General features: G+C 59.2%; 83 protein-coding genes, 1 tRNA gene, 1 pseudogene and 1 other annotated feature (1 of these 86 running past the window's edge). Of the genes and pseudogenes, 35 read left to right on the top strand and 50 right to left on the bottom strand.

All coding sequences use genetic code 11. The annotated features are described in order from the left end of the window. Positions 1-83: 83 nt before the first annotated feature. Genes NW855_RS12495 through NW855_RS12485 form a run of 3 tightly spaced genes read right to left on the bottom strand, consistent with a single transcriptional unit; the run spans position 84 to position 4,334 of the window. Positions 84-2,627, bottom strand: a complete 2,544-nt coding sequence (locus NW855_RS12495) for a UPF0182 family protein (RefSeq protein WP_414508839.1) — start codon at positions 2,625-2,627, stop codon at positions 84-86. Between the two features lie 4 nt (positions 2,628-2,631). Then, complete coding sequence (locus tag NW855_RS12490) at positions 2,632-4,002, bottom strand: TIGR03279 family radical SAM protein (protein ID WP_414402865.1); 1,371 nt, start codon at positions 4,000-4,002, stop codon at positions 2,632-2,634. A 44-nt stretch (positions 4,003-4,046) separates the two neighbouring features. Continuing rightward, entirely contained in the window at positions 4,047-4,334 is a 288-nt protein-coding gene (locus NW855_RS12485; RefSeq protein WP_011430637.1) for a DUF2103 domain-containing protein, read from the bottom strand. 239 nt (positions 4,335-4,573) lie between these two features. On the opposite strand from NW855_RS12485, the gene NW855_RS12480 reads away from it, so the two are divergent. Beyond that, entirely contained in the window at positions 4,574-5,731 is a 1,158-nt protein-coding gene (locus NW855_RS12480; RefSeq protein WP_143596968.1) for a hypothetical protein, read from the top strand. Between the two features lie 9 nt (positions 5,732-5,740). Here the strand turns inward: NW855_RS12480 and NW855_RS12475 are convergent, their stop codons facing one another. The 4 genes from NW855_RS12475 to upp all read right to left on the bottom strand — a co-directional run bounded on the left by NW855_RS12475 (position 5,741) and on the right by upp (position 9,480). Then, entirely contained in the window at positions 5,741-6,694 is a 954-nt protein-coding gene (locus NW855_RS12475) for a J domain-containing protein (RefSeq protein ID WP_099813111.1), read from the bottom strand. 193 nt (positions 6,695-6,887) lie between these two features. After that, positions 6,888-7,589: a tetratricopeptide repeat protein gene (locus tag NW855_RS12470; RefSeq protein ID WP_228375243.1), complete on the bottom strand. Its 702-nt coding sequence runs from the start codon at positions 7,587-7,589 to the stop codon at positions 6,888-6,890. Beyond that, positions 7,582-8,490 carry an HAD hydrolase family protein gene (locus NW855_RS12465; RefSeq protein ID WP_099813378.1) on the bottom strand — a complete coding sequence of 303 codons (909 nt, stop codon included), beginning with the start codon at positions 8,488-8,490 and terminating at the stop codon, positions 7,582-7,584. Before NW855_RS12465 ends, NW855_RS12470 begins: the two co-directional genes overlap by 8 nt. 306 nt (positions 8,491-8,796) lie before the next feature. Then, positions 8,797-9,480, bottom strand: coding sequence for a uracil phosphoribosyltransferase (gene upp / locus NW855_RS12460; protein ID WP_414508838.1), 684 nt, complete (start codon positions 9,478-9,480; stop codon positions 8,797-8,799). A gap of 329 nt (positions 9,481-9,809) precedes the next feature. Here upp and NW855_RS12455 point away from each other — a divergent pair, with 329 nt between their 5' ends. Continuing rightward, a complete protein-coding gene (locus tag NW855_RS12455) occupies positions 9,810-10,697 on the top strand; it encodes a hypothetical protein (RefSeq protein WP_099887431.1) in 888 nt (295 codons plus the stop codon). Between the two features lie 30 nt (positions 10,698-10,727). Here the strand turns inward: NW855_RS12455 and NW855_RS12450 are convergent, their stop codons facing one another. Both NW855_RS12450 and NW855_RS12445 read right to left on the bottom strand, forming a co-directional pair. After that, complete coding sequence (locus tag NW855_RS12450) at positions 10,728-12,035, bottom strand: hypothetical protein (RefSeq protein WP_414508837.1); 1,308 nt, start codon at positions 12,033-12,035, stop codon at positions 10,728-10,730. Positions 12,036-12,106: 71 nt separating this feature from the next. Further along, positions 12,107-13,957: a M61 family metallopeptidase gene (locus NW855_RS12445; protein ID WP_414508836.1), complete on the bottom strand. Its 1,851-nt coding sequence runs from the start codon at positions 13,955-13,957 to the stop codon at positions 12,107-12,109. 266 nt (positions 13,958-14,223) lie between these two features. Between NW855_RS12445 and ntcA the strand changes: the two genes are divergently transcribed. After that, positions 14,224-14,898 (top strand): global nitrogen regulator NtcA, encoded by a 675-nt coding sequence (gene ntcA, locus NW855_RS12440; RefSeq protein ID WP_414508835.1) that lies wholly within the window; start codon positions 14,224-14,226, stop codon positions 14,896-14,898. Between the two features lie 115 nt (positions 14,899-15,013). Here ntcA and leuB read toward each other — a convergent pair whose 3' ends face one another. The 3 genes from leuB to petB form a co-directional block, all read right to left on the bottom strand. Further along, positions 15,014-16,159 carry a 3-isopropylmalate dehydrogenase gene (gene leuB / locus NW855_RS12435; protein WP_011430627.1) on the bottom strand — a complete coding sequence of 382 codons (1,146 nt, stop codon included), beginning with the start codon at positions 16,157-16,159 and terminating at the stop codon, positions 15,014-15,016. Between the two features lie 142 nt (positions 16,160-16,301). Beyond that, positions 16,302-16,814 carry a cytochrome b6-f complex subunit IV gene (gene petD / locus NW855_RS12430; protein ID WP_049749760.1) on the bottom strand — a complete coding sequence of 171 codons (513 nt, stop codon included), beginning with the start codon at positions 16,812-16,814 and terminating at the stop codon, positions 16,302-16,304. A 77-nt stretch (positions 16,815-16,891) separates the two neighbouring features. Further along, on the bottom strand, positions 16,892-17,539 hold the full coding sequence (gene petB / locus NW855_RS12425; protein ID WP_011430625.1) for a cytochrome b6: 648 nt from the start codon (positions 17,537-17,539) through the stop codon (positions 16,892-16,894). Positions 17,540-17,756: 217 nt separating this feature from the next. On the opposite strand from petB, the gene NW855_RS12420 reads away from it, so the two are divergent. The 5 genes from NW855_RS12420 to NW855_RS12400 all read left to right on the top strand — a co-directional run bounded on the left by NW855_RS12420 (position 17,757) and on the right by NW855_RS12400 (position 23,850). Further along, complete coding sequence (locus NW855_RS12420) at positions 17,757-19,070, top strand: S41 family peptidase (RefSeq protein ID WP_011430624.1); 1,314 nt, start codon at positions 17,757-17,759, stop codon at positions 19,068-19,070. Positions 19,071-19,092: 22 nt separating this feature from the next. Then, positions 19,093-19,713, top strand: a complete 621-nt coding sequence (locus NW855_RS12415; protein WP_228375241.1) for a phycobiliprotein lyase — start codon at positions 19,093-19,095, stop codon at positions 19,711-19,713. Between the two features lie 12 nt (positions 19,714-19,725). Next, on the top strand, positions 19,726-20,247 hold the full coding sequence (locus NW855_RS12410) for a hypothetical protein (protein WP_228375239.1): 522 nt from the start codon (positions 19,726-19,728) through the stop codon (positions 20,245-20,247). A 182-nt stretch (positions 20,248-20,429) separates the two neighbouring features. Continuing rightward, positions 20,430-21,767 (top strand): hypothetical protein, encoded by a 1,338-nt coding sequence (locus NW855_RS12405; protein WP_041438408.1) that lies wholly within the window; start codon positions 20,430-20,432, stop codon positions 21,765-21,767. A 37-nt stretch (positions 21,768-21,804) separates the two neighbouring features. Beyond that, positions 21,805-23,850, top strand: coding sequence for a hydantoinase/oxoprolinase family protein (locus tag NW855_RS12400; RefSeq protein ID WP_414402664.1), 2,046 nt, complete (start codon positions 21,805-21,807; stop codon positions 23,848-23,850). A gap of 110 nt (positions 23,851-23,960) precedes the next feature. On the opposite strand, the gene NW855_RS12395 is transcribed toward NW855_RS12400, so the two are convergent. After that, positions 23,961-24,033, bottom strand: a tRNA-His gene (locus NW855_RS12395). Positions 24,034-24,102: 69 nt separating this feature from the next. Here NW855_RS12395 and NW855_RS12390 point away from each other — a divergent pair. Further along, positions 24,103-24,891 (top strand): photosystem II S4 domain protein, encoded by a 789-nt coding sequence (locus NW855_RS12390; protein WP_011430619.1) that lies wholly within the window; start codon positions 24,103-24,105, stop codon positions 24,889-24,891. A 58-nt stretch (positions 24,892-24,949) separates the two neighbouring features. Here the strand turns inward: NW855_RS12390 and NW855_RS12385 are convergent, their stop codons facing one another. From NW855_RS12385 to NW855_RS12320, 14 genes are all read right to left on the bottom strand, one after another. Beyond that, a complete protein-coding gene (locus NW855_RS12385) occupies positions 24,950-25,861 on the bottom strand; it encodes a homogentisate phytyltransferase (RefSeq protein WP_011430618.1) in 912 nt (303 codons plus the stop codon). 52 nt (positions 25,862-25,913) lie between these two features. Next, on the bottom strand, positions 25,914-26,417 hold the full coding sequence (locus NW855_RS12380) for a YceD family protein (protein WP_011430617.1): 504 nt from the start codon (positions 26,415-26,417) through the stop codon (positions 25,914-25,916). Positions 26,418-26,502: 85 nt separating this feature from the next. Then, entirely contained in the window at positions 26,503-27,138 is a 636-nt protein-coding gene (locus NW855_RS12375; protein ID WP_240527859.1) for a protein jag, read from the bottom strand. Positions 27,139-27,214: 76 nt separating this feature from the next. Beyond that, positions 27,215-28,393 carry a membrane protein insertase YidC gene (gene yidC, locus NW855_RS12370; RefSeq protein ID WP_011430615.1) on the bottom strand — a complete coding sequence of 393 codons (1,179 nt, stop codon included), beginning with the start codon at positions 28,391-28,393 and terminating at the stop codon, positions 27,215-27,217. Between the two features lie 329 nt (positions 28,394-28,722). Beyond that, the gene (gene rplL / locus NW855_RS12365) at positions 28,723-29,136 is read right to left on the bottom strand and encodes a 50S ribosomal protein L7/L12 (protein WP_011430613.1); all 414 of its coding nucleotides are present in this window, start codon (positions 29,134-29,136) and stop codon (positions 28,723-28,725) included. Between the two features lie 73 nt (positions 29,137-29,209). Then, entirely contained in the window at positions 29,210-29,773 is a 564-nt protein-coding gene (rplJ, locus tag NW855_RS12360; protein ID WP_099813120.1) for a 50S ribosomal protein L10, read from the bottom strand. Between the two features lie 73 nt (positions 29,774-29,846). Then, positions 29,847-30,002, bottom strand: a sequence feature (ribosomal protein L10 leader region). A gap of 89 nt (positions 30,003-30,091) precedes the next feature. After that, a complete protein-coding gene (gene rplA / locus NW855_RS12355) occupies positions 30,092-30,802 on the bottom strand; it encodes a 50S ribosomal protein L1 (RefSeq protein ID WP_011430610.1) in 711 nt (236 codons plus the stop codon). Positions 30,803-30,901: 99 nt separating this feature from the next. Beyond that, complete coding sequence (rplK, locus tag NW855_RS12350; protein ID WP_011430609.1) at positions 30,902-31,327, bottom strand: 50S ribosomal protein L11; 426 nt, start codon at positions 31,325-31,327, stop codon at positions 30,902-30,904. A 9-nt stretch (positions 31,328-31,336) separates the two neighbouring features. Beyond that, positions 31,337-32,008 (bottom strand): transcription termination/antitermination protein NusG, encoded by a 672-nt coding sequence (gene nusG, locus NW855_RS12345; RefSeq protein WP_011430608.1) that lies wholly within the window; start codon positions 32,006-32,008, stop codon positions 31,337-31,339. A gap of 83 nt (positions 32,009-32,091) precedes the next feature. After that, a complete protein-coding gene (gene secE, locus NW855_RS12340) occupies positions 32,092-32,313 on the bottom strand; it encodes a preprotein translocase subunit SecE (RefSeq protein ID WP_228375513.1) in 222 nt (73 codons plus the stop codon). 146 nt (positions 32,314-32,459) lie between these two features. Then, complete coding sequence (locus NW855_RS12335) at positions 32,460-32,813, bottom strand: hypothetical protein (protein WP_099813121.1); 354 nt, start codon at positions 32,811-32,813, stop codon at positions 32,460-32,462. Further along, positions 32,804-33,565 carry a tRNA (guanosine(37)-N1)-methyltransferase TrmD gene (trmD, locus tag NW855_RS12330; protein WP_011430605.1) on the bottom strand — a complete coding sequence of 254 codons (762 nt, stop codon included), beginning with the start codon at positions 33,563-33,565 and terminating at the stop codon, positions 32,804-32,806. The genes NW855_RS12335 and trmD overlap by 10 nt, the downstream gene beginning before the upstream one ends. A 5-nt stretch (positions 33,566-33,570) precedes the next feature. After that, positions 33,571-33,990, bottom strand: a complete 420-nt coding sequence (locus NW855_RS12325; protein ID WP_049749759.1) for a hypothetical protein — start codon at positions 33,988-33,990, stop codon at positions 33,571-33,573. A gap of 85 nt (positions 33,991-34,075) precedes the next feature. Next, entirely contained in the window at positions 34,076-34,270 is a 195-nt protein-coding gene (locus tag NW855_RS12320; RefSeq protein WP_414348107.1) for a hypothetical protein, read from the bottom strand. Between the two features lie 87 nt (positions 34,271-34,357). On the opposite strand from NW855_RS12320, the gene NW855_RS12315 reads away from it, so the two are divergent. The 4 genes from NW855_RS12315 (at position 34,358) to NW855_RS12300 (ending at position 38,605) form a co-directional block, all read left to right on the top strand. Further along, positions 34,358-35,524, top strand: a complete 1,167-nt coding sequence (locus NW855_RS12315) for a 5-(carboxyamino)imidazole ribonucleotide synthase (protein WP_414508834.1) — start codon at positions 34,358-34,360, stop codon at positions 35,522-35,524. After that, positions 35,521-35,946: a hypothetical protein gene (locus tag NW855_RS12310; protein ID WP_099813122.1), complete on the top strand. Its 426-nt coding sequence runs from the start codon at positions 35,521-35,523 to the stop codon at positions 35,944-35,946. The genes NW855_RS12315 and NW855_RS12310 overlap by 4 nt, the downstream gene beginning before the upstream one ends. Positions 35,947-35,952: 6 nt before the next feature. Beyond that, a complete protein-coding gene (rimI, locus tag NW855_RS12305) occupies positions 35,953-36,480 on the top strand; it encodes a ribosomal protein S18-alanine N-acetyltransferase (protein ID WP_011430598.1) in 528 nt (175 codons plus the stop codon). Positions 36,481-37,003: 523 nt separating this feature from the next. After that, on the top strand, positions 37,004-38,605 hold the full coding sequence (locus NW855_RS12300) for a mechanosensitive ion channel (protein WP_414508833.1): 1,602 nt from the start codon (positions 37,004-37,006) through the stop codon (positions 38,603-38,605). Between the two features lie 109 nt (positions 38,606-38,714). Here the strand turns inward: NW855_RS12300 and cydB are convergent, their stop codons facing one another. Both cydB and NW855_RS12290 read right to left on the bottom strand, forming a co-directional pair. Continuing rightward, complete coding sequence (cydB, locus tag NW855_RS12295) at positions 38,715-39,764, bottom strand: cytochrome d ubiquinol oxidase subunit II (RefSeq protein WP_099813124.1); 1,050 nt, start codon at positions 39,762-39,764, stop codon at positions 38,715-38,717. A 160-nt stretch (positions 39,765-39,924) separates the two neighbouring features. Next, positions 39,925-41,358, bottom strand: coding sequence for a cytochrome ubiquinol oxidase subunit I (locus tag NW855_RS12290; protein ID WP_414508832.1), 1,434 nt, complete (start codon positions 41,356-41,358; stop codon positions 39,925-39,927). 409 nt (positions 41,359-41,767) lie between these two features. Between NW855_RS12290 and mfd the strand changes: the two genes are divergently transcribed. The 3 genes from mfd to NW855_RS12275 are packed head-to-tail and all read left to right on the top strand — an operon-like array spanning position 41,768 to position 47,059. Continuing rightward, on the top strand, positions 41,768-45,241 hold the full coding sequence (gene mfd, locus NW855_RS12285; protein ID WP_414508831.1) for a transcription-repair coupling factor: 3,474 nt from the start codon (positions 41,768-41,770) through the stop codon (positions 45,239-45,241). A gap of 46 nt (positions 45,242-45,287) precedes the next feature. Next, positions 45,288-46,280, top strand: a complete 993-nt coding sequence (locus NW855_RS12280) for an ABC transporter ATP-binding protein (protein ID WP_228375236.1) — start codon at positions 45,288-45,290, stop codon at positions 46,278-46,280. Beyond that, a complete protein-coding gene (locus NW855_RS12275; RefSeq protein ID WP_011430591.1) occupies positions 46,277-47,059 on the top strand; it encodes an ABC transporter permease in 783 nt (260 codons plus the stop codon). The genes NW855_RS12280 and NW855_RS12275 overlap by 4 nt, the downstream gene beginning before the upstream one ends. Before the next feature lie 7 nt (positions 47,060-47,066). Here NW855_RS12275 and NW855_RS12270 read toward each other — a convergent pair whose 3' ends face one another. Continuing rightward, positions 47,067-47,594, bottom strand: a complete 528-nt coding sequence (locus NW855_RS12270; RefSeq protein ID WP_099813127.1) for a TM2 domain-containing protein — start codon at positions 47,592-47,594, stop codon at positions 47,067-47,069. A gap of 208 nt (positions 47,595-47,802) precedes the next feature. On the opposite strand from NW855_RS12270, the gene NW855_RS12265 reads away from it, so the two are divergent. Continuing rightward, positions 47,803-48,078, top strand: a complete 276-nt coding sequence (locus NW855_RS12265; protein WP_099813128.1) for a hypothetical protein — start codon at positions 47,803-47,805, stop codon at positions 48,076-48,078. A gap of 9 nt (positions 48,079-48,087) precedes the next feature. Here NW855_RS12265 and NW855_RS12260 read toward each other — a convergent pair whose 3' ends face one another. Both NW855_RS12260 and NW855_RS12255 read right to left on the bottom strand, forming a co-directional pair. Then, positions 48,088-48,609, bottom strand: coding sequence for a MarR family winged helix-turn-helix transcriptional regulator (locus tag NW855_RS12260; RefSeq protein WP_228375232.1), 522 nt, complete (start codon positions 48,607-48,609; stop codon positions 48,088-48,090). Positions 48,610-49,074: 465 nt separating this feature from the next. Continuing rightward, positions 49,075-50,014 (bottom strand): annotated as a pseudogene (locus NW855_RS12255) (RNA-guided endonuclease TnpB family protein); the annotation flags it as partial. 169 nt (positions 50,015-50,183) lie between these two features. Between NW855_RS12255 and NW855_RS12250 the strand changes: the two are divergent. From NW855_RS12250 to NW855_RS12220, 7 genes are read left to right on the top strand one after another with little or no spacing between them, the layout of a single operon-like run. Next, the gene (locus tag NW855_RS12250; protein WP_011430587.1) at positions 50,184-50,522 is read left to right on the top strand and encodes a cation:proton antiporter subunit C; all 339 of its coding nucleotides are present in this window, start codon (positions 50,184-50,186) and stop codon (positions 50,520-50,522) included. After that, the gene (locus NW855_RS12245; RefSeq protein WP_414508830.1) at positions 50,515-52,005 is read left to right on the top strand and encodes a cation:proton antiporter; all 1,491 of its coding nucleotides are present in this window, start codon (positions 50,515-50,517) and stop codon (positions 52,003-52,005) included. The genes NW855_RS12250 and NW855_RS12245 overlap by 8 nt, the downstream gene beginning before the upstream one ends. Beyond that, positions 51,989-52,393 carry a Na+/H+ antiporter subunit E gene (locus NW855_RS12240; RefSeq protein WP_041438403.1) on the top strand — a complete coding sequence of 135 codons (405 nt, stop codon included), beginning with the start codon at positions 51,989-51,991 and terminating at the stop codon, positions 52,391-52,393. The genes NW855_RS12245 and NW855_RS12240 overlap by 17 nt, the downstream gene beginning before the upstream one ends. Continuing rightward, a complete protein-coding gene (locus NW855_RS12235) occupies positions 52,390-52,641 on the top strand; it encodes a hypothetical protein (RefSeq protein WP_011430584.1) in 252 nt (83 codons plus the stop codon). Before NW855_RS12240 ends, NW855_RS12235 begins: the two co-directional genes overlap by 4 nt. Before the next feature lie 11 nt (positions 52,642-52,652). Then, a complete protein-coding gene (locus NW855_RS12230; protein ID WP_011430583.1) occupies positions 52,653-52,934 on the top strand; it encodes a monovalent cation/H(+) antiporter subunit G in 282 nt (93 codons plus the stop codon). Between the two features lie 9 nt (positions 52,935-52,943). Next, complete coding sequence (locus tag NW855_RS12225) at positions 52,944-53,465, top strand: DUF4040 domain-containing protein (protein ID WP_414402983.1); 522 nt, start codon at positions 52,944-52,946, stop codon at positions 53,463-53,465. Then, entirely contained in the window at positions 53,462-54,121 is a 660-nt protein-coding gene (locus NW855_RS12220; protein ID WP_011430581.1) for a Na(+)/H(+) antiporter subunit B, read from the top strand. Before NW855_RS12225 ends, NW855_RS12220 begins: the two co-directional genes overlap by 4 nt. On the opposite strand, the gene NW855_RS12215 is transcribed toward NW855_RS12220, so the two are convergent. Continuing rightward, positions 54,116-54,550: a FitA-like ribbon-helix-helix domain-containing protein gene (locus tag NW855_RS12215; RefSeq protein WP_414346946.1), complete on the bottom strand. Its 435-nt coding sequence runs from the start codon at positions 54,548-54,550 to the stop codon at positions 54,116-54,118. The genes NW855_RS12220 and NW855_RS12215 overlap by 6 nt on opposite strands. On the opposite strand from NW855_RS12215, the gene carB reads away from it, so the two are divergent. Further along, complete coding sequence (gene carB, locus NW855_RS12210) at positions 54,531-57,755, top strand: carbamoyl-phosphate synthase large subunit (RefSeq protein ID WP_414508829.1); 3,225 nt, start codon at positions 54,531-54,533, stop codon at positions 57,753-57,755. The two genes, NW855_RS12215 and carB, sit on opposite strands and share 20 nt — an antisense overlap. 323 nt (positions 57,756-58,078) lie before the next feature. Next, positions 58,079-59,137: a photosystem II q(b) protein gene (gene psbA / locus NW855_RS12205; protein ID WP_099813131.1), complete on the top strand. Its 1,059-nt coding sequence runs from the start codon at positions 58,079-58,081 to the stop codon at positions 59,135-59,137. Here the strand turns inward: psbA and NW855_RS12200 are convergent. From NW855_RS12200 to NW855_RS12185, 4 genes are all read right to left on the bottom strand, one after another. After that, positions 59,134-60,957 carry an aspartate kinase gene (locus NW855_RS12200; RefSeq protein WP_414402971.1) on the bottom strand — a complete coding sequence of 608 codons (1,824 nt, stop codon included), beginning with the start codon at positions 60,955-60,957 and terminating at the stop codon, positions 59,134-59,136. The two genes, psbA and NW855_RS12200, sit on opposite strands and share 4 nt — an antisense overlap. A gap of 45 nt (positions 60,958-61,002) precedes the next feature. Then, positions 61,003-62,538 (bottom strand): site-2 protease family protein, encoded by a 1,536-nt coding sequence (locus tag NW855_RS12195; protein WP_414508828.1) that lies wholly within the window; start codon positions 62,536-62,538, stop codon positions 61,003-61,005. 83 nt (positions 62,539-62,621) lie between these two features. Then, positions 62,622-62,792, bottom strand: coding sequence for a PCP reductase family protein (locus tag NW855_RS12190; RefSeq protein ID WP_011430576.1), 171 nt, complete (start codon positions 62,790-62,792; stop codon positions 62,622-62,624). An 11-nt stretch (positions 62,793-62,803) separates the two neighbouring features. Beyond that, positions 62,804-63,058: a DUF751 family protein gene (locus NW855_RS12185; protein WP_041439081.1), complete on the bottom strand. Its 255-nt coding sequence runs from the start codon at positions 63,056-63,058 to the stop codon at positions 62,804-62,806. A 179-nt stretch (positions 63,059-63,237) separates the two neighbouring features. On the opposite strand from NW855_RS12185, the gene NW855_RS12180 reads away from it, so the two are divergent. Together NW855_RS12180 and NW855_RS12175 are read left to right on the top strand one after the other, a co-directional pair. Next, the gene (locus NW855_RS12180; RefSeq protein WP_228375231.1) at positions 63,238-63,777 is read left to right on the top strand and encodes an ATP synthase F0 subunit B; all 540 of its coding nucleotides are present in this window, start codon (positions 63,238-63,240) and stop codon (positions 63,775-63,777) included. A 371-nt stretch (positions 63,778-64,148) separates the two neighbouring features. Further along, positions 64,149-64,532, top strand: coding sequence for a hypothetical protein (locus NW855_RS12175; protein ID WP_011430573.1), 384 nt, complete (start codon positions 64,149-64,151; stop codon positions 64,530-64,532). 242 nt (positions 64,533-64,774) lie between these two features. On the opposite strand, the gene NW855_RS12170 is transcribed toward NW855_RS12175, so the two are convergent. Beyond that, positions 64,775-66,628 carry an ABC1 kinase family protein gene (locus NW855_RS12170; RefSeq protein ID WP_011430572.1) on the bottom strand — a complete coding sequence of 618 codons (1,854 nt, stop codon included), beginning with the start codon at positions 66,626-66,628 and terminating at the stop codon, positions 64,775-64,777. Between the two features lie 401 nt (positions 66,629-67,029). On the opposite strand from NW855_RS12170, the gene NW855_RS12165 reads away from it, so the two are divergent. The 4 genes from NW855_RS12165 (at position 67,030) to NW855_RS12150 (ending at position 70,672) form a co-directional block, all read left to right on the top strand. Further along, positions 67,030-67,572 (top strand): NYN domain-containing protein, encoded by a 543-nt coding sequence (locus NW855_RS12165; RefSeq protein ID WP_011430571.1) that lies wholly within the window; start codon positions 67,030-67,032, stop codon positions 67,570-67,572. 193 nt (positions 67,573-67,765) lie between these two features. Next, on the top strand, positions 67,766-68,902 hold the full coding sequence (locus NW855_RS12160) for a citrate synthase (RefSeq protein WP_414402732.1): 1,137 nt from the start codon (positions 67,766-67,768) through the stop codon (positions 68,900-68,902). A 78-nt stretch (positions 68,903-68,980) separates the two neighbouring features. After that, on the top strand, positions 68,981-70,036 hold the full coding sequence (locus NW855_RS12155; protein WP_414402735.1) for a permease: 1,056 nt from the start codon (positions 68,981-68,983) through the stop codon (positions 70,034-70,036). Positions 70,037-70,204: 168 nt separating this feature from the next. Further along, on the top strand, positions 70,205-70,672 hold the full coding sequence (locus NW855_RS12150) for a DUF29 domain-containing protein (protein ID WP_099813135.1): 468 nt from the start codon (positions 70,205-70,207) through the stop codon (positions 70,670-70,672). Positions 70,673-70,694: 22 nt separating this feature from the next. Here the strand turns inward: NW855_RS12150 and NW855_RS12145 are convergent, their stop codons facing one another. From NW855_RS12145 to purB, 7 genes are all read right to left on the bottom strand, one after another. Next, positions 70,695-72,062, bottom strand: a complete 1,368-nt coding sequence (locus tag NW855_RS12145; protein WP_414508827.1) for an FAD-binding oxidoreductase — start codon at positions 72,060-72,062, stop codon at positions 70,695-70,697. A 112-nt stretch (positions 72,063-72,174) separates the two neighbouring features. Continuing rightward, positions 72,175-72,972, bottom strand: a complete 798-nt coding sequence (pstB, locus tag NW855_RS12140; protein ID WP_414402734.1) for a phosphate ABC transporter ATP-binding protein PstB — start codon at positions 72,970-72,972, stop codon at positions 72,175-72,177. A 70-nt stretch (positions 72,973-73,042) separates the two neighbouring features. Next, positions 73,043-73,936 (bottom strand): phosphate ABC transporter permease PstA, encoded by an 894-nt coding sequence (pstA, locus tag NW855_RS12135; RefSeq protein WP_414508826.1) that lies wholly within the window; start codon positions 73,934-73,936, stop codon positions 73,043-73,045. A 38-nt stretch (positions 73,937-73,974) separates the two neighbouring features. Beyond that, complete coding sequence (pstC, locus tag NW855_RS12130) at positions 73,975-74,958, bottom strand: phosphate ABC transporter permease subunit PstC (protein ID WP_414402729.1); 984 nt, start codon at positions 74,956-74,958, stop codon at positions 73,975-73,977. A 147-nt stretch (positions 74,959-75,105) separates the two neighbouring features. Further along, on the bottom strand, positions 75,106-76,167 hold the full coding sequence (gene pstS / locus NW855_RS12125) for a phosphate ABC transporter substrate-binding protein PstS (RefSeq protein ID WP_414402728.1): 1,062 nt from the start codon (positions 76,165-76,167) through the stop codon (positions 75,106-75,108). A gap of 508 nt (positions 76,168-76,675) precedes the next feature. Then, complete coding sequence (locus tag NW855_RS12120; protein WP_414402727.1) at positions 76,676-77,656, bottom strand: aspartate carbamoyltransferase catalytic subunit; 981 nt, start codon at positions 77,654-77,656, stop codon at positions 76,676-76,678. A gap of 10 nt (positions 77,657-77,666) precedes the next feature. Further along, the gene (gene purB / locus NW855_RS12115) at positions 77,667-78,962 is read right to left on the bottom strand and encodes an adenylosuccinate lyase (RefSeq protein ID WP_414402726.1); all 1,296 of its coding nucleotides are present in this window, start codon (positions 78,960-78,962) and stop codon (positions 77,667-77,669) included. 133 nt (positions 78,963-79,095) lie between these two features. Here purB and NW855_RS12110 point away from each other — a divergent pair, with 133 nt between their 5' ends. After that, positions 79,096-79,677: a Uma2 family endonuclease gene (locus NW855_RS12110; RefSeq protein ID WP_011430559.1), complete on the top strand. Its 582-nt coding sequence runs from the start codon at positions 79,096-79,098 to the stop codon at positions 79,675-79,677. A gap of 116 nt (positions 79,678-79,793) precedes the next feature. On the opposite strand, the gene NW855_RS12105 is transcribed toward NW855_RS12110, so the two are convergent. Further along, a complete protein-coding gene (locus tag NW855_RS12105) occupies positions 79,794-80,987 on the bottom strand; it encodes an RNA-guided endonuclease InsQ/TnpB family protein (protein ID WP_414508825.1) in 1,194 nt (397 codons plus the stop codon). 260 nt (positions 80,988-81,247) lie between these two features. On the opposite strand from NW855_RS12105, the gene NW855_RS12100 reads away from it, so the two are divergent. Next, the gene (locus NW855_RS12100) at positions 81,248-81,697 is read left to right on the top strand and encodes a tetratricopeptide repeat protein (protein ID WP_414508824.1); all 450 of its coding nucleotides are present in this window, start codon (positions 81,248-81,250) and stop codon (positions 81,695-81,697) included. On the opposite strand, the gene lipB is transcribed toward NW855_RS12100, so the two are convergent. The 3 genes from lipB to NW855_RS12085 all read right to left on the bottom strand — a co-directional run bounded on the left by lipB (position 81,694) and on the right by NW855_RS12085 (position 84,097). Next, positions 81,694-82,455, bottom strand: a complete 762-nt coding sequence (lipB, locus tag NW855_RS12095) for a lipoyl(octanoyl) transferase LipB (protein WP_414403040.1) — start codon at positions 82,453-82,455, stop codon at positions 81,694-81,696. The genes NW855_RS12100 and lipB overlap by 4 nt on opposite strands. 76 nt (positions 82,456-82,531) lie before the next feature. Further along, positions 82,532-82,864 carry a thioredoxin gene (gene trxA, locus NW855_RS12090; RefSeq protein WP_414403038.1) on the bottom strand — a complete coding sequence of 111 codons (333 nt, stop codon included), beginning with the start codon at positions 82,862-82,864 and terminating at the stop codon, positions 82,532-82,534. Positions 82,865-82,897: 33 nt separating this feature from the next. Beyond that, complete coding sequence (locus NW855_RS12085; RefSeq protein WP_414508823.1) at positions 82,898-84,097, bottom strand: RNA-guided endonuclease InsQ/TnpB family protein; 1,200 nt, start codon at positions 84,095-84,097, stop codon at positions 82,898-82,900. 281 nt (positions 84,098-84,378) lie between these two features. Here NW855_RS12085 and NW855_RS12080 point away from each other — a divergent pair, with 281 nt between their 5' ends. Further along, a complete protein-coding gene (locus NW855_RS12080; protein ID WP_414402765.1) occupies positions 84,379-85,638 on the top strand; it encodes a hypothetical protein in 1,260 nt (419 codons plus the stop codon). Here the strand turns inward: NW855_RS12080 and NW855_RS12075 are convergent. Beyond that, positions 85,613-86,972 carry the 3' portion of a SulP family inorganic anion transporter gene (locus NW855_RS12075; RefSeq protein WP_414402764.1) on the bottom strand. Its footprint extends 437 nt past the window's final position, so the window shows 1,360 of its 1,797 coding nt (coding positions 438-1,797); its start codon lies beyond the right edge, outside the window — the gene reads right to left on this strand; the stop codon is at positions 85,613-85,615. The two genes, NW855_RS12080 and NW855_RS12075, sit on opposite strands and share 26 nt — an antisense overlap.

Here is an 86,972-nt window from a genome sequence, read left to right as displayed (position 1 = left end):
AGCGCGAAGATTGACAACCTAACCTTAAATCATCCGTTAAGTTCTGTCAACTACCCTTAGAAATCTGAGAAGGGATCCCGGCCTCAGCGGTTGGAGCGGCGGCTGCCGGTGGGGGAGAAGAGGGCTTCCAGAGCCTGGCTGAGGGTGGGCTCCATCACCACCCGGTCTTCGTAGGCAGCGATGACCCGGGTGAGCTGGGGCAGGCGGCCCTGTTCTGCCTCCAGGTAGAGGGGCTGGATGTAGAGAAGCGAGGTCTCGATGGGGATGACCAGCAGGGTGCCCAGGTTCACCCGCGACCCGTGTTCGTTCCAGAGGGCGATTTGCTCGGAAATGGCCGGATCCTGGTTGACCCGCGCCTCTACTTGCTCTGGGCCGTAGATGAGGCGCTGCTTGGAAAACTCGTACACCAGCAGCTTGCCGTAGTTTTCCCCATCGCAGCGGGCCGCCATCCAGGCCACCATGTTTTGTTTGTTGAGGGGGGTGAAGGGAGAAAGCAAGACAAACTCGGGCTGGTTTGGGGATCCCTTTTGGGGATCCTCTGGCAAGGTGAGGATGAGGTACTGGGGCTGCATGGGCAGGCGCCGCCGCTTGCGGAACTGGTTGGGGATCTGCCACTGGTCTTCCCGGTTGTAGAAAACACGGGGATCCGTCATGTGGTAAGTGGCAAATTGCTGCACCTGCACCCGGAAGAGATCTTGGGGGTAGCGGATGTGCTGCCGCAGCGGCTCCGGCATGGCCTCTAGCGGCTTGAACAGGGTGGGGTAGATGCGGGCGTAGGCTTGGATGAGGGGATCCCGAGGGTCGGCAATGTACCAGTCGATGCTGCCGTTGTAGGCGTCCAGCACCGCCTTGACAGAGTTGCGGATGTAGTTGAAGGGAAAGTCAGGCAAGTACTCGGAGTAGGGGTAGTGGCTGCTGGTGGTGTAGGCGTCGAAAAACCAGTAGAGCCTGCCCCCTTGAATTACCAGGTAGGGATCCTGGTCGTAGAGCAAAAAGGGCATCACCTGGCGCACCCGTTCCCGGATTTGGCGGCGATAGAGGAAGCGGGTGCTGGGGGAGAGCTCGCGGCTGAGAAGGATGCGCAGATCCCGGAAGTGCCAGGCGTAGAGAAGCCGTTGCCAGAGGTGGGGGATGGGCACGCCGCCCGTGCCGCGGTAGCTGCTGTAGACATAGCGATCGGCAGCGGGATAGTCCAGGGCCCCCACGAACACGTCGGTGGTGGTCAGCTCGCTGTAGTAGAGGGCCGGCTGCTCCACCCGCAGCACCTGCGCCACCTCTGGATAGCGGGGGGAAACCCGCGGTGGGATATCCGATAGGAAAAAGTCCGGCAGCCCCTCAGCAGTAACCACGTTGACTGGGCTGAGGGTGAGGCCATAGCCGTGGGTGTAGAAAAAGCGCCGGTTAACCCAAGTTTGGGCAGCCGGTGGTACCTGGGCAAAGTCCAGCTCGCGCGCTGCATGCATCACTTGGCGCAGCTCTCCCCCGATGCGGTAGCGATCCACATCCACATAGGGAAATTGGTAGTAAGGGCGGATCTCCTGCAGTTGGCGATAGGTGGCCAAGAGGGGTTCTGTATCCCAAAGACGCACGTTGCGCAGGGTGGATTGATTTTGCTGCAGGATCTCCCAGGTCAGGGATCCCTCTTCTGGGAAGGGCTTGACCTCCACCTCGGCCAGGCCAAAGCCGGCGCGAGTAAAACGGATGTTGTGCTCGATGTAGGGGCGCTCCAGCTCCAGCTCGTTGGGCGTGACCAAAAGGGTTTGCAGCAGTTGCGGGTAAAGCCGGGTGGTCAGCAGCCCAAACCCCAGGTAGGCCCCCCAGAGCAGGGCCGGCGCCAGCAGGGAACTGGCCCAGGCAGGGCACCAAGACTTGAACAAGGGAAGGTTGAATCGGATCCCCTGGCGGGCCAAAGCCCAGAAGCCAACTGCTGTCAGGAAAGCCACCCCGCTCATCAACGTGGTAGCTGGCAAAGTGGCGTGCACATCGGCAAAGCCGGCGCCAAAGACGACGCCGCGGGTGGAATAGAGCAGCTCGTAGCGCTCCAGCCAATGGCCCCAGGCACGAAGCAAAAACAGAGCTCCCCCCAAGATCAGCAGGTGCCGTTGGGCAAATAAAGACAGAGCCAGCGTCAGCCGCTGCTCCGATAGCCCCAGCTCCACTAGGTAAATAAGCGCCACCGTGATCAAAGTGAGCAGCACTAGGTTGAAGCACCACTGCTGCAGTGTCTCCCAGAAGGGCAGGCCGAAAAGAAAAAAGCCCAGGTCGCGACCGAAGATTGGATCGGACTCGCCGACAGGGACTTGGTGCAACCAGAGCAGCAGCGCGAACCAGTGCTGAGAAAGAGACCAGGCCAAGCCGCCGCTCAACCCCAGGGCAATGGCCCAGGCCCCGGCTGTGCTTGCCCCCCGCCAGCAGGCGCGGATGTTGGATCCCACCACCGCCAGGGCAAAGGCAAAGGCGCCCAGGCCCAGCCCCCAGCGAGCCAGCACCCGCGTCCAGAGCACCGGCAGGGCATTCAGCTCGGCAAACCAGGCCAGATCGACATAGAAAGAGGCCAAAGCTGTGATGGCCAGGATCCCCAGCCCCGCCCAAAGCAAGAGAACCAACCCTCGCTGTAGCCGCTGCATAGCCTCACAGCGTCCCGCTCGAGGTCGCCCTTGATCCTAGCCGCTGCACCGCCTGCAGCAAGCCCGCCGGGCCCCCATCCACCCGCATCACCGGGATCCCCACTTGGGCCTGCAACTCTTGCCAGGTGAGATCGTCCAAAAAGCGCTCCCCATCCTTGAGGGCGATCTGGGGCAAAAGCAGGCCGTCGTAACTTGCCAAGTTTTCAACCGATTTCAAAGCGCCCAGAATGTCTTGCCCCGTCAACAGTCCGGTTACCGTCAGGGTTTGTCCCCAGAATTGGCTGGCAATGGGCAGAAGATGCAACTGCAACCTGGGGATGCTGTTCATCCGCTCCACCACCGGCTGGAAGGCTCGCTCCACTGCGTTGCCCACCACCCAGAGAACTTTGAGAGGAGAAGGGATCCCAGTCGGCAGCCGCACCTGCTCAAACTCGCTCAAGAACAGGCGCAGGGATCCCACTCCATTCCCCAGTTGGGGGTAATCTTCATAGTGCTCTGCCGGCGGCAATTCTCGATTTGCCAGCAAGTACCACTCGTCGGCCAGCCAGGCAAAGGTGGACCCCAATTCTTGCCGAAACTGCGCCTGCAGCGCTTCTACCTGCGCAATCACCTCCGCCGCCTTGGCGGCATCCACCGGGATCAGCTCGTCATTGGGGGGGCGGAAGCGGGTCAGCCCCACCGGTACCACCGCCACCGAGAGGACGGTTGGGATCCCTTCGACAGGTTGGCGAAAAGCGGCCAGATCCAAGAGCGTGCGGGTGAGGTGCTCTCCATCGTTCCAGCCCGGGCAGACCACCACCTGGGCATGCACTTGCAGGCGGTGTTGGCGAAACCAGGCCAACTGCTCCAGGATCAGACCGGCGCGCGGGTTTTTGAGCAGGCGGCTGCGCAGCTCCGGCTCCGTGGCATGAACCGAGACATAGAGGGGGGAAAGGCGCAGGCGGGCGATGCGATCCCATTCGGCAGCGGTCAAGTTGGTAAGGGTGAGGTAGCTGCCGTAGAGAAAGCTGAGGCGGTAGTCGTCGTCTTTAAGGTGCAGCGTTGCCCGCATTTCAGGGGGCTGTTGGTCGATGAAGCAAAAGGGGCAGGCGTTGGTGCATTGGATGAGGCCATCGAACAAAGCCGTCTCAAACTCCAGCCCCAGATCTTCATCGATGTCTTTTTCCAGCTCGACGATGCGCCGGATCCCTTGGCTGTCCAGGATCTCCAGGCAGAGATATTCATCGGCACACAAGAAGCGATAGTCAATGAGATCGCGGGGCTTCTCGCCGTTGATGCTCACCAGGGCCTCCCCTGGCCGAATGCCCACCTTTGCCGCTAGGGATCCGGGCAGGACGGCGCTGATACGGGCGGGCTTGACGCTAGCGCGGGACATAGCGCGCCCAAGAGGCGGGACTGCGTTGCCAAGAGAACTCAAACCTACTCTAAACAGCGGCGAATCGCTGCTTCCAGCTCCAACTGGCTGAGGTCGGTAACCACGAAGACCTCTTGCACGCTGCTGCCCTTGCGGGCCACCAACTTGTAGCCCCCTCGAATGGGCACGGAAACCCGCAACTGCAACTGCGGGATCCGCCCGCGACTGCAAGACAGAGCACCTGGCGTTACGGTTTTAATGCCAGGTTGTCGAGTCAGGCGCTCCAGAACAGGGATCAGCCCGGAAATGTGGGTGGAGTGGTTCCAAACCAGACGACCGGCAGGCTCAGACATGGCGGCAACGCAACAGCGAGGAGGGCTAGATCTCTATGCTAGGCTCTTGCCCCTGTAACTGAGAATAAACCTTGGCGAACTCTCCAAGTACAAGTATTTTCAGAAGGTTTTCTCTGTGCTAGTTTGACGGCAGCAAACGCAGGGAGCTCCTGACTCATGGTTGCCGAGCAAGTCATCCTCGAGATCCCCGAAGCCATCCTGAAAGGCCTGCAGAATGGAACCTACGAGGCGTAGGCGGCGTGGTGCGAGAAGTGGCCTCTAAGCGGGTGGTGGCCTGGCTGAGAGAAACTGGAGGCTTGACACTCGCAGATAGCATTAGCAATTGCATCCCGGCAGTGGACATAGTCAACGGGATTATTGCCAACATTCAGTTGAGGCAGATCAACCTAAGGCTAATTGACACTAGAGGTAAACTAAACACTGTCTTAGGCTTAACCAAATTCAATGCTGCTATTGGTCTAACTAACTTGGGTTTGTCTGCCGTAGACTTTGCAGTCGTTACCTCTAAACTCAATCAAATCGATTCTCGAATCCAAAGTCTTCAAGCATCCGTAGAAAGTCTTCGAGAATCCATAGATAGATCGCTTCTTGCCAAAGCTAAGTCTGCTATCGATGTTGCAGAAATAGCTTTGAAGATGTCTTCTTCGACCAACAGGAAGCGATTGGTAACCGAGGTCATTCAGCCTCTGCTTGAGGCTGAGCACTATTATCTAGCTGCGTGGGATTCCAATTGGAACAAGAACGACGGCATTTTGGCTTGCGAGTACATCTTAATCCTATCTTTAGTCTATGTTACAGAGATTGAATGCTACCTAGAGATGGAGGAGCATGAGATAGCTCTGAAACGCCTGGCGGAGGCAGAGGAGATTCTAAGACCTCGTATTAGAAAGTATGTCGAGCTTTTGTTGACCACGAAACCTTCAGTATATCTTCACAAGGCTTACCAAGAAGGAGTTAGCCTATCAAGCGTCGTGGAGATTCTCAAGTATGTAAAGGGTGAATCGGATGTGGATAAGCTGTTTGACAAATATATACGACCAGATATTTTCAGCGCACAAAGCATTGAATCCTATTTTGATAGTATGCCGACAAGATCTAAGAATGCTATCCTTGCCCTCATTGCCCCACGTTTGATTGATCCAAGCTGGTGGACAGTCTTGGATCGCATAGTTTGGGATCCTCCTCGGAGAGAAGCTATCATCAGTCGAGCAAATCAGGTTATAGCGGCTGCCCAGTCCATGATCGAATTGGACAGGAGACTGGAAGGCTACAGATACGAAATCACTGAAATGACTCGGCTTGGCCTCAGCTACCAAGAGTGGCAAAGTCTGGTTTTGCCGCCAAAAAACTCGTCTGAGGATCCAGACCCCAAAGTTTTACTGCTCCTGCCGGCTTAGGAAGCAGGATCAATGGGGGTAGAATCCGCCGCCCAAACCAAACAAGACGGCTAATATGCCAATACCGACAGCGATCCCAGCTGCTAGTTTCAGATCCTCCTTTAGCTTTTCAGCGTCGGCTCTTTCCTTTATCGCTGTCAACAGGAAGAGTTGATCCTCTCCGCTAAGCCCGCTTATAAACTCAGGGGATAAAGACTCAAGGGGGAGACTCTTAAAGTAGTCGATCCTGCTCCTGCAGTAAAGCGTCAGTTGAGAGAGCTCTGAGCTTTTTTCTTTCTCGCGCAGTTCTATTTCTGACTTTGCCCTTTCTTGGAGACTTTTGGCTTTTTCCACTTGCTCTTTACTATACCCAGATTCAAAAAATGCCGACCAAGCGGATACCAAAGCAATGAGTACGAGTATAGCACCAATCCATCCCCAGCCTCCTAAGAAAGCCAACAAGCCCAAAAACAAAAAGACAAAGCAGCTCTGTATGTTTTCGTCTCTAGTAAGGAAGGTATAGTCAACTCTGGCATCCTCTTCCTTAATGCCGATTAAAATAAGGTTTCTCTTTAGCTCTGACTTCACTTGCTCTATTTTCTGGTTATAGTTGGTTTCAATCCTTCGCCTCCGCAGCTCTATCTCCTCGGCAGCTTTCTGTATCTTGTCAGGGTCAAACGGCCAAGTGCTGCCGTCTTGTGTGCTGTAGCTTGGTTTGGCTTTTAGACCTAGATCACGTTCGTTTCCTTTCGTTTGGGAAAGCCTCTGGGAATCGTAGGCTTTCCGCTTTACGGGATCACTCAGCACTGAATAGGCTTCTTGAAGGGACTTAAATTTTTCTTCGATGTACCGTCGGGCCTTTTCCGGTGTACCGGGAGGAAGCCGATCGGGATGATACTCTTTGGCAAGCCGCCTGTAGCTCTCTTTGATTTCTTCAGAGGTCGCGTCGGGCTTTACCTCCAGCTCGCTATAGAAATCTTTCATGAAGGGATCCCGCCTCTGCTGCCTTGCTAGCAGGATTCTACTGCTGCTCCTGCAAGCTTGAAAAGTGCTGTTTAATACCAGCCTTTTTTTATGCCCTAAGTGTCAAGCGCGCTGGGGAAAGCTCCACTCCCAGTAGCTCTCGGGGGGGGTTAGCTCTCCTTCCTAAGCTGTAGCTGTCTGGGCCCGGTTTGGACTAGTCCAACTCCCGCCGACGTAGCCGTTGCAAGGCCGAGAGAGGCTTCTCCTCTTCTGGCTGCTTTTTCGAGGCGGCTGCCCGTGGAGTGGTTGTCTTGTCCCTTTCGGGCTCGAGCGCAGGCTTGGCTGCTTCTGGCTCAGCGGCTGGAGGGCGAGGCGGGTTGCTGGCCTGCTGGTTGGGCAAGGGCACCGACTCCAGGGGGGCCAGCAGGGACTGGATGTGGCTGTAGGTTTCGGGATTGCTGCGGGCAGCATGGGCCAAGAGGGTAAGCTGCTCCTTGGCCGCTACCAGGTTCCCTAACTTAAGATCCACCAGAGCCAATTGGTAGCGTGCCTTAAAGCTAGTGGGATCCACTTCTACGGCACGTTGGAAGGCAGCTCGCGCCTCTGGGAGGTTGCCCTGGCGGGCGTAGATCAGGCCAAGGTTAAAAGGCACGTCGGGATCCCGCTCGCTGGGGAGAACTTTGGTTTTGTCTTCCAGCTCAAGGGCGGCCCGGTAGGCGTTGATGGCTAGGGTGTGAAAGCCCATCTGCAGGTAGCGGGCTGCATCTTCCTTGAGTTGGGCCACTGTCGGCTCCCCGGTGAGCAGATTCATAGGCGGCTGGGCAGAGGCAGGCAGTCCTAGCGCCAAACTCAGCAGGCATCCCACCACACGCAGGCCCAAGGGAGCAGTCCGTCCACCGGTTTGTTGCTTATTCATCCCCATGATCGGTTTCCTCCAGCCACCTCAACACCACTTCGTTCCACCCCTCAGGACCGGGGAGCCGGGCCAGTTGCCACTGGGTCTGAACCTCTGGCCCGCCGAGGCGAACGGCCTCCTTCCAGAGGCTATCCGCAATTGGGCTGGGAAGCACTACTTTCCGCTCCACCCACCGCAAAAAAGCCAAATCTGGGGGGGAGCAGCCGATGCCCAAGGCCCTGACAGGGCCCAAATGCCGCTGGTAGCAATCCAGGAGCAGCCGCACCGCCTGTTCTCCCGGTAGGGAACTGGGCTCTGAGGTTAAGGTTGTCCGCCTCCAGCCGGTCAAATACCACCGCGAGGGGTCGGAGAAGTGGAGCTGGTGCAGCCGTAACAAGTGCTGGGTGAGGGTGGCCTCTTGTTGGGCAAGGGCTTCTCGCAGCCTTGCTGGATCCCCGGAATAGCTGAAAATCTCGCTATATTCCCGCTTTTGCACCCGTTCTGCTTCCTCCAAAGGGATCCCAGTGGCGGCAGCTAGCTCCGAGGCTGTCCAATCCCCGAACCCGATGAGATCCAAGTGGTAATCTTGGCGCACCTGTTGCAAAATGTGGCGCAAGCAGGGGTAGGGCAATCCCAGGGCACACACGTAGTAGGGAGGGCGGTGTTGCCAGCGCTCGTCCAAAATGCCTGCGGGAAAGTAATGTTCGGGAACGTAAATAGCGGAGCCGTCCTCGCAGATGAAGGGATGCTCCAGGCGCAGTTGTCGACACAGATGTTCCAGTTGGGCGCGGGTACGCAGGCTGTAGAGCACTAAGGGAATGGAGCGGCGCTCCAAAGCCGCCAAAGCTTGTCGGGCAGCGCCATAGCTGTTGGACTGGGGATCTAAGAGGCTGCCATCCAAACTGCTGAGGACAAGTCGCATAAGCCCAGGAAAGGAAAAGGCGCTGGCAGCAGTCAATTAGCCAGATCAAACGGCCTCTAGCCCGAGGAGCGCAAGCCGGATCCCTGAGGCGGGCTTGGGGCTCAAGCGGCCAGCATTCCCATCATCCAACAGCCTTGACAGAAGTGAAGAGGTTTAATTCAACGTGCCCTTCTTGGCCACCTTCTGGAGGAGTGAAGCACCCAGAGCGGCATTGGGGCAATTGATGCCAAATGTTACACTCTGCTGCCGTGCCCAGCCGATACTAGCGGCAGAGCAAGCCTCTTGACTCGCGATTCCTTTGAGGGATCAGGTGCCGAAAGCGCGATCCCCAGCATCCCCCAGCCCGGGCAGGATAAACCCCCGGTCATTTAGCCGCTCGTCGATCATGGCGCAGAAAATTTGCACCATCGGGTAATGGGATCCCAGCCGCTGCAGCCCCGGCGGAGCAGCCAAGACGCTCACAATTCTCACTAAGCTGGGATCCGCTCCCCGTTTTTTCAGCTCGTCCAAGACCCAGAGCAAGGTGCCGCCAGTAGCCAACATCGGCTCAGGGATGAGAATGCGCATCTGCTCCGGGATCCGCTCCGGCAGGCGATTGAGGTAACAACTCACCTGCAGCGTCTTTTCGTCCCGCACCAGGCCCACATGAAAAATCCGTGCCTGGGGCAAGAGGGACTGACAGCCTTCCAGCAGGGCCAGCCCAGCCCGCAAAATAGGCACGATGGCCAGCGGCGTGTTGGGGGCGATAACTTCTGCTGCAGCAGGTTCCAGAGGAGTTTGCACCTGCACCGCCTGAGTTGGGATCCAATCCCGCATCGCCTCGTAGGTCAGCCAGCGGCCCAGCTCCGATAGAGCACTGCGAAACAAGGGCGTGGGGGTTTCCACGTCGCGAGCCACAGCTAACCAGTGCTTAATGAGCGGGTGAGAGGGGACATAGACTCGAAGCTGCTGACTTGCCACAGAAGGATGCCTCAATCTGGGCGGTAGCATAGCGGGTTGCTTTGGCAGAAAGCAAGCACTTCCCTCGAGGTAATGGGTACCCCTTCAGAATTGGTTGACCTGCCCCCTGCCTTAAAGGGTAGGGATTCCTAGTTTTGGGTTCTACGAGCGCACTTAGCTAGCCAGTGGCTAGTCCCTAATTCACCATGCCGGCAGTGAGGCATCTCTCCCCAAGCGTAGGCGCTCCGCGCTGCTGAAGCGAACGCCCGATTGGTTCAGGATGCGTTGCCATGCTTTGCCGTTACAGCACAGGGCAAAGCTGGAGCTGGGTCTGCAGATCCGGTAGATCTGGATCACGAGATTTTTTCTGAGGATCGCCCATGTCTGCCGTCCGGTTTCAGCCGTTGCGGGTGGCCTTCACCTGTGCGGATCCCAGCCAAGCGCAAATGCCTGTTGCCGAGTTGCTGGCGGCTCTGCCGGCCTCGCCGCTTCTAGCCTACACCGACCCAGAAGCAGCGGACTTGCGGGTAGAGATGCTGCCAGATGCCATCTACCACTTCTACCGACGGGAGGAAGAGGTGGCGCTGGCAGCCTTTCGGATCCCGGTAAAAAAGCCACAGGCTCTGCCCCGCAAGCTGGTGCGGCTGCTGGAACATGTGGCCGCCTTCGACAACCTCCTCAACCTGCAACCTGCCAGCGATGCTCTGAGCAGTGTTCTGGAAGTAGAGTTTCTGCAACTGGAAACGCCGGCCAGTGGCTCTAGCCCTGCTGAAGTTAGCCCTTTGCCGCGGGATCCCCAAGGCCAGGTGCAAATTCAAGCAGGCCGCAACCTCGCCATCGCCCTGCGCAACAGGGCCCTTACGCCGGTGCACGTCTATGTAACAGTCTTTGACGAACGGCAGTGCAGCGTCGGTTTAGTCTATCCCTACCAGCCGGACTCTCCTGCCCGCCTGCGCCCCAGCGAAAGCGTATTAGTTGGCTCTGGCCCTCGCTATCTGCTCCAGATGCAACTGCCCGAAGACACAGAAACGGCGGTGGATCGCTTCAAAATCTGGGTCACCAGTACCGGCATGCAGCCGGGCATTATGGCAATGCCCCCTCTAGGACAAAGGCTGGAGCCCCCCTCTGACGATCCCTATGGCTCCGGATCCCGTCTGGATAGAGAAGTCAGGCTGGCCATTCTGGGCAAAGCAGGCAGCACTCCCATGCCGGCTTTTGCCGAGGATCCCTGGTGGTGTATGGAGCAAGCCGTCAAGATTGTGGCCTGAGCCGATGCTCTTGGGGACTTTTTCAGACTTTCAGAGATGGCTTTTCAGGATCCCATCAAAGGTAGACTCAACCTCATCGACGCCAATCACTGACAGGTGATAGAGGGAAGATAGACTACTTCTTGTATCTTGACTAACATCAGTTAAAACTATGAAAGCTTGGCTTCCCTGAAGACCGAGTTCATGAGCGATTCCGGAGTATTTTTGTATTTTATCTTGGTACCCACCTGTCTTCGATTCCACCCAGTAGAATTTATCATTGATATGGAAGAAAAGATCCATCTCAAAATCGGCTCCATCCGATAAAGTAACTTGGGCATTCGCGACGTAAGAGAAACTGATCTTTTTGGTGTGAGCCTCAACAAGGCGGATCAGCGTGCCCCTAACATATCTTTCCAGCCAGTTCCCTGCCAGAAAATTCAGCGCCTGACGCGACCTACTGGGTCTCGCTACCAAAAGGCATCTGGGCGCCTTAGAGTATCTGTACTCTTCCAAAAATGCGATGTCGTGTAACTCCTTAGCAACTTGGCAAGTTGAACTGACTACTTGTGGAGGTTCGTCTCTAAGGTTTAGGTAGAAAGAACTGCCGCTCTTCATGTTTGATTTAACCATTCCATAAAATCTCTTGATAAAAGAGTATCGGCTGCCCATAAAGGCGGCTATTTGATCTAGCTTTTCCTCTTTTTCTTCCGCAGCTATGCTTTTTATCTTTATGTTTTTTGAGTTTAAGAACGACTCTATCTTTGATATATCAACGATAGCTGTCCCATCCTTGTCTCTTAGTACTTCGTCTGGTGTCTCAGGATCTGGTGCTTTACCAATGACCTGAGTAACCTGCTCATTCTGGGAGTCCTGATTTGCAGTTGGGCATATCTCGGATCCATGAGAACTTTGAATAGTAACCCGTAGTTGCCGATAAATATCTTTGGCCTCTTCCACTAGATTTTCCAGAATGGCTAGCTGATTGTTCAGTTGCTGGCCATGTTCGGCCAACTTTACAGATATAGCTTGTAGAAAGTCTCTGCCCCAGTCCTGTAGCAAGCTTTGCTGGCTGTCAGCAAGGCGAAATTTAAACTCTTCAAGGGTAGCTTGGACGGCCTGTAACTTTTCCTGTAACTTTTGAGAAATCTTGTCTACCAATCCTTCGCTCAACTTGATGAGTGCTTTGTCCGGGTTGTTGAGTTCTTGGCTGCGTTGGCTTAGCTGCGAAGATATATCTCTGATAATCTCTCGTTTCCAGATTTCCAGTTTAGGACTGGCCCCATACTGGCGAGCAACGTAAATGCCTACCGAGAAACCAACAGCTGCCCCAATCAATAAAACCAAAACTAAGTCCATCAGATACTCCTGTCCTCTGCTGCTGTTACTTTTCTTTCCAGTTAACTGGATTACCTGCTTGCCTCAACATTCTAGGAGGAGATAGGTGAATTTTCAAGCAGATGGGGACCTGCCTCTGACCGAAGCTGGGCGCCGACAAGGGATCCCAGCCAGCCTTGCTGAAGGGCTTCTTGAGCAGGAGTCAGTTCAGGCAACACCTCCAACGTGTAGACATCGGGCCGAGGGGGATCCAACGGGATCCAGAAATGTTTCAACTGATCGGCTTGAAAAACGCTCAAACAAATGATCTGGTGGGGCTGATAGGCCGTCAAGCGTTCTGGCAAGTTGGCAGCGCTTACCCGGAAGCCATCCAAGGCCACCAACTCATCGCCAGCCCAGATGCCGGCTTTTTGAGCGGGGGATCCCATCTCGACGGCGCTGATGCGATTGCCTTCGCCGTTGAAGTTGAGGCCCAGGTAGGGGGGAGGGTTGGGTCGGCTGAAGTGAACCTTGAGGGTGAGGCCAAAGGGGTGGAGGTAGGCGTTGTAGTCTAGCTCTTCCGTGCCGTCCACATAGGCGGCGAAAAAGGGGCTGAGATCGGCGCCGGCTGCCCGCTCAAACGCCTCTTGCAAGTCTTGGTTGCTGTAGCCTTTCTCTGTCCGACCAAAGCGCTGCCACAGATCCCGCAGGGCCGTGTCCAGGGATCCCTGCCCCCCTGAGAGGTGGCGAATGTGCAGATCTAGCAGCCAGCAGACCAAAGCGCCCTTTAGGTAATAGGAAACCTGGCTGTTGAGGCTATTTTCGTGGGGACGGTAGAGCTTGATCCAGGCGTCGAAACTGGATTCTCGCAGCGATTGTACGGCTCGACCTGGAGTGCGCTGCAGCCGGCCAATTTGCTCGGCCAGGATCTTTAAAAAATCTTCGGCGCTGAGGATCCCTGCCCGCAGCAAGATGACATTTTCGTAGTAGCTGGTTGCCCCCTCGCAAAACCACAGACAGTCCACGTAGTTTTCTTGGTTGTAGTTAATTTTCTCCAAAGCCAGAGGGCGCAGCCGCTTGACGTTCCAAGCATGGAAAAGCTCATGGGCCAGCAGCGCCAAAAAGCGGCGGTAGGAGTGGGGCTGATGCAGCTCCAGTCCAGAATAATTGAGGGTGGCACTGTACTTGTGCTCCAGGCCGCCAAATCCCCCGGCTGACAAATGCACAATAAACCAGTAGCGGTCGTAGGGCAGCTCGCCAAAAAACGCCGCCGTGGCCCGGACAATTTTCTCGGCATCGGCCACCGCTTGCTCCAAATTTAGGGTGCCCGCTCCCCAGACCACGAAGTAGTGAGGGATCCCTTCCACCGCAAACGACCGCAACTGGTGCAGGCCCACCTCCACCGGGCTATCCACCAGCTCGTCGTAGTCTGCCGCCACAAAAGACTGGCCGGAAGCAGCATCCTCAGAAGAAGACCTCAAAGGTCGCAAACTGGTGGCGACGTGCCAGTCGGGTTTGGGAGGGATTATCGTCAAGGTGTAGGGCTCCCGCTCGCGACCGGGCACGTAGAGAAAGAGCGCCGCCCCGTTGAAGTAGGCGTGGGTGAGATCCAAATGGTTGGTGCGCACCGTCAGCTCGTAGGCGTAGACCCGATAGCGGATCGCGACAGCCGAACAGCGGGGCGGCTCGATCTCCCAAGTGTGCTTATCTACCTTCCGCCAGGCCAAAGGGATCCCTTGCTCCGTTGCTGCCTGAAACTCTTGCACATGGCGGGCATATTCCCGCACCAGGTAGGATCCCGGCGTCCACACCGGCAGCCGCAGTTGCAGAGGTACTTCTGGATCCACCTCTTGGATCTGTAGTTCCACCTCCAAAAGGTGATTGGCCGGCTCCGGCATCCGCACCGTGAAATGCTGACGGCTTAGCTGAGAAGGGGCGGCAACCCCACCCTGCGCGATCCCCATATAACTTTCCTCGCACCTCCCGCCTGCACCGTCCCAAAACAGTGCGCTAGAGGCATATCTTGGACAGGAGACAAGACTTCAAAGATGTAGCTCCTGCTACAAAGATATCCAAGCAGAGTCTTTTAGCTTAGGATAATCTTGCCGCCGAGGTCATTTTTGAGTCAAGGGTGGCTTGGGTCAATAGCGGGCAGCTCAACCCCGGCACTCCTGGCTGATCTTGTTGGGTTGATTCTAAGGGATAAACTGACCTTAAAAGGTTGAAGAATATGGCAGTGGCCATTGCAGAAAAATCTCTGGTTGCAGCCTTCAAACAGTTGGGAGGGCCTCACCATCCTCCGGTTATCGAAACGTTTGAGCGCGGTAAGACCATCTTCTTTCCTGGGGATCCGGCGGAGCGGGTTTACTTTTTGGTGAAAGGAGCTGTCAAGCTCTCGCGGGTCTACGAAATGGGGGAAGAAATTACCGTCGCTCTCCTGCGGGAAAACAGCATCTTTGGGGTGCTCTCCTTCATCACGGGGCAGCGCTCCGACCGCTTCTATCACGCGGTGGCCTTTACCCGCGTCCAGCTGCTCTCTCTGCCCATCGAACAGGTGGAAAAATCCTTGCGGGAGAACGCTGAGCTCTCCATGTTGCTCCTCAGGAGCCTGTCTTCCCGCATCTTGCAGACGGAGATGATGATCGAGACGCTGGCCCACCGCGACATGGGATCCCGTCTGGTCAGCTTTCTACTGATCCTCTGCCGCGACTTCGGGGTGCCCGGCCCCAATGGAGTCACCATCGATCTCAAGCTATCCCACCAGGCCATTGCGGAAGCGATCGGCTCCACTCGCGTCACCATCACTCGTCTGTTGGGGGAGCTGCGCAAGAAGAACTACATTTCCATCCACAAGAAAAAGATCACCGTCCACGACCCAATGCAGCTTGGCCATCGCTTTGCCTAGGGGGAGAAGCTGCCCCTAGGGCCGTTTCCAGGAATTTACCAGTCGGGACAATCCCTCCCTCTGGGAGAGGAGTAGCCGTGCCACCAGGGCAGGGCAGCGACGAGGGAACCTCCCCTCAACCACCAGGGGCTGAGAGCGATCCTTGGGGGGAGGCTTGCTGCTGGGCCAGAGCAGCCAAGATCTTTTCCCCCATTTCCCGACAGCCGACGAGGGTCATCCCCTCAGAGTAGATGTCGGCAGTGCGGTAGCCCTGGGCCAAAACCGCCTCGACGGCCTGTTCGATGCGGTCGGCAGCCTGGGGCTGATCCAAGGAGTAGCGCAGCAGCATTGCCCCGGAGAGCACCTGGGCAATGGGGTTGGCCTTGTCTTGTCCGGCAATATCCGGGGCTGACCCGTGTACGGGTTCGTACACCCCAGGGCCAGAGGATCCCAAAGAGGCAGAGGGCAACATGCCGATGGACCCGGTCAGCATCGCCGCCTCGTCGGAGAGGATATCCCCGAAGAGGTTCTCCGTGAGAATGACGTCAAACTGCTTGGGCCAGCGCACCAACTGCATGGCAGCATTATCGACGTACAGGTGGGACAGCTCCACGTCGGGGTACTCAGCCGCAATGGCGGTAACCCGCTCCCGCCACAGTTGTGACACTTCCAGGACATTGGCTTTATCCACCGAGCAGAGCTTGCGCCGGCGTTTGCGGGCCAGTTCAAAAGCCACACGGGCAATGCGATCCACCTCCGCCTCGCTGTAGGCCATGGTGTTCACACCCCGCCGGGATCCCTTGGCATCTGTGAAGATCCCTTTGGGTTGGCCGAAGTAGATGCCGCCGGTGAGCTCCCGCACCACCACCAGGTCGATCCCGGCAACCACCTCCGGCTTGAGGGAAGAGGCCTGCACCAGTTGCGGAAAGATCTTCACCGGGCGCAAGTTGGCAAACAGCCCCAGGCCCGCCCGCAAGCCCAACAAAGCCCGCTCAGGGCGCTTCTCCCGCGGCAGGGTGTCGTACTTAAAGTCGCCAACTGCCGCCAAGTAAACAGCATCGCTCTCCTGGGCCATTTTCAAGGTCTCTGGCGGCAAGGGATCCCCCGTGGCTTCGTAGGCGGCCCCGCCAATCAAGCCCTCCTGCCACTGGAGGGAAAACCCCACCTGAGCGGCAACCGCATCCAAAACCGCCCGCCCCACCTGCATGATTTCAGGACCGATCCCATCTCCGGCCAGGGCTGTAATCCGATAGGTTCGGACAGCAGAGGAAGGAACGCTCATGGGCGGTCACAGCAAAAGAATGCGTAGCGATATTACCATCCCTTGGCCCCCAGGTTTGCCGAAAAGTCCCCCACGTCCAAAAAAAGTGCAGCCCGGCCACCGGCCTGCTGCACTCAGAGTTATCAAGCCGATATTCTGCCCTCTAGAACAGGCCCAGGGTGACCCACTTATCCAGAGGCAAGGTGGCGCCAATGCCCAAATAGAGGGTGACCAAGGTGCCGATCAAAAACACCGTCGTCGCCACGGGGCGGCGCAGCGGATTCTGAAACTTGTTGACGTTTTCGATGAAAGGCACAAACAGAAGGCCGACCGGAATGGCCGACATCAGGGCAATGCCCAAGAGCTTGTTGGGAGCAATGCGCAAAATGTGAAACGCGGGGTAGAGATACCACTCCGGCAGAATTTCCAGCGGCGTGGCAAAGGGATCCGCCGGCTCGCCGACACCCGCCGGATCCATGACCGCCAGGCCGACAATCACCCCAATAGTGCCCAGGATCACCACCGGGAACATAAAGAGCAAATCGTTGGGCCAAGCGGGCTCCCCGTAGGTCATGTGGCCCATGTTCTTCTTCAGCTTGGCCAAAACTTTGGGATTGTCTAGGTCAACTTTGCGGGTAATCGCCTCGGTTGCTATCACTTGCTTTGAGACCGGCATAGCCATTCTCCTTGTCTAGGGCAAAAGTTCTGAAAAGATGCATCCAGGGTGCCCGGCTCACAAGAACCGGTTTGGGATCACAAAGGCCCGGAGATGCCCTGGCGGCGGATCATCAGAAAGTGCATCGTCATGAAGACCGCCGTCAGCCAAGGCAACACAAAGGTGTGCAGGCTGTAGAAACGGGTGAGGGTGGCTTGGCCAACTGCCTCGCCGCCGCGGATAAGCTGGACCAGGGCATCCCCCACCACCGGAATGGCACTGGGCACCCCGGAGACGATCTTGACTGCCCAATAGCCCACCTGATCCCAAGGCAGGGAGTAACCGGTAACCCCAAAGGAAACCGTCAGTACCGCCAAGATCACGCCGGTTACCCAGGTCAGCTCGCGCGGCTTCTTGAACCCCCCCGTCAGGTAAACCCGGAAGGTGTGTAGAATCATCATCAACACCATCATGGAAGCACTCCAGCGGTGGATGGAGCGCAGCAGCCAGCCGAAGTTGACCTGGGTCATGATGTAGTTGACCGATTCAAAAGCCTCGGCCACCGTTGGACGGTAGTAAAAAGTCATGGCAAAGCCGGTGGCAAACTGAATGAGGAAGCACACCAGCGTGATGCCGCCGAGGCAGTAGAAGATGTTAACGTGGGGCGGAATGAATTTTCCGGTTGCGTCATCGACGAAAGGCGTGATCTCCAGCCGCTCGTCTAGCCAGTCGTAAACTTTGCTCATGATGCCTGCAATTTTTAGAGTTGGATATCCAGGGCGGGGCGGGCCCACTCCCTATAGCACTGTAACACAATTCGTTAACACGATCGTTAACACGATCATGAAGTCGGGCTCAGCTTTGAGACAGGGATCCCTACACCAACAGCCCAAACGCCTGCTGATGTCTCATCTTGTTCACGTTTCTTAGTATTTCTTAGCTTCTTCTTCAGTTTGGGATCCGATGATTGCGCAGAAGCCGAGATCTGGGGAAAGCAGTTGCAGAGGGTTGGGGATCGGATGGGGGTTACGCCAGGCTGTCCGAGTTTTGTTGCTAGGGTGCCTGCTCTGGGCGAGTTTGGGCATTGGCGCCTGTCAGGTGCAGGCCAGCCGCTGGGGGGAAGAGCAGCAACTGCTGGCGCAGGCGTGGGCCTATGTGGATCGGGCCTACGTGGATCCGGGTTTCAACGGACAGAACTGGTGGCAGGTGCGCCAGCGCTTTCTCTCTCGGCCCCTGAAGGATCGGCAAGAGACCTACCGGGCCATCGAGGAGATGCTGGCAACTCTGGGGGATCCCTACACCCGCTTTTTGGACAGGGAGCACTACCTCAGCCTGCAGACTTCCACTGCTGGCGAGTTGAGCGGCGTCGGCCTCCAGATTGCCATCGACGGGCAGGGGGCAGTACGGGTCATCGCCCCAATGGAGGGGACTCCTGCCGAGCGGGCCGGGATCCAACCTCAAGATGAGATCCTGGCGGTGGATCAGGTGCCAGTGGCAGGGCTGAGCTTGGATGAGGTGGCAGAACGCATGCGCGGCCCCAGCGGCACAACCGTTAGCCTACGGCTAAGGCGGCAGGAGCGCATCTGGGAGGTGGAGCTGGTGCGGCAGTCCATCCTGATCAACCCGGTGCGCACCGGTTTTTTCAAGCTGCCCCAGGGGGAGGTAGCCTACATCCGCCTCAGCCAGTTTAACGGCAATGCCGCCGCTCAAGTGCGTCAGGCCATCCAGGCCGCAGAAGCGCGAGGAGTGCGGGGCTACATCCTCGATCTGCGCAACAACCCCGGAGGGTTACTGCAGGCGGCCATTGAGATTGCTCGCTTTTGGATCCCCAAAGGCGACATCGTGCGAGTGACGGATCGCTACGGCATTCAGGACGGCATTCCCGCCACCGGCGAAGTCCTCACGGCAGCCCCCTTGGTCGTCTTAGTGAACCAGGGCAGTGCCAGCGCCAGCGAAGTCTTGGCGGGGGCGTTGCAGGACAGCGGACGGGCGCAACTGGTGGGAACGCGCACCTTCGGCAAGGGGCTGATCCAATCCCTGCTGGAGCTGGCGGACGGCTCGGGGCTGGCCGTGACCACTGCCAAATACCTCACCCCCAACGGCCACGACATTCATCGCCAAGGGATCCAGCCCGATGTGGAGGTGGCCGCGGGCCCTGTTCCCCTGACGGCAGAAAGCCTGGGCGGCCCTGAGGATGGGCAGTTGCAGCGGGCTTTGGAAGTGTTGGGGGCGACTTTGTCGGTGGCCCAGGGGATCCCAGCGGCAGCTAACACCTGAGGGGGAGAAGGGGAGTGCCTGTTTGTCTGCGATTCGTTTTAGGATCGGGTTTAGCCGTCCACTTGGCCCTGCTCTCGATCCCTCTGGCATGAATGCCCTGCAAAAATTTCACCACTTCTTCAACTGCTGCATTGGCGCCTGGCACACCGAGCGCACCTACCACTATTTGGATCGAGGGGAGGTGGAGCGTTCGCGCACCGACTTCACCATTCGCACCCTCACCCCTGAGCTCAAGGAGAAGGTACTGGCCGACAACAACTACCCCAACCACGGTGTGGACGGGTTTTTGGGCTTCCACCTGGCGTTTGAGACGGTTTCCGAAAAAGGGGAGGAGGCTGGGCAAGAGCTAAACATGCTCTTCGTGCCCCGGCGAGAAGGGCCCCGTGGGCTGGAGGGCGACTACTTGCGGGATCGGGCCTATGAGGAAGACCGCCCCATAGTGGCCAGCTTCCGCTTCGATCCCGGATCCCTGCAACTGGTGATGACCACCACCTACACCCGCGTCGTTGCTGTGGATACCATCACCTTGCTTAACCCACGCCTGCGCCTGCGCCAGATCCTCACCTACCAACGACCCCCTCACGGTCAGCCCTTGGAGGAGCTGCTGCTGGTGGGGTTTGGGGTAGAACAAAAGCTTACCTAGGGGGGTTTATCGGTGGATCCGGAGTTGATCCCTCCCGAAGACTTGCGCCTGCCCCAGCATCTGGCCCGGATTGAGGCCAGCTTTGAGCGGGGACAATACCGTCGGGTTCTGGAACAGGTGAAACAGGCCCAAAGCCGCTACCCGCAAGCGGGCAAGCTGCGGCTCTGGCAGGCCCTGGCCGAGGAGGCCCTTGGAGAGACCCAGGAGGCGATCCGCTTGGCGCAAACCTTGCTGGGCAACCCGGATCCGGAAGTGGCTCAACAGGCCCGCTACGTGTTGGGCATCTGGCAGGCTCCGCGTCTGCGGCGACCAGCAGAGTGGTTGCTCGAAATCCCAGATCTCAGCCATCTGGAAGAGGCCGAGCCAGGGGAACGCCGTCTGGTCTATGAGCGCCCCCGCCGCCCAGCTTCCCTGCCAAAAGTCGCCGATCCCATCCGCCGCGAGGCTGCTCCCCCCTTGAATACCCAACGGCTGACGTGGGTGTTGATCGGGATCCTTTTCGCCCTGCTAGCGGTGATGGCCTGGCTGCCCTAGCCCAGCCCTGGGTCGGCGCAGAGACAGGCTGCCTGACCCAAAAGCAGCAACAGCCGCCCTCGTCGCCCCCGAGTTGAAGAGAGATACTGGGAATAGGGATGGCTGTAACCCTTGGCTGCAGATGCTGGGCGAGCGTCCCAGTTGGATCCCGGGCAACAGTAGGTAACCAGCGGAGGTTGAGAGTGGCTACACAGACATTGGTCATCGATGCAGTAGAGCAGTTGGGCTTGCGGGTCACTCTGGGAGATATTGCCTCCAGCACAGGCCTGGCCCTAGAGGAGGCCAAACAGGAGTTGCTGAAGTTAGCCCAAAAGGCGGGGGGGCATCTCCAGGTTTCGCGGCAGGGGGAGATTGCCTACGTTTTCCCGCCCGACTTTCGCGACATTCTCAAGCGCAGGGAGCAGCAGGATCGGCTGGCAGCCTTGCGACGCAAGCTGTGGGGCGGCTTTCTCTACGGGCTGCGCATCTCCTTCGGCATCCTGTTGGTGGTGTCGATTATCCTCATCACCCTGGCGTTGATAGCTCTGCAGATGGCCAGCAGTCGTGAAGAGGGCAGCGGCAGTCGCAGTCGCTCGCGCGAGGTGGGGTTCTTCTACTTCCCCAACCTTTGGGTGGGCAACCCCTTCTGGAGTCCCTACCCCTACTACGGGGGCTATTCCGGTCGGGCGCAGCCCCGCCGGGAAAAATCGGAGATGAACTTTTTGGAGGCGGTGTACAGCTTCCTGTTTGGGGACGGGGATCCCAACGCCAACCTGGAAGAGGAGCGCTATGCCTTGATCGGCCAAGTGATCCGCGCCAACGGGGGGGTGATCGCCGCCGAGCAGGTGCTGCCCTACCTGGATGTGGAGCCGGGATCCCCGGCCCTAGAATACGAAGACTATATGCTGCCCATTCTGCTCAAGTTCGACGGCCAGCCGGAGGTAAGCGAGGACGGCGATATCGTCTATCGCTTCCCAGAGCTACAGGTGGCCGCCTCAGAGCGCCGCTCCAAGAAGATCCCGGAGGTGTTGCAAGAAAAACCCTGGGTGTTTAGCCGCGCCACCCCTGAGCAACTGACCCTAGCTGCTGGCTTGGGTGTGCTCAATTTCCTCTTGGCGGCCATTCTCTACGGGGCGCGGGAGGAGGTGGCAGCCGCCGCTGGCAGCAACGCCTTTTTGGCGTTTATCTACCCGCTGATTGGATTCCTCTTTCTCTACGGCACGCTGTTTTTGGCAGTGCCTGCAGTGCGGTGGCTGACGTTGCAGTTCCGCAACCAGGGGGTGGAGCGCCGCAATCGCATCCGGCGGTTCTGGCAAGAGCGGCTGAAGCGTCCCTCCGAGGCGCTGCTGCGCAAGCTCGACTTTGCCCGCCGCTTCCGCCGCCAAGAAGTGGTGCGGGAGTCGGACACCATCTACTCTACGGAGCGGGATCTGATCGAGCAGCGGGACTACCGGCTGGACGAGCCGGCCTTTCGCCAGCTTTTGCAGCAGGAGCAACCCCTGGAAAGCAAGTCGGAAGAGGTGCCCCGGCCTCGTCTCTAGCGAGGGGTTGAGGCCTGCCCAAGGGTCTTATCGAGCCATGGCCAATGCCAGTAGCGCGCAAGGCAAGCAACAGGATGGGAGGCAGGGGGGCCTGGTCCGCCTGGGGATCGACGTGGGAGGCACCTTCACGGATCTGGTGCTCCTCCAGGAAGGCCAGATCCGGACAGCCAAGGTGCTCTCCACCCCCAGCCCAGAAGCGGGGGTCTTTGCCGCCCTGGACAAGCTGGGCCCAGTTGAGGTGGACGTGTTCTGCCACGGCATGACGGTGGCCACCAACGCCCTCTTGGAGCGCAAGGGATCCCCCACCCTGTTTCTGACCACGGCGGGCTTCCGGGATGTGCTGGCCATTGGTCGCCAAAACCGCCCTTCCCTTTACGACCTCACCCAGCCCAAGCCAGAGCCGGTGGTGCCCCGCCACCACTGCCTGGAGGTGAAGGAGCGCTGCAGCGCCGGCGGCGTGGTCGAGCCGCTGACGGAAGAGGAAATCCAGCGCGTCCTCCGGGAAGTGGGCGAGCGGGTAGAGCGGGATGGGATCCGTGCCGTGGGGGTGGGATTCTTGTTTTCTTTCCTCTACCCGGAGCACGAGCAGCGCCTGGGGGCGGCCCTGAGAGAGGCTTTCCCCGACTTGCATGTTTCCCTCTCCTGCGAAGTGGCGCCGGAGTTTCGGGAATACGAGCGCTTTAGCACCACGGCCATTGATGCCTACCTCAGCCCGGTGCTGGCGGGCTACCTGCACCGCTTGGCGCAGGGCTGCCGGCAGCGAGGGATCCCCGAACCCCTGATCATGCAATCCTCCGGCGGCGTCACTTCCATTGCCCAGGCAGCGGCTCATGCCTCGGTGGCGCTGCTTTCGGGGCCAGCGGGCGGCGTTTACGGGGCGGCCTACCTGGGCTGGCTGAGCGGCTATTCCCATCTGCTCAGCTTCGATATGGGGGGAACCAGTACCGATGTGGCCCTCATTCAAGACGGCCTCCCTCAGGTTACCCCGTCAGCGGTGGTGTGCGGCCTGCCGGTGCAACAGCCCCAGATCGACATCCATACCGTCAGCGCCGGGGGCGGATCCCTGGCCTCGCTGTTGCCGGGCGGGGGGCTGCAGGTGGGGCCGGAGAGTGCCGGCTCCAACCCTGGGCCGGCCTGCTATGGGCGGGGAGGAACGGCTCCCACGGTAACCGACGCCAACCTCTGGCTGGGCTACTTGCCGGATGGGGGCTGGCTGGGGGACGCTGTTTGCCTACGGCGGGACTTGGCCGGCCAGGCCATCGGAACGCTGGCGGAGCCCTTGGGTTTGACTTTGGAGGAGACGGCTGTTGGCATTCGCACCCTGGCCAATGTGGCCATGGCGCGGGCTTTGCGGGTCATCAGCGTGGAGCGGGGCTTGGATCCTGCCGATTTTGCCCTGTTGGCCTTTGGCGGAGCCGGGCCCATGCACGCCTGTGCCCTGGCGGAAGAGCTGGGGATCCGCCGCGTCCTCGTCCCAGCCTTTGCCGGTGTCCTCTCGGCTCTGGGTATGGCTTTGGCCGATCTGCGGCGGGACTACCGGCGGGCCATCCTGCAGCCGCTGCAACAGTTGGAGGGGGAAGGGGGAGGATCCCTTTTGGCCCAGTGGGCGGCGCCCCTCATCCGCCAGGCGCAAGCCGACCTGCAGGAGCCGGGGCTCTCCTTCAGCCTCGACCTGCGCTACCGCGGCCAGTCTTTTGAGCTGGAGATCCCGGCCCAGTTGTCGGATCCGGTTTCTCTCTTGGAGCAGCGGTTTCACCAGGCCCACCGCCAGCGCTACGGCTGGCAGGATCCCGACCAAGAGGTGGAGGTGATCCAGCTGCGTCTGCGGGCGGTACAAGCTTTGCCCCCTGTGCCTTTAAAGGCGCCGCCCCCCCTGCCAGGGGATCCCTTCAAGGGGGAGCGCCAGGCCTGGACGGGCGGCCGGATGCGACCGGTCCCAGTCTACGATCGGCGGCGCATGGGGGTGGGGTTTCAACTGGGCGGGCCAGCGATTGTGGAGATGCCGGAGGCTACCGTGGTGATCGAAGCCGGTTGGACGGGCAATATCGACGCCGTGGGAACCCTGATCCTGAGCTGCGGGTGATTCCGTTGCCAGGTGCGGCCCTCGGGAACCCTTCCTCAGCTTGGTTGCCAGCAGTTTTGCAAGGTTTTGAGGTTTTCTCTAAATTGGCAGGGCCCAGGTTATTGCGGCAGGGCGGACGATGGGACTCGAACCCACGAATGGAGGAACCACAATCCTCTGCCTTAACCGCTTGGCTACGCCCGCCAGGATCCTGGGGATCTAGCTTAGCATGGGACAAACAGAACAGAACCGCAAAGATTGAAGCGCCCCAACATGCTGCCCAGAACCGAACTACTGAAAGGAGCGGAGTATCGAGAAACCTTGGCGCGCATTCTGGATCTGGGGGAGCAAGCCCTCAAAACCTGGCAAGTGGTCTGGAGTGACTTTCTCTCCCCGGCAGAAGTAGCCGAGGTACAAAGCCGGTTGCACAACTTGGCCGAACTGCAGGTGATGGCCTGGGGAGGCTATGCCCAGGCAGAGCGGCAACGCCTAGCCCTGGCCCGCCCTGAGGTCAGCCTGGAGGTGGAAGGCGCAGAAGGGATCCCCTTGGCCGCCGTTCAAATCCAAGGAAACTTTCTTTTCGACCCGGCCACCCACCGCGACTTTTTGGGAGCCCTTTTGGCGACGGGAATTGCCCGCGAGAAGGTGGGAGACATCCTCGTGGTGGGCGAATTCGGGGCCCAGGCCATCGTTGTGCCGGAGCTGGTGGACTATCTCAGCCTCAACCTAACCCAGGTGCGCAGCGTGCCCGTCAAGGTCAGCCGGATCCCTCTCAGCCAGTTGAAGGTTCAACCGCCGCGGGTGAAGTCCATCACCAGCGTGGAAGCCTCTTTGCGCCTGGATGCAGTGGCCTCGGCAGGATTTGGCCTGTCTCGCAGCAAGATGGTGGAAGAGATCCAGCGGGGAGAGGTGCGGGTTAATTGGAAGCCGATTACCCAAGCCAGCTACACCGTCGGCCCCCAGGATTGGATTGCCATTCGCGGTCGCGGTCGGCTGCAAATTGAAGAGGTGGCCGAGACGAAAAAGGGCCGCTTTCGCATCCAGATGAAGCGGTATCTCTAGGTTTTTGGAGATCGGCTGCCCGCCTGAGCCGGGGCAAGATCGCGGCTCCTGGCAAATGTTAGGAAAAAGGGAAGAAGGCCCAAGGATAGAGCAAATACTCCAGGTAAAACAACTTCCAGATCAGTTGATAATAGGTGACAATCGCGTCGCGGCAACCCAGATCCAGGCGAACACCATAGCCCAAAAGGATCCCCAACCCCAGCCCATGTCCTAACAGCATCCAGGCGCCCCGGCCCATGAGGAGAAAATAGCTTCCCAAAGCGATAAAGGCTAGGTAACAAGCGGCCAAAATGCCGATGCAAAACTTTGAGATCCGCTCCTGGCCAAAGCGCAACGAAAAGGTGGCAATGGCAAACCGGCGATCCCCCTCCATGTCGGGAATATCCTTGAAAAGGGCGATCACCAGCCCAAAAATAGACATAAACCCTGTCAGAAAAACAATGGGAGCAGAAAGCTCGACTCCCCCCTGCATCAACTGCTGAAAATGGCTGTACAGGCCCAGATTGACGATCAACCCCCGCACACAATAGATACAAGCCGAGGCCGCCAGCGGAAACCGCTTCAACCGCAGGGGGGGCAGGGAGTAGGCCGTGCCGATCCCGTTGCTCAACAGCACCGTCAACAACAGGTACGGGATCCCTGTCAGGGCCAATAGGATGGATGCCACCCCGCAGGCGGCGACGATCCCCACCCCCTGTCGCCAACTCAGGGAGCCGGCGGCCAAGGGCAGATGGGGTTTGTTGATGCGGTCGATCTCGATATCCGTGAGCTGGTTGAGGCCGACAATGTAGACATTGGCCGCCAGACAAGCCACCCAAGCCACGCCCAACTGGGGAAGGACAGCTAGCAGGGCCGTTGGTTCAGCGGCCACGAACCCGGCCAGCAAGTAGAGGCCCAGTAGACTGGCACTGGTGCCGTAGACGGTGTGGGGCCGAGCAAAACGCCAAAGAACCTGCCAATTTGGGGTCATTCTAGCCAGCAGCGATACAGCTCATGGCCCGAAGCCCTCTCGCGGAGAGTGGCTAGGGATGGGGAGAGTCTTTAAGGAGGGCAGCCAGGGCCGACCAGCGGGGATCCACCGGCGGCGGCGCAGCCGCTTCCACCACAATGCCCGGGCAATCGGGGCGACAGGGCAACTGGTGGGGCATCTCCAAATGCAGGTGTTGGTACATCCAGTCTTCGATATCCAGCTCGCCGTTGGGCGGCAGGCTCTCCAGCAGATCCTCTTCGTCCCGCAATTCCAACTCCAGGGGCGGGGGTTCAGGACTGGGCTCCCGAATCAGGATGATCTCCTCAACCTGCAGATGCAGCCGGTGGTTAAACTGCTGCAGGCAGCGGTGACAGGTGAGGGTGACGATGGTGCGGGCCTCGGCGCTCACCTCCAGGAAATGCCCCCGGTGGCTGGCCTGCAGGGATCCCTCCACAGGGGTCAAGCTCTCAAAACCTGGGAAAAACTGCCTAAAGTGAACCTCTTGGGTTTGACCAGGCATCTGCCGCAGGTCGGATAGACGAATTGGCCTCAGCATGACATCCCCCTTTATACGTCTTGGGTAGCAGGGATCCCGGAATCGCCCCTATCGGCAAGAGAGCCGCACAGCCAGCGCCTCCAGGTCAGGGTCGAGAAGAGGCCCGCCGGATCACCAGGCGACGGTCAGGCTCCTTGCCACGGCTGAAAGTTTCCAGATCGGCGTAGGCAGGGTCTTTCAGGAGCGTGTGGATCTGCCGCCGCTCGGCAGCAGAGAGATCGGGAAACTCGTATTCCCGACCACTGGTTCTCACCTTTTCCACCGCGACAGCAACCAAGGCTTTGAGCTCCTGCAAACGGCGCTGACGATAGCCATCCAGATCCAGGATATAGGGCTGCTGTTGGTCTTCTGGCTGGTTGAGGTTGAGAAGGGTGTTGGCCAAATACTGCAACGCATCCAAAACCACCGGGGAGCGCTCTTCCTCGGGGCCGGCTTCTTTGGACGGCGGCAAGGGCGATGCAGGCGCTTTTGAGAGCAACATTTGCTTCTGAGCCGGCGTTAGAGAATCGGCCTCGATTTCGATTATCTCCCCCACCACTCGCACCACCGCCGGGATTCCCATCGCCGCCAGCACCTGCTGCAACCACTGCCTGGCCCGTTCTCGATGTTCGGCAGGAGAAAGCTTGCCCTGGGAAGGCGCAGCGGTTCCCTCAGACTTCTGATGCGATTTTTTGGCGGCGGATCCCTTCACAGATCCCGTAGAGGACTCAGGGCGGCTCATCCTGGGCAGCTTCCAATTCTGAAGAGGTATCAAGCACTCGACCTAAGCCCGCCCCAAGCCAAGCAGCAAGGACTTGCTAGGGCTCAAAGGGCAGGGATTCGCGCCCTCCCCCGGCTGCCTTTGGCTTGGCTGGTCGGTCAACCTCCTTGGCTTCCCCTGTGCTCGCCTGGGCAGCGCGACGGCGCTCCTCTTCCACCAACTGCTGCAAGTTCTCAGGCAACGGCTCCCGCGAGAGCAAGAAGGTTTGCACGGTTTGGAAGATGTTGGAGACAAGAATATAGAGCAAGACCCCAGCCGGCAAGGGGAAGAACAGGAACATCGCCGAGAACAGCACAGGGGTGATGCGGGCCATCGAGCTCTGGCTGGGATCCTCCTGGCCGGCGTTGGTCAGGGATTGGTTCAGGTAAATGGAGACACCGAAAAGGACGATCATGCCGATGATGTCCCAGTGAATGGTGCCATCCGGATCAAAGGCGCCGACGCGGCCTAACTTGTCGATAAACAGAAAGCCCGTGTCAGAGGCCAAGCCCGGGATCGCAACCTCCACCGTCACTTCCCCCGGCTGCAGGGCCAGCAAGGTGCCATCCGGCTGGATCTGGGCCCGCTCTTCTCCTTTGGTGATCTTCCAGGTGGGCCGCAACAGGGTGGGATCCCCGCCCGCCTCTGCCACCAACTGCTCAAAGGGCTTGCCCCCCGGCCCCTGCAGCCTAAACTGCACCTGCTCCCCTACGGCAATCTTGGTGCCCTTGGGCGCCACCAGCACCACCGGCTTGTGTACCGAGTCGGTGACGAAGATGTTCTTGCTGGGGCTGACGTAGGGGGTGGGCACCACCTCTGCCGCCACCTCTGCTGGCAGGATCTGCAGGTTGACATCGTAGGTAACCGCCGCAAAGGGGGATCCCCGCAGCGTGGCAAACAGAGCAAACAGCACCGGCATTTGAATCAAGAGCGGCAGACAACCCCCCAGCGGGTTGACCCCCAGCTCGCTGTACAGTTTGGCCTGGGCCTCGCGCAGCTTTTGCGGGTCATCCCGGTACTTTTCCTGGATCTCTCGCATCCGCCGCTGCATCAGGGGGTTGATCACCTTCATGCGCCGCATGTTGCGGATGGATCCGACGTTGAGGGGGTAGAGGGCAAAGCGGATCACCAACGTCAGGAAGATGATGGCCAGTCCATAGCTGGGCACGATCCCGTAGAAAAAATCCAGGATCGGCAGCATGACGTTGTTGGAGAGAAATCCGACTCCGAAGTCCATGGGGGGTGCTGGCGAACGTCCGTAACCCATTGTAAGGGTTTCCGACCGGCTGACGAGGGCGTTTTCAGAGTTGAAGCGCTCCAATCAGCAAGAGAGACCTGGGCACTTGCCGGCCTCGCCAACCCTCCCCTTCTCCCAGGGGAGACTAGCCAAACGATTTCCCTGCCTTGCCGAGGGAGAGGGGCAGGGCGCGGCGGCATATCAGTGAAAAAGGAGGGGCTGCTTTGCCCCTCCCTCATCGTTCTGGTTAAACTTGGGGCTCTGGCAGCACCCCTTTTCTGGAAGCAAGAGGCGCTCTGGATGAGGATCCCTTTCCCCTGCCGACGGGACTACTTGACCTTGACCGTGGCGCCAGCTTCCTCTAGCTTCTTCTTGATCTCGTTGGCTTCCTCTTTGGGGATCCCTTCCTTGACCGGTTTGGGAGCAGCCTCCACAAGATCTTTGGCATCTTTCAGGCCCAAGCCGGTCAACTCGCGCACCACCTTGAGGACGGCGATCTTCTTATCCGCGGGGACAGCCTCGAGAATGACATCAAAGGCCGTCTGCTCTTCCACCGGTTCAGGCGCCGCTGCCGGCGCCGGCGCCGCTGCTGCTGCCACGGGAGCAGCCATGACCATGCCACCTGCCGGGGCAGCCGCACTGACGCCAAAGGCTTCTTCGATGGCTTTCACCAACTCGGAAGCTTCCAACAAGCTCAACGCTTTCAACTCTTCCAGGATCTTTTGAACACGCTCCGAAGCCATGGTCTTGTCTCCTCAGGGTAACGAAGTGGATAGGGTGGAATCGGGTCGATGAACCCAAGACAGGCCGAGCCCGTCAGGCCGCCTCCTTGTCGGCAATAGCCCGGATGGCCCTTGCCAGGGAGGCCGGGATTTCTTGGATACCGCGGGCCACCTGCGTAGGCACGGCATTGAGCCCAACCGCCAGTCGAGTGGCTACCGACTTGAGGCTGCCCGCCACCTGGGCCATGAGCACCTCCTTGGGCGGCAGCTCGGCGATGGCCTTGGCCTGATCCAAGGTCAGAGATAGCCCCTCGGCAGCGGCGCCGCGGAACTCGGTTTTCTTGGTTTGCTTGGCGAAATCTTGATACGCCTTCAGGGCTGCCGGAATATCGCCCCGGATCATGATAAAGGCCGTCGGCCCTGACAGGAAGGGAAGAATTCCTGCCCAAGCCTTTTGGTCGGCGACAGCCCGCCGCATCAAGGTATTTTTAACAACCATGCAGACAGCATCCGCCTTGCGCAGCTCCGCCCGCAGTTGGTTCATCTCGGAAACGGTCAGCCCCTTGTAGTCGATTACCAGCACCATTTGGCTGGCTTGCAACAGGGAGCGAACTTCATCGACCATCTCCGCTTTTTTCGCTAAAGGTTGCTTGCCCATACGCTCACCTCCTTTGTGGTCACTGGCTCACTGAGAGCCGAACAGGTGTTGCCGTCGGAAGGGGGTATCTGGAGCCGCCAAAGAGAATGCGCCTCAGCCATAGCCGAGACGCATTGAGGCAAGCGTAACCTAGCAGTCCACAACGGGATCCCTTAGCACTCCGCTCAAACCTCGGCAGGACATTAAGCCCCTTGGCCCCTGCTGTCTTCGGCTCGCTATTCGACTGTGGAAAGCTCTTCTCTGCCCAGATCCTCCGGAAAAATGGCCAATTCAAACAGCAAGCAGCTACCTTTGCCCCTTTGCAGCGCCGAAGCAGGCTTAAGCAACCAACTTCAGCTCTCGCAGAGCATTGATGTCAACCTCAATCGAGGGCCCCATTGTAGCACAAACATGTAGAGCTCGCCAATACTTGCCCTTGGCTCCAGGGGGACGGTTGCGATCAATGGACTCCTGCACGGCTTTCAGGTTTTCCAGCAGAGCTTCGACGGGAAACTTGCACTTGCCGAAGATCAAATGCACAATGCCGGTTTTGTCCGCCCGGTACTCCAGCTTGCCGGCTTTGAACTCCTTGATGGCTTGGGCCAAATCCATGGTGACCGTCCCGCCCTTGGGAGAGGGCATGAGGCCGCGCGGCCCCAATAGCCGCCCCAGCTTAGCAACCTGGGGCATCACATCGGGGGTGGCAATCAGCAGGTCGAAGTCGATCACGCCCTTGCCGATCTCCTCGATCAGGTCTTCAAAGCCCACCCGGTCGGCCCCTGCGTTCTGGGCTTCCGTAACCTTCTCGCCGCGGGCAATCACCGCCACGCGAATCTCCTGCCCGGTGCCGCGGGGCAAGACGACGGTGGTGCGCAACTGCTGGTCGGCGTACTTGGGATCGATCCCCAGGCGGATGTGAACCTCCGCCGCCTCGTCAAATTTGGCAGTGGCCGTCTCCTTCATCAGGGCCAGGGCTTCTGCGGGGGGATAGGCAATGGGCTTGACTTTCTCCCGCAAAGCTTGCATACGTTTGGACAGTTTTCGAGCCATAGTTTCTCCTCGGGGTGCTGGCGAGAACTTCTCTCCCCCATAATGGTCTGCCAAAACTTCCAGACAACAAAGACTAGAGATCCTTAAGTCGATCGACAATCAATCAACTATTGTCACCCCCATGCTGCGGGCGGTGCCGGCGATGATCTTCATGGCCGCCTCCACGTCACGGGCATTCAAATCGGGCAGCTTCTGCTCGGCAATCTGGCGCAGTTGCGCCCGCGTCAGGGATCCTACCTTGACTTTGTGGGGCTCACTGGATCCCGACTCAATGCCGAGGGCTTTTTTGATCAACACCGAAGCCGGCGGCGTCTTGAGGACGAAGGTGAAGCTGCGATCCTCGTAAATCGAGATCTCGACCGGCACCACCATCCCGGCTTGATCGGCCGTTTTGGCGTTATATTCCTTGCAGAAGGCCATGATGTTAACCCCGTGCTGGCCCAGAGCCGGGCCGATGGGGGGAGCGGGGGTGGCTTTGCCCGCTTGGATGGCCAGCTTGACCACTGCCACCAGTTTCTTAGCCATGAAACGCGGTTACACCTCTTTGCGCACTTGACCAAACTCTAATTCTACCGGAGTATCGCGCCCGAAAATCGAGATCAAAGCCTTGAGCTTGCCCCGCTCTGGGCTGACATCCACCACCTCGCCGTAAAATCCCTGGAAGGGGCCAGAGAGCACCTCGATGCGATCCCCAGGTGCCATGTCGATCTTGAGGGGCACTTCTTCCACCTCGACGCTGCTGAAGATGCGCTGGACTTCGCTGGGGCTAAGGGGCCGTGGCGTCACATGGCCGCGACCACGACCGTAGGCCCTTCTCTCTTCCGTGCCGACGAAGTTGATCACGTTGGGGGTGGTTTTCACCACCATCCAGGTGTCGTCGTTGAGATCCATGCGCACCAGCACATAGCCGGGAAAAATCTTTTCCTCTTGTTCCTGGCGCTTGCCGGATCGATCGAGCTTGAAGCCCGTCCGCTTCGGGATCACCACCTCGACAATCTGATCTGCCACATCCAGAGCCGCCGCCCGCTGCATCAGGGTGCTTTTGACTTTGTTTTCGCAGCCTGAAGCCACCTGCACGGCGTACCAGCGCAGGTTGCGGCGACCTTGACTTTCGCTTTCTTCCCCCTCCGCCGCCGTGCCCGCAGGCTCTAGGGGCTCGAGGCGGCCCCCCCGGCCTCTCCGCCGCTGCTCTGGCTCTGGGCTCATCACCTCACCTCCTCTCTGTATCTGTCTGTGTGCATGGGCCTCCTCTCCCCAAGTCCTTGGCAGGGGCCATCTGGGGAAAAACCTCACGAGAACAGTTGAGTGGCCAGCCAGCCGAACAGTTGATCGACCAGGTAGATGAACGAGGCGAAGGCCAACACAATCAGTAAAACTCCCACCGATTCGCTAATCAGTTGCTGGCGGCTCGGCCAAACAATTTTGGCCAACTCCGCACGGGTCTCTTGGAGAAAGCCTGGGATCCCTTTAGACTCAGTGGAACTGGAGTGGCCCCGGCTGGCGGGATCCAAACGCTGTTCCGTATCGGCTTTGCTAGAAGAGGTGCTTTTAACCACGGTGGTATCTCCTGATGGATCCCGAAAACGGTGCGCCACCTTTTAGCGCACGCAAGATCGGCTTAGCGATCTTAACAGATCTGTTGAGGGTGGGATCCCTCTCAAGGGTCGGGAGTGGACTCAGGCGTCAGCGCTCTGGGGGAGAGCACCAAAGGGCGGCGGGAGCGGTTGAATTGCTCTACCGCTGCGTCGATCCCGGCTTTGCTGTCCCAACGCGAGGCGGCATTTTGCCGGGAGAGAAACTCGGCGGCCCGCAGGAGGTCGTTCATGTCAATGCTGGTGCCGTCGAACAACTGGACGTTGCGGTCGCGGCGGATGGCCTCGTTGACATCTCCCCTTTGGGCCAGGGCAACTTCGGAGCTGGCCAGGATCCCCAGCAGAAGCAGACCCAGCGCTGCAGGGATCCCAAGCCGGCCAACAGGGGTGAAAGGGGAGCGGAGACGGTTTACAAACATCGATCCTGTTCCTCCACATCGGTGTGCTGCTCGGCCAGTCCCTCTGCCAGCAACTGTTGTTCTTCAGGCGTGAGGGGGCGTTTGGCCAACAGGTCTGGTCGCCTTCGCCAGGTGCGAACCAACTGCTGTTGCAGACGCCAACGGGCGATGGCTCGGTGGTCGCCTGAGAGAAGCACCGGCGGCACCTTGTGCCCTTGGAACTCCGGTGGACGGGTGTACTGAGGATACTCCAGTAGCCCCGTCTCGAAACTTTCGCTCCTCAGCGAATCTATCTTACCAACTGTGCCCGGCAAGAGCCGCACCACGCCGTTGATCAAGGCCAGCGCCGGGATCTCCCCCCCTGTCAGGACAAAATCGCCCAGCGACACCTCGCGGGTGGCCAGGTGTTGGCGGATCCGCTCGTCAAAGCCTTCGTACTGGCCACAGAGCAGGATGAGCTGCGCCTTTTGGGCAAGTTCTTGCAGCAGCGCCTGGTTCAGCGGTTGCCCCTGGGGCGTGAGCAAGATGATCTCGCAGGGATCCAGGCGGGGCAGGGAGGCGACGGCTGCAAAGAAAGGCTCTGGCTTGAGCACCATGCCCACCCCGCCCCCGTAGGGCTCATCATCGACCCGGCGGTGCTTGTCGGTGGCAAAGTCCCGCGGGTTGGTGCAGTGAACCTCGGCAATCCCCTGCTCTAGGGCCTTGCCCACCAGCCCGATGCGCAGCGGCGTTGCAAAAAACTCCGGGAAGAGGGTGATGACGTCGAACCGCACAAGACTTAGGAGGAGGCAGAGGGAGGTTCTGTGCGCAGCCGCTCTAGATCCAGGCGCAAAGACTCGATCTGGTGGATCAGTTCCATCAGCTCGGCCATCTCTTCTTTGGAGATAGGGGCAGAGCCGGCAGGGGAAGCCGTGGTCGGGGGGGTACTCTCAGCAGGAGCGGGCCTCTCGCTGTCTGGAACTGTGGCGGGGGCGTTGGCGGCTGGATCCCTGAGACTTTCAACGTAGCGGACAGCCTCCTGTTCGATCAGCTCCCCCTTTTGCTCCAGTTCTGCTGCCAGTTGTGCCAAGTCCATCGAGAGGCGGTTGAGGTTTTCGGCCCGCTTTTCCGGGTCTTGGAGGATCTCCACCAGGGCAGTGGCCGTGCCGTAAAAGATGTGGCGAGCCCGCGTGAACCAGTCAGAAGAGCGAGAACTCATGGCAGCAGTCAAAGGGGGTGGGGATCTCCATTCTAGGCAATGCCTGGCGGGTATTGCTTGAGGCGCTTGGAATATGAGAACGGGCTCAATCCACGGCGCGAATCTCGCCGCTGTTGAGCCGCTCCACAACCAATTCCAGCAGCTCGTGCTCTTCTGGGGAAACCTCTTGATCGGCTGCGACGGCATTGAGGATCTGCTGTTGTTCAGCGCGGGTTAAGACCTTATCTGCCAAAGCCCGGTCGATCAAAGCTCTGAGCTCAGAAGGTTGAGGGGGTTCCACCGTTTTTCTCCTAGCGCTAGAGGGCAAGGGATCCCATAATGGGTTTTGGATCCAAGCAGGCACACCCGTCAGTATAGCGAGACAGTGGTGGAACCCCAGGTATCCCCAAAAAACCAGAGCTTCCAACCGGTGGGGGTGATCGGCGGTGGGCAGTTGGCGCAGATGTTGGCTTTGGCGGCTCGCCCATTGGGGATCCCGCTGATTGTTCAGGCTGCCGCTCCTACCGATCCGGCGGTGGCCGTGGCCGACGGCGTGGTCTGGGGTGCCGTGACCGACACCCAGGCCACAGCCCAGTTGCTGCAACGCTGCCCGGTGGTAACTTTTGAGAACGAGTTCATCCCGCTGGCGGAGCTGCAAAAACTGGATCCGCAGGGATCCCGCTTTCGTCCTCGCCTGAGCACGCTAGAGCCGCTGCTGGACAAGTTGCACCAACGGCAGTTTCTGGCAGAGCTGGGGATGCCGGTGCCGGCTTTTTGGCCTGCGGAGACGGCAGATCTACCTAGCCTGAGCTTTCCCTTGGTGCTCAAGCGGCGGCGGCAGGGCTACGATGGGCAGGGCACCCGCATCCTGCCCGACCCAGCAACCTTGCAACAGGCTCTGGCTGAGTATGCCGGGATCCCGCTGCTGGTTGAAGAGTGGATCCCGTTTGAGCGGGAGCTGGCGGTGATGGTGGCGCGAGGGCTGACGGGAGAAATCCAGATCTACCCCGTGGTGGAGACGGTTCAAGTTAACCAAGTCTGTCGCCACGTCTTGGTGCCCGCCCGCATCCCTTCCTCTGTTGAGGCCGAGATCCGGGATTTGGCGGTCAAGGTGATGGAAAAATTGGATGCGGTGGGCGTGTTTGCCATCGAGCTGTTCTGGGTGCCGCCGCCTCATCCCAAGGCTGGGATCTGGATCAACGAGATCTCGCCGCGGGTTCACAACTCCGGCCACTACACCCTGGAAGCCTGCCACACCTCGCAGTTTGAGCAACATCTGCGGGCCATCCTTGGCCTTCCCTTGGGGGATCCCTCCCTCAAGTGTGGGGGGGCGGTGATGGTCAACCTCTTGGGCTACGAGCACTCCACCAGCGACTATGCCGAGCAGCGGCAGCGCCTGGCTGCGATCCCCAATGCCACGGTGCACTGGTACCACAAGACCCCCGCCCGCCCGGGGCGCAAGCTGGGCCATGTTACCGTCTGTCTGCCGAGCCCCCCCTCTCCTTCGGAAGCAGCGGCCCTTGTCCGCACCCTCGAATCCTTTTGGCAGCCATGAGCCAAGCGTCGGATCCCTCTTTTTCTCCGGCCATCCAAACCCTGATCCAGGCCATGCAAAGGCGGGATGTGCCCGCGGTAGCGCAGCAGGTCAACGGCCTCTCCCCCCAAGAGCGCTCCGCGGTGTTGACTCCCGCTCTCCAATACCTTGCCGAGGTGGATCCCGACAGCGCCCGCTGGTTTGTTCGCCACCTCATGGCCCCTGCCGTCAAAGCCCAACTGCGAGCAGGGATCCTCAAAGCCGCCCAAGATTACCTGCAAGAGGCCGGCTTCCAAGAAGGGATCGATTACGAGCTCAAGCCCCATCCCCAATCGGGGGGTCAGATCTTAAGCCTTAGCCGCCGAGCCCTGCCCTATGCCGCCCCCGATGACGATCCCTTTGGGCAGTTGTTGCTGGCCGAGTTCTGCGAATTGCGGGACTAGACCACCATGAGCGGTACGAGTTATCGGCTGCAGGTGCTCGACCTCACCGCCCTGCCCCAATTGCTGGAGCTGGATCGCCGCTGCTACGGCGGATACTGGGGAGAACAGGGCTATCGCGCGGAGCTGGAAAGACCCAGCAGCACGGTGATCGGGGTTGTGGCGGAACCGGCTGCCGCTGGCGCTTCCTGTGGCTTGGGCCGAACGGAGTTCCCCCCTCCCTCTCCAGACCTCGCGACGCAAACGACCCAAGCGCTCGTGGGCTTTGGCATCCTCTGGCGCATCGAAGAAGAAGCCCACATTATCTCGTTGGCGGTGGATCCCGACCATCGGCGGCGCGGCTTGGGCCGCAGGATCCTGGAGGAGCTGTTCAATCACGCTCGAGCCGCAGGCTGTCGCTGGGCCACGCTCGAGGTCAGAGCCTCTAACCACGCCGCCATCCACCTCTACGAATCGGCAGGGTTTCAATTGCTGGGACGCCGCAAGGGCTATTACAGCGGAGAAGATGCGCTGGTCTATTGGAAAAAGCCAATCTAGAAAAGCAACAACACTGAAAATTTGTGGAAGTTCGCAACCAGATCCCTAGACAAACCGGCAGCCAAGTCTGGCAATCCTACAGAAGATCAATATCGACAGAGCTTTAACTGCCCGGCTGAACTTGTCGTTATTTTGTAGGTTTTGTAGATCATTCAGATTTCCTCTTCTCCTGGACGCAAGCTGCCAGATGTAACTTTTTTAGGCAAAATTTGGCTACAGCCAATTAGGAGCATCTTTTGCGATTTAAGATTGCAATTAGATAAATGGCTGCGGACAATCTGACGATAGGCCAAGACATACTACAACCTAAGCAGACCCCCCTGTTCAGTGGCACCCCTGGAGCCTCGGCCAATTTCCTAGGCTGATGTGAATAAACGTAAAGTTTTACATCGAGATTCAGCACTCCTGCTTAAATTCGTGCTTTCCCCCCCCCTGTCGGGCCAGCTTGCCTGAAAAAGCGCTTCAGGCTAACCTACTCTTATCATTTGTGCATCCTGAGCATTTGCAAGCTGTGAGGACAGTCATGGACACCTCGAGAAACACCATTGGGGATGAGACCATCTCTTTTTTCGTGAGTCTTTGGTCTAGGCTTATCGACTTTATGCCCAATCTCCTGGCGGCGATTGGCATCTTAATTCTGGGTTGGATCGTGGCCACAGCGGTGGCCTTTGGCGTTCGGGGGCTGCTCAAGCGGACGCAGCTCGATAACCGCTTGGCCGCTTGGATTATGGGCCAAAGGCCCGGCGAGAAGCTGCCGCAAACCGAGCGCTGGGTGGCTGCTGCGGTTTACTGGATCATCCTGGCTTTTGTGTTGGTGGCGGTGCTGAATGCCCTACAGCTTCAGGCCGTCTCCGAGCCGCTCAACAGGTTTTTGGGAGAAATTTTCGTCTATCTGCCGCGGCTGGGTGGGGCGCTGGTGCTGCTAGGGGTGGGCTGGGCGGTGGCCACGGTTGCCCGGCTGGCGGTTATCCAAGGGCTGCGGCGCTTTAACTTGGACGAGCGGCTGGCTCAGCCCTTGCAACCGGAAGCAGGAGCAGAGGGGGCTCCAGAGGGAACGGCCGCTAAGCCAGAGGGGGGCGCTAACGAGGTCGCTCCTTTTCTCTTGAATGAAGCCTTGGGCGACGCGCTCTACTGGTTGGTTCTCCTGTTCTTCTTGCCGCTCATCCTGGATACGCTCAACCTGCGGGGGCCGCTGCAGCCGGTACAAAACCTGCTGGATCAAATCCTATCGATGGTGCCGCGCATTTTGGGAGCGGTGGTCATCGGTGTGGTGGGCTGGTTTTTGGCCCGCATCGTACGCGGCCTCATCTCCAATTTGCTAGCCGCAACGGGAGCCAACCGCTTGGGGGCACGCTTTGGCATTCCCCAGTTGGCCCAGACGGTGGGCACGGTGGCCTATATCTTGGTGTTGATCCCGGCGGTGATTGCAGCTCTCAATGTTTTGGAAGTCCGGGCCATCTCGGATCCGGCAGTGGCGATGCTGGAGCAGGTGTTGCGGGCCATTCCCCTGGTTGCGGGATCCGTTCTCATCCTGCTCGTCTTTTATTGGCTGGGGCAGTTCTTGGCCGGCTTGGTAACCCAGTTGCTGCAGGCGGCGGGCTTCGACCGCCTGGCTGCCAGCCTGGGCTGGCCCTTGGCCACTGCTCCTGAAGCGCCTGCCGCTGAAGGGGATCCCTCGGCGTTGGCGAAGCGGCGCACCCCCTCTGAGATTGCCGGCTTGGTGGTCTGGGTGGGCGTGGTCTTGTTCGGGGCGGTGCCGGCGGTGGAGTTGCTGCAGTTTGCCGCTTTGACCGACATCGTCCAGGGGCTGTTGCTGATTTCCGGTCGGGTGCTCATCGGCGCCCTGGTGTTCGGGATCGGCCTTTACCTGGCCAATTTGGCCCATTCCATGATCAAGAGCTTGGGCAACCCCTCCTCAGGGGTGCTGGCCCAGGCGGCGCGGGCGGCCATCCTGGTCTTTGTCGGCGCCATGGCCTTGCAGCAGATGGGCGTGGCCACCGATATCGTGGTGCTGGCCTTTGGCTTGGTGCTGGGCGCGATTGCCGTCGCGGTGGCCTTGGCTTTTGGCTTGGGAGGTCGCGATGTGGCTGCCGAGCAAATCCGGCAGTGGCTTAAGCGGGAGTGAAGTCTTGGAGACGGTTAACCCTGTCTAGCTTCCCAGAGCTGCAAGATAAAAGCCTGCCCCGCCTGGCAAAACGTCCGGCGGGGTTTCAATTGGATTGCGCTGAGACCTTTTAAGCTGCTTCCGGAACTTTGGCCTCTTCTGCTGCTGCTTCCTGCACCACAATTTTGCCCCGGAACACCACGTAGTTGTAGATGTTGTAGGACAAGATAACCGGGATCAAAAAGCCAATAAAGGTAAGCATAAACACCAGCGAACTGGGAGAAGCTGCTGCCTCGTAGATGGTGACGCTGGGAGGAATAATGTTGGGGAAAACCATAAACCCCAGGCCAATAAAAGAAAGGGCAAAGATGAGAAAGGTATAAACCAACACGCTAGTTTCTTCTCGCCGGCGCAGGCTGCGCAGCAACAGAGCCACCAACAAAAGCCCCAAAACGGGGATGGCAGCAAAGATATAGAAAAGAGGAGGCGAGAAAAGTTGGGAGCGCGCTTGCTCCGACATGATGGGGGTGCTGATGGTGATAAACACTGCCCCCAGCAACGTTGTCCAGGTGGCGATGGTTGCCGTTTTGTAGTAGGTTTTCTGGAGTTCCCCCGTGGTCTTCACAATTAAGTAGGCCGAGCCAACTAAGACATAGCCCTGAATCAGGGTGAGGGCCACCAACACTGTCCGCCAGGTCAGCCAATCCCAGGGGCTGCCGGCAAAGTGGCCGGCTTCATCAACGCGGATCCCTTCGAAGACGCTGCCCAGGGCAAACCCCTGGCCCAGCGCCGCCAAAAAGCTACCCACCCCAAAGGCCAGGTTCCAGACCAGCTTGTTGTCGGCGTTTTCCCGAAACTCGAAGGAAACGGCCCGCAAGATCAGGCCCACCACCATGATCACCAGCGGCAGGTAGAGGGCGTTGAGAATGGTGGCGTAGGCGAGGGGGAAGGCCCCGAACAGGGATCCCCCCATCAGCACCAGCCAGGTCTCGTTGGCATCCCAAACATTGCCCAGGCTGGTCATGAGAATGCTGCGGCGCGTTTCGCTGGAGGCCGTCAGGGAGAGGATGCCCACTCCCAAGTCAAATCCATCCAGCAAGACATAAAGGAATAGGAATAGACCGAGGATAAAAAACCAGACTTGCGGCAAAAACTGCTGTAAAGGCTCGAAAGATTCCATCGTCCTTCTCTCCGCTTTGGGTATTTCCAACCAGTTCGAGACATTACCCCCCTCGCCCTCTGGGAGAGGGGAATTGGAAATCGACGTAACCAACGGCTTGGCTGCTGTTTGGATAAGGAGCCTGCTGTGTCGCCTGGGTTCTGTTGGAGCTGCACCGGCGCTACCGAGCTTCTGCCGGACGGCGATCCGGCTCGTGGCTGGCAGGCTCGATCACGATCACCGGCTGGGTTGCCGGAACGGGGGCAGGCAGCTCCAGATTAGGCCCTTTGCGGATGATGCGGCTGCCGAAGTAAAGAGCGGCCACGAAAAACACCGTGTACAAGGCGCTCAGGCCGACCAAAGAAAACAGCACCTCTCCTGGCGGCAGCGGCGAAACCGATTCCGCCGTGCGCAGTTGCTCGTACACAATCCAGGGCTGCCGGCCAACACAGCGGACAATCCAGCCAGCCTCGACGGCAATGTAGCCCAAGGGGCCGGCAAAGACCCAAGCCCACATCAGCCACTTCTGCTGGGAAAGGGCCTCCGCCGACAGTTTGCCCCTCAACCACTGGATCAAGGTAGCCCCCACGAGCCCGGCCATAAAGAAGCCAATGGCCACCATCGTCCTAAAGGAGTAGTAGATGAGGCCAATCATGTGAGGGCGATTTTGGGGATCCCAAGCTTTCAGGCCCTGCACCGGTCGATCCAGCCTGGGCTTGAACTCGAGCAGGTAGCCCAGCGCGCCGGGGATCTTCACCTCCCACTCGTTGCGCTCCTCACGCTCATTGGGCAAGGCAAACAGGCTCCAGTCCGCCCTCTCGCCGGCGGGGAGCGTCTCCCACTGGGCCTCCATAGCCGCCAGCTTGGCCGGTTGATAGCGATACACTTGCTCCGCGCTCAAGTGGCCAATAAACACCTGCAGAGGGGCCACCACCAGCGCCATCACCAGGACCACTTTGAGGGAGCGGGAAAAAAACTCGCTGTGCCGCCGCTTGAGAATGTACCAGGCGCTGATGCCACCGATGACAAACAAAGAGGTTTCCAAAGTGGCAAAAAACATGTGCAGAAAGCTATTGACCATGAAGGGATTGAAAATGGCCTGCAGGTAGTCACGTACCACGAACTTCCCATCGACAAATATCCCCCCTGCCGGCGTCTGCAGCCAGGAGTTGGCCGTCAGGATCCAAAAGGTAGAGAGGTTGGCACCGAAGGCCACTAAGATTGTCGAGATCCAGTGAATTACTGGCGGCACCCGCTCCCAGCCAAACAGCATGATCCCCAGGAAGCTGGCCTCCAGCATAAAGGCCATCGTGCCCTCAAATCCTAGGATGGTTCCAAAGAAGTCACCTACCGCCTCAGAAAAAGGGGCCCAGTTCATGCCAAACTGAAAGGCCATCGGCAACCCCGAGGCCACGCCAAGGCCAAAGTTTAACACGTAGATCTTTGACCAGAAGCGAGCGTGGCGATAGTAATCTAGATTGCGAGTTTTCAGCCAAAGTCCCTCAATTACAACAAGATAGATGGACATTCCTGTTGTTAAAACCGGCCATAGCATATGAAACATGGCCGTGAGGGCAAACTGGAGACGAGAAAGTGCAAGGGTATCTAGAAACATGATTGGCACCAAGTTTGGATGGGCGAATTCGACTTTTCCCGACAATCTCTGCTACAGCTTGTGCAGGCACATCCCTATGTAGGGGGGATATCTTCTCAGCTGCAGACATCCCTACCCATTTGAATGAGGCCGGGAAGGCTATCCTCTTTGTTCCTTCTAAGATCACATCTTGACCAAGACCATCGATGGGCTGCTCGATTCTAAAGGTTAACTTTAGGATCCTGAGAGGAGGGGTTCTCTTCGTGTAAAGCAGACTACAGAATAAACAGGGTTCTAAACTCGGCAGCCTAGGGATCCGCGTCCGGGCTCCCGAAATGGCTGGTGGAGAGGCGGGAGTAACGTCATGCAAATTGGCCGCAGAGCCTGCCAGAATTGGGATCCCGGCTTGAGTTGGCAGTGTGGGAGGAAAATGTCGTTTGTCCCGCTGGTGCACTTTCTCGCCCGATCGGGCTCGATGCAAGAGTTGGCCGCCCGCTTGAGATCGCGGCGGCGGGCTGCCATTCAGGGGGCAGGTCGGATCGCGAAGGGGCTAGTTGCCTCGGCTTTGGCCCAGCAGGAGGGAAGATCCCTGCTGGTGGTGACTGCCACTTTGGAAGAGGCGGGCCGCTGGACGGCGCAACTGGAGGGCATGGGCTGGGAGAGCGTGCAGCTTTATCCCACCTCCGAGGCTTCCCCTTACGAGCCGTTTGACCTGGAGCCGGAGCTGGTGTGGGGACAATTGCAGGTGCTGGCCGATTGTCTCCAGGGCAGGAAGGGCATGGCCATTGTGGCCACGGAGCGGGCCCTGCAACCCCACCTCCCCCCCCCAAAGGTGTTTCAGTCTTTCTGCCTCCGGCTGGAAGCCGGCGCGGAGCTGTCGCCGCAGCAGTTGGGGCAGCAGTTGACCCGGCTGGGCTATCAGCGGGTCAGCCTGGTGGAAAGTGAGGGTCAGTGGAGCCAAAGGGGCGATATTCTCGACGTTTTCCCGGTGGCCTGCGAGTGGCCGGTGCGCCTGGAGTGGTTTGGCAACGAGCTGGAGCGGCTGCGGGAGTTTGACCCGGTCAGCCAGCGCTCCCAAGACGGGATCCCCTCTGTCTGGCTGACCCCCACCGGCTATGGACCCATCCTCTGGCCGGCGCTCCAGGAAAAGATGGAGCAGCTTTCCCCCGCCCTGCGGCAGCAGCTAGCGCAGGGATCCGCCCCCCCTGAAGGCCTGCGCCGTTTTCTCGGCCTGCTCTACGATCCTCCGGCCAACCTGCTGAGCTACTTGGATCCCGATACTTTGATCCTGATCGACGAGCCGGAGCAGTGCCAGGCCCACAGCCGGCAGTGGCTAGACCACGCCCAAGAGCAGTGGCAGTTGGCCCAGGCTGCCGAGCCGGCTCTGCTCCCCTTCCACCGCCCCTTCGATCTCGAGGCCCCTGAATGGGATCCCTTCCCCCGCCTGTTGGCCCGCGCCTTTGCCAGCTCCGACCCCGCCGAATCCGCCGCCATCGACCTGAAAAGCCGGCCCGTTCCTACCATCCCCCACCAGTTTGGATCCCTGGCCAAAACCCTGCGCGAGTACCGCAAGCAGCAGTTGCAGGTGTGGATCCTCTCTGCCCAGCCCTCCCGCACCGTGGCCCTGCTGCAGGAACACGACTGCCCGGCCCAGTATGTGCCCAACCCCAAAGACTTCCCCGCCATCGAGCGCCAGCTCCAGTCCTACACGCCGGTGGCCCTGAAGTACTCCGGCTTGGCAGATCTGGAGGGGTTTCTCCTGCCCACGCTGGGGTGGGTGGTGCTCACCGACCGCGAGTTTTTCGGCCAGCACAGCCTGGCCACCCCCACCTATGTGCGCAAGCGCCGCCAGGCCAGCTCCCGCCAGGTGGATCCCAACCTGCTCAAGCCGGGGGATTTTGTTGTCCACAAGGCCCATGGCATCGGCCAGTTCTTACGGCTGGAAAGCCTCACCATTGGCGGCGAAACCCGAGAATACCTGGTCATTCAATACAGCGATGGCTTGTTGCGGGTGGCTGCCGACCAGGTCAACTCCCTCTCGCGCTACCGGGCCAGTGGAGATGGGCCCCCTGCACCGCACAAAATGTCCGGCAGCACCTGGGAAAAGACCAAGCAAAAAGTCAAAAAGAGCCTGCGTAAAGTGGCCCTTGACCTGCTGCAGCTCTACGCCAAACGGGCCGAACAGGAGGGCTATGCCTTCCCGCCCGATTCTCCTTGGCAACAGGAGTTTGAGGAGTCTTTTCCCTATCCTCTAACACCGGATCAAATTCGCGCCGTCCAGGAGATCAAGCGGGATATGGAGTCTCCCCGCCCCATGGATAGACTGCTGTGTGGCGATGTGGGCTTTGGCAAAACGGAGGTGGCCATCCGCGCCATCTTTAAGGCCGTAACCGCCGGCAAGCAGGTAGCTCTTCTAGCGCCAACCACTATTCTCACCCAGCAGCACTACCACACTCTCAAAGAGCGCTTTGCCCCCTACCCCATTCAAGTGGGGTTGCTCAACCGCTTCCGCACTCCCGAAGAGAAAAAAGAGATCCTGGCCCGCCTCAAAAGTGGCGAACTCGATGTCATTGTGGGCACCCACCAACTTTTGGGCAAGGATGTGCAGTTTCGCGATTTGGGTCTTCTGGTCATTGACGAAGAACAGCGCTTTGGCGTCAACCAAAAAGAGAAAATTAAACTCCTCAAAACCCAGGTGGATGTGCTCACCCTTACGGCTACCCCCATTCCCCGCACGCTGTACATGGCTTTGTCGGGGTTGAGGGAAATGAGCCTGATCCAGACTCCCCCGCCCTCGCGGCGCCCGATTAAAACTCACCTTTCTCCCTACAATCCTGAGGTCATTCGCACGGCTATCCGCCAAGAGTTGGATCGCGGCGGGCAAGTCTTTTATGTGGTCAACCGCATTGAAGAGATCGAAGAGACCAGCGCCAAATTGCGGGAATGGGTGCCCGGTGCCCGCATTGCCATTGCCCATGGGCAGATGCCGGAAGGGGAGCTGGAAGCGACCATGCTGGCTTTTAACAACGGAGAAATCGATATCTTGGTCTGCACCACCATTATTGAATCCGGTTTAGATATTCCCCGTGTCAACACTATTTTGATCGAAAATGCCCAGGAGTTTGGTCTGGCTCAGCTTTACCAACTGCGAGGACGGGTGGGCCGGGCCGGGATCCAAGCTCATGCTTGGCTGTTCTACCGAGAAGATGGCATCCTCACCGAAGAGGCCCGCAAGCGCCTGCAGGCCATTCAGGAATTTACCCAACTGGGATCCGGCTATCAGTTGGCGCTGCGGGACATGGAAATTCGCGGCATTGGCAACCTCTTGGGAACTCAGCAATCCGGACAACTCAACGCGGTGGGCTTTGATCTCTACTTGGAGATGTTGCAAGAGGCGATTCGAGAAATTCGCGGCCAAGAGATCCCGCAGGTGGAAGACACGCAAATTGACCTCAATATAACGGCCATGATCCCGCAGAGCTATATCCCTGACGAAGATCAAAAGATGCAGGCCTATCGCCAATTGGCGGCTGCCGGCTCTCGGGTCGAACTGTTGCAAATTGCCCAGGAATGGCAGGATCGCTTTGGCCCCTTGCCCAAGCCCACCCAGGAGCTGCTGCGGGTGATGGAGCTGAAGATTTTGGCCCGCACGCTGGGCTTTTCCCGCATTAGGCCGGCCAAGGAGCATGTGCTTTTGGAAACCCCCATGGAGGAGCCGGCCTGGAACCGCCTCAAGGAAGCCCTGCCGGCCCATTTGCAGTCTCGCTTTGTCTATCAGCCGGGCAAGGTGACGGTGCGGGGCCTGGGAATGGTGCCTGCGGCCCAGCAACTGGAGAACCTTTTGCAGTGGCTGGACAAAATGAGCTTGGCCCTGATGGAAGCCCGGATCCCAACAGCCACCTAGTCCTGGCTGCGGGGGGGCTGGGCTCTGCCGTGAGAAACTGGGATGGATGGCCGGCCCTTCTCGGGTGGAACTTTTGCACTCCCTTTTGCCTCGTGTTTGCCCCATGAAGGTTCTAGAAGCCCACCACCTTCAGAAAACCTACCGGCAGGGGGGCAAGGAGGTTCGGGCAGTGGTGGATGTCTCCCTGGCGATTGCGGCAGGGGAGATCCTGGCTTTTCTGGGGCCCAACGGGGCCGGCAAGACCACCACCATCAAGATGATCGCCGGGCTGATCCAGCCCGATGCCGGCAGCGTGCGCATCCTGGGGCGGGATCCCCACGCCGATCCGGGTGCGCTGGCCCAGGTGGGAGCGGTGCTGGAAGGCAATCGCAACCTCTACTGGCGGCTTACCCCCTTGCAAAACCTGGAGTACTTTGGCGTGCTGCGGGGGTTATCCCCCAGAACGGCTCGCCAACGGGGGGCAGAGCTGCTGGAGACCTTTGGCCTGGGGGAGAAGCGGGATGTTGCCGTGCAAACCCTTTCGCGGGGTATGCAGCAGAAGGTGGCCATTGCTGTTGCCCTTCTGCACCAGCCGGCTCTGCTGTTGCTGGATGAGCCTACCTTGGGGTTGGATGTAGAAGCCGCCCAAGCGGTGAAATCCTTGATCCGCCAAATTGCCGCTTCAGGTCGGGCCATTCTCCTCACCACCCACCAACTGGATATAGCCGAGGCGCTCTCAGACCAAGTGGCTGTGATCGAGCGGGGGATAATTATTGCCCAAGCTCCCACGCAGGAGATGATCCGGCAGTTTGCCGGCGCCGCCGGCTCTTACCGGATTGAGTTGGAGCAGAAGCTGGATCCCAGCCGGGCGGAACGCCTGGCCCAGCAAGGGGTGGAGATCCTGGGATCCCATCAGCTGCGCTTCAGCGGCTCCTCGGAGACTTTGTATCAGGTGCTGGAGATCCTCAAGCCCTTGCCCTTGCTCAGGATCAAGCGCGAGGAAGCGGATCTCACCCACATTTTCCTCAAGCTGTTGAAAAGGAGAAGGGAGCAGGGATGAGGCCACTGCTGTACCTATTTTGGGCCGAGCTGAAGCGGGCCTGGATCCAGTACATCCGCTATCCGGCAGAAGCCCTGGGCGGGATCCTGATCACCACTTTTTTCTTCTATGCCCTCTTTGCCGGCGCTCAGTATGTGGCGGGGCCGGCCTCGCAGTTTGGACAACGGCTGGATGCGGTGGTGATTGGCTATGTGCTCTGGACGCTGGTCATTTTTGTGGTCAACGACATTGCCCTCAACCTGCAGGTGGAAGCCCAGACAGGCACCTTGGAGCAGGTGTTGCTCTCGCCCTTTTCGGCGGCCACCCTGTTTTTGGCGCGGGCCTGCGCCAGCTTGGTGCTGCGCTTTTCAACCGTTGTCGTTATCTTGGGGATCATCCTGTTGCTTACCGGCAGCCGGCTGCACTTTCCCCCCACCCTGTTGTTGCCGTTGGCGAGCGTGGTGCTGGGGGCCTATGGCTTCTCGTTTTTGCTGGGATCCGCCGCCTTGATTTGGAAGCGCATCCAACAACTGTTGATCCTCAGCCAATTTGGCCTGCTGTTTCTGTTGGCCACCCCCACAGAAGAGTGGTCGGGATCCCTGAAGTGGCTGGGGCAGATGCTGCCCATGACGGCGGGGGCCGGCTTGCTGCGAGATGTGATGGTGCGGGAGGCGGGTTTGGATCCCTTGCGGCTGCTCATGGCTCTGGCCAGCGGCGTGTTCTACTTCGCCTTGGGGCTGCTGGCCTTTCGCCGGGCGATGCAGCTAGCCAAACAGCGCGGCATCCTGGGATCCCAGTAGGACGTTGTCAGAGGGAGCGTCGGTCGCCAGGGGAGCGCAACAGGTGAGGGAAGTGGTACTCCACGGCGCCGGTGGTTAGGTTGTTCTCGGGGGAGGCGATGCCCCGGCGGCTCAGCTCTCGCAGCGCCTTTTCAATCTCGTCAAAATCAGCAGGCAGTTCGATGGCGATCTCCGAGAGGGTGAGGATCCCCTGCCGCTGCTGCGCCAGCCGCAGGATCTCCCGCATCAAAGCCTGACCCTTCAAAGGCTGAGGCGGCGCCGAGACCCCCTTGGCGGGAGCCGGAGAGGGGCGGATCCCCTGCAAGACGGCCAGCTTGAAGTTGTGGTCGTCCACCATGCCTGGGATCAGAAACAGGTCGATCAACTGGCCAAAGCCCAAGAGCCCAAAGGTCAAAAGCCAGAGAAGGCCCGTCACAGTCTTGCCCAAGTAGAGGCGATGGACACCGCAGATGCCGAATATGCCCAGCGCCCAGAGGAGATAGGCAATACCGACCGATTTGGGCTCGGCGGGGAGCAGCAGGTAGCGAGAGCTCATAGGGACTCGTCCAGAAGAGGTGGGGCAGGTAACCCTAGTCTGCCATCTTTTGCGTTGGACAACCCTCCTTCCCCTGTCCTAAAAAGCAGGCCTGGATGTGGCTTCAAGCAGAAAAGAGCCTGAAAATGGGATCCAACCCTTCCATCTTGCAAAACTTCGTCACACTGAGGAAGCGGGGGTCACGCCTACCGAAGGCCAAGGAAGCTCGATGCTTGAGCCCATCTTGATCGGGTTGAGTGCTGTGCTCTGGGGCCTCCTCTGGGGCTACGCCACGCTGCTGGTCCTGCTGGTGAACTTCAAAGAACAGGGATCCGTTTACGCCTACCCCATGCAGGCCGTGCTGGATCGCTTTGTGGAATCGCTGGGGCTGGGCTGGCTTAAGGATCTACATGCCATGCAACTGCAGCCGCTGCGCCGGATTAGCTACGCCCTCTTTGCCGCCGTTACCCTGGGCGTCGTCTTGATGCTCTGGGTCTTGGGGTAAGAGGCCTCCTCAACAATCCTGGGTCTGCCCCCGAGGGAGATGGAAAATAGACTGCAGCTTTTTCAGGCAAGCCTGGATCTGGGCCATCTCTTCTGGATCCAACTTCTGAAAGCGCTCCTTTAGGTAGGCCACATGGGCCGGGAAAACCTGCTCAAACAGTTTTTCCCCCTCTTCGGTAAGCACGATCTTGAAGCAGCGGCGGTTTTCTGGGGGTACCTCGCGGCGCACCAACCCCTTCTGCTCCAGGCGATCCACGATCCCGGTCAGCGTCCCCTTGGTAACCAGTGTCTTCTGGGCCAGGACATTCATCGTCAGGCCGGGGGTGTTGCCGAGGGTTACCAACACGTCAAATTGGGGGGCAGTCAGCCCCATCTGCCGAATGTGAGCGCCGGCGTAATTTTCAAAGGCTTGGTAAGCCCGTGCCAGATCCCTCAGCAGCCCCAAAAAAGGCTCCCGCGCCGCCACCACCGAGGGCTTGAGGGCCTCGCCTTGGGGAAGCGGAGAGGACAGAGACTCAGCAGAACTGGGCATCGCTGCAGATCGTCGAACGAGACTAATCCATCCGACAAGAACAGTTTTGGCTTCATGATAGCCGACTGCAATATAGTCCTAATGCAAATTGACGGCCATTACGCCAACTCCATGAAGCTATTCCATCCCAAGGCAGCGTACAAGAGCTCTCTCCATATCCAGAGGGGGCTTAGGGAAGCGGGGCGAAGACCGGAAACGGCCCAGTGTGTTTCCAGCTTATTTTCAGCGACCTCGAGCCTCAGCCCTGGGGATCCCGGCTGCGTCTGGGCGGATCCCTCGGACGAGATGTCGCCATCTGGCTGCTGCGGCTGCGGAAGTTGGATAGTAAACTACCCGACTCCGACCGCCCCCCTTCCCCCCGTATACGGGGGGATGTAGGGCGGCTGGTTTACAGCAGCCCCCAAAAGTGCAATGACATAGGCGCTACGCTTCGCTGATGCTAACGCTCCGTTGTAGTCTGCGTCCCACCACAACCTTCACCCCAGCCCGCAGCGCCTTGTAGTACACAAACTGCCTCAGTTGATAGAACGCCCAACTATTGGACCGCCGACGCTCGGTTTTGTTGCGCGGCTGTGAGTTGACACGCTCTCTGATTCCAGTGAGGTCTGCCCAGGCAATCGTGCTATCGGTCGCCTTTGCCCTGGAAACAATAGCCTTGGAGATGCAGGGATTGACCCAGGTTTGCAAGCGTCTCTCCTGACCAGACAGCCGTTGCAGCAGTTCCCGACATCTCCGCCGTGAACTGCGTCTGCCCTGACTGGCTTTTTGTTGGAGGATCGCTCTCAACCAGAAGTAGTGGTCTCTGACCTGGTTCAACGGCTGTCCATGCCAGTTATCCCCCTCTGAGGTGTGTGCAATGTCTTTTCTACCCAAGTCCACCCCCATGACCTTGGCGGTGTTTTGCGGCTCCGGCAGGTCATGCTCCACACAAATCTGGATGGAGTAAGAACCCTCTTTGCGTTTGACCACCGTGGCCGATTGGGGATTGGTGCCGGCCAGCATCCCTCGTTGATAGTTGCCGATGGACAGCTCCAACCGTTCCCGCCCCTCAACGGTGGTGAGCGATACTGTCCAGTCTTTCGCTCGGAAGGAGAAGATGCGGGCAGCGTAGGTCACGAAGCCCGCCTTGAAGGCTTTGACCGGACGGTTTTTTCTGGCTGGCAGTCTTGCGGGCAGATACCACCCGTCTGCATACCTGTTGTGCCAGGTTGCTGGATAGGCCAAAGCGGGCACGGATGTCGCGGTAACCCAGAGATTGGAGCTTAAGGGCGTTGAGGATCTTCTCCGGCGTGTTTTGGTTGACCCAGTTCAAGGCCTGCACAAAGGCGTCCAGAGTCGCATCCAGCTTGGCGGCTTGGGAATTAGATACCTTGAGCTTGCAGGAGATGGTCAGGACTTGAGTCATGCTGTGATGGTACATCAACAGACCGCATTTCTCCCGTCACTGACCGGCCCGGCCCCCGGCCCCCCAGTCCCCCCGTATACGGGGGGGATATAGGGGGGTACGGAGCAGGGCTCCTGCGGCTTCTAGCTGAATGGAAAATCACCATCGAGGCTCAAACGGCAAGGTACCCATGGCACACGCTGCAATTATCCTTACGATCCTGCTGGGCTTTTGGGGAGTGGTGGTCAAGCGCAATCTGATCATGAAAATCTTGGCCATGGATGTGATGAGCACCGGGGTCATCGCCTTTTTTGTCATTTGGGCCGCCCGCACCGGCGTGTTCACTCCCATCTACAAGCCCTGGCGCCAGGTGGACTATGCCGACCCGGTTCCGCAAGGAATCATCCTCACGGCCATCGTCATCGGCCTGTCGGTACAAGCCCTGATGTTGGTGGGGGTGATGAAGCTGTCCCGCGATCATCCCACCTTGGAAGTGGAGAGTATTGAGCAGGCGGTAGCTGATGACTGAGCTGACGACCGAACTGACGTTGGTCTGGGTGGCACTGCCCTTTTGGCTGGCCTTTGCCACCTACTTGCTGCCGGCTTTGACCCGTCCCAGCCTGGTCATCATGGCTGGACTGACGATAGCCTACGCAGTGCAGCAGGGAGGCCTGCCAGGGGCAACTGCTGCGCCGTTGGAGCTCCAGTTGCTGGATCACTTCGGGGTGACGTTGCGGATCGATGGCAACGCCGCGGCCATGCTCCTGGCCCATGGCCTGGTCACCCTTGGGGTGGCCCTGTATTTGGATCGGCGCTTTGTGGGCAGCCGCTTTCTGGCCATGCAGTTGCTGATCGTCCACGGCAGCGCCAACGCCGTCGTCATCAGCGCTGACCTGATCAGCGTCTATGTGGCCCTGGAGGTGCTCAGCATCGGCGTGTTTTTGCTGCTCACCTACAGTCGCCGATCAGAGTCCCAGCCGATCCTGGGGGAAAGCGCCCCGCACCGCTCTCGCGACCGTCAGCTCTGGGTGGGGCTGCGCTACCTGTTCATGAGCAATGTGGCCATGCTCCTCTACCTGGTGGGATCCATGCTGGTCTATGTGCGCACCGGATCCCTGGCGATGAGCGGCTTGGCCCTGGCCGACCCCACGGCTCTTGCCTTGATTGCCGTTGGCCTTCTGGCCAAGGGGGCAGTCTTCGTCGCCGGCCTGTGGCTGCCCCTCACCTACGCCACTGCCGATCCTGTCATTGCGGCGGTGCTCAGCGGTTTTACTACAAAAGCAGGCGCCATGGCCCTTGTGCGCTGCAGCGAGTTCTCGCCCGTCTTGGCGCAGGGGCTGCCCTACTTCAGCGCAGGCGCGGCGGTCTTTGGGATCCTTCTGGCTTTGATGGCCAGCACGCCCCAGCGCCTTTTGGCCTGGAGCTCGGTGTCGCAGATGGGATTTGTCATCGCTGCACCCCAGTGGGCGGGTTTGTACGGCCTGGCCCATGGGCTGGCGAAGCCCTTGTTGTTTGTCGGGGCTGCGATAACCAATCGCTGGCGCTGGTCGCTGCTGATCTTGGGGACGGCCTCGCTGGCGGGGGTGCCCGGCACTTTGGGCTATGCAGCCAAGGCCCTTAGCTTGTCAGCTCTGGATCCCTGGCACGAGTGGCTGCTGGTGGGGGTTACTGTCGGCACCACCTGCATAGCCGTGCGGGTGCTGCGAGCTTTTCCTTCTCAAACAAACGGGGACACTACCCCGGCAGCCGGTTGGCCAGACAAGGTGGCCCTAGTCCTTTGGGGCGGGGGCTTGCTCTGGTTCTGGCTGCCAGCGGCCTATGACGTCGATAATCTCATCAAGGCGTTCCTTAGCTTGGGCCTCGGGATCCCGCTGGGCTGGTTTTGGGAGCGAATTCCTGTGAAGGGATGGCGTCTGGATGAAGGGCTAGAGGCAGTGGTGGGCGGCTTGAGCGTGGTGTTGGTGCTGGCCTGGATTCTGCTAAGTGGAGTGAACCATGTGGCGCTACCCTGAGTTGGGCTTGCTGGAAATTGGCCTGCGGCTTTTGATTTGGTTTTTGCTGACGGGTAATCTGAGTTGGGACAATGTGGCCATCGGGGTGGCGGCGACGCTGCTGCTGCCTCGGCAGGCCTCTGCGCCGGTGCGGTGGCGGGATTGGGGGCGGGTGCTCAGGGAGATCGTTTTCGCCGTTCCGAAAGCTTACTGGGAGGCCTTTGAGATGATCCTCAGACCCCACACCGTAGAGGAGGTTGTATACAAACAAACTCTCCCCAATCGTTCGGCGGGACTAGTGTTTCTCGACATCTTTTTGATTACTTTTACGCCCAAAACCATTGTGCTCAATTGCGATGCCCAAGGCACCTACGAGGTGCATCTGCTCAAGCCGCGGGAGGAGGCGTGAATCTACTGCTGTTTCTGCTGACTTTGACCCTATGCCTGCCGCTGTATGCCGCCTGGCTGAAGGAGGATATTTGGCAGACGATGCTGGCTTTTGCCAGCTTATCGACCAAGACGGCCATCCTGGTTTTGGTGGTATCTGTGGTGCGGGATGACTGGATGATCGGGATTGTGGGGGTCTTGATTTTGTCGGTGGGCAATGCAGCCCTAATGCTGCTGGCCCACGTGCTCAAGCGCTTGGAAATGCTTTAAGGGGAATCAACATGGAAGTTTTGGTGGAGGCTCTCAGCTATCTTCTGTTTGGGATCGGGGTGCTGTTTTGGCTGTGGGGAACAGCGCCGCTCCTTGGGGATCGCTCGATTTTGTTTAAGCTGCACGGCCTTTCGGTGTCGGACACGCTGGGATCCATGAGCATCATGCTGGGGCTGTTGCTGCGGATCCCAAGGGAGTGGCCTCTGCTGGTGTTGGCCCTGATTTCCTTGGCCATTTGGAACACCATCTTGGGCTATGTGCTGGCCTTTTGCTCGCAGCGCAAGTCCCTATAGGAGGACAGGATGGAAGAGACTTTGTTGCTGGTGATCGCCCTGCTGTTGCCCTTGACGGCTGCCTTGGTGGTGACCCAGACCAATCCCTATCATGCCTTGGTGATGCGCGGCATTCTGGGATCCATCGCTGCTCTGATCTATGCCTTGTTTGGGGCGGCGGATGTGGCGCTTACTGAGGCGCTGGTGGGCACCATGCTGTCCATTACGCTCTATGCCATCGCGGTGCGTTCCTCGTTGAGTATGCGCTTGGGCGTTCTCGAAGACAGTCCTCTGTTGGCGGCCAGGACCTCAGCAGCACAGCAGTTGTTACAGCAGATGCACCAAGGGCTACAGCAGTACCACATGCGTCTGGAGTTGGCCGTCTATGGAAGTGCAGAGGCGTTGTTGGCTGCCCTTCACAGCCGGGAGGTGCACACCATTGCCCTTGAGCCCGATGAGGAGGTGGCAGAGTATCGCTTGGTAACGCGCGTGCCCCGCCTGCAGGCCATCTTGACGCAACAAGCCCTGCTTTCTGAGGTCCTCCTGCCATGAGGTGGTTGTACGGGGTGGCGGCGCTGCTGGCAGCCTTGCAGCTCATGGTTGCCGACGCGGGAGCTGTTTCTCCTGCCTTTGAGCCTGTGGCGGTTCTGGCCGGAGAAAGCGGCGTGCCCAATACGGTGACGGGCTTGATCCTGCGCAACCGCCTTTACGACACCGTCTTTGAAGTCGTCGTGTTTTCTACGGCCATTCTGGGCGCGCAGTACCTGCTGGCGGATGAGCGACCGACGGCCAATGTAGCTCAGTTTACCGATATTCCCTCAATTGTGTTGGCGCGGGTGGGGGCCACCATCTCCGCTCTGATTGGGGTGGAGCTGGCCATTCGGGGTCACCTGACGCCGGGCGGGGGGTTTGCTGCCGGCGTGGCGGGAGGAACGGCGATTGGCTTGGTGGCGATCACCGCCTCTTCGACCTGGATGGAGGCCATCTACAAGCGGTGGCAAGCCGCGATGTGGGAGAAGCTGTCGGTGGTGACGTTTATCGGGGTGGCTGTAATCGCCCTGGCCGGTTGGGAACTACCCAAGGGCGAGCTGGGGGCACTTTTTAGCGGCGGCTGGATCCCAATCCTCAACATTTTGGTGGCCATCAAGGTGGCGCTGGGATCCTGGGCGGCGATTTTAATTTTTATTCGCTACCGCGGCTTGTTATGAAGGCTCGAACGGGTTGATAACGCTCGTGTCAAGCCAATACATCGTGGGCGGTGTTATCTTCTTGCATCCGCTCGAAGTCCGAATCTTCACCAATGTTTGGGATCGATCCGAGCACTTGGCAAAGGACTTTTTTGCAAGTTGGAGTAAGACTTGCTTGAGGATTTTGCGATGTTCGGCTTCTGCACTCCCACCGTGAGGCCTAGCCCTTTCTTTCAGAACTTTGACAATGGCCCCATCAACGTTGCGAACAATTGGAGTGGCCGTAGAGCGTCTCCTCGATCGGCAGATCCATGGATGGCTTTGCCGCAAAGATAGCGTTGACAGCAGGACGTTTCCCTGTCCGTTGAGCAACTTGACCTGCAGGCGACCTCTACAATAGAAGGCTGACCCTGCCACCCCTGGGATCCCTATGCCGCGCCGTACCGACATTCACAAGATCTTGCTCATCGGAGCGGGGCCGATCGTCATTGGCCAAGCCTGCGAGTTCGACTACTCCGGCACCCAAGCCTGCAAAGCCCTGCGAGAAGAGGGCTACGAGGTGATCTTGGTCAACTCCAACCCGGCCACCATCATGACGGATCCCAGTATGGCGGATCGCGTCTACATCGAGCCGGTGACGGCGGACTTCGTGGCCCAGATCATCGAGCGGGAGCGCCCCGATGCCCTGCTGCCCACCATGGGGGGACAGACGGCCCTCAATGTAGCGGTGGAGCTGGCCCGGCGCGGGATCTTGGACCAGTACGGGGTGGAGCTGATCGGGGCCAAGCGGGAGGCCATCGAAAAAGCCGAGGATCGGGAGCTGTTTAAGCAGGCGATGCAGCGGCTTGGCCTGGCGGTGCCGCGCTCGGGGCTGGCCCGCAGCCTGGCCGAAGCCAAGCAGATCGCTCACGAGATCGGCTATCCCCTCATCATCCGCCCCGCCTATACCCTGGGGGGCACAGGGGGAGGGGTGGCCTACAACCAAGAAGAATTTGAAGAGATCTGCGCCGCCGGCCTGGAGGCCAGCCCGGTCTCTCAGATCCTGGTGGAGGAGTCGATCATCGGCTGGAAGGAGTTTGAGTTGGAGGTGATGCGGGATCTGGCGGACAACGTGGTGATCATCTGCTCGATTGAAAACATCGACCCCATGGGGGTTCACACTGGCGACTCCATCACCGTGGCCCCGGCCCAGACCCTCACCGACAAGGAGTACCAGCGGCTGCGCGACTACGCCATCGCCATCATGCGCGAGATTGGGGTGGAAACGGGGGGATCCAACGTGCAGTTTGCCGTCAACCCCGCCAATGGCGAAGTGCGGGTGATCGAGATGAACCCGCGGGTTTCCCGCTCTTCTGCTTTGGCCAGCAAGGCCACTGGGTTTCCCATTGCCAAGATCGCCGCCAAGCTGGCCGTAGGCTACACGCTGCCGGAGCTCCCCAACGACATCACCCGCAAAACCCCGGCCAGCTTCGAGCCCACCCTTGACTATGTGGTCACCAAGATCCCCCGCTTTGCCTTTGAGAAGTTTCCCGGCTCGGAGCCGGTTTTGACCACGCAGATGAAGTCGGTGGGGGAGGCGATGGCCATTGGCCGCACCTTCCAGGAGTCCATCCAGAAGGCCTTGCGATCCCTGGAGATCGACCGCCCCGGCTTTGGCAGCGACCGGCCTGAAGTCTTCCCCACCCCAGAGGAGGTGCGGGCCAACCTGCGCACCCCCAACCCCTTGCGCCTCTTGACCATCCGCACGGCTCTGCTCATGGGCTTTTCCGTTCAGGAAATTGCTCAGCTTACCCACATCGATCCCTGGTTTATCGACAAGCTGCAGGAGCTGGTGGAGGTGGAGCAGGTCCTCAAGGGGCGGGAATTGGGATCCCTAACGGCCGAAGACCTGCGCCATCTCAAGCAGATGGGCTTTAGCGACCGACAAATTGCCCACCTGACCGGCTGCACGGAAGCCCAGGTGCGGGATCGCCGCAAGGCCCTGGGGGTGATCCCCACCTACAAAACCGTGGACACCTGCGCTGCCGAGTTCGAGGCGGCCACCCCTTACCAGTACTCCACCTACGAGAGCGAATCCGAGACCTTCCCCACCGCCAAGCCAAAGGTGATGATCCTGGGGGGCGGTCCCAACCGCATCGGCCAGGGGATTGAGTTCGACTACTGCTGCTGTCATGCCGTCTTTGCCCTCAGACGCCTTGGCTATGAGACCATCATGGTCAACTCCAACCCCGAGACCGTTTCCACCGACTACGACACCGCTGATCGCCTCTACTTTGAGCCCCTGACCTACGAAGAGGTGATGAACCTCGTCGAGGCCGAGCAGCCGCTAGGTCTAATCCTGCAGTTTGGCGGCCAGACCCCCCTGAAGCTGGCCCAGGGGCTAGCCGCAGCCCAAGCGCCTATCTGGGGTACTGCTCCTGACTCCATCGACATAGCCGAAGATCGCGGCCGGTTTGGGCGCCTGCTCGAGGAATTGGGGATCCGCCAGCCGGCCCACGGCATTGCCCGCAGCGTGGAAGAAAGCCTGGAGATTGCCCGCCGCATCGGCTACCCGGTGGTGGTGCGGCCCAGCTATGTGCTGGGGGGGCGGGCCATGGAGATTGTCTACTCGGATCAAGACCTGCGGCGCTACATGCAGCTAGCCGTGGCGGTGGATCCCGACCGTCCCGTGCTGGTGGATCAGTTCTTGGAGGATGCCGTGGAGGTAGATGTGGACGCCATCGCCGACCACACCGGGGCTGTAACCATCGGCGGCATCCTGGAGCACATTGAGCAGGCCGGGATCCACTCGGGCGACTCCGCCTGTGTCTTGCCCAGCCGCACTCTCAGCCCTGCTGTGCTGCAGGTGATCCGCGACTGGACGGTGAAGTTGGCCCAAGCTCTCAAGGTGGTGGGGCTCATTAACGTCCAATACGCCGTCCAGAAGGAGCAGGTTTACGTTCTGGAAGCCAACCCGCGCGCTTCCCGCACCGTGCCGTTTGTCAGCAAAGCCATTGGCCACCCCCTGGCCGCCTACGCTGCCCAGGTGATGAGCGGCAAAACCCTGGCAGAGCTGGGCTTTACCCAGGAGGTGATCCCGCCCTACGTGGCTGTTAAGGAAGTGGTGCTGCCGTTTCACAAGTTCCCCGGCACCGACACGCTGCTGGGGCCGGAGATGCGCTCTACTGGGGAGGTGATGGGCATTGACACCGACTTTGGCCGCGCCTTTGCCAAAGCGCAACTGGCTGCTGGCCAAAACCTGCCCCTAGGGGGCACCGTGTTCATCAGCGTCAACGACCGCGACAAGCAGGCGGTGATCCCAGTGGCCCAGGAGTTGGTCAGGCTAGGCTTTCGCCTGCTGGCCACTGCCGGAACCCAGAAAGTTTTGGCCGAGCACGGGATCCCCGTCGAGAAGGTGCTCAAGCTGCACGAGGGCCGGCCCCACGTCATCGACACCATCAAGAACGGCCAGATTCAGCTTATCGTCAACACCCCTTCTGGCGGCGAAGCCCAACAGGATGCGCAGAAGATCCGCCGCACCGCCCTGGCCTACAAGATCCCTTTGGTCACTACTCTGGCTGGAGCCAAGGCTACTGCTGCTGCCATCCGCGCTCTGCAGTCAGGATCCCTGGGGGTGAAGTCCCTGCAGGAGTTTCACGCCGAAATTGGGCGATAGGAGCCTGCCGGGGTTGCTTTTCTGAAGAAATCCTTAAGACCTCCACCTTAAGAAATCCTGAAGTTCTCGACTGCAAAAACTGGCTCTTGAGGCCTGGGAAAAGGGGTGGAATATAAACTGCAATACTAATCTGCATGTTTGTATCGATAAATCAATTTATTTCACATTTTGGCTGCAGACGTTAGGTATCCTTGGCAGTTTTCTTGAGACTGTCTAGCGTGGAAGGAGAAGAATCCTCAGGGCGAGGCTGAGTAACTTCCTGAGGTCACTTTGCTAAGAGCAAGTGGGAGAAAGCTCTCCTCAAATTTTCTAGGAGTTGGCCTATGAGTGTGGTTGTTCGGCGCTCCGCTGCCGCACGGCGGCTCTGGAGCTGGGAAAGTTTTTGCCAATGGATCACTAGCACCGAAAATCGGCTTTACATCGGCTGGTTTGGCGTATTGATGATCCCGACGTTGTTGGCGGCGGTCTTCTGTTTTGTTATCGCTTTTATTGCCGCTCCGCCGGTGGATGTGGACGGGATCCGCGAGCCGGTGATCGGCTCTTTGTTGGGGGGCAATAACCTCATTTCTGCGGCGGTGGTGCCCACCTCAGCCGCCATTGCCCTGCACTTTTACCCCATCTGGGAAGCTGCCTCTTTGGAGGAGTGGCTCTACAACGGCGGCCCCTACCAGCTCATCGTGCTCCACTTTTTAATCGGCATCTGGTGCTATTTGGGCCGGCAGTGGGAGCTGAGCTACCGGCTGGGCATGCGCCCCTGGATTGCGGTGGCTTTCTCCGCCCCAGCGGCGGCTGCGACGGCGGTGCTCTTGGTCTATCCCATCGGCCAGGGCAGCTTTTCGGAGGGGCTGCCGCTGGGCATTGCCGGCACCTTCCACTTCATGCTGGCCTTCCAGGCGGAACACAACATCCTCATGCACCCGCTGCACCAACTGGCAGTGGCGGGGGTGTTCGGCGGCGCCCTACTGGCTTCTCTCCACGGCTCCCTGGTAACCTCTAGCCTGATCCGGGAGACTTCAGAAGAGGAGTCAGTCAATGCCGGCTACCGCTTTGGCCAGCAGGAGGTCACCTACAACTTCCTGGCCGGCCACTACGCCTTCTTGGGGCGGTTGGGGATCCCCAGCCTTGGCTGGCGCAACAGCCGCTCTGTCCACTTCTGGATGGCGGCCCTGCCTACCTTAGGGATCTGGGCGGCGGCAATCGGCATCGGCCTCATGGCCTTTAACCTCAACGGCTTTAACTTTAACCAGTCCCTCCTGGACAGCCAGGGCCGGTTCATCCCCACCTACGCCGATCTCCTCAACCGCGCCAATCTGGGGATCCAGGCCATGCACGCCCCCAACGCCCACCACTTTCCTCTCTTGCTAGCGGCCAAGGTGGACTAGGGTCGATCCAGCCCGAAGGCACGGTGGGCGGCCTGGAGGGCACGCACCCCCTGCTCCCGCCGCACCACGCAGCTCACCTTAATCTCTGAGGTGCCGATCATCTCAATGTTGATCCCGGCGTCGGCCAGAGCCTTGAACAAACGGGCAGCCACGCCGGGATATGTTTCCATCCCGGCACCGACGATGCTGACTTTGGCAATGTCGTGGTCGGTCTCGACCCCCGCCGCCTGCAGCTCCTCGGCCACCTGCCGGCACACGGCCTCAGCCGCCCTGGCCTGATCCTGAGGCACCGTAAAGGCGATGTCGGTGCTGGGGATCCCGTTGTGGTAGCCCCGCTGGCTTTGGATGATGGTGTCGACGATGATACCGGCAGCGGCCAGGCGTCCAAACAGATGGGCAGCCGTCCCCGGGCGATCCGGCACCTTGCGCAGGCCCAGCCGCGACTGCTTCAAATCCAGGGCAACGCCGCGCACCGGGTGGTCGCTTGGGCGGGGATCCCCGCAAGGGGCTGCCTTGACCCGATGCAAATGGGGGATCACCTGGAACGCTTCCCCCAGCGCCAGGGCGGCCTCCCCGGCCCGCTCGTCAGCCACCACACAGCTCACCTTGATCTCCGACATGGAGATCATTTGGAGATTGATCCCAGCTTCTGCCAGCACCTGGAACATCTGGGCGGCAATGCCCGGGCGGCCCATCATCCCCACCCCGGCAATGCTGACTTTGGCCACCGCCTCATCGACGATGACTTCCCTACACCCCAGCTCCTGGCCCACCTGCCGCGCCACGGCTGCCGCCTGGGCCGCCTGCGCCCGGCTGACGGTAAAAGCAATGTCGTTGATAGGGGATCCCTCGGCTGCACTGAGGTGGAGCGACTGCAGGATTAAATCGACATTGATCCCGGCTGCCGCAATTTCCTGGAACAGTTGCGCGGCAATGCCCGGGCGATCCGGCACTCCCACCAGCACCAACTTGGCCTGATCCCGATCCAGCTCCACCGTATCCACTGCCTGGCCCAGCTCAATGCTGCTGTCGGCGGGGCGAGGACGGGGAGGGGGAGCAAGAATGAGGGTGCCCTCGGATCCCGCCTGCAACGGTTCCAGGCTGGAGCGCACCCGCAGCTTGACGCCGTAGTTGCGGGCAATCTCCACCGAGCGGGGGTGGAGCACCTGCGCCCCCAGGCTGGCCAGCTCCAGCATCTCGTCGGCGGTAATCTCCGGCAACAGCCTGGCCTCGGGTACCTTGCGCGGGTCGGTGGTAAAGATCCCCGGCACATCGGTGTAGATCTCACACAGCTCTGCCCCCAAAGCCACCGCCAAGGCCACCGCTGTGGTGTCCGATCCCCCCCGCCCCAGGGTGGTGATCTCCAGCTCCGCCGGGCTGGTGATGCCCTGAAACCCGGCCACCACCACCACCTCTCCCCGCTCTAGGTGTTGCCAGAGGCGGTCGGTGTGGATGTGCAAAATGCGGGCCCGCCCGTGATCCCGGGTGGTAACAATCCCTACCTGAGCCGCCGTCAGCGAAACGGCAGGATAGCCCAAGCGCTGCAGCGCCAAGGCCAGCAGGGCAATGCTTACCTGCTCGCCCGTGGAAAGGAGCATGTCCCACTCCCGCCACTGGGCCGGTGTGGTCGGGGATCCCTGCAAGATCTGCTCCCCCAGCTCCACGAGGCGGTCGGTTTCGTCCCCCATGGCCGAGACCACCACCACCACCCGCTGCCCCCGATCCACCGTGTGGGCCACCCGCTGGGCCACGGCTTGGATGCGCTCGATGGAGCCGACGGAGGTGCCGCCGTACTTCTGGACAATTAAACCCGCTTGCATGGCTTGGGCTGAGCTGGTTGGACGTGGTTTGGATCCTACCCCGAACTAGGCCAAGGCCAGCCAGCTTTGCAAAAAGGGCGGCACCGGCAGCAGGATCAGCACCAGCAGCGTCAGCATCCCCAGCCCCAGCAGATCCCGCCCCTCGTCCAGCTCCGTGACGTCGTTGAGGGCCGGCTCGTCGGCGCTGGAGATGACAAACAGCAGCAGCGCCCACAAGAGTAGCCAGGGCTGCACCGTCAAAGCCAACAGCAGCACCAGCCAGCGAGCTACCCGGCCCACATTGGCTCCCATCTGCTGCCCGTACACCGCGTGGACAATGTGCCCCCCATCCAGTTGGCCCACCGGCACCAGGTTAAACGCGATCACCACCAGGCCCAGCCAGCCGGCAAAGGCCAGCGGGTGCAGATCGATCACCTGGCCCGGCTGCAACTGATCCCCCAGCACCATACGCGCCAAGATCGCCAGCAGCACCGAGAGGCGTGGGTCGATGCGATGGAAGCTAATTGGGGTGGGCTGCCCCTCCGGCACCGCCGGCGGATCCCCAGGCGCCGAAAAGGACAGCCCCAGCAGCAACATCGCCAAAGCAACCAGGCTGCCCGCCAGCGGCCCGGCAATGGCAATATCAAACAACACCTTGCGGTTGGGCACCGGCTCTTTCAGCTCGATGAAAGCCCCGAAAGTTCCCAACACAAAGGGCACCGGGATGAAATAGGGCAGCGAGGTTTTGATGCCGTGGCGGCGGGCCACCCAGTAGCGGATCCCCTCATGGGATCCCAGAATGGCCAGGATCCCAACTGCGTAGGGCAACCCCTTCAGCAGAGACGGGAGATGCAGCAGCCGGTCAGGGCCGACCCCAGCCGCCTGGGCCCCGGCAGTGAGAGTCGTCCAAAAGGTAAACAGCAGCAGCCCCAGCGCCAGCAGAGGCCACTCCTGCTGACGGGTTAGGGAGCGCCGTGCCGCCGGGTTGGGCACCAAGGCAAAAAAAGGCTTGCCGGCAAACCCCTCCTGCAGCACCACCAAGAAGCGTTTGCCAAAAGTGTTTTCTACATTGCGCTGCACCCGCTCATAGGCTTCCGTGGGATCCGCCCGCAAATTGCCGCGGCAGATGATGGCCTGGGGACGGTACTCCACGCTTTGCAAATAAAAAACATTCCAGGGGAAGCAGTGGCTGAGCTTTTCTCGCGGCACCTCCGAGATGGGGGTGTGGACAAGAGCTGCCGAGGCCAGATCTGCAGCACTGTCCTCCTTTTCTTCCTCTGCTTCAAGCAAAGACTCGCGATCCGATCCCGCAACCGGCGAGGTGTTTTCCGCCCCCGGTTGAGAGCCTGCCGTTGGAGGTCGGAGGCGCCCCCGGCGTACCAAAGTCATGCTGGTAAAATAGGAAGCCAGAAACAGCCCCAACATGAGCAGGGGGGGCATTTCGTACTGAAACACCTGACGCCCCAGCACCCAGATCAAAGGGGGCATCATCATCACCAGCCACAGGATCCGCCAGGGCACCTTGGAGAGGCGGGCCACACTTTTTTGCAGCAGCAGGTAGGTTGCAGAACCCACCAGTGCCAACAGGATCCAATCTGCCATGAGTTGCAAAAAACAGAGGAGAACACCTCTACCAAGCTAGCGGCAAACCCAATCTCCCTGCTATGGCCAGCAGGGGGGATCCCTCAAGAGCCAAACTTTTGCTTGGCCTGCTCGTAAACTGCCACTGTGATCTTCTGGATCCCGGCTTCGCGGGCAAACTGTTCAATCTTCTTACGGGCAGCCGGACGCACAAAGAAGGGGATTTCTTTAAGGCGCGCCTCTGCTTCTGGCGTCCACTCTATCGCTTCGTCCATCCCCCCTGCCCTCAACGCAACATCCACGCCGGCAGGAGAGTGTGCCCTGTCATGCCTCGCAGGGTGAAATAGACAAACAGCAGCAACAGCAGGGATCCCAGCACAACCAGGGCTGCCGAGGTCGGACTTTTGCGGTACAGGTTAACAAAAGGCTGTAAGCCAGCCCAGATCCCCCCCAGCAAGACGGTAATGAAGTAGGTAGGGTAGCGGGAGACATTCTCCACAAATTGATCTTCCAGTCGACGAGGAGGCTGCGGCTGTGGCATGGGCAGATCGCAATCCAACAACTTCCCCTCAGTTTGCCACAGAGACCGGTTTCTGTCCCCCCGGCTGAAGAGGGATAGGAACCAGGGGGAAGCCGCCCAGGCTCAGAACCGCGAGAACCTGATATGGTAGGCGTTATCCTGCCTGCTTAGCTCAGCCCAGCCACCCACTCTCTGGCCTGATGCGAGAATTGCCCCCCGATGCCCTCAATCGCGCCGGTGACCTGCTTGGGGAACAGACCCTGGCGCTGATGCGCGTCCAGGAGGCTTTGGATCAACTGGAGGCAGCCATTCTCAGCAGTCCTCGTCTGTTCTGGTCTCGCACCCTTATCGACGAAGAGAAGATCCTGGAGCAGTTGGACTTCATCCGCCTCAACCTGCCCACAGCCTTGGAGGAAGCCGAGGAGGTGCTGCGCCAGCGGGATCAGATTTTGGCCGAGGCCCATCGTTACGCCCAGGAGATCGTGGCCGTGGCCCAGCGCCGCGCCGAGCAGCTCGTCAGCGAATCGACCATCCTACGCCAGGCTCAAGCGCAGGCAGAACAGTTGCTGCGACAAACCTACCAACAGAGCGAGGAGGTGCGGCGACAGACGCTGCAGGAGTCGGAGCGCCTACAACGGGAGGCCCATCATTACGTGGATCAGGTTTTGCAAGACCTAGAGCTGCGGCTGTTGGAGTCTCTGCGGGTGATCCGCAACGGGCGACAAAACCTTCAGACCTAAATTTGTGCTCGACCAGAGAGTGTTCATCGGTTCAGTTTTAGGCCAATATAAAAGGTAGCATCCGGGCTTCTTTACCCTGCGGATCTGTGGTAACCAAACTAACCTCCGCCAGGAAAGACGAAGACAAGTCTCGGATGGGCGGCCAGGAACTCGACGCGCTGTAGATTGCTGCTGCAGGCAAGGAACCTCGAGCTTTTGTGGCAAGCTGGCGCAGTTCTCCCTTCGCTTAACTGAGAGCGTGTGTTCCTCTTCTCAGCGATTGCCCCAACATTGGACTCATCGAGCTACCTTCCGCGGCGGGCTCTGTCCTCAGCCTGCGAGTTCCGGCTTTTACCCCTTTTGGGGAACCACTCAGTCGTCTAGGAGATTCTATGACCATTGAACCGAAAGCCCGTAAGAACCGCGAAAATGCCAACTCCCGTTCCCGCAGCCGTCGCCGTGAATCGGCCAAAGGGATCAAAGGGGCCAATCCAGCCGCCAGCCTCTCCCTGCCGAAGTTGATCCAAGAGAATGCTGTGCTCCAATCTCGCAGCCAGTTGTTGCTGATGTACAGCGACTTCCAAACCGAAATGCCCAACGACGGCAAAACCGGCGTTGGCACCTGGCTGCAGAACCGCCTCAAGGAGTACGGCATGCCCAGCCTGCTGCGTTTTGGCCCGCGCTCCTGCCCCCAGGTTTTCCGCCGCGATGAATTTTCTGAGTGGATGACGCTAGCCCTCAATGCCGTCAGCCCCAAAGACGAGAGCGCCAGCTAGGAGAGGTAGACTCTCGTCGGGGCAGACCTGAACTACGCTGAAGAGACTGCGCCATTGGGTTCAGCCGGGAAAGTTCCTTCTGCCTGCTTCTCTCAACATAAGGATGTCGTTGGGATTTTCCCGGCTTGCTCTTCTTAGTTAGTGGCCGACACTCGCGGGGCAACCCAAAGCTTTTTCCCGGAGGCTGGTCTTGTTGCCCCGCAGAGCAGAAAGGTTCTGGTCTGTTCAGCGCAAGGGGAAGGTCAGGCAGCAGCAGGTTTTGCAGCTTTCATCGGCCCAGGGCTCCCGTTGTGCCCGTTTACGGGCTTTTTCTCATCCTCCGACAACAATAGGTCGCGGATAAGCCGGGCTGCCGAGCGTTGCAACCAGCGGGAGGCCAATTGCCGGCCCAGTTGCTGGGCTTCCGGCTTGGTGGCTATCTTGGCGACGATGGGCAGAAGCTGCAGCGGCTGAAAGGTCGGGTTGCGGCTGAGGAGTTCCCACAGACGTTGCAAATGAGCCAAGCCGTCTGAGGTGCCGTTCCCCGAGCTGGAGAACAGCACATCCACCAGCCGCTCCCGCAAGAAAGCCCCCCGCTCGGAAAAGATAAAATCGACGGCCTTTTCCAGGGATCCCTGCAGGTCAAAGTCTTCGCTGTTGGCGGCGTTGCGCAGCAGGTTCTCCAGGCGGTTCCAGCGGAATTGCCCCTGGTTAAACAGCAGCTCCCGCAGGGCGGCGCGTAGCTCTGGAGCCGGGTCGGTGAGCAGCCGCTGGGCCACATAGGGATAGGCCACGCTCAACACCTTGAAATTGGGATCCAAACTGATGGCGATCCCCTCCAGGGTGAGCAAAGAGCGGATGATCAGGGCGTAGTAGGCAGGCACGCGGAAGGGAAAATCGTACATCACCCCCGAGAGCTTATCCGTGATGCTTTTGAAGTTCAGCTCGGCCACGGAGCTGCCCAGGGCCTCGGCAAAGACAGCTTCCAAAGCGGGAATGATGGGGGTGAGATCCGTATCGGGATCCAGGAACTCCAGATCCACGTAGTCCTGCGCCAAGGCAACAAAATCCCGGTTCACCAAGTGGACGATGGCCTTGATCAGGCCGTAGCGCTGGTGGGGCTGGATGGTGCTCATCATGCCAAAGTCGATGTAGGCCAGCCGCCCGTCGTGCATGGCCAAGAGGTTGCCCGGATGGGGGTCAGCATGGAAAAAGCCATGCTCCAAAAGCTGCTTAAGGGAGCAGTTAACCCCAATCTCGATCAGGTGCCGTCCATCTAGCCCTGCAGCGGCAATTTTGTCGAGTTGGGTCAGCTTGATGCCGTCGATCCACTCCATCGTCAGCACCTTGGTGCGGGTGTACTGCCAATAGATTTTCGGGGCGTAGATGGAGGGGTGGCGGTACAGCTCCAGGAAGCGCTCAGCGTTGCGGCCCTCTTGGGTGTAGTCCATCTCCTCGTAAAGCCGCCCGGCAAACTCATCCACAATGCCCACCAAGTCGCTGCGGATGCGGCGGAAGGTGCGCTTGGCCCAGGCGGCCAGGCTGCGGATGATGTACATGTCCAGGGAGATGCGCCCGATCAAATCGGGCCGCTGCACCTTGACGGCGACTTTCTCCCCTGTGTGCAGATAGGCCTGGTAAACCTGCCCCAGGCTGGCAGCGGCAACCGGTTCCGGGCCGATCTCGCGAAAGATCTGCTCTACCGATTGGCCGATCTCCGACTGGATAAGGGCAAAGGCGGTGGCATTGTCGAAGGGGGGCAGCTCATCCTGAAGCTTGGCCAGTTCTTCTAAAAAAAGAGGCGAGACCAGGTCAGGACGGGTGGAGAGAGCCTGGCCAATTTTGATAGCTGTCGGCCCCAATTCCGTGAGGATCTCCCGCAGCCGCGCCGCGTGCTTGGGCCGATTTTTCAGCTCCACCCCTCGCCAGCGATCCCAAAACACCCAGGCCAACAGACCCAAAAAGGGGGTGATCAACTGGAATAGACGCCCCAGCACCAGATCCCAGCGCCCCCGGTATTGCTCGGCCAATTGCTCCGGATCGTAGCGCAGGGCTGGCTGCGACAGGGTAACCTCAGCCCCCGCCGCTGCCGAAGCCGGTCGAGGCTGGGTTGCCACTGGTTTGGTTACTGCTGCTGTTGACGGTATTGCGCCCATAGAAGTCCCGACGGATCTCGTAACACATCTTAACTTGCTAGCTCGGGTGCGGTAAAAATGGTCTTCTCGACAAACCTGCGGGCGAACTCAGGCGAAAAGTAACACCCAACCGCTCAAGGGAAGTCGCGTAGAAAAAAGCTTTGGGCCTGAGGCAGACCCCTTACGACTGCTTTCCTTGAGGACTTGCAACCCCTGGGGGGCGTCTTTGAGGCAGTCTTCCTCTCCTGGTTCACTTGCAAGCCCAAGACTGTGAGTGGGCCAGCCTCAAAAGGGTCTTTACGGCGCTCTTTGATAAGGATTAGGATAAGGGTGCAAACTGATACAAATTGGTGCGATCCTGGGCAAGGGATCCACCACTATGCATGACAGCTTCCTCCCCCACAGTTTTATTGGTTGACGGCTACAACATCATCGGAGCTTGGCCCACCCTAAAGAAGTTGGCACGTCGCTCCCTGCTGGACTTGGCGCGTCTGCGCTTGGTGGAATCTTTGGCCAGCTACGTGGCTTTCCGCGGCTACCGGGCGACTGTGGTGTACGACGCCTATACCCAGCCCACTCCTGCCCGACAGGAGCGTTCTCCCTCCGGCATCGAGATTTTCTACACTGCTTACGGGGAAACTGCCGACGCCTGCATCGAACGGCTCTGTGCTCAGTTGCAGGCAAAGGCTTATCGGGTACGGGTGGCCACCTCAGATCGCGTCCAGCAGTGGGTGATCGGCGGCTACAACGCAGAATGGCTCTCGGCAGAACAACTGTGGGCAGAAGTGCAGCAGGCTCAAGAGCAGATCCGGCGCATCCAGCCCAAGCGGCTGCCGAGCAGGCGGGGCATTGATTTCTATTTGAACCCGGAGACCTTCTCTCGCCTCAACCGCTGGCGACTCTCCGGTCGGGATCCCGTACATTAACTGGCGAGGTGCTCCGAGGCAAACCTGATACCGGAGCAGGGTCTTTCTCACCCTGGCTGATATGGGTTGCCAAAGCCCTTCTCAGGGTAGGCAAAGGCGGGATCTGGCTTCAGAGATCCAGATCTGCTTTAATGTAGCGAATGTAGTGACGTCCCTGTTCTCTCCTTGGGGGGCTCATTTCAGGGATCCGACTATGGCGGATGGCGAATACAGGCCGGGGCTAGAAGGCGTTCCGGCCACGCGCTCTAACATTAGTTTTGTCGATGGCCAGGCAGGGATCCTGGAGTATCGGGGCATTCCCATCGAGGAACTGACGGCCCAGAGCACCTTTCTGGAGACGGCCTATCTGCTGATCTTCGGCAAGCTGCCGACGCAAGCCGAGCTGGACAACTTCGATCAGGCCGTCCGCAGCCATCGGCGGGTGAAATACCGCATCCGCGACATGATCAAGTCGTTTCCCGAGTCGGGCCACCCCATGGATGCCCTGCAAACCTGTGTTGCCAGTCTGGGGATGTTCTATCCGGTGCGAGAGGCGGATCCCGACTACGTGTTCGGCACGGTTACCCGTCTGCTCGCCAAGCTGCCGACGATGGTGGCGATGTTTCACCAGATGCGCCAGGGCAACGATCCCATCCCCCCCGACGACAGCCTGGATCATGCCGCCAATTTCCTCTACATGCTCTCCGGCAAGAAGCCGGATCCCTGGTTGGCCCGCATTTTTGACATCTGCCTGATCCTGCACGCCGAGCACACGGTCAATGCCTCTACGTTTGCCCTTCTGGTGAGCGCTTCCACGCTGGCTAACCCCTACAGCAGCCTGGCCACGGCGGTGGGTACCCTTTCGGGGCTGTTGCACGGGGGGGCCAACCAACAGGTGATGATGCTGCTGCGGCAAATCGGCTCGGTGGAAAATGTGCGCTCGTTTATCGAGGAGAAGCTGGCCAAAAAACAGCGCATCATGGGCATGGGTCACCGAGTCTACAAGGTGAAGGATCCGCGGGCCACCATCCTGCAGCGGCTGGCTGAGGAGCTGTTTGAGCGCTACGGCCACGACAAGTACTACGACATTGCCCTGGAGGTGGAGCGGGTGTGTGAGGAGTTGCTAGGGCCGAAGGGGATCTACCCGAATGTGGACTTCTACTCAGGGTTGGTCTACGCCAAGCTGGGGATCCCGGAAGATTTGTTTACGCCGGTATTTGCCATTGCCCGGGCGGCGGGTTGGCTGGCCCATTGGCGGGAGCAGTTGTCGGACAATCGCCTGTTCCGCCCCACCCAGGTGTACACAGGCGAGCGCCAGCAGCGCTACATCCCCATCGAGGAGCGGAGTTGAGGGCGGTTTGACAGGGCGCTGGGCCGGGATCCCAACTCAATAGAGCCCAAATTGGTGTGAGGTGGGGCGTTGAGCCTTTTGGATTCTCCTCTCTGGCGCGATGGGTTCACCCTCTTTTTGAGCATCGTGGTGCAGGCCATGCCCTTTTTGCTCTTGGGGGTGTTCCTTTCGGGGCTGATGGCGGTGTTTGTAGAGGGATCCCAGTTGGCCCGCTTCCTGCCCAAAGGCAAAATCGGCAGCGCGGTGGCTGGCGGTGCTTTGGGGTTCTTTTTTCCGGTGTGCGAGTGCGGCAACCTGCCGGTGGCCCGTCAACTGGTGATCAAAGGGATCCCACCCCACGTGGCGGTGGCTTTTTTGTTGGCGGCGCCGGTGTTTAACCCGGTGGTGATCTTTTCCACTTGGATTGCCTTTCGCTCCATGCCGGAGCTGGTGATCTACCGAGTTCTCTTTTCCTTCGGCATTGCGGTTGTCGTCGGCTTGATCTTCAGCCTGCAAAAGGATTTCCAGCCTCTGTTGCAGCCGTCAGTCTGGCAGGAGCTGCAGCGCAATTGCTCCCAAGAAGCTGATCCGAAGAACATCTCCCGCTCGCCGTTGTTGCAGGGGGGCACCTTCTGGATTGGATCCCAGAGCCCTGCTCAAGGGGCCTCTGGCGGATCCCTGGCCACTTTACAAACGGCTGAAGATGTGTATCGCTCTGCTCTGGCCGCTGCGCCTTCTCCCTCCAGGGGACAAAAAGGAGTTCTCCTGCTGCAGACCTGGGCCAAGGAGATCCGCGAATTGGGATCCGTGCTCATCTTAGGCTCGGCGATGGCGGCCCTGATTCAAACGGTGATCCCGCGTTCGTTTGTGCTGGATTATGGCCAAGATGCGCTGGTCTCGATCCTGATCATGATGGCGCTGGCCGGGATCATCTCCATTTGCTCGACGGTGGATGCCTTTTTTGCCCTCTCCTTTGCCGCCACCTTCACGCCGGGATCCCTGTTGGCCTTTATGGTGTTTGGGCCGATGGTGGACCTGAAGGCCATTGGCTTGATGCTGACTTTGTTCAGGCCCCGCGCCATTTTCTACTTGGTGCTCCTGACTTTTCAGTTCACTTTAGTAGGGGCTTTGGCCATCAATTACTACTGTAGTTAAAATCTTGGATAGGTAGTCCCCGCAGCGAACGATAGCTTAACTGCAGGGTCAGCGGCGATTAGGCTGAGATATTCAGAGTGCCAGGATCTCTGAGATTGAGAAGTTGGGCAGGAGGGCATTGTCCCGGCTGGAGCTGAAACGACTACATACAGGCGGCAGGATAGAACCGTGAGCAACCTATACTTTGCAGATTTTAACTTGTGGATTGCCCAAACAACCCAGCTCTTGCGGGAGGGACGTTGGCAAGAAATTGATCTAATCCATTTAATTGAAGAGGTTGAGGATTTGGGTAAGAGCGAACGGCGAGGGATGACCAGCCAATTAACTCGCCTTCTCCTGCATTTGCTCAAGTGGCAATATCAACCTCAGCGCCGCTCAGATAGCTGGTTGGATTCCATCACAGATGCGCGAACCCAAATTGAATTGGCCCTCGAAGATAGCCCCAGCTTAAGAGGATATCTGGCCGAGCAACTGGAAAAGAGCTATCAACGGGCACGCCGCCATGCAGCTCAGCAAACCGGTATGGATATCTCGGCCTTTCCGGAGACTTGTCCCTATGCTTTGGAGCTGGCCTTGGCAGAAGATTGGCTGCCAAGCCCCTCTCCTTTTGGAAGAGGAAACTCAGAGATCGCCTAAGGATAGAGACCTCTCGGCACTGTCAAGCAGAAGCCCGCCCTTGCCAACTGCGCATCTTGCCGGGGTTAAGCAACCCGTAGGGATCCACTTCTTCCTTGAATCGGATCTGGCGCGGATCCATCACCTTGCGACCCCCCTCTTCGATGATGTAGGTGTGAGGGTTGGCGATGAAGACTCCCTGCGCCTCGTGATAGCGCATGATCTCGTTGAGGCGTTCTTCAGTGGTAAAGCGCACAATTTGCAGGCCGACCGGGGCAACCTGGCCGCGTATGCGAATCCATTCCAGGTGCATCAGCACTTCGTCGCCAAAGTGCTCGTACAGGTGCTGCACCAACTTCAGCTCCCGGTCGGGCGGGAAAATCGATTGTAGATAGGTCAAATTGGGATCCACGCTGCGGCAGTGCAGGGTGGTGTGGTTCCAGGAAAATTCCCCCAGCGAGATCCCCTTGGCCGCCTCCTGCGCCGTTTTGTTGTAGACCACCTGGCCGCCATGTTCCCGAATTAGCTCCAGCAACGGCTCCAGGCTGGGCTCGGCCACCATCACCAGGGCCACGGCGGATCCCTGGGGCAAGTAGTCCTGCAGGGGGACGAAGTAACGAGGGATCGGCCAGGCGTGCAGGCTGATGAGTTTCTTGAGGATCCCATCTGCCTCGGCCAGGGCCTGCCCAAAGTGGGCGCAGGGCATAAACCCCACCTCAGGGGGAAAGGCCACCACCAGCTCTGCCCATGGGTAGGCCGGCGCCAGCGGGATCTCTACTTCTGTGATGATCCCGTTGAGGCCCCAGGCATGGCTGACTTTAAACACGTCGTCTCCCCGCAGCTCCAGGGCCCGCGGCTCCTCTTCGACTGTGATCACCCGCAGCCCCAAGATGTTGCCCCGATCCAGCAATTGGCCGTAGGTCACAGAGCCAATGCCGCCGCTGCCCCCGGCAATGAACCCCCCAATAGTGGCCGTACGGTAGGTGGAAGGGGCCATACGGATCTCCCAGCCCAGCTCGCGGGTCTGTTTGTCGATGGCCATCAGCTTGGCCCCCGCCTGTACCCGCGCCAAGCCCGGCTTTGCCCAAAGCACCTGGTTGAGCTTGCCCATGTCCAGGATCACACCCCCGGCCAGCGGGATACATTGGCCGTAATTACCGGTACCGGCACCGCGCACCGTAACCGGGATCCGCAGCCTGGCACAGGCCGCTGCCACCCGCATCACCTCGGCCTCATCGGCGGGGCGCACCACCAAATCTCCCCGCTTGTCGCTCAGTTGTCGGCTCAGCACGGGGCTGTAGTGGTAAAAATCCAACGACAACTTGGCCACCTGAGCCGGATCGGTGATGATCTCAATACCCTCTAAGTCAGAACGCAAAGCCTGCAGCTTGTCAGGAGCGGCAACGATCATGGGTATCCGTATTTGGGTGCAACGGTTCTTCAGACTCCATCATCGGCAGAAATTGCCTGCAAAAGGGTTTGCCGAGAACAGTATGGGAAGGATCCCTGTCCGGCCAGGTCGATTAGCCGAAGCGGCCCTCCACATAATCTCTTGTGGCTTGCTTGGTGGGGCTGTTGAAGATGACTTCAGTTCTGTCAAATTCAATCAGCTCGCCCACACGGTTGGATCCCACCAGCTCCACGCTAAAAAAAGCCGTCATATCCGAGACACGGCTGGCCTGCTGCATGTTGTGGGTGACGATGATGATGGTGTAGTCCTGCTTCAACTCCTTCATCAGCTCCTCGATGCGACGGGTGGAGATGGGATCCAACGCCGAGCAGGGCTCGTCCATTAAAATCACATCCGGCTGCACCGCCAGGGCGCGGGCAATACACAAGCGCTGCTGCTGCCCCCCGGACAAAGACTGGCCGTTTTCTTTCAACTTGTCTTTCACCTCGTCCCAGAGGGCGGCCCGCTTCAGCGAAGTTTCCACCACCTCGTCCAAGTCCACCTTCATCCCCAGCACCCGCGGGCCGTAGGCCACGTTGTCGTAAATGCTTTTGGGGAAGGGATTGGGTTTTTGGAAGACCATGCCGATACGCCGCCGCACCGCCACCGGATCGACTTCTTTGGCGTAGAGATCCTTGCCGTGGTAGGTGAGCTTGCCCTCTACACGAGCACCGGGGATCAAATCGTTGGTGCGGTTAAAACAGCGCAGGATCGTGCTTTTGCCACAGCCGGAAGGGCCGATAAACGCAGTAATCTGTCGGGCTGGGATGTCCAGAGTAACATTTTTTACCGCCAGATTGGAGCCATAGTAGACATTCAGGTTCTCGGTCCTGAAAACGTAAGAGGTCTGGTTAAGAGATTGAGTTTGCATGGCAGCACTCACAAAAAGAGCTAGAGTTCGACGAAGAGTTCGATTCAAGACTTTGTTGAGAATCCTCAGGCTATTTCCTGGTCTTGTACACCAAAAAGCGAGCGGTCAAGCTGGCCGCCAAAACAATGGCTAACAAAACCAAAGCGCCCGCCCAAGCCAGCTCCTGCTGCACCCTGTAGGGAATGATGGAGAAAAAGTAGACCATCACCGGCAAGGTAGCCACCGGGCCAAAGAGATCAGTAGACCAGAAATTGTTGTTGAAGGCGGTAAAGAGCAGAGGTGCAGCCTCGCCTGCCGCTCGGGCCAAAGCCAGGATTAGCCCGGTTACGATGGCCGGTGCCGCTGCCGGCAAAACAACGCGCATTGTGGTCTGAAAGCGATTTGAGCCCAGGCCAAGGGAAGCCAAGCGCATGTCGGGCGAAACCAGCAGCAACGCCTCCTCGGTGGAGCGGATGACAATCGGCAGCATCAGCACGCCCAAAGCCACCCCTCCCGAGAAAGCCGAAAAGCCGGATCCCCTCACCACCACAGCATAGGCAAACAGGCCGCAGAGAATGGCCGGTACCCCCGTGAGCACATTGCAGGAAAACTTAACCAGATAAGCCAAGCGGGTGCCGCGACCGAATTCAGACAAGTACACTGCCGCCAAGATGCCGAAGGGAAAGCTCAAAGCCGCCCCCGTAGCCAGCACCATTAAATTGCCGACAATTGCGTGACCAAAGCCCCCTTCCGCCAGGCCAGGGGCAGGGTAGCGGGTCTGGGTGAGGACATCCCAATTTATCCGCTGGATGCCTTCCTTGCCCACATCCCACAGCACCCAAGATAGGGAAGCTATGATCACCGCCACAGAGAGGCCACTCAGCAGGGTTAGGACAATGCCTGTGTAATTGCGGACAGGGGCAATGGCGGCACGAGTAATGTCGATGTCAACCTTCTCAGGGGCAAGCTGTGCTGAGTCGGACATGATAACAGTGCTCCTTTATCTTCTTTCTGCTTCCCAAGTTACTGCTCCAAGTTTTGAAACTTGCGGATGATGATCTCGGCAACAATGTTGACCAATAACGTCAGCACCATCAGCACCACGCCGGCATACATGAGAGCCGAAACCTGCAAGCGTCCTGCCTCGCCAAACTGAGAGGCAATCAAGCCGGTAATGGTGGATCCCGGCTGCATTAGGGAGATATTGATGCGGTTGGCGTTGCCGGAAAGCATGGCCGCTACCATGGTCTCTCCCAGGGCCCGTCCCAGCGCCAGCATGATCGAGCTGACAATGCCCGACAGGCCGGCAGGGATCATCACCGTTAAGAGGGTCTCCCAGCGGGTTGCCCCCAGAGCCAAAGCGCCCTCTTTTAGGCTGCGTGGCAGAGATTCAAGGGTACTGCGGGTAATGGAGATGATGATGGGAGAGATCATGATCCCCAGCACCACAGCCACTATCAACAAGCTGGGCCCCCGCGGAGCCGGGCCACCCAAGAAAGGGATCCAACTCAGCGTCTGGTTAATGGCTCGAAAGATGGGCCGCACTGCTGGAATCAGCACAAAGATCCCCCACAGCCCCAGCACCACACTGGGAATGGCCACGATCAGCTCAACGGCAAAGCCAATCGGCTCCGTTACCCACTTGGGGGCAAAACCTTCCGCCAGGAAGATGGCAGTGCCAATGCCCAGAGGGATGGCAAAAATCAAAGCCACCAGAGAGGTTACCAAACTGCCATAAATCTGTGGTAGTACCCCGTAGATGTTTTCCACCGGGTTCCAGCGGGTAGTAACCAGGAAGCCCAAGCCAAACTGCTGAATCGCCGGCAGAGCCGCTTCGGTGGTTTGAAGAATCACCCAGATGAGGATAATGCCGGCAAACCCTGCCAAGGCCAGCGTCAGGCGGACAAAGCCCACATCAACAGCCCGAGACAGGCTCGCCTTTTTCTCAATGTCAACATCGATATCCGGGTTTGGTGGTGAACCATAACCCGTAGCCGCTGAAGTCATAGCCTCTCTCCCATGATCATCTTCGGTTCAAAACTTTCCTAAAAATCCCACCGTGCAAGGTAAGGCCAGCAGCCGACCGAGAAAGCCTCATCTGCCTCCTCAGCCGGCCACCAGCTCCACTCTAGTGGAGTTCAGGCTGCAACCCAGTCATCGCACCGCATTGGGGTTAACGGTGATGGCATCCAGCTCTGCAAAGATCCGCTGGATAGCCGCCTCAGGCATAGGGATGTAGTCCAGCTCCTTGGTGATGGCTTGACCCTCTGGCCCCTGGGTCCACTTCAGAGCCTCCACCAGCTTGGTCAGCTTCTGCTGATCGGGATACTCGCGGTACAGCATCACCCAGAACAAGCCCACGATTGGGTAGTCATTTGGCCCTTCAGGGTCGGGCACCAACAGCGCAAAGTCATCAGGAATGGGAGCATCCAGCGCCGAGGTAGCTGCCTCAGTCGAGAACTCAACAATGTTGCCCGCTTTGTTTTCCAAGCGAGCAGTGGTCATCTTTTCCAGCTTGGCATAGGACTGGTTCACGTAGCCAATTGCCCCTGGCTCCTGCTTGATGGTGGCGGCTACGCCCTCATTCCCTTGGGCTCCAATGCCAACAGGCCACTCGACAGTAGTACCAGCACCGGCTGTCCAATTAGGGCAGACAGTTCTGATGTGGTTGGTGAACACAAAGGTAGTCCCAGAACCATCAGAGCGGTGTACCCAGGTGATGTCCAGGGGTGGCAGCTTGTTTGCTATACCTGGGTTCTCGGCCTTGATGCGAATGTCGTCCCAGCGAGTGATCTCGCCGGTCACGATGCCGCAGTAGGTTTTCCGCTTCAGGATGAGCTCTCCGTCTTCAATGCCGGGCAGGTTATAGGCAAACTCGATGGCCCCTCCCGCCAGAGGCAACTGTAGGGGATCATAGCCGTATTTAGCTCGGAAGCTTTCCAGGCGAGCACCGGAGAAAGGCGCCTCGGAAGCGCCGAAGTCCACAGTGCCATTGATCACCTGCTCTAGGCCAGCACCACTACCGACAGACTGATAGCTGACTTGCACAGTGGGGTCTACGGTGCGGTTGTAGGCGTCAAACCAACGTTGCAGCAAAGGAGCCGCAAAGGTCGCGCCCGCCCCGGAGATTTGCACGGTTTGGGCTTGAGCCGAGGTCGCTGTTAGAAATCCTACTGTTAGAGCGGTGAGGGAGAAAGCAGAAAGCAGGGTTCGCATAGGTAATATCTGTGGCAAATCAACATCTTCAACTCTATAACCTCAAAGTTAACGGAAGGATATCTAAAGGTTAACTTTGGGTTAAGTCAAGAGAAAAATCGATATTTTTGAGTGTGCTGGCTCGTTTCCAAACCTCGATTTTCCATCTGGTGGTCTTGGCCAGTTTGGATTTCAGCAAAATCAGGATCCTGGAGCCCAGGATCCGCGAAAAGGCTTATGCTGCTGAACTTCTATCTCATTTGACAACCAATCAAACGGACACAACTTGAATAAGAGCTAAGCTTAGACGGCTGCAAAAAAACTGGATCCAGATCCAAGATGTGTAAAATTTGATACAAAGATGTTGCTCCCCTCTCGGCAAGCTTGGACATGATTTCAGCAGGGCGGGAAAAGCTCTGGCCAGAGCTTCTTCCGACTTTTGACAGAGAGAATTAGCTAGGAGATGGACTTCAACACTCCAGACGTGAGGCAGCTCTACATGTTCCCCGAGCAGAGAAAGATCTGGGCTCTAAGCTGGGATCCGCCCGCCCCCCATGAGGTACAGCAGGGCCATGCGCACCGCCACGCCGTGGGTGACCTGCTGCTCAATCAGGTTCAAGCCGGGATCCTCCATCACCTCGGAGCTGAGTTCCACACCGCGATTGACCGGGCCGGGGTGCAGAAGCTTGACATCCGGGTGGCACAGGCGCAGTCGTTGCCGCGTGAGGCCGAAGAAGTGATGGTACTCCTGCAAGCTGGGGAGAAGGAACTCGCCCATGCGCTCCTGTTGCAGGCGTAGGGTGATAACAAAACGCGCCCCTTCGAGGGCAGGCTCTAGCTGCCAATGGACAGGGAGCGTATGGCCGGGCACAAACTGGGCAAAATCCTTAGGCAACAGGGTGGGAGGGCCGGCTAAGTGAACCTCAGCTCCGGCAGCCACCAAGGCATAGATATCGGAGCGGGCCACCCGCGAGTGGAGAATATCGCCGACAATGGCGATTTTGATCCCTTGCAGCAACTCCAGACGGGGACGCCGGGGATCCAGATGGCTGCAGAGGGTAAACAAATCCAGCAAACCTTGGGTGGGATGTTCGTGCAGTCCATCCCCGGCATTGAGAACGCCCACAGGGGATCCGCGGCGGTCGATCTCGGCAGCTAATTGTTGGGGCACTCCTGCCTGGGCATGGCGAACGATCAAGAGATCGGATCCCATGGCCAGAAAGGTGCGGGCCGTATCCAAGAGCGTCTCCCCTTTGCTCAAGGAAGAGGTGCCTGGGGAAAAGTTGAGCACATCGGCCGAAAGGCGCTTGGCCGCCAGCTCAAAACTGGAACGAGTGCGGGTGGAAGGCTCGAAGAACAGCGTCACCACCACCTTCCCCTGCAAGGTGGGCACCTTGGGCAACCGCCGCGTCAACACCTCCTGGAAACTGGCGCTGGTCTGCAAAACCATCTGGTATTCTTCGGGAGTAAAATCCGCCAAGCCCAAGACGTGCTGCCGCTGCCAAACCATAGGGGATCCCTCAAATGCGCAAGCGGGCAAAGATCTCGTCCAAATGGGTTAGGTGGCGCCGCGGATCAAAACAAGCCTGCAGTTCCGCCTCGCTGAGGTGAGCCATCACCCGGGGATCCGCCAGCAGATTGGCGCGAAAGTCTCCCTGCGGCTGGTTCCAGGCGCGATGAGCATTTTCCTGCACCAGGCGGTAAGCTTCCTCGCGGCTAAGGCCCTTCTCCACCAAGGCTAGAAGCACCTGCTGGCTGAAGATGACGCCGCCGTAGAGGTTGAGATTGCGCTCCATGTTGCCGGTGTGAACCTGCAGGTGGCGCACCAGATCCGCCATGTTGACCAGCAGGTAGTGGCAGAGGATGGAGGCATCGGGCAGGATCACCCGCTCCACCGAGCTGTGGGAGATGTCCCGCTCGTGCCAGAGGGGAATGTTTTCCAGGGCCGAGACGGCATACCCCCGTAGAAGGCGGGCGATCCCTGTCAGTTGTTCAGACTTGATGGGGTTGCGCTTGTGGGGCATGGCGGAGGATCCCTTTTGGCCGGGGGCAAAGTACTCTTCGGCCTCCAGCACCTCTGTCCGCTGCAGGTGGCGGATCTCGGTGGCAAAGCGCTCCAGAGAAGAGCCAATCAAAGCCAAGGTCTGCACATACTCGGCGTGGCGATCCCGCGAGATCACCTGGGTTGAGACCGTATCCGGCTTGAGCCCCAAGCGGGCGCAGGCCAACTGCTCCACCTGGGGAGGCACATTGGCGTAGGTGCCCACGGCGCCAGAGATCTTGCCCACCGCCACCACTTCCCGCAGGCGAGCTAGGCGCTCTTGGTGGCGCAGGCACTCGGCCAGCCACCCTGCCAGCTTAAAGCCAAAGGTAATCGGCTCGGCGTGAACACCGTGGGTGCGGCCGATCATGAGGGTGTAGCGGTGCTGCCGAGCTTGGTCGCGGATAGCAGCGATGAGGTCGGCCAGGCGAGCTTGCAAGATCTCCACCGAGGCCACAAGCTGCAGGGCCAGGGCTGTATCCAACACATCCGAGCTGGTCAGGCCCAGGTGGATGTAGCGCCCTGCCTCGCCCACATGCTCGTTGAGGTTGGTTAAGAAGGCAATAACATCGTGCTTCACTTCCGCCTCAATTTCCAAAACCCGCGCCGGGTCAAAGGCGGCTTTGGCTCTGATCTCCTGCAGGGCTTCTTGCGGGATCCGCCCCAGCTCCGCTTGCGCTTCACAGACAGCCAGCTCCACCTGCAGCCAGGTCTGGAGCTTGTGGGCAGTGGACCAAATCTGGCCCATTTCGGGCAGAGTGTAGCGCTCGATCAAGGTGCCTTTTCCGTCGGTACAGTAGGATGAGCTAGGCTATTTTAGCCTTTGGCGTCCCCCCTCGAGGAAAAGCCGCTGGGGGATCCCTGCGGGCTTGGCTTGCGGTGTCGAAGGAGCAGCAAGGAGTTTGCAGATGACCGTCGGAGCTGTGCCAACTCAGGGAAAAAGAGCTTGGACAGCCGAAGAATTCATGGCGTTGTCCAGGGAGGGACATCGCTACGAGATTGTTGATGGGAAGCCAATTGATATGGGAAGCGCGGGGGCACTCCATGGTTATGTCTGCAGCCTCCTATTGGCAGCTTTGACCCCCTACGTTTTGTCCAACAAGCTGGGGATCGTTTTAGATTCCAGCACTGCTTTTAAGATGAAGAGTGGAAATTGGCGCTCCCCTGACATCTCTTTTTTTGCTAAAGAACGCTTGCAGGGCATGGCTGAACTGCCCACAGGATTTTTGGAAGGCGCTCCAGATCTGGCTGTTGAAGTGCTTTCCCCCCGCAATACGGTTGAAGAAATTCATGACAAGCTGGTGGAGTACTTTGAAAATGGCAGCCGCCTGGTTTGGCTGGTTCACCCCAGCGAGCACTACGTCCTGGTGTATCGCAGCTCTCAAGAGCCTGACCGCCTCCTGAAATCGGTTGATCTTCTAGAAGGTGAAGAGGTTATTCCAGGATTTGCCCTGCCGGTGGCTCATCTATTCCAGAAGCTTTCCTTGTAACATCCCCCCGCCCTCACTCTAGCCAATAGAGCTTGGGCCTCCCAACCTTGCCATTGGGCATTCCTGCCCCGCGTCACAGAACGACTTGGCAGAGGAGTCGGTATCTCGACCGTAAACTACCCGACCCTGACTGCTTCGCAGTACGGGGCGGGCTTTCGGTAGCCCTGCAGTTGGCAAGCCAACCACGGACCTCTAGGCTGGTTTACGACAGCCCCAAGTTTGGCAATCATGTTGGCCCCATTCCAGTCCGCATCCCCTTCCCATCCACAGTGCCCACACTTGAACGACTTGCCACTGCGATAGGATTGCGCAGGGTCGGGATGGATGTGCAAACACTTGTGACAGGTCTGCGACGTGTAGGCAGGCGGCACCAGAATCAAAGCAACTCCTGCACGCAGAGTCTTGTATTCCAGAAACTGCCTCAGTTGGTAGAACGCCCAACTGTTGGCCCTGCGTCGCTCGGCTTTGCTGCGGGGTTGTTGGTTGATACGCTCCCGTATCCCTGTCAAGTCTTCCAGAGCAATAGCGCTGTTGGTAGCTTTTGCCCTAGAGACAATAGCTTTAGAGATGCGATGATTGACCCACGCCTGAAAGCGCCTCTCCTTGCCAGACAGCCGTTGCAACAGTTCTCTGCATCTGCGCCGCGAACTGCGTGTGCCCTTACTGGCTTTGCGTTGGAGTGCCGCCCTCAACCGGGAGTAGTGGTCTCGGACTCGGTTCAACTGCTGTCCATTCCAGTTATCTCCTTCCGATGTATGGGCAATATCTGTCCTTCCCAAGTCCACCCCGATCACCTTGTCGGTATCTTGTTGCTTGGGTGGCTTTTCCTCTACGCAAATCTGGATGTAGTAGGAGCCATCTTTGCGCTTGACCAGCGTGGCAGCTTTTGGGTTGGAACCAGCCAGCATCCCACGCTGGTAGTTACCAATGGCTAGCTCAAAGCGTTCTCTCCCTTCAACCGTGGTCAGCGACACCGTCCAGTCTTTTTGACGGAACGAAAAGATGCGAGCGTCGTAGGTAACAAAGCCGCTCTTAAACTCCTTGACGGGACGCTTTTTCTGCTTAGCCACTTTGCGGGAACCCGCTACCCGTCTGCACACCTGTTGAGCCAAGTTACTGGACAAGCCAAACCGGGCTCGAATCTCGTAGTAGCAAAGGGATTGCAGCTTGACCGCGTTGACGATCTTCTCCTGCGTGTTCTGGTTGACCCAGTTCAATGCCTGTACAAAGGCATCCATCGTCGCGTCCAATTTGGCGGCTTGCGACGGGGACACCTTGAGCTTGCAGGATATGGTCAGGACTTGGCTCATAAGTTCATTGTACTTCATCAAAGCGCATTCCTCCCGGCACTGACCCTACGGGTACAGTGCGGGGCTCCTGCGATTTCTAGCTGACTTTCCCGCCAGAGCGCGGAACTTGTAGCTCCCCGCACCCCTTGCAAGTTAAGTGCAGGGGGTTGCCCCTCTCGCCGACGGTCTATATTGAACTAGTTCGGGATCCGAAGAGGACGTCATTAGCGGTGCGGAGCACAATCAAGTGTCGATGGGGAAGGATAGCTCTGATAGGTTTCTTGGCAGCATTCCTCGCTCCTGCCCCTGCCATCTCTTTGCCTGCCTTCCCACCTCCTCCTGAGAAGACCTCGGCCCCAAACACCGCTTCCGAGTTCAACTGGCAGGGATCCCTCAAGTTGCTGCGGGGGGATCCCGTAGCTGCCCTGGCGGATCTGGATCGGGCGGTGCAGTTGGATCCCAGCTATGCGCCGGCCTATGTGAACCGCAGCTACGTCTACAACCAGTTGCGCCAGCCGGAAGAAGCTCTGGCCGATGCGGAGCGGGCCATTCAGTTGGATCCGCGAATTCCAGAAGCCTACTTCAGCCGCGGCGTGGCCCACCTGCAACTGGGGGATCGAGAAGCGGCGATGGCCGACTTTCGCCAGGCCTTGGCTCTCTTTTCCAAGAGCGGCAACTTTGCCGACCAAACCATCCTGCAGCAACTGCTGCGCCAGTTGGGGGTGGATTAGCCTTGAGTCTTTAGAGACTTGCGTTCTCCCAACCACTCGGCCAGGGAAACTGCCTGAGCCTGCAGCCCAAAGACCTGACAGAACGACTCCACCAGCACCGGAGCTACGGCAGCCATCGTTACCTCTGGACAAAAGTGCACTAGGGATCCCACCGGGCGATCAGGGATCCCACAGGGCACGATGGCCTCGAAGGCCGACAGATCGGGGCAGACATTCAAGGCAAAGCCGTGGTAGGTCACCCAGCGGGAGACCTTGATGCCGATGGCCGCCACTTTGCGCCCCTCCACCCAAACCCCTGTGAGGCCAGGGATCCGCTCCCCCCGCAGGCCAAAGTGGGCCACAGTTTCAATAAGCACCTGCTCCAGTTGGCGCAGGTACCAGTGGAGATCCAGACGGTGGCGCCTGAGGTTGAGGATCGCATAACCAACCCACTGGCCTGGCCCGTGGTAAGTGACTTCGCCGCCGCGCTCTACCCGCAGGATTTCTGGCTCTTGTTCAGAAGGAGATTCCGGGTGGATAGCTGGGGATCCTATCTGTCCAGCCAAGCTCTTGAGGAACTTGGGATCCGCCCCTGCCCCCAGGGTGTAGACCGGCGGGTGGGTGAGCAGTAGGAGCCCATCTGGCAGCTGCGGATTGCAGATCAGGCGAGCCACCCTGGCTTGCTGCCAAGCCCAAGCGGTGCGATAGGGCACTTCTCCCGCCAGGTGAACCTCCAGAGGCGGAGATCCCAAAGAGCGCTCAAACACCTGCGAGGACATCTCAAAGACGGTTTTGCTGGAGAGCTCGCTGTGCCACCAGAAGATGACCAAAAGACCCCATCCCAGCAACGTCCACCTAGCCTACCGGCAGGTTGACCTGCGCCCGCAACCGCTCCAACAGGGCCCGCGGCTGCAACAGCCCCTCAATGCGGTCAATCGGCTTCCCATCTTTGAAGAGGATCAGCGTTGGCACCGCTTGAATGCCCCAGCGAGCAGCGATGGTTGGGTACTTTTCGGTGTCAACCTTCACAAAAGTAACCGCATCCCCCACCTGAGGTTTTACCTGCTCCAACACTTGCGCCATAACCTGACAAGGGCCGCACCAGGAAGCATAAAAATCCACCAGGATCGGGGTTTTGGATCCCTGAATCATGTCGGCAAAACTTTTGAATTGCTGTTTGTGCGCCATAGGAAACTCCCAGAGTGTTCTGAAAAGCGTAAACTACCCGACCCTGACTGCTTCGCAGTACAGGGCGGGCTTTCGGCAGCCCTGCAGTTGGCAAGCCAACCACGGACCTCTAGGCTGGTTTACGGCAGCCCCCAAAAGCGCAATCACCTTCGCACCGTTAAAATCCGCATCCCCTTCCCAACCGCAGTGCCCGCATTTGAACTGCTTACCCTTGCGATAGGATTGAGCGGAGTCGGGATGAATATGCAGGCACTTGTGGCAGATCTGCGAGGTATAGGCCGCAGGGACAGCTACCACTTTGACACCCGCCCTCACAGCCTTGTATTCGATAAACCGCCGCAGCTGGTAGAACGCCCAGCTATTGCTACGCCGCCGCTCCTCATGACTGCGGGGGTGTTGATTGGTGCGTTCTCGAATGCCGCTTAAGTCCTCAATGGCAATGCAGGCAGAAAGAGATTGAGCTGCTTTAACGATGCGCTTAGCGATACTGTGGTTCACCCAAGCTTGAAAGCGTCTCTCTTTGCCAGACAGCCGTTGCAGCAGTTGACGGCATCGCCGCCTGCAACTGCGGGTGCCCTTACTGGCCTTGCGCTGAAGAGACGCTCTTAACCGACAGTAGTGATCTCGGACTTTGCTCAGCTGCTGTCCATTCCAGTTGTCTCCTTCGGAGGTATGTGCAATGTCTCGCCGTCCCAGGTCAACCCCAATCACCTTGTCGGTGTTCTGTTGCTTGGGGGGGTCTGCCTCGACACAAACACAAATCTGGATGGAGTAGGAGCCGTCTTTGCGCTGGACTAGGGTGGCCGATTTGGGGTTAGAGCCAGCCAGCATTCCCCTCTGGTAGTTGCCAATGGCTAGCTCAAAGCGTTCTCTTCCATCAACCGTGGCAAGCGACACTGTCCAGTCTTTCTCGCGAAACGAGAAGATACGTGCATCGTAGGTAACGAACCTACGCTTGAACTCTTTAACTGGACGGTTGCGCTGTCTCGCCACTTTGCGAGCGCCTGCCACCCGTCTGCAGACCTGCTGGGCCAGATTACTGGACAAGCCAAACCGAGCGCGAATCTGGTAATAGCAAAGGGATTGGAGTTTGACTGCGTTGGCGACTTTCTCGGGTGTGTTTTGGTTGACCCAGTTCAACGCCTGCACAAAGACATCCATCGTCGCATCCAACTTTGCGGCCTGCGACTGGGACACCTTGAGTTTGCAAGCTACAGTCAGGACTTGGGTCATGGTTCTATCATAACTTCCGCATTCCTCCCGACACTGACCCTACGGGTACAGTGCGGGGCTCCTGCGATTTCTAGCTGAAATGAAATCTATTTGTAAGCTAACTGTTTGAGACTAAAAATTAGGTAGGGATCCCGCTACGGCCTGCTTCAGTTTCCCGGTAGGATGGCTAGGGTTTGGGAGAAGAGCTAGAGCGTACCTGTAGTCTAGGGTGTTGTGGTGGACAAAGGGGCAGACTTTAGCAGGGTTTAAGCACTTGTCTTTTTTTGAGGAGTGGGATCCCAATGGCAACAAGTAGCAGCATGGTGAATCGTGGCGTGTTGGCTGCAGTGCTGGCTGGGGTAGGACTCAGCCTATGGGGGGCTTGGCGTTGGCTTTGGGATCCCTGGGGCTGGGCTCAGGTAGTGGCCGGGTTGCTGCTGAGTTTGGGCAGCTTGCTCTACTGGCTCAAGACCCGCCCCGCCGATCACCTGGTGGTGGAGCCCCAAGGCTGGCGCATCAGCCGCCACACCCCCGAGCACTGGGTCATTCAAGCGGAGTTTGTGGCTCGCAACCTCAACCCCCTTTTGGAAGTCACCTTGGCCCAGGTGGAGCCGCGACTGCATTTGCTCAGCGCCGGATCCCTAGAAGGCATTCACAACCGCCTACGCCTGCGCTCTCGCCATCCGGATCTTCCCCCCCGCCAAGACAACTACTGGCAGGCCTACATCATCACCCCCCAGAACCAGACTGGCCTAGAAGTCGAGATCGAGCTGAAGGGGGAAGGGCTGGCCCATTTGCGCTCGGCCTGGCTGGAGTTGGACTACATCCAGTACGGGCGGCAACGGCGCACCCTGAAGACCAGCCACCTGATCCTGCCCTTGCAGGAAGTGGAGCCCTTGCCAGAGCTGAACTGGCAGAAGCAGGGATCCCTCCTTTGGGCCGCCGTTCCCACCCATCTGCTGACCCCCAGCGATGACTTGGCCGAGGTGCTGCAGCGGTACGTGAGCCCTCACGTCCAGCCTGGGGATGTGGTGGCTATTTCCGAGAGTGCCGTGGCCATTGTGCAGGGCAACTTTCGCCATCCTCTCCAAGTCCAACCCGGCTGGCTGGCACGCACCCTGTGCTACTTCTTCCCCTCCAAGACCAGTCTTTCAAGCTGCTACGGGATGCAGACTTTGATCGACTGCTCCGGGGCCTGGCGGGTGCTGGCGGCCTTTGTGGTAGGATCCCTGGCCAAATTGCTGGGGATCCGCGGAGCCTTCTACGCCCTGGCGGGGGAGCAGGCGGCCTTGATCGACGATGTCACCGGCACTTTGCCCCCCTACGACCAGTTCATCGTCTTGGGGCCGCGGGATCCGGCCAAGCTGGTGGCCGAGCTCCATGCCCAGACCGGCTACGAGGTGGCCATTGTCGATGCCAACGATCTAGGCGAAGTAAGCGTTCTGGCAACCAGCCCTGGCGTGGAGGAGGAGCTGGTGGAGCAGGCGCTGCGCAAGAACCCAGCCGGCAATGCGGCAGAGCAAACGCCGATTGTGCTCATCCGGAAGCGGCTGCCGGCATAGAGTTCGTCTGAGACTTGAGAACCTGCATCGCCTGGTGGGTCGACAAGAAGAAGCGCTCGGCGCCCACTTTCTCCACAAACCCAGCCCTTTTGAGGCGATCCATCACCGGCCCCTTCACCTCGGCCAGGGCAAAGCCCACCCCCATTTGCTGCAGACGTTCTACCAACTGGGCCAGGGCCTCCAAAGCGCTGCCGTCGACGAAGTTAATGGCGCTGGCCACCAGCAGCACCTGTTCCACTGCTGGCCGCGCTGCTACCTCCTGCAGGATGGACTCCTGCAGGTAGGCCGCGTTGGCAAAAAACAGGCTTTCATCCACCCGCACCGCCAAGATGCGCGGATCGGTAATCACCTCATGGCGCAGCACGTTGCGGTAGTGCTCGGTGCCCGGCACCTGGCCAACAATGGCGATGTGGGGACGGCTGGCCCGCCAAAGAAAGAGCAGGATGGAAACCAGCACCCCCAGCCCAATCCCCGGCTCCACCCCGATCCCCAACACGCTGGCAAAGGTGACCAGCCAAACCAAGGCATCGCCGCGGTCGTAGCGCCAGCTCTGCAGCAAGGGGTGAAAATCCACCAACCCCAACACGGCTACCAAAACAATAGCTGCCAAGGTCGTCTGGGGCAGGAAGGTAAACAGGGGCATCAGCCAGATCACGGCCAGGGCTATCAGGGATCCCGTGACCACCGAGGCCAGGCCGCTGTTGGCCCCGGCCTGAGCGTTAACCACCGAGCGGCTGATCCCACCGGTTACCGGGTAGCCACCACTCACGGCTGCCGCCAGGTTGGCCACCCCCAGGGCCACCAGATCCTGGTTGGGATCCACTTTCTGGCGCCGCTGGCTGGCCAGCGACTGCCCCACCGCATAGCTTTCTGTAAAGCCCACCGAGCTAATGGCCAAGGCTGTGGGCAGCAAAGCTCGCCACTCTGGCCAGCTCAGCCAAGGGAAGGTCAGGGGGGGCAAACCCGCCGGAATGGATCCCACCACCGCCACTCCTGATCTTTCCGAGAGGTTCAACCCCCACACCAGCAGCGTGGTCAGGAAGACGGCTCCCAGCGGCGCGCCCTTGGTGAGAAGTAGGCCCCAGAGGGGTGGGATCCCCCAGCGGCGCAGTTGCGCTGGGAGCTTCCGCTGGGCGTACACCAAGAGGGCGATGGATAACAGCCCCAGCCCCAGGGTGGCCCAGTTGACTCCCTCCAAGCTCTGCCAGAGCCGTTGCAGCAGCAGCCAGAAGGACTCGGTGTTGGCGATCTTCACCCCCAGCAGATGGCGGAGCTGGCTGAAGGCGATGATCAAGGCTGCCGCGCTGCCGAAGGCCGTTACCACTGAGTGGCTC

This window comes from Synechococcus sp. RC10B2 (assembly GCF_047502635.1).
This window is presented reverse-complemented; position numbering and strand designations above follow the sequence as displayed.

Excerpts from the sequence above, each read along its gene's own strand:
- NW855_RS12495 (WP_414508839.1), bottom strand. The coding sequence starts at position 2,627 with ATGCAGCGGCTACAGCGAGGGTTGGTTCTCTTGCTTTGGGCGGGGCTG.
- NW855_RS12490 (WP_414402865.1), bottom strand. The coding sequence starts at position 4,002 with ATGTCCCGCGCTAGCGTCAAGCCCGCCCGTATCAGCGCCGTCCTGCCC.
- NW855_RS12485 (WP_011430637.1), bottom strand. The coding sequence starts at position 4,334 with ATGTCTGAGCCTGCCGGTCGTCTGGTTTGGAACCACTCCACCCACATT.
- NW855_RS12475 (WP_099813111.1), bottom strand. The coding sequence starts at position 6,694 with ATGAAAGATTTCTATAGCGAGCTGGAGGTAAAGCCCGACGCGACCTCT.
- NW855_RS12470 (WP_228375243.1), bottom strand. The coding sequence starts at position 7,589 with ATGAATAAGCAACAAACCGGTGGACGGACTGCTCCCTTGGGCCTGCGT.
- NW855_RS12465 (WP_099813378.1), bottom strand. The coding sequence starts at position 8,490 with ATGCGACTTGTCCTCAGCAGTTTGGATGGCAGCCTCTTAGATCCCCAG.
- upp (WP_414508838.1), bottom strand. The coding sequence starts at position 9,480 with ATGCTACCGCCCAGATTGAGGCATCCTTCTGTGGCAAGTCAGCAGCTT.
- NW855_RS12455 (WP_099887431.1), top strand. The coding sequence starts at position 9,810 with ATGTCTGCCGTCCGGTTTCAGCCGTTGCGGGTGGCCTTCACCTGTGCG.
- NW855_RS12450 (WP_414508837.1), bottom strand. The coding sequence starts at position 12,035 with ATGGACTTAGTTTTGGTTTTATTGATTGGGGCAGCTGTTGGTTTCTCG.
- NW855_RS12445 (WP_414508836.1), bottom strand. The coding sequence starts at position 13,957 with ATGGGGATCGCGCAGGGTGGGGTTGCCGCCCCTTCTCAGCTAAGCCGT.
- ntcA (WP_414508835.1), top strand. The coding sequence starts at position 14,224 with ATGGCAGTGGCCATTGCAGAAAAATCTCTGGTTGCAGCCTTCAAACAG.
- leuB (WP_011430627.1), bottom strand. The coding sequence starts at position 16,159 with ATGAGCGTTCCTTCCTCTGCTGTCCGAACCTATCGGATTACAGCCCTG.
- petD (WP_049749760.1), bottom strand. The coding sequence starts at position 16,814 with ATGCCGGTCTCAAAGCAAGTGATAGCAACCGAGGCGATTACCCGCAAA.
- petB (WP_011430625.1), bottom strand. The coding sequence starts at position 17,539 with ATGAGCAAAGTTTACGACTGGCTAGACGAGCGGCTGGAGATCACGCCT.
- NW855_RS12420 (WP_011430624.1), top strand. The coding sequence starts at position 17,757 with ATGATTGCGCAGAAGCCGAGATCTGGGGAAAGCAGTTGCAGAGGGTTG.
- NW855_RS12400 (WP_414402664.1), top strand. The coding sequence starts at position 21,805 with ATGGCCAATGCCAGTAGCGCGCAAGGCAAGCAACAGGATGGGAGGCAG.
- NW855_RS12390 (WP_011430619.1), top strand. The coding sequence starts at position 24,103 with ATGCTGCCCAGAACCGAACTACTGAAAGGAGCGGAGTATCGAGAAACC.
- NW855_RS12385 (WP_011430618.1), bottom strand. The coding sequence starts at position 25,861 with ATGACCCCAAATTGGCAGGTTCTTTGGCGTTTTGCTCGGCCCCACACC.
- NW855_RS12380 (WP_011430617.1), bottom strand. The coding sequence starts at position 26,417 with ATGCTGAGGCCAATTCGTCTATCCGACCTGCGGCAGATGCCTGGTCAA.
- NW855_RS12375 (WP_240527859.1), bottom strand. The coding sequence starts at position 27,138 with ATGAGCCGCCCTGAGTCCTCTACGGGATCTGTGAAGGGATCCGCCGCC.
- yidC (WP_011430615.1), bottom strand. The coding sequence starts at position 28,393 with ATGGACTTCGGAGTCGGATTTCTCTCCAACAACGTCATGCTGCCGATC.
- rplL (WP_011430613.1), bottom strand. The coding sequence starts at position 29,136 with ATGGCTTCGGAGCGTGTTCAAAAGATCCTGGAAGAGTTGAAAGCGTTG.
- rplJ (WP_099813120.1), bottom strand. The coding sequence starts at position 29,773 with ATGGGCAAGCAACCTTTAGCGAAAAAAGCGGAGATGGTCGATGAAGTT.
- rplA (WP_011430610.1), bottom strand. The coding sequence starts at position 30,802 with ATGGCTCGAAAACTGTCCAAACGTATGCAAGCTTTGCGGGAGAAAGTC.
- rplK (WP_011430609.1), bottom strand. The coding sequence starts at position 31,327 with ATGGCTAAGAAACTGGTGGCAGTGGTCAAGCTGGCCATCCAAGCGGGC.
- nusG (WP_011430608.1), bottom strand. The coding sequence starts at position 32,008 with ATGAGCCCAGAGCCAGAGCAGCGGCGGAGAGGCCGGGGGGGCCGCCTC.
- NW855_RS12335 (WP_099813121.1), bottom strand. The coding sequence starts at position 32,813 with ATGTTTGTAAACCGTCTCCGCTCCCCTTTCACCCCTGTTGGCCGGCTT.
- NW855_RS12325 (WP_049749759.1), bottom strand. The coding sequence starts at position 33,990 with ATGAGTTCTCGCTCTTCTGACTGGTTCACGCGGGCTCGCCACATCTTT.
- NW855_RS12310 (WP_099813122.1), top strand. The coding sequence starts at position 35,521 with ATGAGCCAAGCGTCGGATCCCTCTTTTTCTCCGGCCATCCAAACCCTG.
- rimI (WP_011430598.1), top strand. The coding sequence starts at position 35,953 with ATGAGCGGTACGAGTTATCGGCTGCAGGTGCTCGACCTCACCGCCCTG.
- NW855_RS12300 (WP_414508833.1), top strand. The coding sequence starts at position 37,004 with ATGGACACCTCGAGAAACACCATTGGGGATGAGACCATCTCTTTTTTC.
- cydB (WP_099813124.1), bottom strand. The coding sequence starts at position 39,764 with ATGGAATCTTTCGAGCCTTTACAGCAGTTTTTGCCGCAAGTCTGGTTT.
- NW855_RS12290 (WP_414508832.1), bottom strand. The coding sequence starts at position 41,358 with ATGTTTCTAGATACCCTTGCACTTTCTCGTCTCCAGTTTGCCCTCACG.
- mfd (WP_414508831.1), top strand. The coding sequence starts at position 41,768 with ATGTCGTTTGTCCCGCTGGTGCACTTTCTCGCCCGATCGGGCTCGATG.
- NW855_RS12280 (WP_228375236.1), top strand. The coding sequence starts at position 45,288 with ATGGCCGGCCCTTCTCGGGTGGAACTTTTGCACTCCCTTTTGCCTCGT.
- NW855_RS12275 (WP_011430591.1), top strand. The coding sequence starts at position 46,277 with ATGAGGCCACTGCTGTACCTATTTTGGGCCGAGCTGAAGCGGGCCTGG.
- NW855_RS12270 (WP_099813127.1), bottom strand. The coding sequence starts at position 47,594 with ATGAGCTCTCGCTACCTGCTGCTCCCCGCCGAGCCCAAATCGGTCGGT.
- NW855_RS12265 (WP_099813128.1), top strand. The coding sequence starts at position 47,803 with ATGCTTGAGCCCATCTTGATCGGGTTGAGTGCTGTGCTCTGGGGCCTC.
- NW855_RS12260 (WP_228375232.1), bottom strand. The coding sequence starts at position 48,609 with ATGCCCAGTTCTGCTGAGTCTCTGTCCTCTCCGCTTCCCCAAGGCGAG.
- NW855_RS12250 (WP_011430587.1), top strand. The coding sequence starts at position 50,184 with ATGGCACACGCTGCAATTATCCTTACGATCCTGCTGGGCTTTTGGGGA.
- NW855_RS12245 (WP_414508830.1), top strand. The coding sequence starts at position 50,515 with ATGACTGAGCTGACGACCGAACTGACGTTGGTCTGGGTGGCACTGCCC.
- NW855_RS12240 (WP_041438403.1), top strand. The coding sequence starts at position 51,989 with ATGTGGCGCTACCCTGAGTTGGGCTTGCTGGAAATTGGCCTGCGGCTT.
- NW855_RS12230 (WP_011430583.1), top strand. The coding sequence starts at position 52,653 with ATGGAAGTTTTGGTGGAGGCTCTCAGCTATCTTCTGTTTGGGATCGGG.
- NW855_RS12225 (WP_414402983.1), top strand. The coding sequence starts at position 52,944 with ATGGAAGAGACTTTGTTGCTGGTGATCGCCCTGCTGTTGCCCTTGACG.
- NW855_RS12220 (WP_011430581.1), top strand. The coding sequence starts at position 53,462 with ATGAGGTGGTTGTACGGGGTGGCGGCGCTGCTGGCAGCCTTGCAGCTC.
- carB (WP_414508829.1), top strand. The coding sequence starts at position 54,531 with ATGCCGCGCCGTACCGACATTCACAAGATCTTGCTCATCGGAGCGGGG.
- NW855_RS12215 (WP_414346946.1), bottom strand. The coding sequence starts at position 54,550 with ATGTCGGTACGGCGCGGCATAGGGATCCCAGGGGTGGCAGGGTCAGCC.
- psbA (WP_099813131.1), top strand. The coding sequence starts at position 58,079 with ATGAGTGTGGTTGTTCGGCGCTCCGCTGCCGCACGGCGGCTCTGGAGC.
- NW855_RS12200 (WP_414402971.1), bottom strand. The coding sequence starts at position 60,957 with ATGCAAGCGGGTTTAATTGTCCAGAAGTACGGCGGCACCTCCGTCGGC.
- NW855_RS12195 (WP_414508828.1), bottom strand. The coding sequence starts at position 62,538 with ATGGCAGATTGGATCCTGTTGGCACTGGTGGGTTCTGCAACCTACCTG.
- NW855_RS12190 (WP_011430576.1), bottom strand. The coding sequence starts at position 62,792 with ATGGACGAAGCGATAGAGTGGACGCCAGAAGCAGAGGCGCGCCTTAAA.
- NW855_RS12185 (WP_041439081.1), bottom strand. The coding sequence starts at position 63,058 with ATGCCACAGCCGCAGCCTCCTCGTCGACTGGAAGATCAATTTGTGGAG.
- NW855_RS12180 (WP_228375231.1), top strand. The coding sequence starts at position 63,238 with ATGCGAGAATTGCCCCCCGATGCCCTCAATCGCGCCGGTGACCTGCTT.
- NW855_RS12175 (WP_011430573.1), top strand. The coding sequence starts at position 64,149 with ATGACCATTGAACCGAAAGCCCGTAAGAACCGCGAAAATGCCAACTCC.
- NW855_RS12165 (WP_011430571.1), top strand. The coding sequence starts at position 67,030 with ATGACAGCTTCCTCCCCCACAGTTTTATTGGTTGACGGCTACAACATC.
- NW855_RS12160 (WP_414402732.1), top strand. The coding sequence starts at position 67,766 with ATGGCGGATGGCGAATACAGGCCGGGGCTAGAAGGCGTTCCGGCCACG.
- NW855_RS12145 (WP_414508827.1), bottom strand. The coding sequence starts at position 72,062 with ATGATCGTTGCCGCTCCTGACAAGCTGCAGGCTTTGCGTTCTGACTTA.
- pstB (WP_414402734.1), bottom strand. The coding sequence starts at position 72,972 with ATGCAAACTCAATCTCTTAACCAGACCTCTTACGTTTTCAGGACCGAG.
- pstA (WP_414508826.1), bottom strand. The coding sequence starts at position 73,936 with ATGTCCGACTCAGCACAGCTTGCCCCTGAGAAGGTTGACATCGACATT.
- pstC (WP_414402729.1), bottom strand. The coding sequence starts at position 74,958 with ATGACTTCAGCGGCTACGGGTTATGGTTCACCACCAAACCCGGATATC.
- pstS (WP_414402728.1), bottom strand. The coding sequence starts at position 76,167 with ATGCGAACCCTGCTTTCTGCTTTCTCCCTCACCGCTCTAACAGTAGGA.
- NW855_RS12120 (WP_414402727.1), bottom strand. The coding sequence starts at position 77,656 with ATGGTTTGGCAGCGGCAGCACGTCTTGGGCTTGGCGGATTTTACTCCC.
- NW855_RS12110 (WP_011430559.1), top strand. The coding sequence starts at position 79,096 with ATGACCGTCGGAGCTGTGCCAACTCAGGGAAAAAGAGCTTGGACAGCC.
- NW855_RS12105 (WP_414508825.1), bottom strand. The coding sequence starts at position 80,987 with ATGAGCCAAGTCCTGACCATATCCTGCAAGCTCAAGGTGTCCCCGTCG.
- lipB (WP_414403040.1), bottom strand. The coding sequence starts at position 82,455 with ATGTCCTCGCAGGTGTTTGAGCGCTCTTTGGGATCTCCGCCTCTGGAG.
- trxA (WP_414403038.1), bottom strand. The coding sequence starts at position 82,864 with ATGGCGCACAAACAGCAATTCAAAAGTTTTGCCGACATGATTCAGGGA.
- NW855_RS12085 (WP_414508823.1), bottom strand. The coding sequence starts at position 84,097 with ATGACCCAAGTCCTGACTGTAGCTTGCAAACTCAAGGTGTCCCAGTCG.
- NW855_RS12080 (WP_414402765.1), top strand. The coding sequence starts at position 84,379 with ATGGCAACAAGTAGCAGCATGGTGAATCGTGGCGTGTTGGCTGCAGTG.